The organism is Burkholderia sp. Bp9143 (assembly GCF_003853645.1).
Classification (GTDB): Bacteria; Pseudomonadota; Gammaproteobacteria; order Burkholderiales; family Burkholderiaceae; genus Burkholderia.
The window spans coordinates 1-113,229 of the sequence record NZ_QTPO01000002.1 but is presented as its reverse complement, the minus strand read 5'-3'; the positions used below and the strand labels follow the sequence as shown (position 1 = coordinate 113,229).

The following is a 113,229-nucleotide window of genomic DNA, read 5'->3' as shown; positions in this document are numbered from 1 at the left end:
CCGCGCGCACCCTGGCCGTTCACGTCCGTCGTCAGCGTGCCGGCCGCCGACGCGCCCGTGTAGGCCGCGCCGCTAGCGATGCGGAACAGCGTCGAATCGTCGGTGTCGACGCTGAGGTGCTGCGCGGCGACGTTGATCTTCGAGCCGGCGCCGTAGGCGTAGAAGCCGATCTGGTTGGTACCGGACACGAAATGCGGCACCGCGTTGGCCCAAACGCTGATCGTCGCGCCCGAGCGGGCATGCACGCCGATCGCGCCGGTGCCCGTCAGGTTGAGCTTGCCGTTGAGCGCGGCCGTCGCGCGCGGCCCTTCGGCCCACACGCCGTAGTTGCGCGTGTCCGAGGCCGGATCGAGGCCGCCGGCCACGTTGATCGTGCCGCTCGACAGGGCAGTCGTTGCCTTCGTACCGGTGCCGACGACCATGATGCCGATGCCGTTTACGCCGTTCAACGTGATGGTGCCGGCGTTGCTCACGGTCGCGGCCGTATTGGCCGCGAGCATGCCGACGTTGGCGAGCGGCGTGCCGGGCGCAGCGCCGTTGACGACGATCGTGCCTTCGTTGCTCAGATAGCCGTACGACGAATCGAAGCTCGCCATCGCGGTGCCGTTCTGCGTCTGCGAACCGATCACGATCGTGCCCAGGTTGCGCCCGGCGCCGGAACCGTTGAGCAGGATGCCGTACGCGTGCGCGGCGAGCGCGACGTCGTTTGCCGTGCCGCCCGGTGCATACTGCGCCGAGCGGCCGAGGTAGATCGTGCCGCCGGCTTGGTTCGTGAAGAGGCCGTCGTTGGTGACGAGGCCGCCGATCACCTGGCTGTCGAGCATCGTCGCATTGACGCCGACGTTGATCGTGCCGGTGTTCGACCCCGTCGCGCCGCCTGTCACGCCCACCGCGTAGTTCTGCAGGCCCGGCCGGTTGCCGTCGAGCGTCCACGCGCCGACGTTCATCACGCCGTTGTTGACGAACGAGGTGTCCCTGCCGCTCGCATACACGCCGTTGCCTTCCGTGTACGCGTTGAAGCCGAAGTTGGCGGGCGGCGCGCTGCCGCTCGTGTCGAAGTTGTCGCCGGACGCGTAGCCGGACGAGATCGTGCCGTTGTTGACGCCGCTTGCGCCGCTCAGCAGGCGCACCAACGTGAAGTCGCCCGACAGGCGCCCGTCGTTGACGAAGTGTGCGCCGTTCTCCGCGAAGACGGCCGAGTTCAGGATGATCGTGTTGGTGCCGCGGAAGTCGATCTGGCCGTCCTTGCCGATATGCAGCGTCGCGTTCGTGCCCGTGCCGTGCATCGCCGACAGGAAATCGATCGGCAGTGTGTTCTTGTCGCCCGCGGACACGTTGTTCTGGTACTGGAAGGTTTCCTGCGAGAACGTGACGGCCTGGCTGAACGCGTTGTCGTAGGCGGTCTGCGAGCCGAGCGCGCCGCTTTGCACCGAGCGCACGAGAAAGTCGTTGTACGCGACGAGCGATGTCGCGTCGGTGACCTTCCACGTGCTGCCGTCGAACGCGGTGAAGGTGCCCGCATAGGCCGGCACGTCGAGCTGGAGGTTGCCGACGGCGCCGCCGACCGTGAGATAGTCGCCGGTGGTGAACCAGATCTGGTTGCGCGAATTCCAGTTGACGGTGCTTTTCGCGGAGCCCGTGCCGTCCGCGAGGGTCAGGTCGGTAGCTTTCGCGGCCATCGTGATCGCGTTGCCGGCTGCATCGGGCGCGTTCGCCGCATTGCCGATCGACACGTTGAGCGTGCCGCCGGTGCGGCCGATGGTGCCGATGCGCGGGTTCAAGTACTGGCTGCCGTTCACGTCGTGGTAGACGGGCACGTTGGTCGCGCCGGCCGTCGACGCGGTGAACGCGGACGAGTCGTAGGTCGCGACCGACGTGTGGGTGCCGGTGATCGGGTCGGGCGTGCTGACGCTGTACGTCTTGCCGCCGAGCGACAGCAGCGGCTGGTTCGGATTGCCCGACAGGATGGTCGTGCTGCCAATCGGCGTGAGCGTGTAGCCGGCATCGCCGCGCGTGCCGGCCCATGCGCCGGTCAGGCCGATCGTGTCGCCGCCCGAGACGTCCATGGAACCGACTCCGTTGTCGTTGGCCGTCGGGCTGAAGCTGCCGATCGCGCAGGTGCCGCCGCTGGCGACCGGCGCGCCGTTGCCGCAAGTCGAGGCAACCGCCGGGCCGGCCGACAGCGCGGCCAACGCGACGCCGAGTGCGGCGATCCGCAGCGGCGGCCGGCGCACGGCTTCGTGCGTAGCGCTCCGGCCCGTGCCGGATTCGCTGCCCGAGCGCTTGCCGCGCGCCCGTGTCGTTTCCGCTACCGCGACCCAGCACCCGGTGGCTTCGCTCCAGATCGATCGAAATGAGTGATTCACGACATGCCCCTCTTTCTTGTTTTGAAGTGGTATTCGCCGCATGCGGCGAATGCGCATTCCACGGTGACGCGTGATTCGAATGGACGTGCGGCAGCCGTGGCTGCATTGCGCCAGTCAGGTTTCGTTACACCGTAGATGGAGCGAGTCTACTAATCGACGGGGCGGTCGATTTTCGAAAAATCAGGAAATGTGGGGATGGTAACGGTATTGAGTGGTATTTTTTAATTGTGTGGTTAATCGAACTGAAAGCCTTTGTGGGTGAGGGTTTGGTGGATTATCTGTAAAACGAGCGGAATCGCGGATTCGGTGGGCTGGCGCACGATCCGGGTGGGGATTTTGCTTTAAACTATGACTTCCGGGTTATCCGGTTTGAAGGTTCTTGTTTTATTTTTTCGCCAGTGAATTATTTTCGCTTGAAAATTAATAAAATAAAAGTGAATGCTGCGTGGCGACAATCGCGTGCGTGGAATGGCGACCTGAATGAAGCGTTGTCGGGTGCAGACTTTCAATGCCGGCGATCACCGGCGGATGTGTGGTGCGACGATGGTGCAAAAGCGGAAGGCGTGAAGGGTGCGTCTGCCGGCGCAGCGCGCTCAGAAATCGATCGAGTCGTCGGAATCGCCGTCTGCGCCGGCCGCGAGTGCGGCGTGCTGCATGCCGCACGGCGCGGACGCCGACGCGTCGAGCGCCGGGTTGCGCAGCTTCTCGAGCACGCGTTCGGGCACCGGAATCTGCATCCGCGCGGCGACGTCGCCGCACTGGAACATGATCAGCTCGCCCGGTTCGAACGAGGTCCAGATCTCGTTGTCGGTCAGCGGCTGCGTGGCGATCACCGCGACGCGATCCTCGGGCGTCGTGTATTTCGCGAAGTCGATCGACAGGTCTTCGTCGACCAGATGCGCGGTCGAGAACGGCCAGCGCCGCACGAGGTAGTGCAGTCGCGTCGAGCAGTGCGCGAAGAGGGCCTGGCCGTTCGACATCAGGAAGTTGAACACGCCGTGATCGGTGATGCCGCGCGTCAGCTCGCCGACACGCTCGAACAGTTCCGGCAACGGCGGCTGCGCGCCGGGGAACGCTTCGCGTAGCCCCTGCATCAGCACGCAGAACGCCTTCTCGCTGTCGGTCGTGCCGACCGGATGGTAGACGCTGCCGTCGAGGTCGGGTTCGTAGTCCTGCAGATCGCCGTTATGCGCGAAGATCCAGTGCCGCCCCCACAGCTCGCGCATGAACGGATGGCTGTTCTCGAGCAGGATGTGGCCCTGCGTGGCCTTGCGGATGTGCGCGATCGTGTTCTTGGACTTGATCGGGTAGCGCTTCACCATTTCGGCGATCGGCGAGGTGGCCGACGCCTGCTGGTCGATGAAGAGGCGACAGGCCTTGTCCTCGAAGAACGCGATCCCCCAGCCGTCGGCATGGTGATCGGTGAGGCCGCCCCGGGCCGCGAAACCTGTGAAGGAGAATGTGACGTCCGTCGGCGCGGCGCAGTTCATTCCTAGGAGTTGGCACATTTTACTTGGGGCGGGGGCGGAAGCAGGGGAACCAACCGGGTGAACCCCGGTACAATATGGCTTCTAGCATATCACCGAGCCTTGAGCGGTAAAAAGCGGATTCCGCCGGCCGAAGGCCCCGTGTTGCGGTTTGCCGTCAGTCGGCCCGCGCACGCGCATTCCGGCCCCGCAGATGGCCAGCCCGTTCCTCACGACGCCTCCTATGACTGCCTCGAACGCTTCCTCCCCGGCGACGCTCACGCTCGCCCGTCCCGACGACCTGCACCTGCACCTGCGCGACGGCGACATGCTGGCCGCGGTACTGCCGCACACGGCGCGCCAGTTCGCCCGCGCGATCGTCATGCCGAACCTGAAGCCGCCCGTCACGACCACCGCGCAAGCGCAGGCGTATCGCGAGCGAATCCTGGCCGCGCTGCCGGCGGGCATGGCGTTCGAGCCGCTGATGACGCTGTACCTGACCGACAACACGTCACCTGACGAAGTCCGCCGCGCGCGCGACAGCGGCTTCGTGCATGGTGTGAAGCTGTATCCGGCCGGCGCGACGACGAACTCGGATCACGGCGTCAGCGATCTCGCGAAGTGCGCGAAGACGCTCGAGGTCATGCAGGAAACCGGTATGCCGCTGCTCGTGCACGGCGAGGTGACCGATCCGGCGATCGACATGTTCGATCGCGAGAAGGTGTTCATCGACCGCGTGATGACGCCGCTGCGCCGCGATTTCCCCGGCCTGAAGGTCGTCTTCGAGCACATCACGACGAAGGACGCCGCCGACTACGTGCGCGACGCCGACGCGGCGCCGGGCCTGCTCGGCGCGACGATCACGCCGCAGCACATGCTGTACAGCCGCAACGCGCTGTTCGTCGGCGGGATCCGCCCGCACTACTACTGCCTGCCCGTGCTGAAGCGTGAAACGCACCGCGTCGCGCTCGTCGAAGCCGCGACGTCGGGCAATCCGCGCTTCTTCCTCGGCACCGACAGCGCGCCGCACGCGCGCGACGCGAAGGAAACCGCGTGTGGCTGCGCGGGCTGCTACACGGCGTTGCATGCGCTCGAGCTGTATGCGGAGGCGTTCGATCAGGCCGGCGCGCTCGACAAGCTGGAAAATTTCGCGAGCCGCTTCGGCGCCGATTTCTACGGGCTGCCGCGCAGCACCGAGACGATCACGCTGCGCCGCGAGACTTGGGAACTGCCGCGCGAGGTCTTTGCGGGCGATACGCCGGTCGTGCCGCTGCGCGCCGGTGAAACGATCGGCTGGAAGTTCGCGTGACCGGCACGCCGCCGCGCGGAGCCGGCCTGACGGCCGGCGACGGGGCGGCGGCGTTCGAGCGGATCGACTGGTCCGCGCCGTGGCTCGCGCCTTACGCGGCGCCCGGTCGTTCGCTCCAGGCGGCCGCGCTCGCGGGCGAGGCCGCGCTGCTCGATGCGCTGAACGGCGCGCTGCGCGGCGGTGCGTGGGCGAGCGGCCGTGGCCGGCCGCTGCGCTTCGTGCCGCAGGCCGAGCTGCCGCCCGGCCTCGCATACGAAACCCATATTGCCGACACCGGTGGCGTACCGACCCGCCACAATCTTCACGATTTCTTCAATGCACTCGTGTGGTTCGCGTATCCGCGCACCAAGGCTGCGCTGAACGCACGCCAGGCTGCGGCGATCGACGCCGCGGGCGGCGTCGGGCCGGTGCGCGGCACGCTGCGCGATGCGCTGACGCTGTTCGACGAGAACGCCGCGCTGTTCGTGACGGCCGACCGCTCGCTCGCCGACGCGCTGCGCGGTTTCAACTGGCAGCTGCTGCTGGTGGCGGCGCGCGACGCGTGGGGCACGCGCTGCGAGGCGCGGCTCGTCGGCCATGCGCTGCTGGAGAAGCTCGTCGCGCCCTACAAGTCCTGCACCGCGCACACGTGGATCGTCGAAGTGAGCGACGACTATTTCTCGTGGCCCGACGCCCGGCGTGCCGCGCATGTCGACGCGCGGATCGCCGGCGAACTCGCGACCCGCGAGCTGACGAGCCGCGATTTCGCGCCGCTCCCGGTGCTGGGCGTGCCAGGCTGGTGCAACGCGAATGCCGCGCCCGCGTTCTACGACGATCCGGCAGTTTTCCGCAGCGGCCGACGTTCGCGCGCTGCCGGCGGCGGCGCGCAGTGCTAGAATGCGCGTCGCAAAGCAGGCTAGGCAGTCGCGGCCTCGCCGCCTTCGGGCAGGCGGGGGCGAGGAAAGTCCGGACTCCACAGGGCAGGGTGATGGCTAACGGCCATCCGTGGCGACACGCGGAACAGGGCAACAGAAAGCAAACCGCCGATGGCCCGGCGCAAGCCGGGATCAGGTAAGGGTGAAACGGTGCGGTAAGAGCGCACCGCGGCGACGGCGACGTTCGCCGGCACGGTAACCTCCACCCGGAGCAATTCCAAGTAGGCAGGCGCGCATTTTCGGATGCAGGACGGGGCCCCCGTCTCGTCTGCGGGTAGGAAGCTTGAGCGCGTCAGCAATGGCGCGCCTAGAGGAATGGCTGCCACGCGCCGTGCGCTTCGGCGTGCAGCGTGCACAGAATCCGGCTTATCGGCCTGCTTTGCCGTTCGAATGCGAAAGGGCCGGCGCTCCGTCAGGAGCGCCGGCCTTTTTTTTCATGTGTGGCTGCCGCGAGTTCAGTCAGCGACGATGTCGAACGAATGCGTGAGTTCGGCCGTCTTCGCGATCATGATCGACGCGGAGCAGTACTTGTCGTGCGACAGGTTGATCGCGCGCTCGACCGTGGCCGGGTTGAGGTTGCGGCCCGTGACGGTGAAGTGGAAGTGGACCTTCGTGAACACCTTCGGATCTTCGCTCGCGCGTTCGGCCTTCAGCGTGACCGAGCAGCCGGTGACTTCCTGGCGGCTCTTCTTCAGGATCAGCACGACGTCGTACGCGGTGCAGCCGCCGGTGCCGACCAGCACCATTTCCATCGGGCGCGGCGCGAGGTTATGGCCGCCGCCTTCCGGCGCACCGTCCATCGCGACGAGGTGCCCGCTTCCGGTCTGGGCGGAAAACGCCATGCCGTCCTGACCCATCCAGCTTACTTTGCATTCCATGCTTGCGCTCCAGCGTTGCCTGATTCGGATTCGATCCGGCATTGTAGCCCGCTGCGCAACGGTCGGCTGATGCGCTGCACGACGCGCCGCGCCGCGCCGCCGTGTTCGGCGCCCGGCGGGGCGCCGAACGCCGATTTCCCTGCTTTCTTTAGGGGTTTTACTCTAGATGGACGGTTTGCCGATCGTGTTCTTGCTACCCAGTCGATTGATTTTAGAGAGGAAAATCCGTCTGTCTGGCAAAGCTGGCCATATTCCGTATTATGGTGTTGAATTTCGTAATGCAAATTTTCTTGTGAAGTCTGCGACGCATTCGTATAATGAGCCTCATTGGTTGTCGCGCTGCGGCAACCTCCGCATGTCTCCTCCACCCTCCTCCTAAGGTGGATTAAGCCCGAACCAGCCGTTCGGGCTTTTTTTCGTCCCGTGCAAACATCGGCGCTCAGTTTGCGCGCGCCGACATCCGCTGTTGATACCGATTACGCGGGCTGTCGCGCGGCCGGCTGCGACGCTGCGCCGGGCGGCGTGTCCGTGGATCGGGCGGCAGGGGCCGGAGCATGTGCGGCCGATGCGTGGCCGTGACCGCGCGCGCAAAAGTGGCGCACGCGTTCGCGTACCGCGCGCAGGCGGGCGATGCGATCTTCGGCATGGGCGCCGCGGGCGTCGGCGATGCGGGCGTCGAGGGCGTCGAGCTTGGCCTCGCAGCCGGCCCGGGCGGCGACGGCGGGCGCGGCGGCGGCCAGCAAGGCGGCCGCGAGAAAGGGCGTAAGTCGTTGTTTCATCATGCTTGTTTGTTGTTTTTCCGTTGTCGACCGGTCTGGCGCGGCAAGGTCAGGTGCCGCGCGTCGATGGGTGCCTCGCTGGGCGCTCGGTTCGCCTGGTGTATCGGGGCACGACCGGATTTTGGCGCATTTCGGGCGCCGCCGGCACGGGGCGCGGATTCTCTTTGACCGCCCTGCGGTATTTCCTTTATAATTCAGGGCTTTTCCGCATTCATGCCCACGGAAAAAGAACAGGGAGAGCCTGCACCGCGCCTCGAAGCGCACACAGACAAGCAGGAAGAACACATCGGGCAAAGCATTTTTTTGGATCGATCATGAAGACGTTTTCCGCAAAAGCCCATGAGGTGACGCGCGAATGGTACGTGATTGACGCGACGGATAAGGTTCTCGGCCGTGTTGCCAGCGAAGTGGCACGCCGTCTGCGCGGCAAGCACAAGCCTGAGTTCACCCCGCACGTCGACACTGGTGATTTCATCATCATCATCAACGCGAGCAAGTTGAAGGTCACGGGCAACAAGACTCTGGACAAGAAGTACTACCGTCACTCGGGCTACCCGGGCGGCATCTATGAAACGACGTTCGGCAAGATGCAAGAACGCTTCCCGGGCCGTGCGCTCGAGAAAGCGGTCAAGGGCATGCTGCCGAAGGGCCCGCTCGGCTACGCGATGATCAAGAAGCTGAAGGTCTACGCTGAAGCTACGCATCCGCATTCGGCGCAACAGCCGAAGGCGCTCGAGATCTAAGGGGAGCCCACATGATCGGTAACTGGAACTACGGTACGGGCCGCCGCAAGAGCGCAGTCGCACGTGTCTTCATCAAGGCTGGCAAGGGCGACATCATCGTCAACGGCAAGCCCATCGCTGACTACTTCTCGCGCGAAACGTCGCTGATGATCGTGCGTCAGCCGCTGGAACTCACGAACCACGGCCAGACGTTCGACATCAAGGTCAACGTCAATGGCGGCGGCGAAACGGGTCAGGCAGGTGCAGTGCGCCACGGCATCACCCGCGCGCTGATCGACTACGATGCGACGCTGAAGCCGTCGCTGTCGAACGCAGGCTTCGTCACGCGCGATGCACGTGAAGTCGAGCGTAAGAAGGTTGGTCTGCGCAAGGCACGTCGCGCAAAGCAGTTCTCGAAGCGTTAATTCCGCTTCATGGCCGCGCCGCTTCCGGGCGGCGTCCGCCGGAAAAACCGCCAGCTTTCGCGCTGGCGGTTTTTTTATGCCCGCGCGGCGGCCACCCGCGTGCGGGCCCCCGCATTGAAATCAACAAGAACCTATTGATTTCATGGACATCAGCACGATCTTCTGATCGGCCCTACAATAGCGGCTAAAGCTTTTTGGAGAGTTCGCATGAACGCTGTTACCGAATCCGCAGCAACGACGACCGAAATGCCGGTACCGTTCGTCTTCACCGACGCCGCGGCCGACAAGGTCAAGCAACTGATCGACGAAGAGGGCAATCCCGACCTGAAGCTGCGCGTGTTCGTGCAGGGCGGCGGCTGCTCGGGCTTCCAGTATGGCTTCACGTTCGACGAGGAAGTCAACGAGGACGACACCGTGATGAACAAGAACGGCGTCCAGCTCCTGATCGACTCGATGAGCTACCAGTACCTGGTCGGCGCCGAGATCGACTACAAGGACGACCTCAACGGTGCCCAGTTCGTGATCAAGAACCCGAACGCCACGACCACCTGCGGGTGCGGCTCGTCGTTCTCGGTCTGAGCGCACGACGGATCCTGTCCGGTTTGCCGGTATGAAAAACGGGGCTTCATGCCCCGTTTTTCATACCCGTGCGCGGTGCGAACCGCGCGGCCTGCGTCTCATCGCGTCGTTGGGGCCTTCGATCAGCGCGGATAAAGCGCGCCGAGCACGCGCTCGCTCGCGGCACCGGTCACGCTCGCGAGGTTGCCGGGCTGGCGCGCGGTGAAGCGATACGCGAGCCACGCGAACGCGAGCGCCTCGACCTGCTGCGGCGGCACGCCGAGCGCGGCCGTCGTATCCACCATCGCCGGCACGCCGGCCTCGTGCAGTGCCTTCCTTAGCGCTTCGAGCAGCACCGGGTTGCGGGCGCCACCGCCGCAGACGAACACCGCCTGGCAGCCGGCCGCGTGCTGCGCGATCTCGCGGGCGACCGAGACGGCGGTGAGCGCCGTCAGCGTTGCCTGCACGTCTTCCCGCGCGACCTGTGCGAACGCGGCCAGCTTCGCGTCGAGCCATGCGGGATTGAACAGGTCGCGGCCGGTGCTTTTCGGCGGCGGCGCGGCGAAGTAGGGCTCGTCGAGCAGCGCGTCGAGCAGCGGCGCGTGTACGTTGCCGCGCGCGGCGAACTTGCCGCCATCGTCGTACGGTTTGCCGAGGTGGCGTGTCGCCCACTCGTCGAGCAACGCATTCGCGGGCCCGCAGTCGAAGCCGCGCACGTCGCCGCCTTCGCCCGGCAGGATCGTGATGTTGCTGATGCCGCCGAGGTTGCAGACGACCCGCGTCTCGCCCGGCGCGCCGAATACCGTCGCATGGAACGCAGGCGCAAGCGGCGCGCCGTGGCCGCCGGCCGCGACGTCGCGGCTGCGGAAATCGGCGATCACGTCGATATGCGCAAGCTCGGCGAGCAGCGCCGGATTGTTGAGCTGACGCGTATAGCCGCGCTCGGGACGGTGCCGGACTGTCTGGCCGTGCACGCCGATCGCGTGGATCTCGTCGCGCGACAGGCCGGCCGTGCGCTGCAACTCGTGGCAGCACACCGCGTAGCGCGCGACGAGCGCGTTCGCCGCGACCGATTCGCGGTCGATTTCGTTGTCGCCGGGTTGCTGCAGCGCGAACAGCGCGTCGCGCAGCGATTGCGCGAAGCCGACGAACGCTTCCGCGAGCACGACCGGTGCCTTGCCGGTCTCGAATCGCACGGCGACGCCGTCGACGCCGTCCATGCTGGTTCCCGACATCAGCCCGAAGTAGATGCCGTCGGCCGGATGGGCGGGTTGCGGATGTCGTTGCGGCACGTTGGGTTCTCCTGGATCGAGCGGCGCGGGCCGGTGCCGAGCGCCTTGCGCCCGATTATCCGCGCAACCTGACGCGTCGTTAAGCGATGCACGCGCAAGTTATGGGAAAATCCCTGTCTTTGCGACATTCTTCCTGGCACCGATGAGCACCGAACCCAGTTCCAAGCCTGTTTTCCCGATCACCGACGAAGTCCGCCATGCGCTCACCGTCACGAAACGCGGCGTCGACGAGTTGCTGATCGAGGAAGAGTTCGCGCAGAAGCTCGCGCGCAGCGCGGCCACCGGCACGCCGCTGCGCATCAAGCTCGGCCTCGATCCGACCGCGCCTGACATCCACATCGGCCATACGGTCGTGCTGAACAAGATGCGCCAGCTGCAGGACCTCGGCCACACCGTGATCTTCCTGATCGGCGATTTCACGTCGCTGATCGGCGATCCGTCTGGCCGCAACGCGACGCGTCCGCCGCTCACGCGCGAACAGATCGAATCGAATGCGAAGACCTACTTCGAACAGGCCGCACTCGTGCTCGACCGCGAGAAGACCGAAATTCGCTACAACAGCGAATGGTCGATGCCGCTTGGCGCGGACGGGATGATCAAGCTCGCGTCGCGCTACACGGTCGCGCGGATCCTCGAGCGCGAGGACTTCACGAAGCGCTTCCAGGGCGGCGTGCCGATCTCGATCCACGAATTCCTGTACCCGCTGATGCAGGGCTACGATTCGGTCGCGCTGAACGCCGATCTCGAGCTCGGCGGCACCGACCAGAAGTTCAACCTGCTGGTCGGCCGAGAACTGCAGAAGCAGTACGGCCAGGAACAGCAGTGCATCCTGACGATGCCGCTGCTCGAAGGCCTCGACGGCGTCGAGAAGATGTCGAAGTCGAAGGGCAACTACGTCGGCATCAGCGAGAAGCCGACCGACATGTTTGGCAAGCTGATGAGCATCTCGGACACGCTGATGTGGCGTTACTTCGAACTGCTGTCGTTCCGCAGCCTCGACGAGATCGCCGGCTTCAGGCGCGACGCCGAAGGCGGCCGCAATCCGCGCGACTTCAAGGTACTGCTCGCGCAGGAAATCGTCGCGCGCTTCCACTCGCAGGCCGATGCCGAGCGTGCGCTCGAAGACTTCAACCACCGCGCGAAGGGGGGCGTGCCGGACGACATCCCGTCGGTCACGCTCGCGGGCGCGCCGCTCGCGATCGGACAGCTGCTGAAGCAGGCGGGCCTCGTGCCGTCGACGAGCGAAGCACTGCGCAACATCGAGCAGGGCGGCGTGAAGATCGACGGCGCGACGGTGTCCGACAAGGGCCTGAAGGTCGAGGCCGGCGAGTTCGTCATTCAGGTCGGCAAGCGCCGCTTCGCGCGCGTCACGCTGACCGCATGATCGCGCTGATCCAGCGCGTGAAGCGCGCCGACGTGCGCGTCGGCGACCGCACGACGGGCGAGATCGGCGCAGGGCTGCTCGCGCTCGTCTGCGCGGAGCGCGGCGACACAGAGGCCGCGGCCGACAAGCTGCTCGCGAAGCTGCTCGGCTATCGCGTGTTCAGCGACGCGGCCGGAAAGATGAACCTGCCGGTGTCGAACATCGACGGTGCGGGCGGCGCAGGCGGCCTGCTGCTCGTGTCGCAGTTCACGCTCGCGGCCGATACCAACAGCGGGCTGCGGCCGAGCTTCACGCCGGCCGCGCCGCCCGACGAAGGTGCGCGCCTGTTCGACTATTTCGTCGCTGCCGCGCGCGAGCGTCATCCGGTTGTCGAGACCGGCGAGTTCGGCGCCGACATGCAAGTGTCGCTCGTCAACGACGGCCCCGTGACGTTCTGGCTGCAAGTGCGGCCCTGATTCTTTCCCGGAGACGCGCCGCGATGGCCACCACGCAGATTCTCTTCATTCGCCATGGCGAGACGGCCTGGAACCGCATCAAGCGCATCCAGGGCCATATCGACATTCCGCTGGCCGACACGGGGCTCGCGCAGGCGCAGCGGCTGGCCGTCCGGTTTGCGCGGGAAGCGCGCGAAGGACAGCGGATCGACGCGCTCTATTCGAGCGACCTGATGCGCGCGCAACAAACCGCGCAACCCTTTGCCGATGCGCTCGGGCTGCCGCTGCGGTTGCGCGAAGGGCTGCGCGAACGCGCGTACGGCGTGTTCCAGGGGCATGACAGCACCGAGATCGAGACGCTGTTTCCGGACGCTTACGCCGCGTGGCAGACGCGCGACCCGGGCTTCGCGCCCGACGGTGGCGAGTCGCAACGCGAGTTCTATCATCGCGTGCTGCATGCGCTCGAGCCGATCGTCGCCGCGCATCCGGGCGGCCGGATCGCGTGTGTCGCGCACGGCGGCGTGCTCGACTGCGTGTACCGCTTTGCAAACGGCCTTGATCTGTCGGCGCCGCGCAGCTATCAGCTGCTCAACACGAGCATCAACGTCGTCGATTACGTCGATGGCCGCGCGCAGGTCGTGCAATGGGCCGACGTGTCGCATCTGGATGCCGCGAGCGACGACGATGACGGGTATCGCAAGGTACTCTGAGCCGTTCGTACCGGTTCCGCACGGTGTCACCGGGCGGCGCCTCTTCTGCGTCAGGCTTGCTGCGGCAGTGCGTGGCGTGTCTTGTAGTCGAGCGCGTACGCGATCTTGCCGGGCTTGTCGGCCGTGATCGGCTGGCGCAGCTTGTCGAATTCCCCCCCTTGCTGTACTTCTTCCCGCCGTTGATCAAATCGGCGCGGCCGAGATCGGCGCCCGTCTTGCCGTCGATCACCGGGTTCGTGGACGCGGTTGGCCGAAAATCGAAATAATCTGAGGAACCGTCAAGAGGGCGGGGTGCCGTCGGGCGGTGTCGCGGTTGCACGGCGGCGTGCGCGTTTCGACGCGCCGTTGACGAGCGCCCAGCGCAGCACGGGGGCGACTGCCCGGACACCGGGCCGGACCACCGCGCGTCGCAGCGGCGCGAACGTCGACACGCCGAGCCTGCGCTGCGCCCAGGGCGGCAGCAGGTCGATGCCGGCATGCATGATCAGCGACGCGGCCGGCCGCAGCGCGGGTGTCGCAACCGGCACATTCAGCAGGATCTGCATGACGTCGAAGGTGTGCGGCCCGGCTTCGAGTTCGGGTTGCATGCGCGCGAAATAGGCCGCTACCTCGGCACGTGAACGGGGCACATCCCGGGCGCCGAGCAACTCGGCGATCAATGCCGTTTCAGCGTAGTAGCTGTCCTGCAGCTCGCCCGACAGCGACGGATTCACATAGCGCAAATGCGCGGTGAGAAAGCTCGATACTTCCGCGACATGCACCCAGGTCAGCAACGCCGGATCGTCGGCTCGGTACGGCCGGCCGTCGGGCGCGGTACCCGATATGCGCGCGTGGATCGTTTTCACGCGTTCGATCAGTGCGAGTGCGTCCGCGCGGCTGCCGAACGTCGTGCCCGTGATGAACGTGGCGGTGCGTCGCAAGCGGCCGAGGATGTCGGTGCGAAACGACGAGTGATCCCAGACGCCCGCGAGCGCGAGCGGATGGAGCGCCTGCAGCAGCAGCGCGGCAATGCCGCCCGTCATCATCGACGTGAAATCGGCATGCACGCGCCAGCAGATGGCGTCGGGGCCGAACAGCCCCGGGTCTCCAGGCGGCGACGAGAGATCGATCGACGGACCGCCACCGCCCGTTGTCAGGTGCGTGATGCCGGCCACGAGCCGCTTGCGGATCGGTTCGACCCAGCGCGGGCCCGGTGCGGGGGCGGTGGGGTGGCGGCTGGGCGGCGTGGTCATGGCTGGCTTGGCGCGGGCAGCGGGTTACTTCCCGTCGAGGGTATCCCACGTCCCGCGTTCGGCGTTGCCGGCATCGGGCGCGGAGAGCCCGAAGTGGCGGTACGTGAGCAGCGTCGCTATGCGCCCGCGCGGCGTGCGCTGCAGGAAGCCCTGCTGGATCAGGTACGGTTCGAGCACGTCCTCGATCGTGTCGCGCTCCTCGCCGATCGCCGCCGCGAGGTTGTCGATGCCGACCGGGCCGCCGTCGAACTTGTGCAGGATCGCCTCGAGCAGCTTGCGGTCCATCAGGTCGAAGCCGACCGGATCGACGTCGAGCATCGCGAGCGCGGCGTCGGCGACGGCCGCGGTGATCTGGCCGTCGGCCTTCACTTCCGCATAGTCGCGCACGCGGCGCAGCAGCCGGTTCGCGATCCGCGGCGTGCCGCGCGAGCGCTTCGCGATCTCCAGCGCGCCGTTCGGATCGATCTGCGCGTTCAGCAGCGACGCCGAACGGCGCACGATGCGCGACAGTTGATCGGCATCGTAGAACTCGAGGCGCGAGACGATTCCGAAGCGATCGCGCAGCGGGTTGGTCAGCATCCCCGCGCGCGTGGTCGCGCCGACCAGCGTGAACGGCTGCAGGTCGAGCTTCACGCTGCGCGCGGCCGGCCCTTCGCCGATCATGATGTCGATCTGGTAATCCTCGAGCGCCGGGTACAGGATTTCCTCGACGACCGGCGACAGCCGGTGGATCTCGTCGATGAACAGCACGTCGTTCGCTTCGAGGTTGGTCAGCAGCGCGGCGAGGTCGCCCGCGCGTTCGAGCACGGGGCCCGACGTCTGGCGCAGGTTTACGCCCATCTCGCGCGCGATGATGTGCGCGAGGGTGGTCTTGCCGAGGCCCGGCGGTCCGAACAGCAGCACGTGGTCGAGCGGCTCGGCGCGGCGCTTCGCGGCCTCGATGAAGATCTCGAGCTGGCCGCGCACCTTTTCCTGGCCGACGTAGTCGTCGAGCTGGCGCGGCCGCAGCGCGCGTTCGAACACCTCCTCGTGCGACGAGGCGGGCGTGGCGGCGATGATCCGCTCGGCGGCGAGTTTGTCGGTTTCAATCATGCGGCCATTGTACCGCGCGCCGTCACGTGGCCGAACTGGCCGAACTGGCCGAACGGCCGACTGGTGCGCGCCGCACGGCGGCGCGACACTGGCTCCGACACGCCGTTCGGGCGGGCGTTATACCTTCGACAGTGCCTTGAGCGCGAGCTTGATGCCCTCGGACACACCGGTGCCGGCCGGCACGTTCTTGATCGCGGCGAGGCCTTCCTTTTCCGAGTAGCCGAGCGCGAGCAGCGCGTTGAGGATGTCGGTCGCGTGGTCGGACGGCGACGCGGCGCCGGCGAGCGCACCGAGGTCCGCGCCGAGCTTGCCCTTCAACTCCAGCAGCAGGCGCTCGGCGGTCTTCTTGCCGATGCCGGGCAGGCGGGTGAGACGTGCGGCGTCCTGCATCGTCACCGCCTGCGCGAGCTCCTGAACGCTCATGCCGGACAGCACGGCCAGCGCCATGCGCGCGCCGATGCCGGTGATCTTCAGCAGTTCGCGGAAGGTCGTGCGCTCCTGCGGCGTCAGGAAGCCGTACAGCAGGTGCGCGTCCTCGCGCACGATCTGCTGCGTGAGCAGCACGACGCGCTCGCCCGTTTGCGGCAGGTTGTAGAAGGTGCTCATCGGCACGTCGATTTCGTAGCCGACGCCGTTGCAGTCGACGAGCAGGTGAGGCGGATTCTTTTCGAGCAGGATGCCGGCGATGCGACCGATCATGGATGGCGGGATGCGAGGAGGAAAGCGCGAGTGTAGCGCAGGTGCGGCGCGATGCCGATGGGTTGGCCGTCAGGTCGGGGCGACGCGCGGCGCGTGCGCGACGCGGGGCGATCAGGCGGGCAGGGCAGGCAGGGCGGTGGCAGGCGCAATGCGTGCGATGCGGGTGGTCGTGCGCCGCGCCGAAGGAATGCGTGCCGTCGCGTCAGCCGACGAGCCGTCCTCGCCGCACGCGCAGCCCCTTTTTCGCGAGCGCCGGCGCGAGGCCGCCGATCGTGCCGAGCGTATTGCCGCTGTGCGCATGGCAGATCGCCATCCCGAGCGCGTCGGCCGCGTCGCTGCCGGGCTGGCCGGTCAGGTTGAGCAGCCGCGTGACCATCTCCTGCATCTGCGACTTGGTCGCGCGGCCGTAACCGACGACGGCCTGCTTCAGTTGCAGCGCGGTGTATTCGGCCACTGGCAGGCCACCGGAGACGAGCCCGCAGATCGCGGCGCCGCGCGCCTGGCCGAGCAGCAGCGTCGACTGCGGGTTCACGTTGACGAACACCTGTTCGATCGCGGCCTGGTCGGGCGCGTGTTCGCGCACGAGCGTCGATACACCCTGGAAGATCGTGCCGAGCCGGGTGGCCAGGTCGGCCGTGGGCGTGCGGATCACGCCGCTCGCGACATAGGCGAGCCGGTGGCCGCTGACGTCGATGACGCCGAAGCCGGTGACGCGCAGGCCGGGGTCGATGCCGAGAATTCGCATGAGTGAGGAGAAAAACCTGATGCAGCGATACTACAACGAATGGTGCGTGGCGCCGGCCGCACGGATGCGTGTGCCGGCGCCGCGCAATAAAAAACCCGGCGGGTATGATGCCGCCGGGTTTGCGTGCAGCGGCCGCGCGGGCCGCGTGCGATCAGTGACGGAAGTGACGCACGCCCGTCAGGATCATCGCGATGCCGTGCTCGTCGGCCGCCGCGATCACTTCGTCGTCGCGCATCGAGCCGCCCGGCTGGATCACGCAGGTCGCGCCTGCCGCCACGACGACGTCGAGACCGTCGCGGAACGGGAAGAACGCATCCGACGCGACGGCCGAACCGGCCAGCGTGAGGCCCGCGTTCTGCGCCTTGATGCTCGCGATGCGTGCCGAATCGACGCGGCTCATCTGGCCTGCGCCGACGCCGAGCGTCATGCCGTTGCCGCAGAACACGATCGCGTTCGACTTCACGTACTTCGCGACGCGCCATGCGAACAGCAGGTCGTCCATTTCCTTCGCGGTCGGCTGGCGCTTCGTCACGACGCGCAGCTCGCTCGGCTGCACGTTCTTCGAATCGAGCGACTGCACGAGCAGGCCGCCGCCCACGCGCTTCAGGTCGAAGGCGTTATGGCCGTCGCCCAGCGCGATCTCGAGCAGGCGAACGTTCTGCTTCGCGGCGAACACCTGCTTCGCGGCGTCCGTGAACGATGGCGCGATCAGCACTTCGACGAACTGCTTCGCCACCGCCTGCGCGGCCGTCTCGTCGACTTCGCGGTTGAACGCGATGATGCCGCCGAACGCCGACGTCGGGTCGGTCTGGAATGCCTTCGCGTACGCGTCGGTCGAGTCGTTGCCGACCGCGACGCCGCACGGGTTCGCATGCTTGATGATCACGCAGGCCGGCGCGTCGAACGTCTTCACGCATTCCCACGCCGCGTCCGAATCCGCGATGTTGTTGTACGACAGTTCCTTGCCCTGCAGCTGGCGGTAGTTCGCCAGTGCGCCGGCCGGCGCCGCGAAGTCGCGGTAGAACGCGGCGCTCTGGTGCGGGTTCTCGCCGTAGCGCAGGTCCTGCACCTTGTCGAACGCCATGTTCAGCGTGGCGGGGTACGCGCTGCGCGATGCGTGCTGCAGCTCGTCGGTCAGGCTCGTCAGGTAGTTCGTGATCGCGCCGTCGTATTGCGCGGTGTGCGCGAACACCTTCGTCGCGAGGCGGAAGTTCGTCGCATAGCCGATCGCGTTGCCGTTCGCCTTCATTTCGTCGAGCACGACCGCGTAGTCGGCCGGGTCGACGACGACCGTCACGTCACGGTGGTTCTTCGCGGCCGAGCGCAGCATCGTCGGGCCGCCGATATCGATGTTCTCGATCGCGTCGGCGAGCGTGCAGTCGTCCTTCGCGATCGTCGCGACGAACGGATACAGGTTCACGACCAGCAGGTCGATCGTCGGGATGCCGTGCTGCTCCAGCGCCTGCATGTGCTCGGGCAAGTCGCGGCGGGCGAGGATGCCGCCGTGCACCTTCGGGTGGAGCGTCTTCACGCGCCCATCGAGCATTTCCGGGAAGCCCGTGTAGTCAGCCACTTCTGTCACGGGCAGGCCCGCGTCGGCGAGGAGTTTCGCGGTGCCGCCGGTCGACAGCAGCTTGACGCCGAGGTCGGACAGCGACTTCGCGAAGTCGACGATGCCGGTCTTGTCGGAAACGGAAATGAGCGCTTGCTTGATCATGATGGAACCACCAATAGCCAGGGAAACGGGGACGGGACGGCCGCCTACAGCAGGCCGTGCTGCTGCAGCTTCTTGCGCAGCGTATTGCGATTGATGCCGAGGTACTCCGCGGCGAGCGACTGGTTGCCGCCGGCCTGTACGAGCACGACCTCGAGCATCGGCTTTTCGACGCAGGACATCACCATTTCATAGACGTCGTGCGGATTGGAGCCGTCTAGATCCCGGAAATACACGTCCAGGCTCTCGCGGACACATTGTTCGATGTTGTGCTTGCTCATGCTGCTAACTGGTTATGGTCGTCCGACTCGCCCTGGCCGTTTTCCTCTTCGTCATCGACGTAGACGAGGTGGTCCGACAGCGCCTTTTGCGCCTCGAAGAATGCATTGACGGCGGCGAGCTGCTCGCGGGTGGAATCGAGCGTGTTCATCCTGTGCCGGAACCCGTTGGCACCGGAAAGGCCGCGAGTGTACCAGCCGATGTGCTTGCGCGCAGTACGGACGCCCGTGAATTCACCGTAGAACGCGTAGTGGTCTTCCAGGTGTTCGTTCATCACGTGCTGGATCTCGTCGATCAGCGGCGGGGGCAGCAGCTCGCCGGTTTGCAGGAAATGATCGATTTCACGGAACAGCCACGGCCGGCCTTGCGCGGCGCGACCGATCATCAGTGCGTCGGCGCCGGTTGCGTCGAGCACGGCCTTCGCTTTTGCCGGCGACGTGATGTCGCCGTTCGCGACGACCGGGATGCGCACGGCCGCCTTCACGGCCGCGATCGTGTCATATTCCGCGTCGCCGCGGTAGAGGTCGGCGCGCGTGCGGCCGTGCACGGTCAGCATCGATATGCCGGCCGCTTCGGCGAGGCGCGCGACCGTGATCGCGTTCTTGTGCTCGCGATCCCAGCCGGTGCGGATCTTCAGCGTGACGGGCACCGCATCCGGCCCCGTGCCGACCGCCGCGACGACGGCCTCGACGATCCGCTGCACGAGCGGCTCGTTCTGCAGCAGCGCGGAGCCGGCCGCGACGTTGCAGACCTTCTTCGCCGGGCAGCCCATGTTGATGTCGATGATCTGCGCGCCGTTGTCGACGTTGTAGCGGGCCGCTTCGGCCATCATCGCCGGATCGGCGCCGGCGATCTGCACCGCGATCGGCTCGACTTCGCCTTCGTGGTTCGCCCGCCGCATCGTCTTCGCGCTCTTCCACAGCTGCGCATTGGACGCGACCATCTCGGACACGGCGTACCCGGCGCCCAGCCGCTTGCACAGCTGGCGGAACGGGCGATCCGTCACGCCGGCCATCGGGGCGACGAACAGGTTGTTACGCAATACGTGAGAGCCGATAACGGGCATCGCAATGGCACCGCCCGCGAGCGCCGGGCGTCGCGGGCAAAAAAGGGCGGAGGGAAAACGTGTATTTTACCGTATTCCCATGCCCCGCCGATTTGACCCGGTTTGCGCGGCCTGACGGCGCGCAACGCGCGGTGCGCCCCGCGTCAGTTGCGCTGGCCGAACATCATCTGGCGCGCGATCGCCTTCTTGAGCGGTGGCACGAATTCGAGCGCGGTGAGCGCCGCGCCGCGCAGCAGCGGAAGGGGGCCGGCGTCGACCGTGAACAGGCGCGCGAGCGTGTCGGTTGCGCCGATCGTGAAGCGCCGGTCGAGCGCGCGCCGCGCGTTGAAGGTTGCGAGCGCGGTCGCTTCGAAGCCCTGCGTGGACAGCGCGTCGACGAGCGTGTGCGCATCGCGCAGCCCGAGGTTGAGCCCCTGGCCGGCGACCGGGTGCAGCGTTTGGGCGGCGTTGCCGACGATCGCGATGCGCCCGTTGACGAGGGTTTGCGCCGCGTTCAGCCCGAGCGGGAACGATGCGCGCCCCGCGATCGCGACGAACTGGCCCATCCGCTCGCCGAATGCAGCGCCGAGTTCGCGCAGGAACGCGTCGTCGGGAAGGGCGGCGCGGCGGGCCGCCTCGTCGGGCGTGCAGCACCACACGAGCGAATACTCGGCCTGGCGCGGGCCGCCGAGCGGCAGCAGCGCGAGCGGGCCTTCGTGCGTGAAGCGTTCCCATGCGACGTTCGGGCGCGGCGCCGAGACCGTGACCGTGCCGACGATTGCGGTCTGGCCGTAGTCGCGGCGATGCTTGCCGGTATCGGCCTGCTGTTCGTGGAACAGCCCGCCTTCGGCGTTGATGACGATGCGCGCGCGCAGCGTACGCTCGCCTTGCGGGCCGTCGAGTGTGAGCGCGACGCCGTCGGCGTCCTGTTGCGGCGCGCGTGCGGTGGTCGACGTGAGCCAGTCGACGCGTGTGCCGCGCACCGCCTGCGCGAGTGCCTGGACGATCGAGCCATAGCGCACGACGTAGCCGAGCGCGGCGAGGTCGTGCTCGTCGCGGTCGATCAGCGTGCGCCCGAAGTGGCCGCGCTGCGACACGTGGATGTGTTCGATCGGTGTCGCGTCGGCCGGCCATCCGAGCGTGTCGAGCAGCACGCGGCTGCCGTGCGACACGGCGATCGCGCGCGGGTCGTTCGCGCTCGCGGCCGGCTCGCGCGCGTCGATCAGCGCGATCGACGCGTGCTGCGTCGCGCTGCGTCGTGCGAGCCAGCCGGCGAGCGCGAGCCCGACGGGGCCCGCGCCGACGATGGCGAGGTCGTAGTCCGGTGTGGCCGGGGAGGAAGCGGTCGTCATCAGTGTTCGTGAAACGGGGTAACGGTCAACGGCGGTTCAACGGCGGGGCAGCCGAGGGTGATGGCGGCCTGCGGCACGCTCATGCGCCATGTGCCGCACCCGCGCGCATCAATGCCTCGATCTCTGCGGCCGCGACCGGCACGTCGCGCGTGATCAGCTCGCAACCGTGCTCGCGCACGATCGCGTCGTCCTCGATGCGGATGCCGATGTTCCAGTATTCGGACGGTACGTCGTCGGCGGCGCGCACGTACAGGCCCGGCTCGACGGTGAGCGTCATGCCGGATTTCAGCGTGCGCCACGGCAGCGCGCCGTTGGCGTCGCGCGCGGCGAGCCGCTCGCGGTAGTCGCCGCAATCGTGCACGTCCATGCCGATCCAGTGACCGGTACGGTGCATGTAGAAGCGTGCGTAGGCACGCTCGGCGATCACGTCGTCGACGCTCGAGAAGCGCGTCTTCGGGATGATGCCGGTATCGAGCAGCCCTTGCGCCAGCACACGCACGGCCGCGTCGTGCGGCGCCTCGAACGGCACGCCCGCGCGCGTCGCGTCGATCGCGGCCTGCTGCGCGGCGAGCACGATGTCGTACAGCGTGCGCTGCGCGGGCGAGAAGCGTCCGTTGGCCGGGAACGTGCGCGTGATGTCCGACGCGTAGCCGTCGAGTTCGCACGCGGCATCGATCAGGATCAGGTCGCCGTCCTGCGCGGACGCGTTGCCGGCCGGGTAGTGCAGCACGCACGCGTTCGCGCCGGCCGCCACGATCGAGCCGTACGCGGGCGCCTGTGCGCCATGCTTGCGGAACGTGTACAGCAGCTCGGCCTCGAGTTCGTATTCGCGGATGCCCGGGCGGCACACCTGCATCGCGCGACGGTGCGCGAGCGCGGAGATGTGTGCGGCACGCATCATGATCGCGAGTTCGTGCTCGTCCTTCACGAGCCGCATGTCGTCGAGCAGCGGCGTGAGGTCGAGCAGCGCGTCCGGCGCGGCGACGCCCGTGCGCGCCTGCGCGCGCACCGCATCGATCCAGCCGGCGAGCTGGCGGTCGAACTCGGCCGACGCGCCGAACCGGTAGTGCACGGTGCCCGCATCGGCGAGCAGGCGCGGCATTTCGGTGTCGATCACGTCGACCGCATAGGCCGCGTCGAATCCGAACGCATCGCGCGCGGTCTCGGGCCCGTAATGGAAACCTTCCCAGATCTCGCGGTCGGCATTCTTCGCGCGGCAGAACAGGATCGATTCCGGCGCGCCGTGCGACCCGGCCGCGCTCAGCACGAGCACGGCATCCGGCTCGGTGAAGCCCGTCAGGTAATGGAAGTAGCTGTCATGCCGGTACGGAAAGGCCGTATCGCGGTTGCGCAGCATTTCCGGCGCGGTGGGGACGATGGCGACGCCGCCGCCCGCGGCGCGCAGTGCGGCAAGCACGCGTTCGCGGCGCTGGCGGTAGACGTCGACGGCGATGGCGGTATCGAGGGGCGCATTCATCGTGCGATTGTAGCGCCGCCGGACGCGGCGCGTGAGAGCTGTGGCCGCAAGCCACGCCGGACGGGGCTCGGCGACGGCTGTTGCAAACCATCCACAGGCCGGGCGGGCGATTTTCTACCGCGCCATGCCGGCCGGTTATGATCGGCGACAACGTATACTCTCGGCGGTTCCCTTAAAAAGGCAGATGATGAAATTAATCGGTTCGCTCAGCAGCCCGTACGTCCGAAAGGCGCGGATCGTGCTTGCTGAAAAGAAGATCGACTACAAGCTGGAGCTCGAGAACGTGTGGGCGCCGGAGACGGACATTCATGCATCGAATCCGCTCGGCAAGGTCCCGTGTCTCGTGATGGAGGATGGTGCCGCGGTGTTCGATTCCCGCGTGATCTGCGAATACGTCGATACGCTGTCGCCGGTCGGCAAGCTGATTCCGCCGTCTGGGCGCGAACGTGTCGAAGTGCGTTGCTGGGAAGCGCTGGGCGACGGCGTGCTCGACGCGGCCGTGGCGATTCGTCTCGAACACACGCTGCGTGACGAAGCGCAGCGCAGCGCGAGCTGGATCGCGCGCCAGCAGCGCAAGATCGACGACGCCCTCGTCGCGATGTCGCAGGGCCTCGGCGGCAAGACGTGGTGCGTCGGTAATCATTACACGCTCGCCGACATCGCACTCGGCTGCGCGCTCGGCTACCTCGACTTCCGGATGCCCGAACTCAACTGGCGCGACCGCCATCCGAATCTCGACAAGCATTACGTGAAGCTGTCGCAGCGGCAGACGTTCACCGACACGCTGCCGCAAGGCTGACCCTCCGCCGATTGCGGATCGGGCAGGCAAAGGAAAAGCGCCCCGTCGAGAGGCCGTCGCACCGATCGCCCGTTACTCGATCGACGTGTAAACGGTTTCGCCCAGCACGAACGAATCGCTGCGCGCGATCGGCCACCACTTGTCGTACAGCGAATAGCCGCAGGTCCGGCCATCGAGCAGCGCGCCGGGCTTCAGGTACTTCAGCAACTGCGACATCAGCCGCACTTCGTGCGGCGCGACCCGCTGCACGATGTGATGCGCGCGCAGCTCGGACGGATGGCCGAGGCCGGCCGCCTGCACGAGTTCCTGCAGCGCATGCAGCGTATTGCGATGGAAGTTGTACACGCGCTCAGCCTTGTCGGGCACGACGAGGGCGCGCTGGCGCACCGGGTCCTGGGTGGCGACGCCGGTCGGGCACCGGTCGGTGTGGCAGTGCTGCGCTTGGATGCAGCCGACCGCGAACATGAAGCCGCGCGCCGAGTTCACCCAGTCGGCGCCGATCGCGAGCGTGCGCGCGATGTCGAACGCGGTGATGATCTTGCCGCTCGCACCGATCTTCACGCGGTCGCGCACGCCGATCCCGACGAGCGTGTTGTGCACCAGCAGCAGCCCTTCCTGCAGCGGCACGCCGACATGGTCGGTGAATTCGAGCGGCGCCGCGCCGGTACCGCCTTCCGCGCCGTCGACGACGATGAAGTCGGGCACGATGCCCGTCTCGATCATCGCCTTCGCGATCCCGAAGAATTCCCACGGATGGCCGATGCACAGCTTGAAGCCGGTCGGCTTGCCGCCCGACAGCGTGCGCAGCCGCTCGACGAATTCGAGCAGCCCGCGCGGCGTCGAGAATTCCGAGTGCGTGGCGGGCGAGATGCAGTCCTTGCCCATCGGCACGCCGCGCGTCTCGGCGATCTCGGGCGTGATCTTCGCGGCCGGCAGCACGCCGCCGTGGCCGGGTTTCGCGCCTTGCGACAGCTTGATCTCGATCATCCTGACCTGCGGATCGGCAGCCTGCTTCGCGAACTTGTCGGGGTTGAAGGTGCCGTCTTCGTTGCGGCAGCCGAAGTAGCCGGACGCGATCTCCCAGATGATGTCGCCGCCGTTCTCGCGGTGGTACTTCGACAGCGAGCCTTCGCCGGTGTCGTGCGCGAACCCGCCTTTCTTCGCGCCGAGGTTCAGCGAGCGGATCGCGTTCGCGGACAGCGAGCCGAAGCTCATCGCCGAGATATTGAAGATCGAGATGTCGTATGGCTGCGCGCGGTTCGCGCCGACGCGGATGCGGAAGTCGTGGCTCGGCAGCTTCGTCGGCGCGAGCGAGTGGCTGATCCATTCGTGCGCGACGGCCTTCACGTTCAGTTCGGTGCCGTACGGGCGGTTGTCGGCGACGTTCTTCGCGCGCTGGTAGACGAGGCTGCGCTGCGCGCGCGAGAACGGCTTCTCGTCGGTGTCGTCCTCGACGAAATACTGGCGGATCTCGGGGCGGATGAACTCGAACAGGAAGCGGAAATGGCCCCAGAGCGGGTAGTTGCGCAGGATCGCGTGACGGTCCTGGTTCAGGTCGTACAGGCCGACGGCGACGAAGGCGACGGGGATGATGATCCACATCCAGGAAAGCACGTGGATCGACGCGAGTGCGGCCGCCGCAACGAGCAGCAGCACGGCACACCACATCGCGAGGTAGCGTCGTGAAAGCATGGGGGCTCCGTAAGCATCTTGAAATGCCGCCATGCGTTTGCTGCGAGGGCGGCGCACCGGCCGCGGCGGAATCGTGTTCCGCCGGGCGCGGCGTGCCGCAAGTCTAAACCGAATGGATGTCAGCGTGCTTCGGCGAGCGTGCCCGCGTGGGCTGCCGCCGATGCCGGCGCCGTCTGGCCGGTGGCCGCGGACTCGATGATGCCGCCGCCGAGGCAGATCTCGCCGTCGTACAGCACGGCCGACTGGCCGGGCGTGACCGCCCATTGCGCGTCGTCGAATGCGAGCGAGAAGCGTCCTTCGTCGGCCCGACCGAACGAGCACGCCGCATCGGCCTGCCGGTAGCGCGTCTTCGCGCCGCACGAGAAGCCTTCGGCCGGCGGCTCGCCCGCGACCCAGCTCACGTTGCCGGCGACGAGCTCGCGCGACAGCAGCCACGGATGGTCGTGGCCCTGCACGACGTACAGCGTGTTCGACGCGATGTCCTTCGCCGCGACGAACCACGGCTCGCCGCTGCCGTCCTTGCTGCCGCCGAGGCCGATGCCCTTGCGCTGGCCGAACGTGTAGAACGCGAGGCCGATGTGCTCGCCGATCACCTTGCCGTCCGGCGTCTTCATCGGGCCGGGCTTCGTCGGAAGATAGCGGTTCAGGAAGTCGCGGAACGGCCGTTCGCCGATGAAGCAGATGCCGGTCGAATCCTTCTTCTTCGCGTTCGGCAGGCCGATCTGCGCGGCGATCTCGCGCACCTTCGTCTTCGGGATCTCGCCGAGCGGGAACATCGTCTTCGACAGTTGCGCCTGGTTCAGGCGGTGCAGGAAGTACGACTGGTCTTTCGTGTGATCGAATGCCTTCAGCAGCTCGAAGCGACCGTCGCGCTCGCGCACGCGCGCGTAGTGGCCGGTCGCGATCATTTCCGCGTCGAGTGACATCGCGTGGTCGAGGAACGCCTTGAACTTGATCTCGGCGTTGCACAGCACGTCCGGGTTCGGCGTGCGGCCGGCCGAGTACTCGCGCAGGAATTCGGCGAACACGCGGTCCTTGTATTCGGCCGCGAAGTTCACGGCTTCCACGTCGATGCCGATCAGGTCGGCCACCGACACCACGTCGATCCAGTCCTGGCGCGTCGAGCAGTATTCGCCGTCGTCGTCGTCTTCCCAGTTCTTCATGAACAGGCCGACCACGTCGTACCCCTGTTCCTTCAACAGCCACGCGGTCACCGACGAATCGACGCCGCCCGACATGCCCACCACTACACGGCGCTTGCTCATTTGTTTACCGCCTGACGGTCGAATGCGTCCGGGCGCGGCGCGACCGAATGCGTGTGCACGAAATCGAGCGGAATGCGCCGCCCGGCGAGATAGTCGTCGACGCAGCGCATTACCGCGGGCGAGCGGTGGCGCTCGCTGCACGCACGCAGTTCGTCGGCGCTCATCCACAGCGTGCGGACGATGCCGTCGTCGAGCCTGTGGTTCGGCAGCGGCTCGCCGGCCTTGCCGCAGAACGTGAAGCGCAGGTAGGTCGCGCCGGCGCTGCCGGGGCGGTCGTAGTGCGCGAGATAGACGCCGACGAGGGCATCGGGGACGAACGGATGCGCGGTTTCCTCGAGCGTCTCGCGGATCACGGCGTCGGCGAGCGTCTCGCCGGCTTCGAGATGGCCGGCCGGCTGATTGATACGCAGGCCCGTCGAGGTTTCTTCCTCGATCACGAGAAAGCGACCGGCGCGCTCGACGAGCGCCGCGACGGTCACATGCGGGGTCCAGATTTCGGGTTTCATGGTTCGGCATTTTACCGGTTGCGCCCGCACGCTGCCGGCCGTCAAGTTAGACGAATCCGACCCCGGCCGCTCTTGCGGCGGCGGCGAGGCTTCCCGATCGCCGCGACGCGCGTCGGCGGCGCGGAAGGTCCGGCCGACACCGGCTGAATCCCGCCCCGTTTTTCAAGGCGCGACGATCGTCGCGACGCAGGCGGCGATCGTGTCCCGCACGCGCACGATCGCCGGGTCGCGCTGCGTGCTCGTGCGCCAGCCGATCTCCACCGGGTAGCGTGGCAGCTCGACCGGGCACGCGAGCGCATGCAGGGACGTCGCTTGCGCGATCGCGCGGGCCGCGTGTGCCGGAATCGTCGCCACCGCGTCGGAACCGGCGAGCAGGTACGGCAGCGCCGCGAAATGCGTGGTCGAGGCCGCGACGCGCCGCTTGTGGCCGAGCGCGGCCAGCGCCTCGTCGACGATCCCGATCACGCCGCCCGACGATACGAGCAAGTGATCGCGCTGCAGGAAATCGGCGAGCGCGAGCGTGGCGGGCGAGCGCGCGCGGCCGGCCGGATCGATCAGGCACGCATAACCGCCCGTGGCGAGCGCGCGCCGGCTGAGCCCGTTCGCCGAGAACCCGCCCGACGCGATCGCGAGATCGACGCCGTGCCGCAGCAGCGCGTCGCCCGCGATGCTGCTGTGCGTCTGCCGGAAGATCAGCCGGATGCCCGCGGCTTCGCGTGCGACCGCGTCGATCAGCGCGCGGCCGAGCGCGATCTCGAAGTCGTCCGACAGCCCGATCGAGATCGTGCGGCCGACCCGTTCGCCGCCGTCGGCCGCGATCGCGAGGCTTGCACGGCAGCGGTCGAGCGCGTCGGACAGGATCGGCTTCAGTTCGTCCGCGCGCGGCGTCGGCGCGAGCCCGCGGCCGGTACGCACGAACAGCGGATCGGCGTAGATCACGCGCAGCCGCGCGAGCGCCGCGCTGACGGCCGACTGCGTGAGGCCGAGCCGCAGCGCCGCACGGCTCGCGCCGCCTTCCTCGTGCAGCGCCTCGAACACCTTCAGCAGGTTCAGGTCGAGCCCGGCGATATCATCCGCATTCATGTCAGTTATCGTTGTATCGATTTGATCGATGAAATGATATCGATAAAGATGGCGTCATCCCACACACCGGAGACGCCTTAATGTCCACCTCAGTCATCGCCGCGCTGCAGATCGGCGCATCGCCCGCCGGCACGCGCGCCACGCTCGACACGATCCTCGGCTACGAAACCGCGATCCGCGACAGCGGCGCGTCGCTCGTCGTGCTGCCCGAGGCCGTGCTCGGCGGCTATCCGAAAGGCGAGATATTCGGCACGCGGCTCGGCTACCGGCTGCCCGAGGGCCGCGACGCGTATGCGCGCTACGCCGCGCAGGCGATCGACGTGCCGGGCGCCGAAACCGACGAGCTGGCCGCGCTGTCGCAGCGCACCGGCGCGAGCCTCGTGGTCGGCGTGATCGAGCGCGGCGGCAGCACCCTGTACTGCACGGCGCTGTTCTTCGATCCGCGCGACGGCCTCGTCGCGAAGCACCGCAAGCTGATGCCGACCGGCACCGAACGGCTGATCTGGGGGCAGGGCGACGGCTCGACGCTGCCGGTGGTCGACACGGCCGCGGGCCGCGCGGGCGCCGTGATCTGCTGGGAGAACCACATGCCGCTCCTGCGCTGCGCGATGTATGCGAAAGGCGTGCAGATCTGGTGCGCGCCGACCGTCGACGAGCGCGACCTGTGGCAAAGCTCGATGCGGCACATCGCGCACGAGGGGCGCTGCTTCGTCGTGAGCGCCTGCCAGGTGCAGCCGTCGCCGCGCGCGCTTGGCATCGACGTGCCGGGCTGGGATCCCGAGCGGCCGCTGATCCGCGGTGGCAGCGTGATCGTCGGGCCGCTCGGCGACCTGCTGACGGAGCCGTTGATCGGCGAGGCCGGGCTCGTGACCGCGCGCATCGATACCGACGAACTCGTGCGTGCGCGTTACGACTTCGACGTGGTCGGGCACTATGCGCGCGCCGACGTGTTTTCGCTGCACGTCGACGAGCGGCCGAAGCGCTCGGTGGTGTTCGGGGAATGACAATGGTTGCCGGGGCGAGGATGCCCCGGCGTGCGCATGGCGACGTGGCGGCATGGCGGCGGCGCGGCATGCGGCCGGCTGCCGCCGCGCGTGTCAGCGCATCGGCGCTTCCGCGATCCGCATGTAGTCGGCGATCCGCCGGCCTTCCATGTCCGGAAACTGCTCGTGCACGGTGATGTCGCCCATTCGCGCGATGTCGAAGGTGCGGAAGTCGTCGCGCAGCTCGCACCACGCGCCGATCGTCCAGCGTCCGCCCCAGTAGACGAGCCCGAGCGGCCACACGCGGCGCTTCGTGTGCGCGCCGAGCCGGTCGCGGTAGTCGAAGCTGACGATGTGACGCGTGTCGACCGCCTGGTGGATCGCGTCGACCTTCGCGCAGAACGTCTCGTCGATGTGGAACGACGGCGCGAACACCGGCAGGCGATCGAGCGCGGTGCGCTTGTCGGCGGGCATCGCCGACGCGATCTTCGCGAGCGCCGAACGCGCGCCGCCCGCGAAGCGCGCGCCGCCCCAGGTCTCGAGCATCCGCGCGCCGGCCGCGAGCGCCGCGAGCTCCTCGGCCGTGAACGTGAGCGGCGGCAGGCTGGCGTTGCGGTTCAGCCGGTAGCCGATGCCGGCTTCGCCTTCGATCGGCACCCCTGACAGTTGCAGGTCGCGCACGTCGCGATAAACCGTGCGCGGCGACACCGACAACCAGTCGGCGAGCTGCTGCGCGGTCGTGAGGCGCCGCCCGCGCAACAGCTCGGCGATCTGGAACAGGCGGTCGGCACGGCGCGTCATGGCTGCACCTCGACTCCAACGGCTACGGGGACTTCGCGATGATAGCGCCGCGCCTGTCGGAGCGTGGACGCGCTCAGTGGCATTTCGGTGCGTGCAGGCCGACGCGGTTGCCTTCGGTATCGATCAGGTAGCCGATATAGCCGTAGTTGTTCGGCAGCTCGACCACCGAGCCCTGCACGATGCCGCCCGCGCGCTTCGCGCGTTCGAGCGCCGCCACGACCGACTCGCCGGCGTTCAGGTACACGAGCACGCCGTTCGCGCTCGGCTTCATCTGCTGCGGATCGAACACGATGCTGCCGCCCGTGCTCGACGCTTCGTGATCGAACACGGCCATCGGCACGCCGCCGATGACTTCGCGCTGCAGCGTCGTTTGCAGCACGGTTTCGTAGAAACGGATCGCCCGGTCGAAGTCGAGGGACGGGATGTCGAACCACGCGATCGCGCGTTCCAGGATTGCGGTTTCAGTTGCAGTTGCAGTTGCGGACGTCATGACGAGCTCCTTGTTGTTCGGGTTCTTCTTGAGGGAAACCAGCCTTGCATTGCGCCGGGATTGCAGTGTGATCGGGGGCTGCTGACAGCGTGCTGTCAGTAGTCGTGGCGGTGCTGACAAAAGGGGGCGGTGGCGGCGCAACGGCCGTGCGGAGCCGCATCGGTGCGCGGTTGGCGGGGCGGCACGCGGGGCGCCGCCCGCACGGGTGCGGTGGAAAGCAAAACGCCCGGCTCGGGCCGGGCGTCGTCTGGGTGTCAGCAGGCCGCCGCAGCGGCCGTCTCGCGCGTCAGGCGTCGCCTTCCGGCGCGGCCGGGCGTGCCTTCACGCTGCCGGCGATCAGGTCGAAGCGGAACAGCCGGCATTCGAGCGCACCGTTGAACAGCGGCGTCTTCGCCGATTCGCGCAGCCGCAGCTGGCCCGGCAGCGACCGGTCCGACGTCAGCAGGAACGCCTGCCAGCCCGTGAAGCGCTGCTTGAGCGCGTCGCCGAGCGCGTTGAAGAACTCGCTGTCCGGCGCGTCGGTGTGCGTGCGACGGAATGCGTCGTCGTTGCCGCGGTTGCGGCCCGTCTCGCGCACCTCGCCGCGCGCGCTGCGGCCGCGCACCTCGATCCGCTCGCCGTACGGCGGGTTCGCGAGGATGATGCCCGGGCCGTCGCACGGCGGCGTCATTCCGCGTGCGTCGACCTGCTTGAGCCACACCGACGGCACGCCCGCGCGCTCGAGGTTCGCGCGCGCCTTCTCGAGCATGTCGCCCGAGATGTCGCTGCCGTATACGCCGAGCGAATCGCGCTTGCCGCGCGCCGCGCGCTTCGCGTCGAGCGCCGGGACCTTCAGGCCCTGCCATGCGGTGATGTCGTACTGCTTGAGCTTTTCGAAGCCGAAGCGTCGCTCGACGCCCGGTGCGACGCCGAGCGCGATCTGCGCGGCTTCCGCGAGGAACGTGCCGCTGCCGCACATCGGGTCGTACAGCGGCGTGCCGGGCGTCCAGCCCGTCAGGCGCAGGATGCCGGCCGCGAGGTTCTCGCGCAGCGGCGCCGCGCCCTTGTCGAGGCGCCAGCCGCGCTTGAACAGCGGCTCACCCGACGTATCGAGGTACAGCGTGCACTCGGTGGCCGTCAGGAACGCGAACACGCGCACGTCCGGCGCGCCGGTGTCGATGCTCGGCCGCGAGCCGGTCTTGTCGCGCATCCGGTCGCAGATCGCGTCCTTCACGCGCAGCGTCGCGAACTCGAGGCTCTTCAGCGGCGACTTGATCGCGGTGATGTCGACGCGCAGCGTCTGCGTCGACGCGAACCAGCGTTCCCACGGCTGCTCGAGCGCGAGCGCGTAGACGTCCTGTTCGTTGCGGTACGGGCGGTGCGCGATCTTCAGCAGGATCCGGCTCGCGATCCGCGAATGGAGGTTCGCGGCCATGCCGGCGGCCCAGCCGCCGCGGAAATGGACACCGCCCGGCACCTGCGCGCCCGCGGTGAACGGCGCGCCGTCCAGATGGCGGCCGGCGATTTCGGCCAGCTCGGCGGCAAGCGCCGCTTCGAGGCCGCGCGGGCAGGGAGCGAAGAATTCGTACAGGGTGGGCGAGGACATAAGGCGGGTGAGGACGTGCAAAAGTGCACTATTGTACGCGGCGCCGGCGCCCGGGGCCGGCGTTGCGTCCGATTCGGGACGCCGGCGCGGGTGGACCGGTCGTGACGGCCGGCCCGTCGGGCCACGCGGCGGCGCCTGCCCGGGCGGCGCGCCGCCGTCGAACGGTCAGTGCGAGCCCGGCTGGCCGGCGCGCGCGGCCGGGGTGCCGGCTGGCCAGAACAGCGCGGACGGCTTCGACAGCACCGTGCGGACGATCGCGCCGACCAGCGCGCGCACCTTGGTGCGGCGCAGGCTGCGCGAGCGCACGGCCATCGTGAACGCGAGCGCGAAGCTCACGAGCACGTTGAGGATTGCCATGCTCAGCACGCCGGCGCAGGCCCACCACAGCTCGGGCGTGCCCAGTGCGTTCTTGCCGAGCACGCCGAGCGCGATCCCGATCGAGCCGGCCGACAATGTCACGTGCCGCACCTCGAACGGGAACAGGAACACGGTGACGATCGCCGGGATCAGGCCGAGCATCAGGCCGAGACCGACGTTGGCGACCACGCCCGCGACGTTCGAGCGGCAGAAGTGCGCGAGTTTCGCGGCGCCCGACGCGCCGAGCGTGAGCCGCAGCCGGCGGTTGTACGTGAGCGCGTCGCCGACCCGGTGCAGCACGAACCAGTTGTCGGCCCAGCCCGCGAGCAGGCTCGACGCCCACAGCAATACGCCCGTGAGCGCCGCATAGAACGGCGTGGGACCCAGCAGCGAGAACGAATGCAGGGTCGCGTGCGCCTTTTCCGGCGAGATCAGGTTCGCGTGCATCAGGTTGCCCGCGAACAGCTGCACGAGCAGGCACACGGGCAGCACGACGAGCACGTTGCCGGAGATCGCCGCGGCCTGCGTGCGGATCAGCGCGATCACCGACGCGACGAACGTCTTCACGCCTTCCTCGTGACCGGTTTCGTCGAGTTCGCGCGCGAGCGTCGGCGCGGTCATCGCGGGCTGCTTGGTCGCGAGCGTGAAGTGCAGGAAGTGCATCAGCATGAAGCTCGCCGCGTAGTTCACGCCCGCGAGCAGCCCTTCGAGCATCGACTGCAGGTGCGCGCCCGTGATCGCGAACTTCACGCACACGGTCGCGACGGTGACGAGGCCGCCGCCCGCGGCCATCCGCAGCATCTTCAGGTACTCGGCACGGCCGCGCGAGATGTAGTGCTCGCCCGTGTCCGCGTTAGTCTCGACGAGCTTGCGCGCGAACAGCGAGAAGTTGCTGCGCACGAGGTGCGACACGCTCTGGCTGTTCTGGTTCGCGTCGACGAGCTCGGCCGTGAGGCGCGCCATCCCGCGCAGGTCGTCGCGTGCCATCCACGCGTTGAGCAGCATTTCCGCGCGCAGGATGCGCATGCGCATCCGTTCGACCTGGAACACGATGTCGACCGACACGCCGTTGCGGTACAGGTGCGCGAACACGTCGTCGACCGCGATCCGGCATTCGTCGAGCAGCACGCGCAGATAGTTCACCTCGTGCAGCAGCTTGCTGGGGTCGCCGCCGTCCTCGACGGCCGCGTGCGCGGTCTCGACCGCGAGCATCGCGCGCGTGAGACGGTAGAACGGCTGGGTTTCGAGCGGCCTGCGCGCGTCGTCGTCGGACAGGCGGCTGCGCACCGTCTGCGACAGGCCGGTCGAGCTGATCTGGCAGGTCAGGTTGTGCAGCGCGGCCAGCAGGTCGCGCGAGAACGAGCCGGGCTCGTGGCGTTCTTCGTCGGTGACGTCGAACGAGATCAGGTCGGCGAGGCGGGCGAGCAGGTCGTCGGGCAGCGCATCGATCCATTGCGCGTCTTCCGGCGTCGGGAACATCAGCGTGAACAGCGCCGTCAGCTCGCGGCGATTCGGCGCGGGCGGGATCAGCGACGAGTCGATGCGCTCGAACAGCGCGCCGAAGAAACCGGAATGCACGGGCATCCCCGCGTCGCACAGCAGCGAGATGCCGTCGCATTCGCGCAGGATCCCGCGCAGGATGCGCGCCGCGTGCGATTTCCACGCGGGATTGCGGTCGAGCACGTGGAACAGGTAGCGCAACCGCGCGTGCGCCGGATACGCGCGCGCGTCGGCGTCACGTTCGGCCGGCGTGTCGTGCGCGGCCTGCATCGCGCCGCTGCGGCGCAGCCAGTGCGCGAGCTCGATCAACCATTCGCTGCGCTCGGCGTACGGCGCGTCCGCGTCGGCATGCGCGAGCAGCGCATCGAGCTGGTGGCCCGCATTGCGCGACGCGCGCCACTTCTTGATCAGGGTCGTCAGGGAACGAAACATAAACGGAATAGCGAAAGCCCTGGACGGGCGGGTTCGGGATGCCGGCCGGGAACACGGCGCGGCGCCGGGGAGAACGGTGAGGCTGGTCGGGTGGCCGGACGATGCGCGGCGACCCGCGATGCGGCTGTCCCGATGCGGTGCACGCGGACACGCGTGCGAGCCCCGGGAGACGCGGCGATCGGACCGGACACAACGGGCGGATCGCCGCCGGCTGGCGCGCACGACAGGCGGCGCAAGCCGGAAAGTGCGTAGGATCGTCAATCGGGCGCGAAAACGCAAGCGGACCGCGTTGCGTGGTGCCGGTTCCGGCGGATTTTGACAAACAGTGCAAAGCCGCCGTTCGGCCGATGAATGACGTGCAGCATCGGCCGTAGCGGCGAGGGCGGCGGATTTGCGGACGCGTCGGCGCGCGCACGCGGATCGCTGCCGATGATCGCTACCGGGCGGCGCGTGCCGAATGCGGTCGCATGCGCGAATGCACCGGACGCCGGCCCGCGCGCCGCATGCTTATGCGCCGGACTTGCCGGTCGCGCCGGCGTCGCCGCCTGGCGTCGGATCGGCCGGGCAGGGCACGACGGGCGCGGCGGCCGTTGCCTTGCCGGACGCGCTCGAGGCCGCCGTCGCACCGCGCCGCGCGGCCATCGCGCGCACGCCGGACGCAGCCTGCGATGCGATCACGTCGAGCGCGCGCCGATGCCCGGCGACGAGTGCGTCATAGCCGTCGGCGACCGGTTCGGCGACGCTCGTGCGGCACGTCATCACCGCCTGCGTGCCGAGCACGCGCACGCTCCACACCGCATCGATCGCCGCACGCTTGCCGGGCCACGACTCGAAGCGCTGCACGTTCACGCTGATCCGATAGACGGGCACGCCGGCCGGGTACGCGGAATTCGCGACGTCGATCGTGCCGAGCTGCGCGGCGAGATCGTCGGACAGCGCGCGGCGAATCTCGTCGGCGGGCGGCGCGGCCCAGCGTTCCTGCTCGAGCACGTCGACCTGCGCGGCGTTCTTCTGCACGACGAGCTGGTTCTTCGCGACCTGTTCGGGCACGCCGACCGACGGCACCTCGATCAGGAACGCCGGGTTGGCGGGCGCGGTGCGCACGGGTGCCGCGGCGTCGGCCGGGCTCAGCGTATAGAACCGCGCGGGCGGCGAGCTGCACGCGGCGAGCGCGAGTGCGGCGAAGGCCGCCGCCGCGCCGCTCGCGAAACCGTTCACGCGTGTCGTCATTGTTTGTCTCCTGGCTTGCCCTTGAGCAGCGATTCGGGGTGGCGCTCCAGATAGTCGGCGAGCGCGTTCAGCGATTGCAGCGTGCGCGTGAGCTCCTTCAGCGCGCCGCGCACGTCGGACTGCAGCGGCGAATCCTGCTGCAGCGTCGCCTCGGCGGTCGAGAAGGTCTGCTTCGCGGCCGACAGCGTGTCGCGCGCTTCCGGCGCGACCTGCGTGTCGAGCTGCTTGAACAGCTTGTCGGCGTTCGACAGCGCGCTGTTCAGGTTCGCGCCGATCTGGTCGAACGGCACCTTGTCGAGCTTCTTCGCGATGTCGGCGACCTGCAGCTGCAGCTCGTCGAGCGTGTTCGGCACGGTCGGCAGCTCGAGCGGCTGGCGTGCCGCGTCGATCGTCACGGCCGGCGCCTTCGGGAAGAAGTCGAGCGCGACGTACAGCTGGCTCGTCAGCAGGTTGCCGGTGCGCAGCTGGCCGCGCAGCCCGTGCCTGACGAGGCGCTCGACGATCTCGCGGCGGGCCGGTTCGCCCTTGCTCTCGATCGTTTCGCGGAAGCGCGGGCCGAGCCGCTCCGGATACACGTTCATCGTCACCGGCATCAGGAAGTTCTTGGTCTTCGGATCGAAGTCGATGCCGATGTTCGTCACTTCGCCGAGCACGATGCCGCGGAAGTCGACCGGCGCGCCCACCGCGAGCCCGCGCAGCGACTGGTTGAAGTTCATCACGACCTGCAGCGGCTGGCCGTCCGGATCGCGCATCGCGTCGGCCTCGTCGGAGCCGAGGCGGAAGGTCGTGTTGTTCGGTGCCGTCGCGCCGCTGTTCTGGTTCGGCGGCGTCTGGAATGCAATGCCGCCGAGGATCACCGTCGCGAGCGACTGCGTGTTCAGCTTCAGGCCGCTCGAATCGAGCCGCAGGTCGACGCCGCTTGCCTGCCACCAGCGCGAGTTCACGCCGACGTACTGGTCGTACGGCGCATTGACGAACACGTTGAACGTGACGCCCGTGCCATCCTTGTCGAGCGAGAAGCCGACCACCTGGCCGACCTGCACGCGGCGGTAGTAGATTGGCGAGCCGATGTCGACCGAGCCGAGCGAATCGCCGCGCAGCACGTACTGCGTGCCCTTCTGGTCGCCGGTCACCGCCGGCGGGGTTTCGAGGCCCGTGAAGTCGCTCTGCGAGTCCTGCCCGTGGCCGGCGTCGACGCCGATGTACGCGCCCGACAGCAGCGTGCTGAGCCCCGACACGCCGGTCGTGCCGACGCGCGGACGCACGATCCAGAAGCGCGAGCCCTTGACCGCGAAGTCCTCGGCTTCCTTCTTCAGTTGCACCTGGACGAGCACGCGCGACAGGTCCTTCGACAGCTTGATCGTCTTGACCATGCCGATCTCGACGTCCTTGTACTTGACCTGCGTCTTGCCCGGCTCGAGGCCTTCCGCGCTGTGGAAGCTGATCGAGATTTCCGGGCCGCGCTCGCGCACGGACTTGATCACGAGGCCGATGCCGATCAGCGCGGCGATCAGCGGCACGAGCCAGACGAGCGACGGCAGCCAGCCGCTTTTCGTCGAGATCGCCGGCTCGGGCGGCCGGGACGCGTCGTGCTGCGGGCCTTGCGGACTATTCATGGTGTTTCCCTGAGGTTTCGACTGGATCCCAGATCAGGCGGGGATCGAACTGCATCGACGCGAGCATCGTCAGGATCACGACCGAGCCGAACGCGAGCGCGCCGGGGCCGGCCGTGATGACGGCGAGCGAACGGAAATGGACGAGCGCGACGGTGAGCGTCACGACGAAGATGTCGAGCATCGACCAGCGGCCGATCCGCTCGACGATCCGGAACAGGCGCGTGCGCTGCAGCGGCCGCCACGCGGCGCGCCGCTGCGCGCTGGTGACGAGGATCGTCAGCACGCCGAGCTTGAGCATCGGCACGAGGATGCTGGCGACGAACACGACGACCGCGAGCGGCCAGTCGCCGGATGTCCAGAAATAGATGACGCCGCTCATGATCGTGTCTTCCTGCGAGCCGACGATCGACGACGTGTGCAAGATCGGCAGCAGGTTCGCGGGAATATAGAGGATCGCGGCCGCGATCAGCAGCGCCCACGTCCGCATGATGCTGTTCGGTTTGCGGAAGTGAAGCGTGCTGCCGCAGCGCGCGCAATGCGCGTGCGGATGGTCGATCGTCTGCACGAGCCCGCATGCGTGACAGCTGGCGTAGCCCTCGCGGGCGGCGGTCGGCATCGTCATCGGCGGGGGGCTTCCGGCAGCGGCACGGTGTTGTCGGGCCGCGCGGGCGGGCGCCCGGCGCGCAGGTCGTCGGCCATGTCCCACAGCGTGCGCGGATCGAACATCAGCACGACGGCGGTCATCAGCGTGAGTGCGCCGAACGCGAACAACGCCGCGTCGGGAACGACTTTTGCGAGACTCACCATCTTCACGATCGTTACAAGGATGCCAAGCATGAACACCTCGATCATGCCCCACGGTCGCACGAGCTGGATCGTGCGCAGCACGAAGTTGAGGCCCGGCGGCACGACGCCACGCCGTATCGGCAGCAGCACGTACAGCAGCGCGGCCATCTCGACGAGCGGGAAGAGCACGGTCGAACAGAACACGATCACGCCGACGATCTCCATGTCCTGATGCCACAGCGCGTCGATCGCGCCGATCAGCGTCGTCTGCACGCGGGTGCCGTTCAGGTCCATTTCGAGAATCGGGAACGTCTGCGCGATGACGAACGTGACCAGCGCCGCGACCGCAAGCGCGGTGATTCGCTCGATCTGCGTGGTGCTGTCGCGATAGAGCAGCGCGTCGCACCGCGGGCAGCGCGCGATTTCGCGGTGCGCGAGGTGCGGTTTATGCAACAGTGCGTCGCATTCGTGGCAGGCAATCAGGTCGTGTCGTTGCATGGGAAAAGCGGTTGTGCGACGGGCGAGGGACGCGTCGGCGGGGCCGGAACCCGCGCCAATCTTACCAAAACGGCTTTTTCGACGTGTCAACGGTCGGTTACCGGGTGACCGGTCGGTAACATGGCGTAAACATGGCAGCCGGCTGGCGCGCCTGTCCTCGGAGTCCGCGCGTGACAAAAGGTTGCGGTAGCATGGCGCCCTTGACAAGCGTCGGTTGAAGTTGCCGGCGCAGCTGTTCGCTCAACTGAGGAATCCAAGATGGTATCGAAATCGCTGCCGGCCACGCCGACACATTACACGCAGACCGCGATCGCGCTGCACTGGCTGATCGCGCTGCTGATCATCTGCGGCTTCGCGCTCGGCTGGGTGATGACCGACATCCCCGGTTTCACGCCGACCAAGCTGAAGTACTTCTCGTGGCACAAGTGGATCGGCGTGACGGTGTTCGCACTGGCCGTCGTGCGCGTGCTGTGGCGCGCGACTCACGCGGCGCCGGCGCTGCCCGGCGATACGCCGGCGTGGCAGCGTGCGGTGTCGCACGGCGTGCACATGCTGCTGTACGTGCTGATGATCGTGATCCCGGTAACGGGCTACCTGTACAGCTCGGCATCGAACATTCCAGTCGTCTACCTCGGCATCGTGCCGCTGCCGCGCCTGATCGATCCCGATCCGGTGCTGAAGGAAACCTTCAAGACGCTGCACGTGGCTTTGAATTACATTCTGCTTGCGCTCGTCGCCATGCACGTGCTCGCGGCGCTCAAGCACCAGTTGTTGGACCGCGACGGCCTGCTGTCGCGGATGCTTCCCTCCGCCAAATGAAGGATCCCATGAAAGTGTCTTTCTCCCGCTCCATGCTGACCGCGTTCGCCGCGGTGTCACTTTTCGCGTCGGCCGCGGCGCATGCCGACGTCGATCTCGCGAAGAGCAAGGTGTCCGCCGTGTCGAAGCAGATGAACGTGCCGACCGAGGGCGCATTCAAGAAGTTTTCCGCGCAGGTGAAGTTCGACCCGGCGAAGGCCGCGCAGGGCAGCGCGCAAATGTCGATCGACATCGCCAGCTTCGACCTCGGCGACAAGATGTACAACGAGCAGGTCACCGGCAAGGACTGGTTCGACGCGAAGGCGTATCCGCAGGCGACCTTCGCGTCGTCGGCGATCGCGCCGGCCGGCGGCAACAAGTACAACGTGACCGGCAAGCTGACGATCAAGGGCAAGTCCGAGACCGTCACGGTGCCCGTCACGGTCACGCAGAACGGCGCGACGCAGACCTTCGACGGCGTGCTGCCGATCAAGCGCTCGGCGTTCAACGTCGGCACCGGCGAGTGGAAGGACACGTCGATCGTCGCCGACGAAGTGCAGATCAAGTTCCATCTCGTCGCCGCGAAGTAAGCGGCGGGCTGTCGAATCACCCGAATGCCGCGCGAGGGCGCGGCGCTGTTCCAAGGAGAAAGCGTTTGAAAAAGCATCTGATCATCGCCGCGGGCGCGCTGGCCGCTTCGCTGTCGTTCTCGGCATTCGCCGACAGCGCGACGTACCAGTTCGACCCGAGCCACACGTACCCGAGCTTCGAGGCCGACCACTTCGGCGGCCTGTCCGTCTGGCGCGGCAAGTTCGACAAGTCGAGCGGCTCCGTGACGCTCGACCGCGCGGCGAAGACCGGTACGGTCGACGTGACGACCGACATCGCGTCGATCCACACGGGCAGCGCGAAGCTCGACGAGCACCTGCAGACGGCCGAGTTCTTCGACGCGGCCAAGTTCCCGCAGGCGAACTACAAGGGCACCATCAAGTTCGACGGCGACAAGCCGGTGTCGGTGGTCGGCAACCTGACGATGCATGGCGTCACGAAGCCGCTGACGCTGAAGATCGACTCGCTCAAGTGCATGCCGCATCCGATGCTCAAGCGTGAAGTGTGCGGCGTCGACGCGGTCGGCGAATTCAGCCGCGACGATTTCGGCCTCGACTACGGCAAGCAGTACGGCTTCAAGATGAAGACGAAGCTGCTGATCACGGCCGAAGCCGTCAAGCAGCAGTAACGCGCCCGGCCGGGCCGGCCGCCGCGTCACGCCGCCGGCCCGTCGCGTGCCAGCCGCCGCGCTCCCTTTCTCCGGGGGCGCGGCGGTTTTTTTTGCGCGCCTATAATCGTCGGCACAGCTCGCGGCGCGAGAACGGACGCGTCAAACAGAACGTACAACGACAAGGAGATCGCCGATGCACGCCGTCACGCAGTCCAGCTCCATTGCCACGTCGCCGCGCGTGTGGCGCGCGGTGGTCGCCGCGTCGATCGGCAACGCGCTCGAGTGGTTCGACCTCGTGGTCTATGGCTTCTTCGCGGTGACGATCTCGAAGCTGTTCTTTCCGGCCGGCAACGACACCGTGTCGCTGCTGCTCACGCTCGGCACGTTCGGCGTGTCGTTCTTCATGCGCCCGCTCGGCGCGATCGTGCTCGGCGCATACGCCGACCGCGCCGGCCGCAAGGCCGCCCTCACGCTGTCGATCCTGCTGATGATGGCCGGCACCCTGGTCATCGCGGTGCTGCCGACCTACCGGACGATCGGCGTCGCCGCGCCGCTGATCCTCGTCGCCGCGCGGCTGATGCAGGGTTTTTCGGCCGGCGGCGAATTCGGCAGCGCGACCGCGTTCCTGGCCGAGCACGTGCCGGGCCGGCGCGGTTTCTTCGCGAGCTGGCAGGTCGCGAGCCAGGGGCTCACGACGCTGCTCGCGGCCGGCTTCGGCACCGTGCTGAACGCACAGCTCACGGCCGAGCAGATGGCCGCGTGGGGCTGGCGCATTCCGTTCTTCTTCGGGCTGCTGCTCGGGCCCGTCGCTTACTACATCCGTTCGAAGGTCGACGAGACGCCCGAGTTTCTCGCGGCCGAAAGCAGCGCGAGCCCGTTGCGCGACACGTTCGCATCGCACAAGGCGCGGCTCGTCGCGGCGATGGGCGTGGTGGTGCTCGGCACCGTCGCGACCTATCTCGTGCTGTTCATGCCGACCTACGGCGTGAAGCAGCTCGGCCTCGCGCCGTCCGCCGCGTTCGCGGCGATCCTCGTCGTCGGCGTGATCCAGATGGCGTTCGCGCCGCTCGTCGGCCACTGGTCGGATTGCTACGGCCGCGTGCGCGTGATGCTCGCGCCGGCCATCGGCATTCTCGTGCTGATCTATCCGGCGTTCGCGTACCTGGTCGAGCATCCGGGCTTCGGCACGCTGATCGCGCTGCAGGTGCTGCTCGCGTTCCTGATGACCGGCTATTTCGCGGCGCTGCCGGGGCTGCTGTCCGAAGTGTTTCCGGTGCAGACGCGCACGACCGGGATGTCGCTCGCCTATAACGTCGCGGTGACGATCTTCGGCGGCTTCGGGCCGTTCATCATCGCGTGGCTGATCCGCGCGACCGGGATGAAGACCGCGCCGAGCTTCTACCTGATGTTCGCGGCCGTGCTGAGCCTCGCGGCGCTGGTCGTGCTGAGGCGGCGGTTCGGGTTTCGTTGACGGGGGCGCGCGGAAGCGTGTCAGTCGCTGCCGCGCTCGCATACCGGCTGTGCCGGCATCAGTTGCGCCGGCGCAGCGATGGTCCGCACGGGCCGGCCGGCGAGCGCGTTGAGCGCCTGCCGGAGCTGCCAGTCGGCGGCCGAGCCGAATTCGCGCTGCGGTAGCGCCGCGCTCTTCGACGTATCGACCTTCGCGCGCACGCGCTGTTCGCGCAATGTCTGCCGCGCCTTGCGTACCTGCGCGAACGGATCGGGCGCCAGCCGGTCCGCATAGGGCGCGCGAGCGAGATCGACTTCGCGGTACCACAGCAGCACGCCGTCGACGTCCGAATCACGGCGCGGCGGCACGAGCCAGTCCGGCACGACGCCGTAGCCGTCCATCGGGCAGCCGTTCGGCCGCAGGTTGCGCGCGAACGTGAAATTGAGCCGCGTGCCGTCGATCAGGTCGACGCCGGTTTGCGCGAGCCCCTTCCCGTAGGTCGGCATCCCGAGCAGCCGCGCGCGGCCGAGATCCTTCAATGCCGCCGCGGTCGCTTCGGCGGCGGACGCGCTCTGTCCGTCGACGAGCACGACGAGCGGCACGGCGCGCCACCAGTCGTCGGCCTGCAGCGGCGCGAGCGGATCCTGGCCGTGCATGACCGGCAGTTCGTAGTCGGGCCAGTTGGTCGAGAAGCGGCGGCGCTTCGTGCCGTCGCGCTCGAGCGTCACCATCGCGGTGTGGTCGCGCCTGGCGAACAGCGCGGTGATGCCGATCGCCGCATTCAGCGCGCCGCCGCCATTGATGCGCAGGTCGAGGATCACGCCTTGCACCGGCGGCCCCGCGCGGCGCGCGGCCTGCACCGCGTCGATATAGTTGCCGACCGCGGGCTCCGGGAAGCCCGACAGCCGCGTGTACAGGATGTCGCCGGCGAGCCGCTTCGCGGTCGCCGGGTGCGGCCTGACGATCGCGCGGACCGGCGCGAAGGTCAGCGTCGCGTGGTTCGGACCGCGCCGGACCGTGAGTTTCAGCGGCACGCCCGCGTCGCCCTTCGCGAGTTTCACGACGTCGCTGCTGTCGATGCCGACGACACTCTGGTCGTTCATCGCGACGACGAGATCGTCGGGTCGCACGCCGGCCTGTTCGGCGGGCGCGTCGGGAATCACGTCGATGATGTGCAGCCCGTCGGGCCGCGTCTCGAACACGATGCCGATGCCCGGCGTGCCGTCGCGTGCGCGGCGCTCGTCATCGAGCTGTTGCTGGTGCTCCTTCGCGTTGAAGAAGCGCGCGTGCGGCAGCGTCTTGATCCCGTCGTGCACGGTGGCGTCGAGCAGTGCGCCGATGTCGACGTCGGTCAGGTGCTGCTTCTTCAGCACGTCGACCGCGGCCTTCAGTTCGCAGAGCTGCGGTTCCCAGCCGGGCGGGCAGGGTGACGGTTGCGAGGCGGCAGCAGGCGGCGTGGCGGGCGGGACGACAGACGCGGCGGCGGGTGGCACGGACTGCGCGCGGGCGGCCGATGCGCATGCAACGAACGCAGCCGCGGCGGCTACGCCGGTACTCCAGGCGACGATGCGGTAAACGACACGCGTGGCTGGCATCATGACGACCGTGGCTTCGGCGGGTGGCGGGGCGGGACGGTGAGGCGATTGTAGCCGATGGTCCGTGCGGTCGCGCCGGATGAAGAGGGCAGCGGTTCGTGCATGAAAAAAGGCCGGTCCAACAGGACCGGCCTTCTCGTATCAGCCGAAACGACGCGGCGCTTAAACCTGTGCGCCCGCGTTCGGATCGTCCGGATCGTGCGCGGTCTTCTTTTCCTTGATCAGGTCTTCGCGCTTGATGCCGAGCCACATCGCGAGCGAGCCCGCGACGAACACCGACGAGTAGATGCCGAACATGATGCCGACCGTCAGCGCGAGCGCGAAGTAGTGCAGCGTCGGGCCGCCGAAGAAGAACATCGACAGCACCATCATTTCCGTCGACGTGTGCGTGATGATCGTCCGCGACATCGTGGTCGTGATCGCGTGGTTGATCACTTCCTGCACGCTCATCTTGCGTTCGCGGCGGAACGTTTCGCGGATCCGGTCGAAGATGACGACCGACTCGTTGACCGAGTAGCCGAGCACCGCGAGGATCGCCGCGAGCACCGCCAGCGAGAATTCCCACTGGAAGAACGCGAAGAAGCCGAGAATGATCACGACGTCGTGCAGGTTGGCGATGATGCCGGCGATCGCGTACTTCCATTCGAAGCGGATCGACAGGTAGATCACGATGCCGATCACGACGCACGCGAGCGCGAGGAGACCGTCGGTCGCGAGCTCGCGGCCGACCTGCGGGCCGACGAACTCGACGCGCTGCAGCGTCACGTCGGGGCTTTGCGCCTTCAGCGCGGTCATCACCTGGTCGCTCTGCTGCGCGGACGTGAGGCCTTCCTTCAGCTGCAGGCGGATCAGCACGTTGCGCGACGTGCCGAAGTTCTGCACCTGCGCATCGGCGTAGCCGAGCTTGCCGAGCGTGTTGCGCACGGGCTCGAGCTGCGCGGCCTGCTGGTACTGGACCTCGATCACCGTACCGCCGGTGAATTCGACGGACAGGTGCAGCCCGCGGTGGAACAGGAAGAACACGGCGGCGAGGAACGTGACCAGCGAGATCACGTTGAACACCAGCGCGTGCCGCATGAACGGAATGTCTTTACGGATGCGGAAAAATTCCATGGCTTCGTCTCCGGGGCCTTATTGGGTCGAGCCCGGTTTCTTCGGCGACACGCCTTGCTGCGCGCGGTTGCGCAGCTGCGGCTTGCCGGCGCGCGGTGCGTCGCCCTTCGCGGGCGCGGCGAGCTTCGCGGCGCGCGCGGTGTCGGTCGATTCGTCGGCCGCGGCGAACGATGCGCCGGCCGTGGCGCCTTCCGGCTTCCACACCTGGCCGATCGCGAGCGACTTCAGCTTCTTGCGGCCGCCGTACCAGAGGTTGACGATCCCGCGCGAGAAGAACACCGCGGAGAACATCGACGTCAGGATGCCGAGGCAGTGCACGATCGCGAACGCGCGAACCGGGCCCGAGCCGAACGCGAGCAGCGCGAGGCCGGCGATCAGCGTGGTGACGTTCGAGTCGAGAATCGTCGCCCACGCGTGCGCATAGCCGGCCTGGATCGCGATCTGCGGCGGCTGGCCGGCGCGCAGTTCTTCACGCACGCGCTCGTTGATCAGCACGTTCGAGTCGATCGCCATACCGAGCGCGAGCGCGATTGCCGCGATACCCGGCAGCGTCAGCGTCGCCTGCATCAGCGACAGCACCGCGACGAGCAGCAGCAGGTTCACCGACAGGCCGATCACCGAGATCACGCCGAACAGCATGTAGTACGCGATCATGAACACGGCGATCGCGCAGAAGCCCCAGATCACCGAGTGGACGCCCATCTTGATGTTGTCCGCGCCGAGGCTCGGGCCGATCGTGCGTTCCTCGATGATGTCCATCGGTGCGGCGAGCGAACCGGCGCGCAGCAGCAGCGCGAGGTCGGCCGCGGCCTGCGGCGTCGGCTGGCCCGTGATCTGGAAGCGGTCGCCGAGTTCGGACTGGATCGTCGCGACCGTCAGCACCTCGCCCTTGCCCTTCTCGAACAGCACCATCGCCATCGGCTTGCCGATGTTGTCGCGCGACACCGCGCGCACCGAGCGGCCGCCCGCCGAGTCGAGGCGGATGTTGACCGACGGACGCTGGTGTTCGTCGAAGCCGGCCGACGCATCGATGATGCGGTCGCCGGTGAAGATCACGTCCTTCTTCAGCAGCACGGGCGCCTGGTTGCCCTGCGTGAACAGCTCCTCGCCCGGCGGCACGGGGTCGTTCGGGTTCGGGTGCGTGTTGATCGGATCGGCGAGGCGCGCCTCGAGCGTCGCGGTGCGGCCGATGATGTCCTTCGCCTTCGCGGTGTCCTGCACGCCCGGCAGTTCGACGACGATGCGGTCGCTGCCTTGCTGTTGCAGGATCGGCTCCGACACGCCGAGTTCGTTCACGCGGTTGTGGAGCGTGGTCAGGTTCTGCTTGAGCGCGGCGTCCTCGACGGCCTTCTGCACGGCCGGCGTGAACGTGCCGACGACTTGCGTGCCGCCGCCGCCGGGCTGGGTCGCCCATTGCAGTTCGGTGACCGACGCGGCGAGTACCTTGCGGGCGTCTTCCGCCGTCTGCGCATCGCTGAAGTTGACGACGACGGACTGGTCGACGCGGCTCACGCCGCCGTCGCGGATGTTCTTGTCGCGCAGCAGCGTGCGCGCGTCGGTCGCATCGGAGTCGAGCTTCTTCGTGAGCGCGCCCGTCATGTCGACCTGGAGCAGGAAGTGGACACCGCCGCGCAGGTCGAGGCCGAGATACATCGGCAGTGCGTGCAGCGCGGTCAGCCAGCGCGGCGACGCGCTTTGCAGGTTCAGTGCGACGACGTACTGCGGATCGTTCGGATCGGCGTTCAGCGACTTCTGCAGCAGGTCCTTGACGCGCAGCTGCGTATCGGTGTCCTTCAGGCGCACGCGGATGTTCGCGTTGGACGCCGTGTTCTCGAAGGTGACGTCGTCCGGCGTGATCTGTGCCGCGGCGAGCGCGGATTCGACCTGGGTCAGCGTGGTCGAGTCGAGCTTGACCGTGGCCTTGCCGCTCGACACCTGCACCGCCGGCGCTTCGCCGAAGAAGTTGGGCAATGTGTACAGAAGGCCGATGGCGAGCGCCACGACCATCACGACATATTTCCAGAGTGGATAACGATTCATGAGGGGGCCGAACGGGTGGTTGGCGTGAAAGCGTCGCGTCCGGCGCCGCGGCGGCGCGCTCTCTCAGGCGGGCACGACGCGGGGAGCCGGACGCTCGGTGAAAGCCTTACAGCGACTTGATCGTGCCCTTCGGCAGAATGGTCGTGACGGCAGCCTTCTGCACGGTGATTTCGGTGCCTTCGGCGATTTCGACGCCGATGTAGCCTTCGGAGACCTTCGTCACCTTGCCGACGAGGCCGCCGCTCGTGACGACTTCGTCGCCCTTCGCCATGGCCGCGAGCATGTTGCGGTGTTCCTTCTGGCGCTTCATCTGCGGACGGATCATGATGAAGTACAGCACCGCGAACATCAGGATGAGCGGCAGGAAGCTCATCAGGCTCGATTCGGCGCCACCGGCACCTTGCGCGAAGGCATTGGAAATGAACGGCACGTTGGTCTCTCCGTAGGGGAAGATCGAAAAATAAGCCGGTTATTCTACCACCGGCCCCATGCGCAAACGGCTCGGCAAATGCGCTTTCGGATCAAGCTGTTAAAGCATGAAACGGCACCGTTGCGACTCATTTGGAAAGGCAATTGTAATATTCGGTGGTCGCGACTGGCACCCGGAATGCATTATTTAGTACACGTCCTATGTGACGGACCGTCGCGCGGGCCGCCGGGAGCCGGCCCGTCAGTCGACCCCTCTCGCGCGATCCTCCGCGAAGCGCTGGCGGAATGCGTCGAACGTGTGGGTCTCGATCGCGTCGCGGATCTCGCTCATCAGCTGCAGGTAGTAGTGCAGGTTGTGGATCGTGTTGAGCTGCGCGCCGAGGATTTCGCCGACGCGGTGCAGGTGATGCAGGTAGCCGCGCGAGAAGTTCCGGCACGTGTAGCAGGAGCAGCTCGCGTCGAGCGGCTTCAGCGAGTTCTTGTGCGTCGCGTTGCGGATCTTCACGTCGCCGAAGCGCGTGAACAGCCAGCCGTTGCGCGCGTTGCGGGTCGGCATCACGCAGTCGAACATGTCGATGCCGTTCGCGACGCCCTCGACCAGGTCCTCCGGCGTGCCGACGCCCATCAGGTAGTGCGGCTTGTTGGCCGGCAGCTTCGGACCGACGTGCCGCAGCACCCGCATCATGTCTTCCTTCGGCTCGCCGACCGACAGCCCGCCGATCGCGAGGCCGTGGAAGCCGAGTTCCGACAGGCCCGCGAGCGATTCGTCGCGCAGGTCCTCGAACATCCCGCCCTGGACGATCCCGAACAGCGCATTCGGGTTGCCGAGCCGGTCGAACTCGTCGAGCGAGCGCTTCGCCCAGCGCAGCGACATGCGCATCGACTCGGCCGCTTCCTTGTGCGTGGTCGGCACGCCGTCGGTCGCGTACGGCGTGCATTCGTCGAACTGCATCACGATGTCGGAGTTCAGCACCTTCTGGATCTGCATCGACACTTCCGGCGACAGGAACAGCTTGTCGCCGTTGATCGGCGATGCGAACGTCACGCCGTCCTCGGTGATCTTGCGCAGGTCGCCGAGCGAGAACACCTGGAAGCCGCCCGAGTCGGTCAGGATCGGCTTGTTCCAGCCCATGAAGCCGTGCAGGCCGCCGTGCGCGTCGATCGTGTCGAGGCCCGGGCGCAGCCACAGGTGGAACGTGTTGCCGAGGATGATCTGGGCCTTGATCTCGTGCAGCTCGCGCGGCTGGATCGCCTTCACGGTGCCGTAGGTGCCGACCGGCATGAAGATCGGCGTCTCGACCACGCCGTGGTTGAGTTTCACGCGGCCGCGGCGCGCATGGCCGTCGGTCGTCAGCAGTTCGAATTCGAGCCCGTTGGCCGGGCGGTCCTGCACGGGGGCGTGCGTATCGTGGGATGAACCTTCGGTCATCGCGTCATTCTCCTTGCCACCGGAAAACAGTCCGGCGCATGTTGGAAACGCCGCCGGCAAGCCGGCGGCGGGGAAAAGCGGATGCGCGCCATCGTAGCGCGCACTGCGGGAACAAGGGGCGCGGCGGCCGCGCTTACGCGCGCGGCGCCTCCGGCGTGTCGCGCCGCGTGAGCAGCATCGCGTCGCCGTAGCTGAAGAAGCGGTAGCGTTTGTCAATCGCGTGCCGGTACGCGGCGCGGATCGTCTCGACGCCCGCGAACGCGGACACCAGCATCAGCAGCGTCGACTTCGGCAGGTGGAAGTTCGTGACGAGCCGGTCGACGACCCGGAAGCGGTAGCCGGGCGTGATGAAGATGTCGGTCTCGGCCTGCGTCGCCGCGAGCGGGCGGCCTGCCTCGTCGGCGCTGCGCGCCGCGGCTTCGAGCGCGCGCATCGACGTCGTGCCGACCGCGATCACGTTGCCGCCGCGCGCGCGGGTCGCGGCGATCTTGTCGACGAGCGACTGCGGCAGGTCGTACCACTCGCTGTGCATCCGGTGCTCGGCGATGTTCTCGACGCGCACCGGCTGGAACGTGCCGGCGCCCACGTGCAGCGTCAGCGTCGCACGCTCGACGCCCATCGCGTCGAGTTTCCCGAGCATCGGCTGGTCGAAATGGAGCCCGGCCGTCGGCGCGGCGACCGCCCCCGGGTTGCTCGCGTAGACGGTCTGGTAGCGCGTCTCGTCGTTCGCGTCGGCGTCGTGCTCGATGTACGGCGGCAGCGGCAGGCGGCCGTGCTGCTCGATCAGCGTGAGGCACGGCTCCGGGAAGTGCAGCGTGAAGAACGGCTCGACGCGCTCGCCGACCGTCACGTCGAACGCGTCGGCAAGGCGCAGCGTCGTGCCGGCGCCCGGCGACTTGCTCGCGCGGATCTGCGCGAGTGCGGTGTGCGTGCCGGTCACGCGCTCGATCAGTACCTCGATCTTGCCGCCGCTGGCCTTCTGGCCGAAGAAACGCGCCTTCAGCACCTTGGTATCGTTGAACACGAGCAGGTCGCCGGGCGCGATGCACGACGGCAGCTCGGCGAAGCGGCGGTCGACGAGGCGCGCGGGCTCGGCGGTGCCATCGACCTCGAGCAGGCGGCTCGCGGTGCGGTCGGGCAGCGCGGTTTGCGCAATCAGCTCGGGTGGCAGATTGAAATCGAAATCGGAAAGCGTGAACATGCGGGCTGGTTCGAAACGGCCGGCGGGCGCCGCCGACAGGGCGGAAACGCATAAACGGGGCGCGCGAGCCGCTATGATGGCGGGATGCGCGGCCTGGCCGGCGTCGTTCGTTCGGACGACGTGAAAGCCGCTATTGTACTTGCCTTGCGAAGCACCCAGACGATCCGATGCCTGTGTCACCACGCCGTTCCACCGCCGCCGTTGCCGATTCCGCCGATCCGTTCGACGCGGACGATGCCGCATTACCCGCGCAAAGCGCGGGGGAGGGCGGTTCCGTGGAGCGCGCGGAGCCGCGCGGTGCCGTGCCGCGCCGCGCGGGCCCGAAGCGCGGCGCCGACGGGCGGCTCGCGCAGCCGGCCGCCGCCGCACCCGAGGTCGAACCGGGCGCGGGCGGCGACGAAGGCGGGGCATTGGGCGCAAAGCGCAAGAAGAAGCCGGCCGCCGACAAACCGGTGAAGACGGCCGACAAGCTCGCGAAGCTCGGCCTCACGCGCTCGATCGATCTCGTGCTGCATCTGCCGATGCGCTACGAGGACGAAACCACGCTCACGCCGATCGGCGAGCTGCTGCCGGGCGGCATCGCGCAGACCGAGGGCGTCGTGTTCGACAACGAGGTCGCGTACCGGCCGCGTCGGCAGCTCGTCGTGAAGATCCAGGACGACGACGGCGAGCAGCTCGTGCTGCGCTTCCTCAATTTCTACGGCTCGCAGGTCAAGCAGATGGCCGTCGGCCAGCGGCTGCGCGTGCGCGGCGACGTGCGCGGTGGCTTCTTCGGGATGGAAATGGTGCATCCGGCGGTGCGGGTCGTCGAGGCGGATGCACCGCTGCCGCAGGTGCTCACGCCCGTCTATCCGAGCACGGCCGGCGTGTCGCAGGCGTATCTGCGCAAGGCGATCGAGAACGCGGTCGAGCGTACGCCGCTGCCCGAACTGCTGCCGCCCGAGATCGAGCGCGACTACCTGAAGCCGCTCGGCGTGCCGACGCTCGCGCAGGCCGTGCGCATCCTGCACCACCCGGGCGTCGATTCCGACGAAGCCGCGCTGATGGACGGCTCGCATCCGGCATGGACGCGCATCAAGTTCGAGGAGCTGCTCGCGCAGCAGATGTCGCTCAAGCGCGCGCACGAGGAGCGCCGCACGCGCGCGGCGCCCGCGATGCCGCGCCGCACCGCGGCCGATGCAGACGCGCTGACGACGCGCCTCTACGCGGCGCTGCCGTTCACGCTGACGGGCGCGCAGTCGCGCGTCGTCGACGAGATCGCGCACGATCTCACGCTCGCGCACCCGATGCAGCGGCTGCTGCAGGGTGACGTCGGCAGCGGCAAGACGGTCGTCGCGGCACTGGCCGCGACGCAGGCGATCGACGCCGGCTACCAGGCCGCGCTGATGGCGCCGACGGAAATCCTCGCGGAACAGCACGCGCGCAAGCTGCGCGCGTGGCTCGAGCCGCTCGGCGTATCGGTCGCATGGCTCGCGGGCAGCCTGAAGGCGAAGGAGAAGCGCGCGGCGATCGAGGCCGCGGCGCTCGGCACCGCGCAGCTCGTGATCGGCACGCACGCGATCATCCAGGACACGGTCGAATTCGCGCGGCTCGGCCTCGTGATCGTTGACGAGCAGCACCGCTTCGGCGTCGAGCAGCGTCTCGCGCTGCGCGCGAAGGCGGCGAACGCGGCCAACGGCGCGCGCGATTTCCAGCCGCACCAGCTGATGATGTCGGCCACGCCGATTCCGCGCACGCTCGCGATGACGTATTACGCGGATCTCGAGGTGTCGACGATCGACGAACTGCCGCCGGGCCGCACGCCGGTGCTGACGCGCCTCGTCGGCGATGCGCGGCGCGAGGAGGTGATCGCGCGCGTGCGCGAGGCCGCGTTGACCGGCCGCCAGGTGTACTGGGTGTGTCCGCTGATCGAGGAGAGCGAGACGCTGCAGCTGCAGACCGCCGTCGAAACCTACGAGACGCTGGCCGCGGCGCTGCCCGAGCTGAAGGTCGGGCTCGTGCACGGGCGGCTGTCGCCGGCCGACAAGGCAGCCGTGATGGAGGCCTTCACGCGCAACGACGTGCAGCTGCTCGTCGCGACGACCGTGATCGAGGTCGGCGTCGACGTGCCGAATGCATCGCTGATGGTGATCGAGCACGCGGAGCGCTTCGGCCTCGCACAGCTGCACCAGCTGCGCGGCCGCGTCGGGCGCGGCACCGCGGCGTCGGTATGCGTGTTGTTGTACACGGGCCCGCTGTCGCTCACCGGCCGCGAGCGGCTGAAGACGATGCGCGAGACGACCGACGGCTTCGAGATCGCGCGGCGCGACCTCGAGATCCGCGGCCCCGGCGAATTCCTCGGCGCGCGCCAGTCCGGCGCGGCGATGCTGCGCTTCGCGAACCTCGAGACCGACGGCTGGCTGATCGACCCGGCCCGCGACGCGGCGGCGCGACTGATCGCCGCGTATCCCGACGTGGTCACGCAGCATCTCGCGCGCTGGCTCGGCGCGCGGGAGCAATATCTGAAGGCCTGATTCGCGCATTCAGGGTCGGATTTAAAACCGCCATTCAGCGTTTATTCGGTGCGTCGCGATGCAGAGAAACTTGGCGAACCGGTGCCAACGGGTGTATAAATTAAACCTATCGCCTGTATATCCCTGATTGACCCACAATGACCCTGACTGAATTGAAATACATCGTCGCGGTCGCGCGCGAACGGCATTTCGGTCGCGCGGCCGAAGCATGCTTCGTGAGCCAGCCGACGCTATCGGTGGCGATCAAGAAGCTGGAAGACGAGCTCAACGTACAGATTTTCGAGCGCGGCGCGAGCGAAGTGAGCGTGACCCCGATCGGAGACCAGATCGTCACGCAGGCGCAGCGCGTACTCGAGCAGACCTTCGCGATCAAGGAGATCGCCAAGCAGGGCAAGGACCCGCTCGTCGGCCCGTTCCGTCTCGGCGTGATCTACACGATCGGGCCGTACCTGCTGCCGACGCTCGTCAAGCAGATGATCCAGCGCGTGCCGCAGATGCCGCTGATGCTGCAGGAGAACTACACGCTGAAGCTGCTCGAACTGTTGAAGCAGGGCGAGATCGACGCCGCGATCATGGCGCTACCGTTCCCCGAAACCGGCCTGATGGTGCGGCCGCTGTACGACGAGCCGTTCGTCGTCGCGCTGCCGGCAGGGCACCCGTGGGAGAAGCGTGCCGAGATCGATGCCGAGGACCTGAAGCAGGAAACCATGCTGCTGCTCGGCAACGGCCATTGCTTCCGCGATCACGTGCTCGGCGTGTGCCCGGAGCTGATGCGTTTCTCGCAGACGGCCGACGGCATCCAGAAGACCTTCGAGGGCTCGTCGCTCGAAACGATTCGCCACATGGTCGCAAGCGGGGTCGGCATCACGGTGCTGCCGCGGATGTCGGTCGCCGAGGTCGGCCCGCGCGCGAACGGCCCCGATGCCGAGCTGCTGTCGTACGTACCGTTCAACGAACCGGTGCCGGATCGCCGTGTCGTGCTGGTGTGGCGCAAGAGCTTCACGCGGATGCCCGCGATCGACGCGATCAGCGAGGCGATCGCCGCGTGCGATCTGCCGGGCGTCGCGAAGCTCGACATGCCGGCGACGATGAACTGAGCAGGGTGCGGCGCGCTTGAAGATGGCCGATGGACGGGGTCTTGCGACCCCGTTTATTTTTTCCTATCGAATAGATAACATTAATCGAATTCAAATATTCGATAGATAAAAATAGAATTCTCTACATGGATCGGCGTCGGATCGACAGTCCGGTCCGCACGCTGAATGCAAGCGTCAAAGGAGGATGTCATGATGCGGTCGGTATTGGAGCACGCGCAGCGGAACATCCCGTCGCGCGATGAGGTCGTAACTCGCGCCAGGGCCGTGGCCCGCAGCCTGCGCCCGATTGCGTTCGCGTACCTGGCGGATCGTGTGTATGGCGGATGAGCATCGCCGCACGCCGGTCCTGTGTTCCCCCGATTCACCCGCCGTCCAGCCATGAGGGAGCATTGCATGTCCGAAGTCCGGAAGCCCGAATGTACCGCCGGCGCAGCGCCGGCCGGTCGCCGATTCCTGGAGCGCCCCGCCTGCGGCGCTTCGCAACGGGAACGCGCATCGAAGGACCCGCACGACATCCCGTAGTACGACAGGAGGACCAACCTGTTCCGTTTCTTACCCCCGCAATGACACCCCACGAACCGCGCGGCACGATGCCGGGCCCGGTTGGTGGGGGCACATGAGCAAGCCTAGGAGAAAACGCATGTCGAACGAAAAGAAGTGCCCGTTCAATCACACCGCAGGCAGCGGCACGTCGAACAAGGACTGGTGGCCGAACCAGCTGAACCTGAACATCCTGCACCGGCACTCGGCGCTGTCCGATCCGATGGACAAGGATTTCGACTACGCGGAAGCGTTCGAGAAGCTCGACCTCGCGGCGGTGAAGCGCGACCTGCAGGCGCTGATGACGACGTCGCAAGACTGGTGGCCGGCCGACTTCGGCCACTACGGCGGCCTGTTCATCCGGATGGCCTGGCACAGCGCCGGCACGTACCGGACCGCCGACGGCCGCGGCGGCGCGGGCGGCGGGCAACAGCGCTTCGCGCCGCTGAACAGCTGGCCGGACAACGGGAACCTCGACAAGGCACGCCGGCTGCTGTGGCCGATCAAGCAGAAGTACGGCCGCAACATCTCGTGGGCCGACCTGCTGATCCTGACCGGCAACGTCGCGCTCGAATCGATGGGCTTCAAGACCTTCGGTTACGCGGGCGGCCGGGTCGACACGTGGGAACCGGACGACGTCTACTGGGGTTCGGAAAAGATCTGGCTGGAACTGAGCGGCGGCCCGAACAGCCGTTACTCGGGCGACCGTGACCTCGACAACCCGCTCGCGGCCGTGCAGATGGGCCTCATCTACGTGAACCCGGAAGGCCCGGACGGCAACCCCGACCCGGTCGCGGCGGCACGCGACATCCGCGAGACGTTCGCGCGGATGGCGATGAACGACGAAGAGACGGTCGCGCTGATCGCCGGCGGCCACACGTTCGGCAAGACGCACGGCGCGGGCCCCGCATCGGACGTCGGTCCGGAGCCGGAAGCGGCGGGCATCGAGCAGCAGGGTCTCGGCTGGAAGAGCGCGTACGCATCGGGCAAGGGCCAGGACGCGATCACGAGCGGCCTCGAAGTCACGTGGACGTCGACGCCGACGAAGTGGAGCAACGACTTCTTCAAGCACCTGTTCAGCTACGAATGGGAACTGACGAAGAGCCCGGCCGGCGCGCACCAGTGGGTCGCGAAGGGTGCCGACGAAGTGATTCCGGATGCGTTCGATGCGTCGAAGAAACATCGCCCGACGATGCTGACGACCGACCTGTCGCTGCGTTTCGACCCGGCTTACGAGAAGATCTCGCGCCGCTTCTACGAGAACCCGGCCGAGTTCGCCGACGCGTTCGCGCGCGCCTGGTTCAAGCTCACGCACCGCGACATGGGGCCGCGTGCGCGCTATCTCGGCCCGGAAGTGCCGGCGGAGCAACTGTTGTGGCAGGACCCGATTCCCGCCGTCGACCACACGCTGATCGATGACGCCGACGTCGCGGCGCTGAAGACGAAGGTGCTCGCATCGGGCCTGTCGGTCGCGCAACTCGTGTCGACCGCATGGGCGTCGGCCTCGACGTTCCGCGGTTCGGACAAGCGCGGCGGCGCGAACGGTGCGCGCATCCGCCTGGCCCCGCAGAAGGACTGGGACGTGAACCAGCCGGCGGCGCTCGCGAAGGTGCTCGAGACGCTCGAAGGCGTGCAGAAGGCGTTCAACGATGCGCAGACGGGCGGCAAGAAGGTGTCGCTCGCCGACCTGATCGTGCTCGCGGGTGCGGCCGGCGTCGAACAGGCCGCGAAGAATGCGGGTGTCGCGGTGACGGTGCCGTTCGCACCGGGCCGGATGGATGCGTCGCAGGCGCAGACCGACGTCGAGGCGATGGCCGTGCTCGAGCCGGTTGCGGACGGGTTCCGCAACTACCTGAAGAGCGCGTACAAGACGCCGGCCGAGGCGCTGCTGGTCGACAAGGCCCAACTGCTGACGCTGAGCGGGCCGGAGCTGACGGTGCTCGTCGGCGGCCTGCGTGTGCTCGGCGCGAACGTCGGTGACGCAAAGCACGGCGTGTTCACCGATCGTCCGGGCTCGCTGACCAACGACTTCTTCGTGAACCTGCTCGACATGGGTACGGAGTGGAAGCCGGTGTCGGCCGCGAACGACGTGTTCGAAGGGCGCGATCGTGCGACGGGCCAGGTCAAGTGGACCGGCACGCGCGTCGACCTGATCTTCGGTTCGCACTCGCAGTTGCGTGCGCTGGCCGAGGTGTACGGCAGCTCGGACGCGAACGAGAAGTTCGTACGCGATTTCGTCGCGGCCTGGAACAAGGTGATGAACCTCGACCGCTTCGACCTCGCGTGAATGTCGTGATGCGTTAGCGCAGTCACGTTGCAACGTGGAGCGGCCGGTCGCACGACCGGCCGTTTTTTCTTCCGATTCAAGCTCTTGTCGAAGGAGTGACGACCATGACGCAAATGATGCTGAACATGCGCGCCGCGTTCACGCCGGCCGAGTGGGTGCGCCGTATCGTCGGTTTCGCGATCGTCATCGGCGGTGCGGCCGAGCTGGTCGCGCAGGCGCTGCATGCGCTCGCGCCGATCGTCTCGAGTGCCGGCGGCTGAGCGTGGCGATTCGTTCGCCGCGCCAGGCCGGCAAGTAGCGAACGGATGCCGCGCGACGCGGCATGCGGATTGCTCGACGCATTTTCGCCGGTTCACATTTCGAATGAGGAGTCCCGAAGATGGCCAGGAAAGGCAACGCCACGCAGATCAACATCGGCATCAGCGACAAGGACCGCAGGAAAATCGCGGACGGCCTGTCGCGCCTGCTTGCCGATACGTTTTCGCTGTATCTGAAGACCCACAACTTCCATTGGAACGTCACGGGTCCGATGTTCAACACGCTGCACCTGATGTTCGAGGAGCAGTACAACGAACTGTGGCTCGCGGTCGACTCGGTCGCCGAACGCATTCGCACGCTCGGCGTCGTCGCGCCGGGTACGTTCGCGGATTTCGCGAAACTGTCGTCGGTGCAGGAAGCGAACGGCGTGCCGGCCGCCGAAGAGATGATCCGCCAGCTTGTCGAAGGGCACGAGACGGTCGTGCGCACTGCGCGCGAAATCTTTCCGATCGCCGATGCGGCGAGCGACGAGCCGACCGCCGACCTGCTGACGCAGCGCCTGCAGACGCATGAAAAGACCGCGTGGATGCTGCGGTCGCTGCTCGGGTAAGGTCGGTGCGGCCGGTCGCGCGCTGCGGCCTGCATCAGCGGGTGATCAGCGGGTACTCCGGCATCAAACCGGGGCCGGGCTGCCCGCATCGGATCGCATTCCGATCAGGTCGGACTGGCGCCCCAATGCATCTGTCCCTCGATCGGCGCGTGGGGCCGTCCGACCGCCTGCAGCGGGCTCGGGCGGCCGACGCGCGTGCCGCGGCACCCGGCCGCGGGCCGTCCCGACATGACGCGAACCGCCGCTCGGCTCTAAAATGCCGGGATTCTCTTCCCGGTGCTTCGCCATGCTTGCCCGCTTCCCCCTTTATCTGCGGCTCGTCCGGATGGACAAGCCGATCGGCAGCCTGCTGCTGCTCTGGCCGACGCTCAACGCACTGTGGATCGCGTCGAACGGTCATCCGCGCTGGCCGCTGCTCGTGATCTTTGCGCTCGGCACGCTGCTGATGCGCTCGGCCGGCTGCGCGATGAACGACTATGCCGACCGCGATTTCGACCGTCACGTGAAGCGCACGGCCGACCGGCCGCTGACGTCGGGCAAGATCCGTGCATGGGAAGCCGTCGCGATCGCGGTGGTGCTGGCCTGCATCTCGTTCCTGCTGATCCTGCCGCTCAATACGCTTACGAAAGAGCTGTCGGTCGTCGCGCTGTTCGTCGCCGGCTCGTATCCGTTCATGAAGCGTTTCTTCGCGATTCCGCAGGCGTATCTCGGCATCGCGTTCGGCTTTGGCATCCCGATGGCGTTCGCGGCCGTGCAGGACACGGTGCCGACACTTGCGTGGGTGATGCTGGTCGCGAACATCTTCTGGTCGGTCGCGTACGACACCGAATACGCGATGGTCGACCGCGACGACGACATCAAGATCGGCATTCGCACGTCCGCGCTGACGTTCGGCCGCTTCGACGTCGCGGCCGTGATGGCGTGCTATGCGATGACGCTCGGCATCTACGTGTGGATCGGCGTGACGCTCGGCTTCGGTCTCGCGTACTGGGCCGGCTGGGCCGCGGCGGTCGGCTGCGCGCTGTATCACTACACGCTGATCAAGGACCGAGAGCGGATGCCGTGCTTCGCGGCGTTCCGGCACAACAACTGGCTCGGCGGCGTGCTGTTCGCGGGGATCGCTGTGCATTACCTGATGGCGGGACCGGTGGGCAACTGAAGCGGCCGCGCGCCGACGCGCGCTGCCAACAAAAAAGCGGCCGAGGCCGCTTTTTTGTTGCAGGTGCCGGACGAGCGGCGGAGGTCGCGGCGCTTACGCGCGGCCGAGCTCGTCGCCCATTTCCTTCGCGCGTGCCTCGGCTGCCAGCGCGCCGCGCACGATCGCTTCCTTGACACCCTGCGCGTCGAACGACGCGAGCGCGGCGGCCGTCGTGCCGCCCTTCGACGTCACGCGCTCGCGCAGCACGCTCGCCGGTTCGCCCGATTGCGCGGCAAGCTGCGCGGCACCCGCGAACGTCGCGACCGCGAGCGCGCGGCCCTGTTCGTCGTTCATCCCGAGGCGGCGCGCGGCTTCCTGCAGCGCTTCGATGAAATAGAACACGTAGGCCGGACCGCTGCCCGAAATCGCCGTGACGGCATCGAGCTGCGCTTCGTCGTCGAACCATACGATCTCGCCGACCGCGCCGAGCACGTTCGACGCGAGCTCGCGACCGGCCGCGTCGACGCCCGGCAGCGCGGCGAGACCAGTCACGCCCATGCCGACCAGCGCGGGCGTGTTCGGCATCGTGCGCACGACGCGCGCGTAGTTGCCGAGCCAGCGCGCGAGATCGGTGCCGCGGATGCCGGCCGCGATGCTGATCACGAGCTGCGACTTCAGCTGCGGCGCGAGCGCCTGCGCGACGTCCTTCAGCACCTGCGGTTTCACCGCGAGCACGATCGCGTCGTAGTCCGCGAGCGTTGCGTCGATGGCCGCGCCGGTGCGGATGCCGAATTGCTGCGCGGCGCGCGCGCGGACGTCCTCGTTGACGTCGATGGCATACAGGCCGTCAGCGGCGACGCCGCGCTTGATCAGGCCGCCGATCAGGGCCGCGGCCATGTTGCCGCCGCCGATGAATGCGATTTTCATATGTCGGATTGAGCGAGTGAGTGAACGAAAAGGCGAAAAAGGGTGGCGCTCAGTGCGAATAGTCGCGTGCGCCGAAGATCGCGGTGCCGACGCGCACGATCGTCGCGCCTTCGAGTACCGCGGCCTCGAGATCGGCGGACATGCCCATCGACAACGTATCGAGCGGCAGGCCTTCGGCACGCAATGCATCGAACAGCGCACGCAGCGCGCGATGCGGCGCGCGTTGCGCGTCGGTATCGCCGGCCGGCTCTGGAATTGCCATCAGGCCGCGCAGGCGCAGTGCCGGTAGCGCGGCGACCGCGCGCGCGACGTCGGCCACGTCGGCCGGCGCGACGCCGCTCTTCGACGCCTCGCCGCTGATGTTCACCTGCACGCATACGTTGAGCGGCGGCAGGTGCGCGGGGCGCTGTTCGGCGAGGCGCTGCGCGATCTTCAGCCGGTCGATCGAATGGACCCAGTCGAACCGTTCGGCGACCGGGCGCGTCTTGTTCGATTGCAGCGGCCCGATGAAGTGCCATTCGAGCGCGGCGCGGAGATCCGCGAGCGCGTCGATCTTGTCGATCGATTCCTGCACGTAGTTCTCGCCGAACGCGCGTTGTCCGGCCGCATGCGCGGCGCGCACGTCGTCGGCGGGAAACGTCTTCGACACGGCGAGCAGCGAGACGGTGGCGGGATCGCGGCCGGCCGCGCGGGCGGCGTCGGCGATGCGGCGGTGAACGGAGTCGAGACGGGCGGCGAAATCGGACATGACGGGCACGGAAGCAGGCACGGGAAGCGAGTACGGCGGCGGATGCGGCACGGCACGCGCCGCATCGATTCGCCCATTATACGGACGGGATGCCGTGCGCGACCGGCCGGGCCGGCGCCGTGCTAGCCGTACAGCAGATGCTCGACGAGCTGGATCCAGTGCGCGACCGGAATCTGCGTGCCGCTTTGCAGGTGCGCGATGCAGCCGACGTTGCCGGACACGATCATCTGCGGCTCGAGTGCCTGCAGCTTCAGCAGCTTCTGCTTGCGTAGCCGGTACGACAGCGACGGCTGCGTCAGCGAATAGGTGCCGGCCGACCCGCAGCACAGGTGACTGTCGGCCGGTAGCCGCACGTCGATGCCGAGCGTCTCGAGCAGGCGCTCGACCTTGCCGCGCGACTGCTGGCCGTGCTGCAGCGTGCACGGCGGGTGGTACGCGACGGTATGGATGGCGCGGCGCCGCGCGAGCGTCGCGAGCTCGGCCTCGAACGCGAGCAGCACGTCGGAGATGTCGCGCGTCAGCGCGACGATCCGCTGCGCCTTCTCCGCGTAGGCCGGGTCGTCGCGCAGCAGGTGCGCGTATTCGAGCACCGTCACGCCGCAGCCCGATGCGTTCATCACGATCGCCTCGGCGCCTTGCTCCACGTACGGCCACCATGCGTCGATGTTGCGCCGCGCGTCGTCGAGCGCTTCGTCGTGGTAGTTCAGGTGCAGGCGGATCGCGCCGCAGCAGCCCGCGTCGGGCGCGACGATCGTCTCGACGCCGAGCGCGTCGAGCACGCGCGCGGTCGCGATGTTGATGTTCGGCAGCATCGACGGCTGCACGCAGCCGGCGAGCATCAGCATCTTGCGCGGATGCGTGCGCTGTGGCCATTCGAGCAGCCGGGTGCGCGGCGGCACCTTGTCGCGCAGCCGTTTCGGCAAGAGCGGTCGTACGTGCTGGCCGAGCCGCATGATCGGGGAGAACAGCGCCGCGTTCGGCACGAGGCTGGCGAGCACGCGGCGCACGAGCCGTTGCTGCACGGGGCGCTGCACTTGCGCCTCGACGTGCTTGCGGCCGATTTCGACGAGCCGGCCGTACTGGACACCCGACGGGCAGGTCGTCTCGCAACTGCGGCAGGTGAGGCAGCGGTCGAGGTGCTGCTGCGTGCTGCGCGTGACGGGCGCGCCTTCGACCATCTGCTTGATCAGGTAGATGCGGCCGCGCGGGCCGTCGAGTTCGTCGCCGAGCAACTGGTAGGTCGGGCACGTCGCGGTGCAGAAGCCGCAATGCACGCACTTGCGCAGGATCGCGTCGGCCTCGTCGCCGTCGGGCGTATTGCGGATGAAATCGGCGAGGTTCGTTTGCATCGTTCAGAGCTCAGAGATCCGGGTAGAGCCGGCCGCGGTTGAAGATGCGTGCGGGATCGAATGCAGTCTTCAGCCCGCGGTGAATTTTCATCAGCGGCGCGGGCAGCGGCGTGAACACGCCCGCGCTGCGGTCGTAGGACTCACCCGCGCGGAACAGCGTCGCATGGCCGCCGGCCTGCTTCGCGCTCATGCGCACCGTCTGCGCGTCGGCATCGGTGATCCACCAGCGCTGAGCGCCGCCCCATTCCATCAGCTGGGTGCCGGGCAGGTGCATCGGCTCGGTGATCGACGGCAGCGCGAGCCGCCACAGCGCGTAGCCGGGCGGGACGCCGTTGAAGAACGGGTCGGTGTGCTCGCGCAGGCCGGCCCAGAAGCGCTCGGCCTCGACCGCGTCGACGACTTCGCCGCCGAGCAGCGTCTTCGCCGATTTCACGGCGGCCTCGGCGCCGGACAGCCGCAGCACGAGCGTGCCGTTGCGCCAGCCGCTCGCGCTGACGGGCAGCGGATGGCCGCCCCATTCGTTGAGCTTGCGCACCGCGTCGGTCGCGCTCATCTCGAACTTCAGCGTGACTTCGGCGACCGGTACCGGCAGCACCTTGATCGACAGGTCTAGCATCAGCCCGAGCGTGCCGAGCGCGCCGGCCATCAGCCGCGACACGTCGTAGCCGGCGACGTTCTTCACAACCTGCCCGCCGAAGCGCAGCACTTCGCCGCGCCCGTTCATCAGCGTGACGCCGAGCACGAAATCGCGCGGCGCGCCGCAGGTCGCGCGGCGCGGGCCCGCGAGGCCGGCCGCGACGCAGCCGCCGACGGTGGCCGCGCGGCCGAAGTGGGGCGGCTCGAACGGCAGCATCTGGCCGCACTCGGCGAGGACGGTTTCAAGCTGCGCGAGCGGCGTGCCCGCGCGGACCGTGACGACGAGTTCGGCCGGGTCGTACGACACGACGCCCTGAAACGCGCGCGTGTCGAGTATTTCGCCGTCCAGCGCCTGGCCGTACCAGTCCTTGGTGCCGCCGCCGCGAATCCGCAGCGGCCGGCCGTCGGCACTGGCGGCACGGATGCGCTCGGCCCATCCGGCGACGATGTCGTCCTCTTCCATGTTCTGTTGCTGCCTCGTTGTTGTCCGGTCGATTGTACCGGGGTGGCGCGAATCCACATCGCGACTATCCCTAAGCCCTGTATCACGAAGGCATGCAGGCGCCGCCGCGCGCACGGCCGGCGCGGGCCGCGCAACTGCGCGGCGCTCAGAAGCGCGGCAGGTCGGGGTGCGGCAGCAGCCCCCCGCGCACGTGCTGGCGGCCGTACTCCGCGCAGCGCGCGCGGGTCGGGATGCCCTTGTCGGGGTTGAGCAGCCCGGGCGGATCGAACGCGCGCTTGACCGCGAAGAACGCATCGCGCTCCTGCGGCGAGAACTGTACGCACATCGAATTGAGCTTTTCGATGCCGACGCCGTGCTCGCCCGTCACGCTGCCGCCGAATTCCACGCAGCATTCGAGGATTTCCGCGCCGAACTGTTCGGCGCGGTGCAACTCGTCCGGATCGTTCGCGTTGTAGAGGATCAGCGGATGCATGTTGCCGTCGCCGGCATGGAACACGTTGATGCAGCGCAACCCGTAGCGCGTCTCGAGCTGCTCGATGCGGGCGAGCAGCGGGCCGATCGCGCGACGCGGCACGGTGCCGTCCATGCAGTAATAGTCGGCGGAAATACGCCCGGCGGCCGGGAACGCGTTCTTGCGGCCCGACCAGAAGCGCAGCCGCTCGCTTTCGTTGCGCGAGACCTGGATGCGCGTCGCGCCATGCTCGCGCAGCACGGCCGTCATGCGGACGATTTCCTCCGCGACTTCTTCGGGCGTGCCGTCCGATTCGCACAGCAGGATCGCCTTTGCGTCGAGGTCGTAGCCCGCGTGGGTGAACGCCTCGACGGCCTGGGTGGCCGGCTTGTCCATCATCTCCAGCCCGGCCGGGATGATGCCCGATGCGATGATCGCGGCGACCGCCTCGCCGCCCTTCACGACATCGTCGAAGCTCGCCATCACGAGCTGCGCGGTCTGCGGTTTCGGGATCAGCTTCACCGTGACTTCGGTGACGATCGCGAACATCCCTTCGCTGCCGATCATCACCGCGAGCAGGTCGAGGCCCGGCGTGTCGAGGCCGAGCGAGCCGAATTCGACGATCTCGCCGTCGATCGTGACCGCGCGCACGCGCATCACGTTGTGCACGGTCAGCCCGTATTTCAGGCAGTGGACGCCGCCGGAGTTTTCCGCGACGTTGCCGCCGATCGTGCACGCGATCTGCGACGAAGGATCGGGAGCGTAATACAGCCCGTAAGGCGCGGCGGCTTCCGAAATCGCGAGGTTGCGCACGCCGGGCTGCACGGTGGCGGTGCGCGCGTACGGATCGACCTCGACGATGCGCGTGAAACGCGCGAGCGACAGCACGACGCCGTTCGTGATCGGCAGCGCGCCGCCGGACAGGCTCGTGCCCGCGCCGCGCGGCACGATCGGCACTTCCATGCGACGGCAGATCTGCACGATCCGCTGCACCTGCGATTCGGTTTCGGGCAGCGCAACCGCGAGCGGCAGCCGGCGGTACGCGGACAGGCCGTCGCATTCGTACGGCGCGGTGTCTTCGTCGCGGAACAGCAGGCAATGCGTCGGCAGCACCGCCATCAGCGCCTGCACGACTTCGCGCTGGCGCTGCGCGCGGGTCGCGCTCGATAGTTCGACGGAAGCGTTCATTCAGTCTCCTGCGGGAGGTGCGTCATCGCTGCGCCGTGTCAGCACGTGAAGATCTTGCCGGGATTCATCAGGTTGCGCGGATCGAGCGCGAGCTTGATCGCGCGCATCGCGTCGATCGCGTTGTCGCCGTGCTCCTTCGGCAGGAAGCGCATCTTGTGCAGCCCGACACCGTGTTCGCCGGTGCAGGTGCCGCCGAGGCGCAGCGCGCGCTCGACGATCCGGTCGTTGATGCGCTCGGCTTCGTCGATCTCCTCGGGCTTGTCGGGATCGATCAGGATCGCGACGTGGAAATTGCCGTCGCCGACGTGGCCGACGATCGGGCAGGGCAGCGTCGACGCGCGCAGGTCGGCTTCGGTCTCCTCGACGCACGCGGCGAGTTGCGAGATCGGCACGCACACGTCGGTCGTCACCGCGCGGCAGCCGGGCTTCAGCTGCAGCATCGCGAAGTACGCGTTGTGGCGCGCGGCCCAGAGCCGCGTGCGGTCCTCGGGGCGGGTCGCCCATTCGAAGCCCTGACCGTTGTTCTGGCCCGCGAGCGCCTGCACCAGCTCGGCCTGTTCCTTCACGCCGGCCTCGGTGCCGTGGAATTCGAAGAACAGCGTCGGCGCTTCGGCGAGCGTCAGGTTCGAGTGGCGGTTGATCGAGCGCACCGCGAGCGAGTCGACGAACTCGACGCGTGCGATCGGCACGCCGATCTGGATCGTCTCGATCACGGTGCGCACCGCGTCGCCCATCGACGGGAACGTGCAGATCGCGGCCGACACGGCTTCGGGCAGCGGATGCAGGCGCAGCGTGATCTCGGTGATCACGCCGAGCGTGCCTTCGGAGCCGACGAACAGGCGCGTGAGGTCGTAGCCGGCCGACGACTTGCGCGCGCGCGAGCCCGTCTTCACGACGCGGCCGTCGGCGAGCACGGCGGTCAGGCCGAGCACGTTCTCGCGCATCGTCCCGTAGCGCACGGCGTTGGTGCCCGATGCGCGGGTCGCGGTCATGCCGCCGATGCTGGCGTCGGCGCCCGGATCGATCGGGAAGAACAGGCCGGTGTCGCGCAGTGCTTCGTTGAGCGCCTTGCGCGTGATGCCCGGTTCGACCGTGACCGTCAGGTCTTCCGCGTTGATCGACAGCACGCGGTTCATTTCGGACAGGTCGAGCGAGACGCCGCCGCGTACGGCGAGCAGGTGGCCCTCGAGCGACGAGCCGGCGCCGTACGGGATCAGCGGCACGCTGTAGAGCGCGCACAGCGACACGACTTCTCGGACTTCATCGGCGTTGCGGGCGAACACGACGGCGTCGGGCAGTTGCGGATCGAACGGCGATTCGTCGCGGCCGTGATGGGCGCGGACGGCGTCGGCGGTCGACACGCGCTCGCCGAAGGCGGCGCGCAGCGCATCGAGCATGGCGGGAGGCAGCGGGCAGCGCGTGGTGGCCGGCGGGGCAGGGTGATTCACGAACGTCTCCTGACGACTGCTTGTCAAACTTTCGGCCCATTCTACGCTGGAACGCCCGCTGCGCCCGCCGCCGCGGGCTGCGATAATCGCGTTCCAACCCAACCGGGCCGCATCGCGGCCGCGCACGAGAGGACATTCGCATGGGCAACCGTTTGAGCAAGATCGCGACGCGCACGGGCGACGACGGCACCACTGGCCTCGGCGACGGACGGCGCGTCGGTAAGGACGACGCGCGGATCGCCGCGATCGGCGACGTCGACGAACTGAACTCGAATCTCGGCGTGCTGCTCGCCGAACCGCTGCCGGACGACGTGCGCACGGCGCTCGTCACGATCCAGCACGACCTGTTCGATCTCGGCGGCGAGCTGTGCATCCCCGGCCATGCGGTGCTCGACGACACGCACCTCGCGCGCCTCGACCGGTGGCTGGCCGACTACAACGCGACGCTGCCGCCGTTGAAGGAATTCATCCTGCCCGCCGGCTCGCGTGCGGCGTCGCTCGCGCACGTATGCCGGACGGTGTGCCGCCGCGCGGAGCGCTCGATCGTCGCGCTCGGGCGCACCGACACGCTCAATGATGCGCCGCGGCGTTACGTGAACCGGCTGTCGGACCTGCTGTTCGTGCTGGCGCGCGTGCTGAACCGCGCGGATGGCGGCGCGGACGTGCTGTGGGAGCGCGGGCGCGTCCGCTGACCCCCGGTGTCGTTTTTCCGCGCTGCGACAATTTGCCCAAGGGGCATCGATTTTTAAAGATGTATTGTATGTGCATGTTTAACGGAGAACGAACATGACCCACATCACCGCTGATCAGATGGCTCGCGTGAAGGCCACTGCCCCTGTCCTCGCCGTGCACGGCGCGACGATCACGAAGCACTTCTACCAGCGCATGTTCGCGCGGCATCCGGAACTGAAGAACCTGTTCAACCAGACGCACCAGAAGACCGGCAGCCAGCCGGAAACGCTCGCGAAGGCGGTCTATGCATATGCGGCGAACATCGACAACCTCGGCGCGCTCGGCGGGGCGGTGTCGCACATCGCGCACAAGCACGCGAGCCTGAACATCCGCCCCGAGCATTACCCGATCGTCGGCGAGAACCTGCTCGCGTCGATCGTCGAAGTGCTCGGCGACGCGGTCGATGCGGAGACGCTCGAGGCATGGCGCGTCGCGTACGGCCAGCTCGCGCAGATCCTGATCGGCGCCGAGGCCGACCTGTACGCGGGCGCCGCGTGGAGCGGCTTCCGTCCGTTCAAGGTCGCCCGCAAGGTGCGTGAAAGCGACGAGATCACGTCGTTCTATCTGACGCCCGCCGACGGCGGCGAGGCGCCGACCTTCGAGCCGGGCCAGTACATCACGGTGAAGCGCTTCGTCGGCGATCTCGGCGTCGACCAGCCGCGTCAGTACAGCCTGTCCGACGCGCCGCACGGCAAGTGGCTGCGCATCTCGGTCAAGCGCGAGGCCGGCCAGCCGGAAGCGATCCCGGCCGGCAAGGTGTCGACGCTGATGCATGACGGCGTGGAGGAGGGGGCGATCGTCGAGGTGACCGCGCCGATGGGCGAATTCTCGCTGAAGCGCGGAGTCGATACGCCGGTCGTGCTGATCTCCGGCGGCGTCGGCCTGACGCCGATGGTGTCGATGGCATCGACGCTGGTCGGCGAAGGCAGCAAGCGTGAAGTGCGGTTCGTCCACGCATGCCGGTCGGGCGCGGTGCATGCGTTCCGCGACTGGCTGAACGACACGGTGCGCGAACACGCCAACTTCAAGCGCACGGTGCTGTACGAACTGGTGGGCCCGAACGACCGGGGCGGCGTCGATCACGACCTCGAAGGGCGCCTGACGCCGGAACGCGTGAAGCACGATGCGCTGGTGCCGGATGCCGACTACTACATCTGCGGCCCGATCGCGTTCATGAAGGCGCAACGTGACGCGCTGGTTGCGCTCGGCGTCGCGCCGGAGCGCATCAATACCGAGATCTTCGGCTCGGGCGCGCTCGAGTGAGATCCTGACGGCCGGTTTCGGCCATGGCAATGAGAAAGCCCGGCGTGAGCCGGGCTTTTTTTCGTGCGGCGCAGGCGGCAGGCCGCGGGCGGCACGCGCCGCCCCCGGGCCTGCCGGCGATCAGTTGCCGCTGCCGCGCGCGACGCGGCGTGCCTTCACCGATTCCGCGAGGCCTTCGAGCACCTTCACGCTGTCGTCCCACGCGATGCACGCGTCGGTGATGCTCTGGCCGTAGGTCAGCGGGCAGCCTTCCTTCAGGTCCTGGCGCCCCTCGACGAGGTGCGACTCGATCATCACGCCGACGATCCGCTCGTCGCCGGCCGCGACCTGGCGGCCGATGTCCGCGCACACGGGAATCTGGTTCTCGTGCTTCTTCGAGCTGTTCGCGTGGCTCGCGTCGATCATCAGGCGCGCGGCGAGGCCGGCCTTGCCGATGTCCGCGCACGCGGCGTTCACGCTGTCCGCGTCATAGTTCGGCGTCTTGCCGCCGCGCAGGATCACGTGGCAGTCTTCATTGCCGGCCGTCGACACGATCGCCGAGTGGCCGCCCTTGGTCACCGACAGGAAATGGTGCGGCTGCGACGCGGCCTTGATCGCGTCGACCGCGATCTTCACGTTGCCGTCGGTGCCGTTCTTGAAGCCGACCGGGCACGACAGCCCCGACGCCAGTTCGCGGTGCACCTGCGACTCGGTCGTGCGCGCGCCGATCGCGCCCCACGAGATCAGGTCGGCGATGTACTGCGGGCTGATCATGTCGAGGTATTCGGTCGCGGCCGGCAGCCCCATCTCGTTGATCTGCAGCAGCAGTTCGCGCGCGGTGCGCAGCCCTTCGTTGATCTTGAAGCTGTTGTCCAGGTGCGGATCGTTGATGAGCCCCTTCCAGCCGACCGTCGTGCGCGGCTTCTCGAAGTACACGCGCATCACGATCTCCAGTTCCCCCTTGAAGCGCTCGCGTTCCTTCACGAGCCGCCCCGCGTACTCGATCGCCGCCTTCGTATCGTGGATCGAGCACGGCCCGATCACGACGATCAGCCGGTCGTCCATCCCGTGCAGGATGCGGTGCATCGACTGGCGCGAGTTGTAGATCAGCTCGGACGCGGCCTCGGAGCACGCGAATTCGCGGATCAGGTGGGCGGGCGGCGTCAGTTCCTTGAGTTCGCGAATGCGGACGTCGTCGGTATTGTGCGGGGGCATGCTGTTTCTCCTTTTTCCGTGCGCCGTTCGGTTAGTGCGCGTGCGGCAGATTCATCAATTCAAGCGATTCAGTGATTTCGGTCGGGGCCGCGGGACCCGCTGCGGCGGCGACCGGGTGGCGAAGGGCGAAAAAAAACCGCCGGGTTCGCCGGCGGTTTTTTCGGGAATTTCGGTTGCGCTTTACGCGCCATCAACCCTCTCGATCCGCCAGCGGTCTGAGATGCCAAAAAAAGTAAAAATAAAACTTGGCGGACATGACGGAGATTCGGTTCGTCAAAAAAGTTGATTCGGAATTTATACCCCGTCGCCGTGCCGCTGGCAACCGGGGACGCTCAAAAATGCGGACAATCCGCGCGTTTTTGTCAAAATGCGCGGATTGTCTGCGCCGCGATGCGGTTATGCCGTACCGCCAACCGTCATCTTGTCGATGCGCAGGGTCGGCTGGCCGACGCCGACCGGCACGCTCTGGCCTTCCTTGCCGCATACGCCGACGCCCGAGTCGAGCGACATGTCGTTGCCGATCATGCTCACGTACTTCAGCGATTCCGGGCCGCTGCCGATGAGCGTCGCGCCCTTCACCGGGTAGGTGACCTTGCCGTTCTCGATCATGTACGCCTCGGACGCCGAGAACACGAACTTGCCGTTCGTGATGTCGACCTGGCCGCCGCCGAAGTTCACCGCGTACAGGCCGTTCTTCACCGACGCGATGATTTCCTGCGGATCCTTGTCGCCGTTCAGCATGTACGTGTTGGTCATGCGCGGCATCGGCAGCGCCGCGTACGACTCGCGCCGCGCGTTGCCGGTGACGGGCATCTTCATCAGGCGCGCGTTCAGCGTGTCCTGGATGTAGCCCTTCAGGATGCCGTCCTCGATCAGCGTCGTGCACTGCGTCGGGTTGCCTTCGTCGTCGATGTTCAGCGAGCCGCGGCGATTCGGCAGCGTGCCGTCGTCGACGACGGTCACGCCCTTCGCGGCGACCCGCTCGCCGATCCGGCCGGCGAACGCCGACGAACCCTTGCGGTTGAAGTCGCCCTCGAGGCCATGGCCGATCGCCTCGTGCAGCAGCACACCCGGCCAGCCCGGCCCGAGCACGACCGTCATCGCGCCGGCCGGAGCGGGGCGCGCGTCGAGGTTCACGAGCGCCGCGTGCACGGCGTCGTCGACGTAGCGCGACAGCACTTCATCGGTGAAGTAGCCGTAGTCGAAGCGGCCGCCGCCGCCGCCGGAGCCGATCTCGCGGCGGCCGTTCTGCTCGGCGATCACCGTGACCGACACGCGCACGAGCGGGCGAATGTCGGCCGCCAGCGCGCCGTCGCTGCGCGCGACCAGCACGACGTCGTATTCGCCGGCGAGGCCCGCCATCACCTGCGTGACGCGCGGATCGCGGCCGCGCGCCATCTGCTCGATGCGCTCGAGCAGCTTGACCTTGGCGGTCGCGTCGAGCGACGCGAGCGGATCGGACGGCAGGTACAGGTCGCGGCCCGAGATGCCCTTCAGCGACGTCGCCGCCTTGATCTTCTGGCGGCCGCCGCCGGCCGCCGCGATCGCCTTGGTGGCCGCGGCCGCCTGGGCGATGGCTTCCGGCGACAGGTCGTCCGAGTACGCGAACGCGGTGCGGTCGCCCGCGACCGCGCGCACGCCGACGCCCTGGTCGATGCTGAAGCTGCCCGACTTCACGATGCCTTCCTCGAGGCTCCACGCTTCGCTGCGGGTCGCCTGGAAGTACAGGTCCGCGTAGTCGACGCGATGCGTGAAGATGTCGGCGATCGTGCGCGTGAGCAGGCTCTCGTCGAGGCCGTACGGCGTGAGGAGGATGTCCTTCGCCAGCGCAAGATTGCGGATGCCGGGTTCGATGATGTTCATGCGGGTATCGAGGGTTCTCAAAAAGTTGTCGGGTGCGTTCTGGGCAGATGGGTTGGCCGGGCGGCGTTTCAAGCGCCGCGGCGGGTCAGCGGTTCAGGCCAGCACGCGATGCCGCCACGCGGGCAGGCTCTGGCGCACGTCGGCGATGCGCTGCGGATCGAGCGCGCCGGTCACGACGCTCGCGCCCTCGTCGCGGACCGCGACGATCTCGCCCCACGGGTCGATCAGCATGCTGTGGCCCCAGGTGCGCCGGCCGTTCTCGTGCTTGCCGCCTTGCGCGGCCGCGAGCACGTAGCACTGGTTTTCGACGGCCCGCGCGCGCAGCAGCATTTCCCAGTGCGCGCGGCCCGTCGTATACGTAAACGCCGACGGTACGACGATCAGCGCGCAGTCGCCCATCCTGCGATACAGCTCCGGAAAGCGCAGATCGTAACAGACCGACAGGCCGACCCGCCCGAACGGCGCGTCGAAGGTGACGACCGTGTCGCCCGCGCGGATCGTGCGGGCCTCGTCGAACGATTCGTCGCCTTTCTCGAAGTTGAACAGGTGGATCTTGTCGTAGCGGGCCGCCTCGCGGCCGTCCGGGTCGAACACGAGCGTCGTGTTCAGCACGCGATCGGGTTCCGGCGCCTTCAGCGGCAGCGTGCCGCCGATCACCCAGATGCCGTGACGATGCGCGGCCTCCGCGAGGAAGCGCTGGATCGGGCCGTCGCGATAGGGTTCGGCGAGCGCGAGCTTGTCGGTGTCGCGGTGGCCCATGAAGCAGAAGTACTCGGGCAGCAGCACGAGCTGTGCGCCGTCGCCGGCCGCTTCCGCGATCAGGCGGCCGGCTTCGGCGAGATTGCGTGCGACGTCCGGCGTGCTCACCATCTGCAGCGCGGCGACCCGAAAGGGTGTGGCGGAACGGGTGTGATCGGTCATCGCTGGATCGGTTGCGTCATAAATGGGGTGCGGCCCGGCACCATCGAGCGATCAATGGGTCGCCGCATCGGCCGGACCGTGATTCATCTTACCCTGATCGCCCCGCACCCGCTCGATGTGCGGATGCGCCCACGAGCCCGTGATCGCGTAGTCGAGCGCGAATGCGTGCGACAGCGTCTCCGACAGCGCGTAGTTCGCGGCCAGCACGCCGACGCCGAGCAGCGGATTGATGATCGCGGCCGCGATCGCCGCGGTGCCGGCGCCGATCTTCGGCGCGACGTGCGCATGCAGGTCCTGCGTCTCGGTGCCGAGGTCGACCGCGCCGCGCACCGTCACGTTCGCGGGCGCCGTCGTCATCGAGAAGTCGTCGGTGCGCGCGATCCCGTTCGAGATCCGCCCGGTGCCCGTGATCTTGTCGAACGGCAGCCCCTTGCCGACCACGTCGCGGAAATTCAGCGTGAGGAAGCGCGCGAGACTCTGCAGGCTCAACACGCCGAGCAGTTTCGCGGCGCCCGGATCGACCTTCAGGATCTGGCCGTGTTCCAGGTCGAGCGCGACCTGGCCGCCCAACGACGGGAGATCGACCGCGGTCGGGCCGCCGCGCCAGCCGACCTTGCCGGTCACCGTGCCGTGGCCGTCCGCAAGCGTGCGCGGCAGGCCGACGAGGTCGAGCAGCGCGCCCGCGTTGCCGACGTCGAGCTTGAAGTCGAACACGCTGCGGCGCGGCGCATCGTTCTCATCGACGCCGCGGGCCAGCGCGCGGCGCGACGTGCGCCAGTTGCCGGTCGCCGTCAGCTTCGCGGCCGGGTTCGCCAGCTCGAGCTTGTCGAGCTGCCACACCGGCGCGCCGTCTTCCTCGATGTTGCGCGCGTTGACGACGAGCCGGCCGATGTCGTGATCGTGCGCGACGACCTGGTCGACGATCAGGTCGACCGACGGCATCGGCCGGTCGGTCGGCGTCGGCAGGTTCATCGCGCGGCCGACGAGGTCGTGCTGCGCGCTCTGCGGAATCACGAGCCTCGCGAGCCGCGCGTTCAGCACGCCGGCGCCGTTGTGGCCGCCGCCCGGCGCCCACGACAGGTAGCCCGAGACCTGGTTCGACGCGATGTTCGCCTGCCACAGCTCGTCGACGTGCGACGCGCCGATGATCACGTTTTCCCAGTTGCGCTTGAGCAGCTTCAACGTGCCGAAGTGGAGTGCGAAGCGCTTCGGCGTGAAGCTCGCGGCGTCGATGCGCGGTGCGGTCTGCTCCGGTGCGCGCGGCGTGTCGTGCTGCAGCGTGCGGGCCAGCGCGAGCCATGCGTCGGCGTCCAGCTCATCGACGTCGACGGCGGCGCTCACGCCGTCCTGCGGCAGGTCGGGCATCCGGTGGATGCCCATCGCGCCGCGCATCGCGCGCAGCGGCTGGCCGGGCGTCGCGTCGAGCAGGTAGGTCGCGGACACGGGGCCGAGCGTCAGGTCGGCATGCTCGAGGCGCATGCCGCCCGCCTGCGCGGCCGGCTGCAGCGTGAAGCGGAACGGCATCGGCGTGCCGGCCGGTTTCGCGAACGGCGCCGGGAAATTCAGTGCGACGCCCGTCAGGTCGGAATGCGCGGTGACCGCCGGCAGGCGGCCCGGCGCGCCGCGCACGGCGAGCTGGTACGGCGCGTCGCCGACCACATGCTCGAGCAGTGCCGCGGCCGTGCCGCGCAGGTTCAGGCCGCGCGCGGCGTCGAGCGCGAGCTTGCCGTCGACGTCCACCGCGTACGGGCCGTGCGACTGGAAGTTGCCGTTCGCGCGCACCGGGCCGCCGAGAAAGCGCCCCGACAGGTCGTGCAGCGACGCGCCGGCCTCGGTGAAGCGCACGCTGCCGCGCAGCGCGGACAGTGGCGGCACGCCGTCCGTCGACAGCGTGTTGCCGCCGAACGCGAGTGCGCCTTCGACGTGCGTATGCGGATGCGGAACGTGCTGCGGAATCGTGATCTTGAGCGTGAGCGCCGCAGGCCCCTGCGCATCGATCCGCTGGCCGATATGCCCGCTCATCGTGCCGAGCGAGCTGTTGTCCGCATAGTCGATGAGATCCGCGAGCGGGCCTTGCGCATGGCCGTCGATGATCAGCGGCGACTTCGACGGGTTGCCGAGATCGTCGATCCGGCCGGCGACCTTCGTCAGCGCGACGCGCTTGTAGTGCGCGCGCGCGATGTCGAAGCGCAGCTTGTTCTGCGCGAGTTCGAACACGCCGTCGATCCCGTCGAGTGCCGGCCAGACGCTCGGCGTGCCGTTCGCGAGCTTGCGCGGCGGGAACGGCGTCGGCTCGAAGCGCCCGCCGGTGAACGGCGCGACGATGTGGAACACGCCGGCATCCGGGTCGTGTTCGAACGGGAATTTCTCGAGCGGGCCGCGGGCGACGATCGACGCGCCCTTGGTCACCTGGCCGTCCTGCAGCGCATGGCCGAGATAGTCGCGCAGGTGCTCGGACATCCCGGTCGGCAGGTAGCGCGGAATGCGTGCCACCGACGCACGCGCGAAATCCGCGCGCAGGTCGAGCGAGCCGCGGCCGTGGCCGGGGTTCGTGTACGAGCCCGACACCGCGATTTCCGCATCAGGGTTGGCGACGAACAGGTCGGGCAACGTCACGTCGACGCGCGCGTGCTTCTCGCCCGGCGCCGGCGTGATCACCCATTTCGCGTTGCCGCGCAGCCGGTCGAAGGTCAGGCGCGGCTCGTCGAACTCGCCGGGCACCGTGACCGCCGCATTGACCGTGTCGAAGTGCGCACTGCCGCCGGTTTCGTTCGCGTCGATGCGGCCCCACAAGTTCTCGACGCCCGGCCAGCCGGCGCGTGGGTGGCCGCGCGGGGACAGCCCCGGCGGCGGCTCCTGCGCGGCGACGCTGATGCCCTGCAGATCGCCGAGGAAGCGGTAGCGGACGATCGGCGCGGCGCCGGTGCGCCGTTCTTCGTCGGCGAGGTCGGCCCGCGGCGGCTTCGCGCGTTCGACCTCGATGTGATAGTTCGACACCATCCCGCGCGGGTCGAGCTTGATCAGCTCGTTGCGCAGGCGCGCCGGCAGCGGCAGCCCGCGGATGAACTCGCTGAGGATGCCGAGATCGACGCGGTCGCCGACGACGCTCAGCAACTGCCCCTGGTCGGCGGCCGGCACGCGGTAGCGGGCGGTCAGCGTCGACAACGCGAGCGAGCGGGCGAGCGGCGTGCCGTCCGGCAGCGGCGGCTGGCCGAGCTCCGCATTGAAGCGTGTCAGGTGCAGCGTGTAGTCGCGGCCGGCGTTCAGCGCCATGTCCCAGCCGAACCCGACTGTCGGTACGTCGAGGCGCGGCTGGGTCGGCCGCACGCGCAGCACGACGTCGGCGCCCTGCAGGTCGCCGCCTGCAGAGCGCAGGTGACCGTCCTGGAAGGTCGCCCAGATCGCGTTGTCGATCCGGCCCGCGTGGATCGTGAGCGGTATGTCGAGATAGCGGCCGAGCGTCTGCAGGTCGACCGGGCCGGTCGACAGATACGCGTCGCCGGTCCAGTTCGTGGGCTTGCCGATCGGCGCGAGCGACTTGTGCCGGAAACGCGCGCGGAAATCGAGCGGGCCGAGCAGCAGCGTGCCGTTCGCGGGCGCCTGCAATGCGGCCTTGTGCTCACGGCCGTGGTTGAGCACCGCGAGGCGGATGCCCGACAGCGCGAGCTCCGGCGCGTCGTGCTGCGCGTCGCGCCAGCGCAGCGTGCCGTTGCGCAGCACGATCGCTTCCTGCTTCAGCAGCCACGTGCTGAACGTGTCGTTGCCGCCGTGGGTGGTCGCGACGCCGACGCCCGCGACGCTCAGCGAGCCGTCGGCCGCGCGCGCGACGACGAGGTCGGGGTGGTCGACGATCAGGCTCGACAGCGCGGGCGACAGCCGCAGCAGCGACATCCAAGACAGCGCGGCCGTCGCGTGCGGGACCGACAGCGCGATCTGGCCGTCACGGCCGCGAATGGTGAGGTTGGCGACTTCGACGCCCGGCTGCATGCCGGACCAGTGGGGAGACAGTTTGCCGATCGAAAGCTGCGCGTGGAGCTTGTCGGACACCGCGCGCTCGATGCGCGGGCGGAATTCGTCGATGCGCGGCAGCAGCACGTAGCGCAGCCCGAGGAACGCGCCTGAAGCAACGAAGTAGGTGCCGATCCCGACTGCCAGCGTCACCCTGAACACGCGGCGCAGGACCGGATGATCGTGCTTCGGAGGTCCCGCTTCGGGCGCAGCTAAGGCGGATTCCTGACGGTCGGACATGCGGCGGAAGGGCGGCGATATGGTAGTTTTGCAGACTGACGTTGAAATGTATCACACGGGTTCGTGCCGGCGGCCGTTGCGGCAGCATGGCACGGGCTTTCCGGCGCGCGGTTTTCGCGGCGGCGCACCCGCGTCGCGACACCGTGCCGAGTCCAAGGGGCCTGTCGGCAGCGGGGCGCGCACGCGTTGTCCCGCGGCGGCGGCCCTTACCGCCAGGCCCGCTTTTCGATGACCGACGCTTCCGCCCTGATCAGCCCGTCCTACTCCCGCTACATCGCCCGCGCGGCCACCGCGCGTCCTGTGCTGTCCGACCAGATCGCCGCATGGGCCGCCGCGCCGCTTTCCCGCGCGCAGCTCGACGCGCGCCTGACCGAACTGCTCGCGCCGCTGGCCGGCACGGCCGCGCCGAGCGACGAGCAACTGAAGCGCGCGCTGCGGCAGTTGCGTGTCGAGGTGTTCGGCGCGGTCGCGGAGCGCGACCTGCGCGGCTTCGCGGACGTCGCCGAGGTGACGGGCGCGATGACGGATCTCGCCGAAGTGGCCGTGCAACGCTCGCTCGCGCTGCTGTCGGCCGAGCTCGAGGCGATGTACGGCGAGCCGCGCGGCGCCGACGGCCAGCGCGTCGTGCTGGGCGTCGTCGGGATGGGCAAGCTCGGCGGCCGCGAACTCAACGTGTCGTCGGACATCGACCTGATCTTCGTCTACGAGGACGATGGCGAGACGGCCGGCGGCACGCGCTCGCCGCTGTCCACCCAGGAATACTTCACACGCCTCGGCCGGCGCCTGATCGGCGTGCTGTCCGAGGTCACGGCCGACGGCTACGTGTTTCGCGTCGACATGCGGCTGCGTCCGAACGGTGATTCGGGGCCGCTCGTCTGCAGCCTCGGGATGCTCGAGGAATATTTCTACGTGCAGGGGCGCGAATGGGAGCGCTACGCGTGGATCAAGGGACGGCTCGTGTCGGAAGGCGACAGCGACGCGGCGCGGCGCCTGGAGGCGCAGCTCGAATCGATCGTCAAGCCGTTCGTGTACCGCCGCTATCTCGACTTCGGCGTGATCGGCGCGATTCGTTCGCTGCACCAGCAGATTCGCCACGAAGCCGCGCGCCGCGCGTCGATGCGGCCCGACAAGGCCGACGACATCAAGCTCGGGCGTGGCGGAATCCGCGAGATCGAATTCAGCGCCCAGGTGTTCCAGCTGATCCGCGGCGGCCAGGATGCGGAATTCCGCGTGCGGCCGACGCTCGCGGTGCTGCGCCATGCGCAGGCGCGCGGGCTGATCGGCGAGGACGTGCGCGAGCGGCTCACCGACGCCTACAACTTCCTGCGCACGCTCGAGCACCGGCTGCAGTACCGCGACGACGCGCAGACGCACGCGATGCCGGTCGATCCGGACGAGCGCGCGGCGCTGGCCGCGTCGCTCGGCTTTGCGGACTACGCGGCGCTGATGACGGTGCTTGATGGCTACCGGACCTTCGTCGAGGCGCAGTTCGACCAGATCTTTGCCGACAAGGTGAGCGGCGGCCCCTGCGCGGCGGGCGAGGACACGGCCGCCTCGTGGATCTGGAGCGGGGCGCTCGCCGACGACGGCGAAGACGACGCGTTGCTCGCGCGCCTCGACGGCCTGGGCTTCACCGATCCGGCGGCGGTGCTCGCGCGGCTGCGCGCGATCTGGCAGTCGTCGCGCTACGCGGGCCTGCCGGAAAAGAGCCGGCAACGCTTCGACAGCGTCGCGCAGCGCGCGCTCGAGGCCGCGCCACAGATCGACGCCGCGCGCCGCGACGACACCATCGTGCGGCTGTTCGACCTGCTCGAGACGGTCAGCCGGCGCGGCGTCTATCTCGCGCTCCTGACCGAGTATCCGGCCGCGCTCGACCGCGTGCTGTCGGTGCTCGGCGCGACGCGCTGGGGCGGCGGCTACCTGATCCGCCATCCGCAGCTGCTCGACGAACTGCTCGACGACGAAGCGATCGCGAGCCCGTTCGACTGGCCCGCGTTCAAGGATGCATTGCGTGCGCGCCTCGCGGCCGCCGACGGCCCCGAGCAGCAGATGGACCTGCTGCGGCACGCGCAGCACGCGGAGGTGTTCCGCATCCTGCTGATCGATCTGGCGGGCCAGCTGTCGGTCGAGCACGTGAGCGACCGCCTGTCCGAACTCGCCGACGCGGTGCTCGACGTGACGATCGAAGTGGTCTGGTCGCAGCTCGCGAAGCGCCATCGCGACGTGCCGAAGTTCGCGGTGATCGCGTACGGCAAGCTCGGCGGCAAGGAGCTCGGCTACGCATCGGATCTCGACCTGATCTTCCTGTACGACGACCCCGACGAGCGCTCGGCGGACGTCTACACGACGTTCACGCGACGGCTGATCACGTGGCTCACGACCGCGACCGGCGCGGGCGCGCTTTTCGACATCGACCTGCGGCTGCGGCCGAACGGCGAGGCGGGGCTGCTCGTGACCGATCTCGACGCGTTCCGCCGCTACCAGTTGCGCGAGGGCGACGCGGCGAACACCGCATGGGTGTGGGAACACCAGGCGCTGACGCGCGCCCGCTACAGCGCGGGCGACCAGCAGATCGGCACGGACTTCGAGGCGATCCGCCAGCAGGTGCTGACGACGCCGCGCGACGGGGCGGTGCTCGCGAAGGAAATCGTCGACATGCGCGGCAAGGTGTTCGCCGGCCACCCGAACCAGACCGAGCTGTTCGACCTGAAGCACGATCGTGGCGGGATGGTCGACATCGAATTCATCGTCCAGTACTGGGTGCTGCTGCATGCGTCGAGCGATGCCGAGCTGATCCGCAACACCGGCAACATCGCGCTGCTGCGCGAGGTTGCGCGGTTCGGGCTGATGGGCGAGGACGAAGCCGAGCGCGTCGGCGCCGCGTACCGCAAGTACCGGAAACTGCAGCACAAGCTGCGGCTCGACGGGATGGAGAAGGCGCGGGTCGATCCGGCGCTGGTGGCCGACGAGCGGGCGGCCGTCACGGCGCTGTGGGAGCGCGTGTTCGGCACGGTCGAAACGGACGTTTGAGTCGGGCGTTCGAATCATCGGGGCAAGGTGGGTGCGATCGGACGGCCGCGGCCGCTCGTCAAAAAAAGACCGGCGCATGCGCCGGTCTTCGTGCATTCGGCCAACGGTTGCCTGCGTCAGGCCGCCAGCATTTCCTTCGCGTGCTTGCGCGTCGTTGCCGTGATCTCGAGCCCGCCGAGCATCCGCGCGACTTCCTCGACCCGGCTCGCCTTGTCGAGCGGGACGACCGACGAGACAGTGCCGCCGCGGTCGTCGGCGCCCTTCGCGACCTGGAAGTGATGGTCGCCGCGCGCGGCGACCTGCGGCAGGTGCGTCACGCACAGCACCTGGCGGTCGCGCCCGAGCTGGTGCAGCAGACGGCCGACCACTTCGGCGACGCCGCCGCCGATCCCCGTGTCGACTTCGTCGAAGATCAGTGTCGGCGTCGGGCTTGCCGCGCTCGCGATCACCGCGAGCGCAAGGCTGATCCGCGCGAGTTCGCCGCCCGACGCGACTTTCGCGAGCGGCCGCAGCGGCACGCCGGGGTGCCCGGCGACCCGGAATTCGACCTGCTCGAGACCGTGCGGGCCACCGTCGGCGAGCGGTACGAGCGCGACTTCGAAGCTGCCGCCCGCCATCGACAGTTCCTGCATGCCGGCCGTGACCGCCGTGCCGAGCGCCTTCGCGGCCTGCGTGCGTGCCTTCGACAGGTGCTTCGCGTCGGCGAGATAGGTTTCCCATGCCTTCGCCTGCGCGGCTTCGAGCGCACCGAGATCGGCGGCCGCGTCGAGCGCGGCGAGCTGAGCGCGGCGAGCCGCATGTTCCTCGTGCAGCGTGTCGGGCGGCAACCGGAACTTGCGGGCGGTCGAGTGCAGCGCGTCGAGGCGCGTTTCGACCTGCGCGAGCCGGGCCGGGTCGAGATCGAGGCGCTGCGCGTAGTGCGACAGCGAATAGACAGCTTCCTGCAGCTGGATCTCGGCCGGTTCGAGCGACGCGAGCGCATCGCCGAGCCCCGTGTCGTAGTCGGCCAGGCTGCGCAGCTTCGACACGATCGCGCCGAGCTGCGGGAGCATCGCGTCATCGGCCTCGGACAGTGCGTTGAGCGCGCCCTGCACGCCGGCGATCAGGTTCGCCGAATGCGACAGGCGCTTGTGCTCGCTGCCGACTTCGTCCCATTCACCCGGTTGCGGCGCGAGCTTGTCGAGCTCGGCGAGCTGCCAGGCGAGCTTCTCGCGTTCGAGCTGCAGTTCGCGCTCATGCGCCTTCGCGGCGTCGATCGCCTGCGTTGCGTCGCGCCAGACGCGCCACGCGCGTGCGACGTTCGCGGCATCGGCGACGAGCCCCGCGTGCGTGTCGAACAGCTCGCGCTGCGCGTCGGGCCGCATCAGCAACTGGTGCGCGTGCTGGCCGTGGATGTCGACCAGCATCTCGCCGAGCTCGCGCAACTGCGCGAGCGTCGCGCTGGTGCCGTTGATGAACGCGCGCGAGCGGCCGTTCGCGTCGATCACGCGGCGCAGCATCACGGTGTCCTCGGCGTCGAACGCGTGTTCGTCGAGCCAGCGCGCGACGCGGTCGTGCGGCGTGAATTCGGCGGTGATGTCGGCGCGGCCGCAGCCGGCGCGCACGATGCTCGCGTCGGCGCGTTCGCCGAGCGCGAGGGCCAGGGCGTCGATCAGGATCGATTTGCCGGCGCCGGTTTCGCCGGAAAAGACGGTAAAGCCGCTGTCGAATTCGAGATCGAGCGCGGCGACGATGACGAAGTCGCGAATCGAGAGGTGGCGGAGCATGGTGTCGGGCGTTGGTGCGTCAGGACGCCTTGTCGTCTTCGTTCGATGCGTGTTCGTTCCAGTGCAGCTTCTTGCGCAGCGTCGCGTAGTAGCTGTAGCCGACCGGGTGCAGGAACGGCACCGTGTGCTTCGAGCGGCGCACCTCGATCGTGTCGTTCAGTTCGAGCGCGGTGAACGACTGCATGTCGAAGTTCACGTTGACGTCGCGGCCGCCGACGATCTGGATCGCGATCTTCGAATCGTCGGGCAGCACGATCGGCCGGTTCGACAACGCATGCGGCGCGATCGGCACGAGCACGATGCCCTGGAGCTGCGGATGCAGGATCGGGCCGGCCGACGACAGCGCGTACGCGGTCGAGCCGGTCGGCGTGGCGACGATCAGGCCGTCCGAACGCTGGTTATACATGTACCGGCCGTCGACCGACGCGCGCAGCTCGACCATCCCGGAAAAGCCGCTGCGGTTCACGACGACGTCGTTGAACGCGATCGCGTGGTAGATCGGTTCGCCGTCGCGCATGATCCGGGCCTCGAGCAGCGAGCGCTCCTCGCGCTCGAACTTGCCCGACAGGATCACCGGGACGCGCGCCTGCATGTCGGCCGCCGCGATGTCCGTGATGAAGCCGAGCCGCCCGTGGTTGATCCCGATCAGCGGCGTCTTGTACGGCGCGAGCTGGCGGCCGATGCCGAGCATCGTGCCGTCGCCGCCGAGCACGACCGCCACGTCCGCGCGCGCCCCGATTTCCGCCGGGGTGAGCGCCGGATAGCCGGAGATGCCGATCTCGCGCGCGGTGTCGGCTTCGAACACGACCTCGAAGCCGAGCTTCGCGATGCAGCCAGCCAGCGTGGCGAGCGGCTCGGCGATGCCGGGCGTGTTGCTCCGGCCGACGAGCGCGACAGTGTTGAACTGATTACCGGTTTTCATGCCGGCATTACACCATAGCTCGTTGACGAAAAGAACCGGCTGTGCGTGGACGGGGCCGGATCGATCAGCCCGCGCGACAGTGGCCGCGGCCACTCGCCGCGGTCGCGCGGTTGCGCTAAAATTTTCCACCATGCTAGATCCTCGCGCACGAACCCTCCTGAAAACCCTGATCGAACGGTATATCGCCGACGGTCAGCCGGTCGGCTCGCGCACGTTGTCCCGTTATTCCGGGCTCGAGCTGAGCCCGGCAACGATCCGCAACGTGATGTCCGACCTGGAGGAGCTCGGCCTCGTGTCGAGCCCGCACACGTCGGCCGGCCGCGTGCCGACGCCGCGTGGCTATCGCCTGTTCGTCGACACGATGCTGACGGTCGAGGCGCCGATCGACGCCGAGGCCGTCGCGCGCCAGGTGCAGAACACGCTGCAGGCCGGCGAGCCGCAGCAGCGGGTGGTGGCTGCCGCGGCGAGCGTGCTGTCGAACCTGTCGCAGTTCGCGGGCGTCGTGCTGACGCCGCGCCGCAGCCACGTGTTCAAGCAGATCGAGTTCATGCGGCTGTCGGACAAGCGGATCCTGCTGATCATCGTCACGCCCGAGGGCGACGTGCAGAACCGGATGCTCGCGACGCCGCGCGACTATTCGCCGTCGCAGCTCACCGAGGCGTCCAACTACATCAACGCGCATTTCGCCGGGCTGTCGTTCGACGAGGTGCGCCGCCGCCTGCGCGACGAGATCGACCAGCTGCGCGGCGACATGACCACGCTGATGCATGCGGCCGTGACGGCCAGCACCGAGGTGCCCGACACCGAGGACACCGTGCTGATTTCCGGCGAGCGCAACCTGCTCGAAGTGGCGGACCTGTCGTCCGACATGGCGCGGCTGCGCAAGCTGTTCGACGTGTTCGACCAAAAGACGGGCCTCCTGCAATTGCTCGACGTGTCGAGCCACGCCCAGGGCGTGCAGATCTTCATCGGCGGCGAATCGACGCTCGTGCCGATCGAGGAAATGAGCGTCGTGACCGCGCCTTACGAGGTGAACGGCCAGATCGTCGGCACGCTCGGCGTGATCGGCCCGACCCGCATGGCGTACAACCGCGTGATCCCGATCGTCGACATCACCGCGCGGCTGCTGTCGCTCACGCTGAGCCAGCAGTAACCTGACCCGACACCGTCCCGCCATCGTGCCGCGGCGCCGAGTGTGCCGCCAGTCGGCCGAACGGCCAGCCGACCCGACCGAGGCGGCCCGCTATAATTGAGGGCCGTCCGACTGCGTGCCGCGAGCACGTTCCTGCCCATGCGTTTCGATCTTGAGCCGCCTTCGAGCGTCGCGGCTGCCCATCGCATCGGCGTGCTGCTGATCAATCTCGGCACGCCCGACGCCCCGACGCCGCGCGCGGTGCGGCGCTATCTGGCCGAGTTCCTGTCGGACCCCCGTGTCGTCGAAATCCCGCAGGCCGTCTGGCAAGTGCTGCTGCGCACGCTGATCCTGCCGCTGCGCGGCCGCGCGTCCGCGAAGAAATACGCGGCCGTCTGGATGCCCGAAGGCTCGCCGCTGCGGGTGTACACCGAGCGCCAGACCGAAGGTGTGCGCCACCTGCTCGCATCGAACGGCTACCAGGTGACGGTCGACTACGCGATGCGCTACGGCAGCCCGAGCATTGCGCAGGCGCTCGCGCAGTTCAAGCGCGCGGGCGTCGAGCGCGTGCTGCTGATGCCGATGTATCCGCAATACTCGGCGTCCACCACCGCGACGGCATTCGATGCCGCGTTCGCCGCGCTCGCGCGGATGCGCAACCAGCCCGAAGTGCGCACGGTGCGGCAGTATGCCGACCATCCGGCCTACATCCACGCGCTCGCCGAGCAGGTCCGCCAGTACTGGGCGCAGCACGGCCGGCCCGACTTCGCGGCGGGCGACAAGCTCGTGCTGAGTTTTCACGGCGTGCCGAAACGCACGCTCGACCTGGGCGACCCCTATCACGACCAGTGCCAGCAGACGGGCGCGCTGCTGATGGCCGTGCTCGGGCTGTCGACGCTCGAATGCCGCGTGACGTTCCAGTCACGCTTCGGCAAGGCCGAGTGGCTGCAACCGTATACGGCGCCGACGCTGCGCGAGCTCGGCGAGGCCGGCGTGCGGCGGGCCGATGTGTTCTGTCCCGGTTTTACGGCCGATTGTCTGGAGACGATCGAGGAGATCGGGATGGAGGTGCGCGACGAGTTCATCGCGGGCGGCGGCCAGGCGTTCCACCGGATTCCGTGCCTGAACGGCGCGCCCGCGTGGATCGGTGCGGTGGGCGAGATCGTCGCCGAGAATCTGCAAGGCTGGCCGGTGAAGGCCGCGCAGCCCGAAACGGTGAGTTGAACGCGATGAACTACAGGATTTCGACGGAACCCGGCGCGAAGCTGCGCATCGACAAATGGCTGTGGGCCGCCCGCTTCTTCAAGACGCGCTCGCTCGCGTCCGACGCGGTCGACAAGGGCCACGTGAAGATCAACGGCGCGGCGGTCAAGCCGGCGAAGGACGTGCGGGTCGGCGACGAGGTCGAGATTGCGATCGACGGTGTCGTCTGGCACATTGCCGTGCTGGGTATTTGCGACGTGCGCGGGCCCGCGAGCATCGCGCAGACGCTTTACGAGGAAACGGAAGCGGGGCGCGTCGCGCGGCTCGCCGAACTGGAACGGCGCCGCACCTATCGCGAGCCGGCGGCGGAACTGCACGGCCGGCCGACCAAGCGTGACCGGCGCATCATCGACAGATTTTCTGGTGGGAGCTGAACATCTGGTCGAACGTCGCCCGCGCGCTTCCGTATTCGGTCGTGCGGTCGGTGACGGCTCCGGACAGGCAGATGGTGGTGGTGCCGGCAATCAGTACCAGCGCGACCACCGATATGGCAAAGGTCAGTTTCACGGTACTCGCCTCGATGGGACGGTGAATGCAGCGCCAGGTGGATGTCAGGCGGCGGTAAGCTAGGGTAAACACGCTTTTTCGACGCTTGAGTGGAGTGTAGTGCAGCCCCCTGTGCCGAGCTAGTACTTGCCTGGTAAGCGTTGTTACCGGCCGTTTCGTCCGATCTGGCGACAAATGCGCGCAATCGGGCGGCGTTCGGCGCGGTTGTTTCGCGGCATTGGCGAATGCCGGCGAGTAACCCTCTTGAAATCGCAGTTTTCGCCCTTATTTGCACCAACAATGTGCGGTGCCGCCGGCATACGGTCCGGCGGTTGCCGATTTGGCTTCAACCTCTAATCGACTTTCAGCGACATGGAAAACACGCAAGAGAACCCGGCTACCCAATCGGCCGAAGACATCGGCAGCGAGAAGCAGGCGGCGCAAGGCGCTGCGCCCGCCGCCGAAGCAGCCGACGCGGCGCTCGCGGAGGCTCAAGCCAAGGTCGCCGAGCTGCAGGAGAGCTTCCTCCGGGCGAAGGCCGAGACCGAGAACGTCCGCCGCCGCGCGCAGGAAGACGTCTCGAAGGCGCACAAGTTTGCGATCGAGGGCTTCGCGGAGCACCTGCTGCCCGTGCTGGACAGCCTCGAGGCCGCCGTCAGCGACACGTCCGGCGACATCACGAAGGTGCGCGAAGGCGTCGAACTGACGCTGCGCCAGCTGACGAGCGCGCTCGAGAAGGGCCGCGTCGTCGCGATCAATCCGGTCGGCGAGAAGTTCGATCCGCACCAGCACCAGGCCATTTCGATGGTACCGGCCGAGCAGGAGCCGAACACCGTCGTGACCGTCCTGCAAAAGGGCTACACGATCGCCGACCGCGTGCTGCGCCCGGCGCTCGTCACGGTCGCCCAGCCGAAGTAAGGCTGCCGCGATGGTTCCCGCCGGCGTCGACCCGGCCGCGTTCGAAGCGTTCGGCATGCAGGCGCTGGCACCCGACACGTTCGACGCCGGCATCGCCGGCGCCGGCGATGCGCTTGCCGTGGTGTTCTTCTGGGGCGTCGACTGCTTCAACTGCGAGATCGCGAAGAAGGCGATGCTCGCCCAGCCGGACGCGATCCGCGCGCTGGACCTGAAGTGGTTCCATTGCAACGTGTACGAACACCATGAGCTGGGGCGCCGCTTCGGCCTGCACGGCGTGCCGACGTGGTTCTTCTTCCACCGTGGCAAGCGGCTCGGCCGCGCGACCGGCTGGCATGGCCTCGCGCAGTTCCAGGCGGCGGTGTCGGCGGCGCGCGCGAAGATCGCCGCGGCGGCCGGCGCGCCGTCGGACCGCGATGGCGGTCCGCACGATCCGGCTATCGGCGGCGATTGAAAAAATTTAATATCCGCATCGCTTGGCGGGTCTTGAAAACGGATCGGCCGGACGCATTTCGGGAACAGAGTTGAATTCTGGCGCGCGAAACCACCCAAAAACGCGGGGTTTCGCGCAGCAAACAAGCATTTCTGGAGATTAGGAAAATGGGAAAGATCATCGGTATTGACCTCGGCACCACGAACTCGTGCGTCGCCATCATGGAAGGCAACCAGGTCAAGGTCATCGAGAACTCGGAAGGCACGCGCACGACGCCGTCGATCATCGCCTACATGGACGATAACGAAGTGCTCGTCGGCGCGCCGGCCAAGCGTCAGTCCGTGACCAACCCGAAGAACACGCTGTTCGCCGTGAAGCGCCTGATCGGCCGCCGCTTCGAAGAGAAGGAAGTCCAGAAGGACATCGGCCTGATGCCGTACACGATCATCAAGGCCGACAACGGCGACGCCTGGGTCGAAGCGCACGGCGAGAAGCTCGCGCCGCCGCAGGTTTCGGCGGAAGTGCTGCGCAAGATGAAGAAGACGGCCGAAGACTACCTCGGCGAGCCGGTCACGGAAGCCGTGATCACGGTGCCGGCGTACTTCAACGACAGCCAGCGCCAGGCGACCAAGGACGCCGGCCGCATCGCGGGCCTCGAAGTCAAGCGGATCATCAACGAGCCGACCGCGGCTGCGCTCGCATTCGGCCTCGACAAGGCCGAGAAGGGCGACCGCAAGATCGCCGTGTATGACCTCGGCGGCGGCACGTTCGACGTGTCGATCATCGAGATCGCGGACGTTGACGGCGAAATGCAGTTCGAAGTGCTGTCGACCAACGGCGACACGTTCCTCGGCGGCGAGGACTTCGACCAGCGCATCATCGATTACATCATCGGCGAGTTCAAGAAGGAGCAGGGCGTCGACCTGTCGAAGGACGTGCTCGCGCTGCAGCGCCTGAAGGAAGCCGCTGAAAAGGCGAAGATCGAACTGTCGTCGAGCCAGCAGACCGAAATCAACCTGCCGTACATTACGGCCGACGCATCGGGTCCGAAGCACTTGAACCTGAAGATCACCCGCGCGAAGCTGGAAGCGCTGGTCGAGGACCTCGTCGAGCGCACGATCGAACCGTGCCGCATCGCGATCAAGGACGCCGGCGTCAAGGTGTCGGACATCGACGACGTGATCCTGGTCGGCGGCCAGACCCGCATGCCGAAGGTGCAGGAGAAGGTGAAGGAGTTCTTCGGCAAGGATCCGCGCCGTGACGTGAACCCGGACGAAGCCGTCGCAGTCGGCGCGGCGATCCAGGGCCAGGTCCTGTCGGGCGACCGCAAGGACGTGCTGCTGCTCGACGTGACCCCGCTGTCGCTCGGTATCGAGACGCTCGGCGGTGTGATGACGAAGATGATCAACAAGAACACGACGATCCCGACGAAGCACGCACAGGTGTATTCGACGGCGGACGACAACCAGTCGGCCGTGACGATCAAGGTGTTCCAGGGCGAACGCGAGATGGCGGCAGGCAACAAGCTGCTCGGCGAGTTCAACCTCGAAGGCATCCCGCCGTCGCCGCGCGGCGTGCCGCAGATCGAAGTGACCTTCGACATCGACGCGAACGGCATCCTGCACGTCGGCGCGAAGGACAAGGCGACCGGCAAGGAAAACAAGATCACGATCAAGGCGAACTCGGGCCTGTCCGAAGCTGAAATCGATCAGATGATCAAGGACGCGGAAGCGAACGCAGCGGAAGACCACAAGCTGCGCGAGCTGGCCGATTCGCGCAACCAGGGCGACGCGCTGGTCCACAGCACGAAGAAGGCGCTCGCCGAGTACGGCGACAAGCTGGACGCGGGCGAGAAGGAAAAGATCGAAGCGGTGCTGAAGTCGCTCGAGGACGTGCTGAAGGATACGTCGGCCGACAAGGCGGCGATCGACGCGAAGGTCGAGGAACTCGGTCAGGTGTCGCAGAAGCTCGGCGAAAAGATGTACGCCGACATGCAGGCGCAGCAGGCAGGCGGCGCGGCGGGTGCAGCGGAAGGCGCGGCCCACGCGGGCGGTGCGCAGCAGGCTGCCGACGACGTCGTCGACGCCGAGTTCAAGGAAGTGAAGAAGGACTAAGCCGGGTTGCCATGGCACCGCATGCCGCGCGCGAGTCGCGCGCGGCGCGGCTGAACAGCGGTCTGTCTTTCCTTCCGGATGGCCGGATCGACTCCACGCCTGGCGGGCTTCGCGGCCCTCCGGGCACATTTGTTTTTTGGCGGGTGCTGCGTGAGCCGTCCGCGGACGGCGCAGCGCCAGACGAGTCGAGAGACTTTACTGCGGGCGAAAGGAGCCGCCGCGTGTGTGACGCGCGACGGCACAGTGAATCGATATGGCGAAACGGGATTACTACGAGGTTCTGGGCGTCGCAAAGAATGCGAGCGACGACGAAATCAAGAAGGCGTATCGCAAGCTTGCGATGAAGTATCACCCTGACCGCAATCCGGACAGCAAGGATGCGGAAGAGCATTTCAAGGAAGTGAAGGAAGCCTATGAAATGCTGTCGGACGACCAGAAGCGCGCAGCGTACGACCAGTACGGCCACGCGGGCGTCGATCCGAACATGGGTGGTGCGGGCGGACAGGGTTTCGGCGGCTTCGCGGATGCGTTCGGCGACATCTTCGGCGACATCTTCGGGCAGGCTGCGGGCGGTGCCGCGCGCGGCGGCCGCGGCGGTCCGCAGGTGTATCGCGGCGCCGACCTGCGCTACAGCATGGAAATCACGCTTGAGCAGGCCGCGCACGGCTACGACACGCAGATCCGCGTGCCGAGCTGGGTGTCGTGCGAAGTCTGTCACGGGTCGGGCGCGAAGCCCGGCACGAAGCCGGAAACCTGCCCGACCTGTCACGGCCAGGGCACGGTGCGCATGTCGCAGGGCTTCTTCAGCATCCAGCAGACCTGCCCGAAGTGCCACGGCACCGGCACCTACATCCCGGAACCGTGCGCGCACTGCCACGGGTCGGGCAAGGTGAAGGAAACCAAGACGCTCGAAGTGAAGATCCCGGCCGGCATCGACGACGGGATGCGGATCCGCTCGGCCGGCAACGGCGAGCCGGGCATCAACGGCGGGCCGCCGGGCGACCTGTACGTCGAGATCCACATCAAGCCGCACTCGGTGTTCGAGCGCGACGGCGACGATCTCCACTGCCAGATGCCGATCCCGTTCACGACCGCCGCACTCGGCGGCGAGATCGAGGTGCCGACGCTGGCCGGCCGTGCGTCGTTCCCGGTGCCGGAAGGCACGCAGTCGGGCAAGACGTTCCGCCTGCGCGGCAAGGGGATCAAGGGTCTGCGTTCGAGCATCGCGGGCGACCTGTACGTGCACGTGCAGGTCGAGACGCCCGTGAAGCTGACCGACCAGCAGCGCGACCTGCTCAAGCAGTTCGAGAAGTCGCTGGCCGAGGGCGGTGCGCGTCACAGCCCGCAGAGCAAGAGCTGGTTCGACCGGGTGAAGAGCTTCTTCGAGTAACGGCATGACTGAAGGCAACGAGAGCGCTTCGTTCGCGCTCTTGGACGATTGCGACTCGACCGCGTCCGCGCGGTCGAGTCGTTTGTATTCCGGTTTCGTGCGCGAACGCGTGTGCACGGATCCGGCACGGCTCGACGAACTTGATGCGGCGGTGGCGCAGGATCTGCGCGACGGGCTGCATGCGGTCGTCGTCGGCGATTACGAATTCGGACGCAATCTGGAAAGAGCGCAGCCGGGCCATGCCCCGCTGCGCTTTTTGCTGTATGCGCGCTGCGAGCGGCTGTCGCGCGACGAAGTCGACGCATGGCTCACGCAGCAGGACGGCGGCGGCCCGCCATCGATCGCGGGCGTCGCACATGTCGCGAAGAGCGTGTCGCGCGATGCGTTCGACGTGGCGATCGCCGCGGTGCACGACGCATTGCGCGTGGGCGATTCGTACCAGATCAACTACACGTACCGGCTGAATTTCGACATGTTCGGCACGCCGCTTGCGCTGTACCGGCGGCTGCGTGCACGTCAACCCGTGCGTTACGGTGCGCTGATCGCGCTGCCAGACGGCGCGTGGGTCGTGTCGTGCTCGCCGGAGCTGTTCGTCGAGAAGCACGGCGACGTGCTGCGCGCACGGCCGATGAAAGGCACCGCGCCGCGCTCGGCCGATCCGCGCGACGACGCGGCGGCCGCCGCGTTCCTCGCGAACGATCCGAAGAACCGCGCGGAAAACGTGATGATCGTCGACCTGCTGCGCAACGACGTGTCGCGGATCGCGCGCACGGGCACGGTCAGGGTGCCGGCGCTGTTCTCGGTCGAGCCGTATGCGTCGGTGTGGCAGATGACGTCGACGGTCGAGGCCGGCTGGCGCGACGGCACCACGTTCGCCCAGATGCTGCGCGCGCTGTTTCCGTGCGGATCGATCACCGGTGCGCCGAAGCACAAGACGATGGAACTGATCGACGCGATCGAGTCGACGCCGCGCGGGCTTTATACGGGCGCGATCGGCTGGCTCGATGCGCGGAAGGAAGGCCCTTCGGCGGGCGATGCGGCACCCGACGATGCGGCCGGCTGCGGCGATTTCTGCCTGTCGGTCGCGATCCGGACGCTGACGCTCGATGCGGTCGGTGTCGATGCTGCCGCAACGATCGACACGCGTGACGCGGCAGCGGCCGCTGGCGGCCGGCGGCGCGGCACGATGGGGGTCGGCGCGGGCATCGTGCTCGACAGCGTCGCCGCCGACGAATATGCGGAGTGCGAATTGAAAGCGCGATTCCTGACCGATGCCGATCCCGGCTTCCAGTTGTTCGAAACCACCGCCGCGACGCGTGCGGACGGCATCCGGCACCTCGAGCGACATCTCGCGCGGCTGCAGCGCAGCGCGGATGCGTTCGGCTTCCGCCTTGATGCCGATGCATTGCGCCGCGAGATCGACGCGCGCTGCGCGGCGCTCGACGGCGACGGCCCGTACCGGATGAAACTCGCGCTCGCGAAGGACGGCACGGTCGAGATCACGGCCGCGGCGCTGAAGCCGCTGCCCGCGGGGCCGGTCGGCGTGATGCTCGCGTCCGCGCACGGCTTTGCGCCGACCCGCACGGACGATGCGCTGCTGCTGCACAAGACGACGCGCCGCGCGGAATACGACCGTGCGTGGCAGGCGGCGGAAGCGCTCGGCGGCTTCGACATGCTGTTCGTCAACGAGCGCGGCGAGGTGACGGAAGGCGGGCGCTCGAACCTCTTCGTGAAGCTTGATGGTGTGTGGGTGACGCCGCCGTTGTCGTGCGGCGTGCTGCCGGGCGTGATGCGCGGTGTGCTGCTCGACGATCGGGCGTTTGGCGCGGTGGAGCGTGTCGTCACGTGCGATGACCTTGCGCGTGCGGAAGCGCTGCTGCTGACCAATGCATTGCGCGGCGCGCTCGACGCGGTATTGAAGTGACGCAATGAGGGTTCGGGCCGCGTGCCCGAAGCACCGGTGCCGCTCACGTTCGACAACACGGCATCCGAGGAAAAAGCGCGGCGCCCTGCAAAGAGCGCCGCGCTTTTTCGTATCGGGAAGGCACCGGCGAACGAGCCGCCGGCCGAGCGTCAGAACGAGTGTTCCGGGCCGGGGAAGGAGCCGTCCTTCACCGCGCGCACATAGGCCTCGACGGCCGCCTGGATGTTCGGCTGGCCCTGCATGAAATCTTTCACGAAGCGCGGACGCTTGCCGGGGAAGATGCCGAGCATGTCGTGCAGCACGAGCACCTGGCCCGAGCAGTCGGCACCCGCGCCGATGCCGATCGTCGGGACCCGCAGCATCTGCGTGACCTCGGATCCGATCAGGGTCGGTACGGCCTCGAGCAGGACGACCTGTGCGCCGGCTGCCTCGACCGCGCGCGCGTCGCGCAGCAGTTGTGCGGCGCCGGCCTCGGTCTTGCCCTGTACCTTGAAGCCGCCGAACGCGTGCACCGACTGCGGCGTGAGGCCGACGTGCGCGCACACGGGCACCGCGCGTTCGACGAGGAAGCGGATCGTTTCGGTGAGCCATTCGCCGCCTTCGAGCTTGATCATCTGCGCACCGGCGCGCATCAGCTTGACGGCGCTCGCAAATGCCTCGGCCGGCGTGCCGTACGTGCCGAACGGCAGATCGGCCATGATCAGCGCGCGCGGCTGCACGCGCGCGACGCATGCGGTGTGGTACGCGATGTCGTCGAGCGAGACGGACAGCGTGGTCGTGTGGCCCTGCAGCACGTTGCCGAGCGAGTCGCCGATCAGCAGCACGTCGACGCCCGAGCGATCGAGCAGCGACGCGAAGCTCGCGTCGTAGCAGGTGAGCATCGCGATCTTCTCGTTGGCCTCGCGCATTGCCTGCAGCTTGGGCACCGTGACGGCAGGCCGGCTCGATTCCTGGATATAGGTCATGGGAAATCCGGTTCGATGGGGGGAACGACAGGCGAGGACGCGTCAGCGCGCCGTCTCGCCCTTGACGAAGAATTCCTTGCGGCCGCGCATCGTGTCGATGCGCTCGATCAGCAGCGCGAGGTCTTCGGGGGAATCCAGCGGGTTCAGGTGTTCGGCCGCGACCGTGAGTACCGGCGTGCGGTCGTAGTGATAGAAGAATTCGTTGTACGCATCGACGAGCGAGCGCAGGTACGTGTCGCTGATCTGCAGCTCCATCGGCAGCCCGCGCTTCTGGATGCGCGAGAACAGCACCTCGGGGCTCGCCTGCAGATAGACGACGAGATCGGGCGCGGGCGCCTGCGGGACGTCGAGGTGCATCGCGATCGCCCGGTACAGCTGCCATTCGTCTTCCGGCAGGTTCAGCCGCGCGAAGATGTCGTTCTTCTGCGGCATGAAATCGGCGACGACGGGGCGACCCGTATCGAGCGCGCCGATCAGTTCGCGCGCCTGCTGCGCGCGCTGCAGCGCGAACGACAGCTGCGCGGGCAGCGCGTAGCGCGCGGTGTCGCGATAGAAGCGTTCGAGGAACGGGTTGTCCTGCGGGCGTTCGAGCAGCGCCTGCATCGACCAGCGCTCGCCGAGCAGGCGCGCGAGCGTCGTCTTGCCGACGCCGATCGGGCCTTCGATCACGAGATAGCGATGCGGGGCGCGCAGGTCGGGCGCGGTGACGGTCAGCGGCGTAGTGTTCATCGGCAGCGGTTCTTGTCGGCGTCTGCGCCGGCGGCAAGGGCCTTCTGCATCAGGCATTGACAGGTCTGGACCTTCTCGACGCGCTGATCCGCGACGGAGGCGAGGAACGCATCGGCGCGGCCGCGCGCGGGGATGTCGAGCGCTGGCTCGATTTCGACGAGCGGCACGAGCGCGAATGCGCGATCGGTGAGGCGCGGATGCGGGACGATCAGATCGGGTTCGTCGATCGAATCGGAGCCGAACAGCAGGATGTCGAGGTCGAGCGTGCGCGGCGCGTTGCGATACGGGCGCTCGCGCCCGAAGTGATGTTCGATCTTCTGGCAGAGCGCGAGCAGCTCCCGGGCCGACAACGTCGTGTCGAGCTTGACGGCGCAGTTGTAGTAATCGTCGCCGCCCGCTTCGAAGGGCGCCGTGCGATACAGGCTCGATTTGCCGAGGATCGAGATGGTGCGCTGCTGCGCGAGGCACACCACCGCGTCCTTCAGGGTCTGGCGCGCATCGCCGAGATTCGCCCCCAGTCCGATATATGCAACCGTCATGGCATCACTTCCTACGTCGTTCGCCGGCGAGCGCGTCAGTCGTCGGAACCGCCCGCGGTGTCCGGCGCCTGCTCGGCGGCGCCTTCGTCCGGCTTGCGGTTTCGCGCACCGCCGCGGCGGCGCCGCTTGCGGGGCGATTTTTCCTTCGAGCCGCCCTGCGTGAGGAGTGCCTCACGGGCGGCCGCGTCGCCTTCGATGAAATCCGTCCACCACTGGCCGACAGCTGCTTCGAGCTCGCCGGATTCGCAGCGTAACAGGAGGAAATCATACCCCGCTCTAAACCTTTGGTGTTCCAGCAGCCGCATCGCGCTGCGGCCCGAGCGTTTTTCGAGGCGCAGTTGCAGGCCCCAGATCTCGCGCATGTCGGCCGAGTAGCGCTTGTGGATCGCGAGCTTTTCGGTCTGCATGTCGAGCACGTCGTCCATCGCGCGATGGAGCGCCGGCACCGGGATTTCGCCTTCGGCCGTGTATTGCTCGAAGCGCTGGCGCATGTCGTGCCACAGGAGCGTCGCGAACAGGAAGCCCGGCGACACCGGCTTGCCGGCGCGCACGCGCGCGTCGGTGTTGTTCAGCGCGAGCGTGATGAACTTCTCGCCCTGCGGCTGCTCGAGCACGACGTCCAGGAGCGGCAGCAGCCCGTGGTGCAGGCCTTCCTTGCGTAGCTGCTTCAGGCACGCGAGCGCGTGGCCCGACAACAGCAGCTTCAGCATCTCGTCGAACAGGCGCGCGGCCGGCACGTTGTTGATCAGGTCGGCGAGCGCGTTGATCGGCTCGCGCGTGTGCGGCTCGATCTCGAAGCCGAGCTTCGCCGCGAAACGCACGACGCGCAGCATCCGCACCGGATCCTCGCGATAGCGCGTGGCGGGATCGCCGATCATCCGCAGCAGACGGGCGCGCATGTCGGCCATCCCGTCGTGGTAATCGAGCACCGTCTGCGTCGACGGGTCGTAGTACATCGCGTTGATCGTGAAGTCGCGGCGCGCGGCGTCTTCGTGTTGTTCGCCCCACACGTTGTCGCGCAGCACGCGGCCGCTCGCGTCCACCGCATGCGTGCGGCGATCGAGTTCGTCGCGCTTCAGGCGCTTCGGCGGCTCGGCCGCGGCGGCTTCGGGCGGCGCGTCGACCAGTGCGCGGAACGTCGACACCTCGATCAGTTCCTGGCCGAACTGCACGTGGACGATCTGGAAGCGGCGGCCGATCAGGCGCGCACGGCGGAACAGGCGCTGCACCTCGGTCGGCGTCGCGTCGGTCGCGACGTCGAAGTCCTTCGGCGCGATGCCGAGCAGCAGGTCGCGTACGGCGCCGCCGACGATGAATGCGCGGAAGCCCGCCTGCTGCAGCGTGTCGGTCACGCGCACGGCGTTCCTCGAGATCAGCGACGGATCGATCTGGTGCACGCTGGCCGGCACGACGGTCGGCTCGTGATTGCTGCGCGGCTTTTTGGCGGTGCCGCCGCGGCTACCCTTCGCGGGGCGCTGGGCAGGGGCCGAGTCGGCGGTGGGCGCCTCGGCGGGCGACGTTTGTTCGGCGCCGTCCTGGCCGAGCAGCTTGCGAATGAATTTTTTGATCACGACGTTCAGAAGAGATCGAGGATGCGCCAGCCGCGGTCGCTTGCATGCGCACGCAGCGTGACGTCGGGGTTGGTCGCGATCGGGTCGGTGACTTTCTCGAGCAACGGGATGTCGTTGTGCGAGTCGCTGTAGAAGTAGCTGTGTTCGAAGTCGTTCCAGTGCTTGCCGAGCGACGCGAGCCACGCTTCGGTGCGTACGATCTTGCCTTCGCGATAGCTCGGCGTGCCGGTCGGCCGGCCCGTGTACGGCGAGTCGGGGTGGCCGTCGGTCGTTTCGACCTCGCACGCGATCAGCGTGTCGACGCCGAACGCGGTCGCGATCGGACGCGTGATGAACTCGTTGGTCGCGGTCACGACGCAGCACAGGTCGCCGGCATCGATGTGCTTGCGCACGAGTTCGAGCGCGGCCGGCGTCATCGCGGGGCGGATCACCTCGTGCATGTACTGCTCGTGCCATTCGGCGAGCTGCGCGCGCGAATACTTCGCGAGCGGCGTGAGCATCGCGCACAGGTACGCATGGATGTCGAGCTTGCCGGCCTTGTAGTCGGCGAAGAACTGATCGTTCTGACGCGAGAAGCTTTCCGCGTCGACGATGCCGAGCTTCACCATGAAGCGGCCCCATTCGTGGTCGCTATCGGTCGGGATCAGCGTGTGATCGAGGTCAAAGAGTGCCAGATTAGTCATGGAAAGGCATTTTACTCGAAGCGGTTCGGGCCTGTGCCCGGCGGTGCGATGTCGTCGCCGGGGCGGGCCAGCATCCGGCGCAGCAGCGGCAGCGTGACGGCGCGTTTCTGCTCGAGCGAGAAGCGGTCGAGCGCGTCGAGCAACGCCATCAGGCTCGGCATGTCGCGGCGGAAATGGGTCAGGAGGTAAGCGGCGATGTCGTCGGTGAGCGCGATCCCGCGCTCCTTCGCCGCGAGTTTCAGCACGGCGATCTTGCCGGCGTCGGACGGCGGCGACAGGTGGAACACGAGCCCCCAGCCGAGGCGCGTGCGCAGATCCTCGCGCACGTCGAGCGCGAGCGGCGCCGCGGGGCCCGCCGCGACGAACGCGCTCGACGGGTGCGCGCGGACCTCGTTGAACAGGTTGAACAGCGCGACCTGCTGCGTGTCGCTCATCCGGTCGCAGTCGTCGATCGCGTAGATGCCGATGCGCGGGTCGAACGTGAACGCGCCGAGCGGGCTCTGCGGCGTCAGGTAGCGCGCGTAGCCGTACGACGCATCGCTCACGAGCGCCTGCAGCAGGTGGGTGCGGCCGCTGCCGGGCTCGCCCCAAATGTAGAACGACCGGTCCGGCACGGGCCCCGCCGCAAGCGCGAGGTCGAGCTTCTGGAGCCGCGAGATGAGCTCGTCGTTCTCCTCATTCATGATGAAGTTGTCGAACGTGGCGGGCGGCGGCGTGCCGAGATCGAGCGTCAGTTGACGGGACACAACAGTCACAATGCGGGTCGGTTGATAAGACGCGTGCCGAACGCCGGGCACGCGCGGGGGACTGCTCCGGCGCCTGCACACGCGGCCGTACGCACGGCGGCGCGCGGTTTCCGGCGCGGCTCGCGTAGCGATGAAAACGGGGACGTGTCGACCAAGATGCAATCCCTGACGATTCGGTGCTGGGAATTCCGGCCAACGGGCCGGCTTCGGGTAAAATCGCATTTTACCGACCTTCTCGCATTCCCCCATGAATCCTCCGAAATCCGCTCCTGACGCTCAGGGTCTGTCCTACCGCGACGCAGGCGTCGACATCGACGCGGGCGACGCGCTCATCGACAAGATCAAGCCTTTTGCGAAGAAAACCCTGCGCGATGGCGTGCTCGGCGGCATCGGCGGGTTCGGCGCGCTGTTCGAAGTGCCGAAGAAGTACAAGGAACCCGTGCTCGTGTCGGGCACCGACGGCGTGGGCACCAAGCTCAAGCTGGCCTTTCATCTGAACAAACACGATACCGTGGGCCAGGATCTGGTGGCGATGAGCGTGAACGACATCCTCGTGCAGGGTGCCGAGCCGCTGTTCTTCCTCGACTACTTCGCGTGCGGCAAGCTCGACGTCGACACGGCCGCCACGGTCGTCAAGGGCATCGCGCACGGCTGCGAACTGTCGGGCTGCGCGCTGATCGGCGGTGAGACGGCCGAAATGCCGGGTATGTACCCGGACGGCGAATACGACCTGGCCGGTTTCGCGGTCGGCGCGGTCGAAAAGAGCAAGATCATCGACGGCAGCACGATCGCCGAAGGCGACGTGGTGCTCGGCCTCGCGTCGAGCGGCATCCACTCGAACGGCTTCTCGCTCGTGCGCAAGATCATCGAGCGCGCGAATCCCGACCTGTCGGCCGATTTCCACGGCCGCTCGCTGGCCGACACGCTGATGGCGCCCACGCGCATCTACGTGAAGCCGCTGCTCGCGCTGATGCAGAAGCTGTCGGTGAAGGGTATGGCCCACATCACTGGTGGCGGCCTCGTCGAAAACATTCCGCGCGTGCTGCGCGAAGGCCTCACGGCCGAGCTCGACCAGAACGCATGGCCGCTGCCGCCGCTGTTCAAGTGGCTGCAGGAGCACGGCGGCGTCGCCGACGCGGAAATGCACCGCGTGTTCAACTGCGGGATCGGCATGGCGGTGATCGTCTCGGCAGCCGATGCCGACGCGGCGATCGCCGACCTGACGGCCGCCGGCGAACAGGTGTGGAAGATCGGCACCGTGCGTGCGAGCCGCGAAGGCGAGGCGCAGACGGTCGTGGTCTGACGCACCGCACGCAGGATGCAGCAAGGAAAGCCGCCCGGAGTCGATCCGGGCGGCTTTTTTTCTGGCGTGGCCTGGTGTATCGCCGCGCCGAAGGAGGAACGACGATGACCGAAGACGAACACGCGATTCGCGATCTGGTGGAAACCTGGTTCGTGTCGAGCCGGCGCGGCGATCTGGCGACCGTGCTCGACCTGATCGCCGACGACGCGATTTTCATGGTGGCCGGCAAGCCGCCGTTCGACAAGGCAGCGTTCGCGGCCGCGTTGCGCGACGCGAACGCTGCGGCGGGCAACGGGCCGACAGTCGACGGCCGTTACCGGATCGACGAACTGCGCGTGATGGGCAACTGGGCATACATGCGCAATTTCCTCGAGATCGACGTGACGCCGCCGGGCGGCGACACCGTGCGCCGCTCCGGCCACACACTGACGATCTTCCGCAAGTCGGATGGCCGCTGGCAGCTCGCGCGGGACGCGAATCTCGTGGCGCTTGCGCATTGAGCGGGGCATGGCCATCACACGCAAGCAGGATCGATGCGAGTCAATCAGGCCCCGTTATTGATCCTCGATACGGCTGTCCAGCACGCGCTCGAGCGCATCAACCGCACGGTCGGTCGAATCCGGCGCGACGCAGTCGACGACGATCCGCTCGGGCATCGCGCGTAACCACGTGATCTGCCGTTTGCACAGCTGGCGGGTCGCGAAGATGCCTTTGTCGCGCATGGTCCGGTAGTCGGTGTCGCCGTCGAGGAATTCCCATGCCTGCCGATAGCCGACGCAGCGCATCGACGGCAGGCCGAGATGCAGCTCCTCGCGGCGGCGCAGCCGTTCGACCTCGTCGATGAAGCCCGCATCGAGCATCGCGTCGAAGCGTTGCGCGATGCGCGCGTGCAGCACCGCGCGGTCCGACGGTTCGAGCGCGACCGGCACGAAGCGGTAGGCGGCGGCCGCGTCGTCCGCGCGCCGCGGTGCGGCGAGCAGCACCGACATCGGTTGCCCGCTCAGCAGGAACACTTCGAGCGCGCGCTGGATCCGCTGCGAATCGTTCGGTGCGAGCCGCGCGGCCGTCGCGGGATCGACCTGCGCGAGCCGCGCGTGGAGCGCGGGCCAGCCGTCGCGCGCGGCGTCGGCGTCGAGCGCCGCGCGCACGGCCGGATCGGCGGTCGGCAGGTCGTTGAGGCCCTGCGTGAGCGCCTTGTAGTACAGCATCGTGCCGCCCGCGAGCAGCGGCGTGCGGCCGCGCGCGGTGATCTCGCCGATCAGGCGCAGCGCGTCCGCGCGGAACTCGGCCGCCGAATACGCATCGGCCGGGTCGATGATGTCGATCAGATGGTGCGGCACGCTCGCGCGCTCGTCGCGCGTCGGTTTCGCGGTGCCGATATCCATGTCGCGGTAGACGAGCGCCGAATCGACGCTGACGATCTCGATCGGACGGCGCGCGGCGAGCGCCAGCGCGGCGGCCGTCTTGCCCGACGCAGTGGGGCCGAGCAAGCAGGCGATCGTCGTTGGACGGGACTGCGGTGAAGCGCTCATTGCCCGCGCATGAAGAGGCGGTCGAGATCGTTCAGCGTGAGCTGATACCACGTCGGCCGGCCGTGATTGCACTGGTCCGCGCGTTCGGTCGCTTCCATCTGGCGCAGCAGCGCGTTCATCTCGTCGAGCGTCAGGCGCCGGTTTGCGCGCACCGCGTGGTGACACGCAAGCGTGCCGAGCAGTTCGTGCTGACGCTCGGTGAGCACGCGCGAACCGCCGAACGCGTGCAGGTCGGCGAGCACCGCGCGCGCGAGCGCCTGCAGGTCCGCATCCTTCAGCAGCGCGGGCACCGCGCGGATCGCGAGCGTCGTCGGCGACAGCACCGCGAGGTCGAAGCCGAGCGATTCGAGCGTATCGCGTTCTTCCTCGACCGTGCCGATCTCGACCGGCGTTGCCGTCATCGATATCGGCAGCAGCAGCGACTGCACGGCGACCGTGCGGTCGGCGAGCGCGTTCTTGAACTGTTCGTACAGGATCCGTTCGTGTGCCGCGTGCATGTCGACGATCACGAGGCCGTGTGCGTTCTGCGCGAGTACGTAGATCCCGTGGATCTGGCCAAGCGCGAAGCCGAGCGGCTGCTCGTCGTGCGCGCCGGCAGCGAGCGGGGGCGCGGTGAAACCCGACAGTGGCGCGACTGGTGCATCCGCCGCATCGCGCGCGCCGATCGTCGTGCCGTCCGGCGTGCCCGCACCCGTGTCTTTGCGGCCGAACAGTGCGTCGTAGAGCGCGAGCGGTTGCGCGACCGGCAGCGTGCCCTGCGTCATGCGTGCCTGACGCATCCACGTGTTGCCCGATGAAGACGATGGCGACGACGGCGACGAGAAACCGCTGCTGCCCGTGCCGGAGGCCGCGCCCTGGCCGAGCGGCGTATTCAGGAACGACGCGGGGCCGCTCGGCGCCGGCGAGAGTTGCGCGGCATGGCCACCCGCGGTGGTTTCCGGCGACGCGCCGGCATGGCGCGCGAGTGCGCGCTGCACCGCGTGGAAGACGTACTGGTGGATCGAGCGCGAATCGCGGAATCGCACCTCGATCTTCGACGGGTGCACGTTCACGTCGACGGCTTCGGGCGGCAGGTCGAGGAACAGCACGTACGACGGGTAACGGTCGCCGTGGAGGACGTCCTCGTACGCCGCGCGCACCGCGTGCGTGAGCAGCTTGTCGCGCACGAAGCGGCCGTTGACGAAGAAGTATTGCTGGTCGGCGCGGCCGCGGCTCGCGGTCGGCAGGCCCGCGCAGCCGTAGACGGCGAGCGGCCCGGCCTGCTCGTCGAGCGGCAGGTGCGCGGTCGCGAAGCCGTCGCCGAGGATCTTCGCGACGCGCTGTGCGGGCTCGGTCGCGTTCCAGTGCTCGACGGCCTTGCCGTTGTGCAGTACCGAGATCGCGACGTCCGGCCGCGCGAGCGCCGCGCGGCGGATCATTTCGAGGCAGTGGCCGAACTCGGTCTGTTCGCTTTTCAGGAATTTGCGGCGCGCGGGCGTGTTGAAGTACAGCTCGCGCACCTCGATCGTCGTGCCGACCGCGCCGGCGGCCGGCGACAGCGCGCCCGTGGTCGCGTCGATCTTCGTCGCATGCGCGACCTCGGCCGTGCGGCTCGTGATCGACATCTCGGCGACCGACGCGATCGACGCGAGCGCTTCGCCGCGGAACCCGAGCGTCGCGACCGCCTCGAGCTCCTCGAGCGAGCGGATCTTGCTCGTCGCGTGGCGCATCAGCGCGAGCGGCAGTTCGTCGGGCGGAATCCCGCAGCCGTCGTCGGTGATCGAGATGCGCTTGACGCCGCCTTCCTCGAGCACGATGCGCAGCGTCGCCGCGCCGGCGTCCATCGCGTTCTCGAGCAGCTCCTTGACGACCGACGCGGGGCGTTCGACGACCTCGCCGGCGGCGATCTGGCTGATCAGCTGGTCGGGCAGGGGCTGGATCGCGCGCAGCGGGCGCGGAGCGGGGACGGGGGCGGCGCCCGCGGCCGTTTCGGTGATTTCGGACATGGCCGAATTATAGCGAGGCCGCGGCGGCGTGCCGGAGCCGCGATCGGTTACGTTTTTTCACGGAGCCTTAAGGTAGTTTCGGTATGATGACCCCATTCCGCGCGCCGCCTTGTCCGGCGGGCACTTCCGCTTTTTCGGCCGTTCCGGCCCTTTCGCCTTCGAGGAATCGCATTTGGATACGCTGCTTCATTTCGTCAACCTGGTCCTGCATATCGACGCATTCCTAGGCGACTTCATCCGGCAGTACGGCGCGTGGGTGTATCTGGTGCTGTTCCTGATCGTGTTCTGCGAGACGGGGCTTGTCGTGTTGCCGTTCCTGCCGGGCGATTCGCTGCTGTTCATCGGCGGCGCGTTCGCGGCGACGGGCGACATGAACGTCGCCGCGCTGATCGTGCTGCTGCTGGTCGCGGCGATTACCGGCAATACCGTGAACTACGTGATCGGCCGCTGGGTCGGGCCGAAGGTGTTCAATACGCATATCCCGGTGCTCGAGCGCTTCCTCGATCGCGCGGCGCTGGAAAAGACCCACTCGTTCTACGACAAGCACGGCGGCAAGACGATCGTGCTGGCGCGCTTCATTCCGGTCGTGCGCACCTTCGCGCCGTTCGTTGCCGGGGCATCCTTGATGAGCTTCGCGCGCTTCCAGTTGTTCAACGTGATCGGCGCGCTGGTCTGGGTGCTGTTGCTGGTGCTGCTCGGCTACTTCTTCGGGAATATCCCGTTCATCCGCCAGTACCTGAACGTGATCGTGCTGGTGGGGATCGGCGCGGCGATCGTGCCGGTCGCGCTCGGCGCGCTGTGGAAGCTGGTGCGCGGGCGGCATTCGGGCGGCCCGCAGAACACGGGCGGGCACTGAGCCCGCGCGTTTTCGCTTCTTCGCAATAAAAAAGCGTGGCAGCCGTGAGCTGCCACGCTTTTTTTTCGTCCGTGCGGTCCGGCCGGCTGGTTGCAGATGTTCGGTATAGGACGATTCGCCTGCGTGAGGCTGACCGAATGAGTCAGAATCCGGCGAACCGATGGGGGCACCGTCCCGTCAGGTAGTGCGATGCGAGATCGGCGTTTCGGGAGTCGGGTATTGCGCGTCGCGGAACGTCTCGAGGATCACGCGGTTGGTATCGCAGTACACCTGCCAGTAGTTCTCCGGCTGCGTGGACGGGCGCACGAACAGCAGCGGGCCTTCCGGCGTGAACTGCAGCACGCCGACGTCCGGCGCCGGCACTTTCATCACGTTCGGGATTAACTGGATTTGCGTCTTCAGGCGGTCGATCGCATCGACCGCGTCGACGCCGTTCGCGATCTTCGCGGTCAGGTCGACGCGGCGATGCGGCGTCGCGCTGTAGTTCGCGATGTTGTCCGAGAAGATCTTGTTGTTGCCGACGATCGTCACGATGTTGTCGGCGGTGACGATCGTCGTGCCGAACAGGCCGAGTTCCTTCACCGTGCCCGTGACGCCGCCCGCGCTGATCACGTCGCCGATCTTGAACGGGCGCAGCACCTGCATGAATACGCCGGCGGCGAAGTGGGCGAGCAGGCCACCCCAGGCAGTGCCGATCGCGAGGCCGAGGCCGGCGAGCAGCGCGGCGAACGATGTGGTCTGCACGCCGAAGATCTGCAGGATCGCGAGGATCAGCAGGATCGTCAGCAGCACGCTGACCACCGAGGTCAGGTAGTCGGTGAGCGTCGGGTCGACCTTGCCGCTGCGGCGCACGACCTTGCCGAGCAGGCGGGTGCTGATGCGGATCGCCCAGCGGCCGACGAACCACAATGCGATCGCGGCGAGGAGGTTGAGGCCGAAGTCGAGGCCGCGGGTCATCAGGAATTGCTGGGCGGTGGCGAGATCGAGCATGGGTTGTCTCGGTTGGGCGAGCGCAGTGGCGCGGAGATGGAAGCCTTCGGTTCCACACGGTCGGACGTTTATAACCCGAGTGCGGAGGTGAGGCAATCGGGCCTGACGGATAGCCCTGCGATTTGCCTGATGCCGTGGCGGCCGATGCGGGCGCGTTCCATCGCGGGCGCTTGCGAGGTTCCGGCAACGCATGCGCGTTCGATGCGCACGCAACGAGACCTACTTGTGCCGCGGATTGAACGGCCGCTGCTGCACATCGGCGCCATGCGCGACGATCGCCGTGCTTTCGGGTACTTCCTCCCATGCGCCGCGCAAGTCGACGAGCGGCTCCGACACGACCATGAACGCGTCGTCGCCCGCTTCCGCGATCCGCGGATTGTGCGGATAGAGTTCGTGCAGGTGCTTGAACGACGTGCTGTGGAACAGTGAGCGCGATTGCCGTTCGCTCGAGTAGCGCACCGCGATGATCCGGTCACCGTCCGTCGCGCAGATCGTCATGTTGAGCGGCTCGGCGACGCGATATCGCGCCGCGGTTTCCTCGACCATGCCGACCATCCGCTCGAGCGCCGGCAGCGGCATCTGCTCGAGGCCGTAGGTCAGCGCGAGACGGAACATCAGCTCGGAGTCGGTCGTCCCTTCTAGCGTCGGGAACAGGGCCGGGTCGACCTTCATCGTCAGGTCGCGGCGCATCTTGTGGAAATCGCGGATCAGTCCGTTGTGCGCGAACAGCCAGCGGCCGTGGCGGAACGGGTGGCAGTTGGTTTCCTGGACGGGCGTATCGGTCGCCGCGCGGATGTGCGCGATGAACATACGCGAGCGAATCGCGCGCGCGGCTTCGCGCAGGTTGCGGTCGTTCCACGCGGGATGCACGGAGCGATAGCGGAACGGCAGTTCTTCGGGGTGGCCGTACCAGCCGATGCCGAATCCGTCGCCGTTGGTGGTCGTGGCGCCCAGCTCCGAATGCAGGCTCTGGTCGATCAGTGAATGCTTCGCGCGAAACAACACGGTCTCGAGATGGATCGGATTACCCGTATAGGCGAGCCAGCGGCACATGGAGCGCTCCTTCGCGATGAACCTTCTCGCGCATGGTAGCCGACTTCGCGGCGCCGGCGTGCGCGACCGCGGCGCGTGCGCCGGCTGGCCGTCGGTGCCGGCGATCGTCAGTGAAGGATGCGGCGGGCGCCGCACCCTTCATGCGCGCGTCACTCGCCGAGCGCGTCCATCACGCGGGCCGAATAGACGAGCGCCGCGCCCGCATTCAGTGCGATCGCGACGCCGAGTGCTTCGGCCACTTCCTCCTTGGTCGCACCATGCTTCGCGGCTTCGGCCGTATGCACTGCGATACAGCCGTCGCAGCGCGTCGTGACGGCCACCGCGAGCGCGATCAGTTCGCGCGTCTTCGCGTCGAGATGACCCGTCTTGGCACCGGCGCCGGCCAGCGCCTGGTAACCGGCCAGCGTGTCGGGCGACAGCTTGGCGATTTCGCCGATGCGCTTCGGGAGTTCCTTTCGGTATTCGTTCCAGTTCAGCATGATGCGTCCTTTCGAGAAGAGGTGGGTCGGGCGGCGGATGCCGCGATCTCGGTCGATGCAGGACTTATTCTGAGCGTTCGCGCTGAGGGTTTCGATACGCTAGAGTGTCAATTTTTAGCGCAAACGTCTTATGGACGCGTTGAGTCAATTGTTGTCGCTGGGCCGCAGCCATGTCGAGCTCGACGTGCGCTGCCTGCTCGACGGCCCGTTCGCGATGCCGCATGATCGGTTGCCGCCCGGCGAGGCGGCGTTTCACCTGCTGCTGTCCGGAACGTGCCGGCTGCGCACGGCCGACGGGCGCACGCTGCGGCTGGCCGACGGCGACTTCGTGCTGCTGCCGGCGGGCGACGCGCACGATTTGTCCGATGTCGAAGGGGGCGGCGCGCGGTCGGTCGTGTCGCTGCGCGAACCGGGCGCGGCCGGCGGCGCGGTGCTGCCGGTCAAGTCGAATCGCGATCCCGTGGCCCCGGCCGATGCAAGCGTCGACCTGCTCTGCGGGCGCTTCATTTATGCACGCGGTGCCGGTGAATTGCTGATCCGTACGTTACCGCGCGTGCTGCACGTCGGGCTGCGCGAGGCGTCAGGGCCCGCGTCGCTGCAACTGCTGACGAGCGTGCTGCGTGCCGAGGCATCGAATGCGCAGCCGGGTGCGCGCGCGATCGTGAACGCGCTCGGACAGGCGCTGCTCGCCTACGCGTTGCGCGCGTATGGCCGCGATGCGCGCGTGCCGGCCGGCTGGCTCGCGCTGGCTGCCGACGCGCGGCTCGGCCCGTCGGTTCAGGCTGTGCTGCAGGCGCCGGCGCAACCGTGGACGGTCGAAGCGCTCGGCGCGGCGTCCGCGATGTCGCGTGCGACCTATGCGCGGCATTTCCGCGAGAAGGCCGGGATGAGCGTCGGCGCGTTCGTCGCGCAGATCCGGATGATGCATGCATGCGCGCTGCTGCAGGACACGCAGCGCGGCCAGGCGGAGATCGGGCAGGCGGTCGGTTACCAGTCAGAGGCGGCGTTCGGCAAGGCGTTTCGCGCGGTGCTCGGCACGACGCCGGGACGCTGGCGGCGCGCGCGGCGGGGCACGTAAGACTGGAAGCGCGCTCGTCATCGAGATGACGAGCGCAACACTGCGGGAGGCAGACGCAAAAAAGCCTCCACTTGGGAGGCTTTAATTGCACTATCAAAGATAGTTGGTAGGGTGGGAGGGACTCGAACCCTCGACTCTCTGATTAAAAGTCAGATACTCTAACCAACTGAGTTACCACCCCACGTTCTTGAAACCTGTTAGCCCGTTGCGCTCACAACTCTCGCAGAGACCTAAAGAGCAAAAAATTATATCGGCGAATCGCGGGCCTGTCAACAATTCGACGCGGTAATTTACTTGATGCTCTCGATCTTGCCCTGCGCCGTCTGCGCAGCGTTCGATCCGGCGTACTGCGACACGACCTGCTCGAACGTCTTCTTCGCGGCCGCCTTCTGGCCTTGCTCGAGTTGGTTCGTCCCGATCGCGACGAGCGCGTCGGCCGCGCGCGGATGCTGCGGATACTTGCTCACGATCGCTTGCCACGTCGCGGTCGAGCCGCGGTAGTCGCGCAGCGCGTATTGCGCATTGCCGAGCCAATACTGCGCGGTCGGCTGGTACGGGCTCTGCGGATACTTCGCGATGAAGCTGCGGAACGAGGCCGCGGCAGCCTTGAAGTTGCCGTTGCGGAATTGCTGCTGCGCCGCGCTGAGCGCATCCGTTTCACCCGGCTGCACGGTGCCTTCGACACCATCGATCGTCGCCTGTTGCGGCTCGAACTTCTTGAGCCGCGTGTCGAGATCCTGGTAGTACTCCTTCTGCTGCCGTTCGAGCGTTGTCAGCCGGTTCGTCAGGTCCTCGTTCTCGCCGCGCAGCGTCGCGACCTGCTGGTTCAGCTGGTCGATACGGCCGGATTGATCGAGGATCGTACGCTGGGCGGCCGACAACTGGCTGGACAGGTTGTCGCTCTTGCTGCGCAGATCGAGCACGGCGCGGCGCGCCTCGTTGTCGTCGAACATGCCGGCGTGCGCCGGCGCGGCCGACCAGGCCGCGCCGACGACGCAAAATGCTGCGGCCATGCGCAGCCAGGATTCACGGTGCGTCATACGGCAACTCTTCCGTTACTTACTGTTGGTAGACGAGGTCGGCGCGACGGTTCTGCGCCCACGATGCTTCGTCGTGACCCGATGCTTGCGGCTTTTCCTTGCCGAGGCTCACGGCTTCCATCTGCGAGTCGTTCACGCCGAGCAGTGCCATTGCGCGGCGGACAGCTTCCGCACGCTTCTGGCCCAGCGCGAGATTGTACTCACTCGTGCCGCGCTCGTCGGTGTTGCCCTGGATCAGCACGTGACGCTGCGGGTGGCTCTTCAGGTACTGAGCGTGTTGCTGCATCAGCGGCTGGTACTCGTCCTTCACCGAATAGCTGTCGAAGTCGAAGTAGATGCTGCGCTTTGCGAGCGGGCTGTTCGGGTCGTTCAGCGGATCGACGTTCACTTGCGCGACGTTGTCGGCGCTCGGCTGCGTGCTCATCGCACCTGCGTTGGCCTTGTCGTCGAGCTTCACGCCCGACTTACACGCTGCGAGCGCGCTGATCATCATCACGGCCAAGGCCAGACGAGCTTTATTCGACATCATGGTTACTCTCCTTGTGGTCATTGCATGAAGGGCCCCCACGACGGCTCACGAACGGAGCCGCCCTGGACGGTCAGGATCTGCGGCGGCGCGCTGCCGTCGGAGGGCACTGCTGCCAGCACGTTGCGACCACCCGACTGGGTAGCGTAGAGAAGGTACTGGCCGTTTGCCGCGAAGCTCGGCGATTCGTCGCGATTGGTATTCGTGATGGCGTTCGCCGCGCCGGTTTGCAGATCCTGAACGTACAGCTTGAACCCCCCACCCGTGCGGGAGATGTAGGCGAGCAGCTTGCCGTCCGGGCTGACGCGCGGGCTGGTGTTGTAGCTGCCGGTGAAGGTCACGCGTTGTGCCGAGCCGGCGCTTTCGCCTTGCGCGGGCATCCGGTAGATCTGCGGCGCACCGCCGCGATCGCTCGTGAAATAGATCCAGCGGCCGTCCGGCGAGTAGAACGGCTCGGTATCGATCGAGCTGCTCTGCGTGAGCCGGCGCAGACCGCCGCCGTTTGCGTTGACCGTATAGATTTGCGTATTGCCCGTCAGCGACAGAGCAACGGCCAGCGTGTTGCTGTCCGGCGACCACGCCGGCGCGCTGTTGTTGCCCTTCTGGTCCGAGACCATGTAGCGGCGGCCGGTCGGCAGGTCATGGATGTAGACGATCGGCTTCTTGCGCTCGAACGACACGTACGCGACCTTCGTCCCGCTCGGCGACCACGCCGGCGAGATGATCGGCTCGGTGCTCGACAGCGCGATGCGCGCGTTCTGGCCGTCCGAATCCGAGATCTGCAGCTGGTAGCGGTTGCCCGTCTTGATCACGTACGACAGGCGCGTGGCGAACACGCCGCGCACGCCGAGCAGCTTCTGGTAGATGTAGTCGGCAATCTTGTGGCCGGCCGTGCGCAGCGTGTTGTCGGTTGCCGTCAGCGACAGGCCGCCGAGGCTTTGCTGCTTCACGGTGTCGTACAGGATGAAGTTCACCTTGTACTGGCCGTTGGCTTCGCGGTTCACGCTGCCGGCGACGAACGCGTTCGCGCCCTTGGCCTTCCATGCACCGAGATCGACCGACGCGGTTTCGGGCACGGGCGTGCTGCCCGCATCGATATTGGTGAATTTGCCGCTACGGGCGAGGTCGGCGCGGACGATCGACGTGACCTGTTGCGGCAGGCCTGGCTCGTTCGCGAAGTTCGCGGTGGCGATGGGGAACTGGGTCGAACCGACGCCGGTGATTACCACGTTGACCTGCGCGTTAGCGGCGCCGCCGGCCGCAATCAGACAAGAGGCCACGAGTGCCCTGAAACCTAGTTTCGTCATCAAACTCATGCTTCTGCTTCCCATGTGACTTGGATCGCTGCGCAACCGCAGAGACAGTAAAAATACCCGATTCGTTCCCGTCCGGCAGCGACGCACGGAGTGTAAGCGCATTTGCGATCACTCCGCCGCCTTGAAGGTAATCGTAATGTCGGACGGGGTACGGCCGTTAGAATCGGGCGGCAATGGGACCGACGCCTGGATCGCATTGACCACGGCTTGATCCCACCCCGAATTTCCGCTCGAACGGCGGATCGAAACGCTCATCACGTCGCCCGACGGCGTGCAGCGGATCGCGACGACGGTCGTCAGACCCGCGCGCTCGCCGCCCCAGACGATGTTCGGCTTCACGCGGCGACGCACCTTGTCCGGATAGCCGGGCGATGCGGCGTTGCCGCCGGAGCCCGTGCCGGTGCCGCTTTTCGCTAGGCCCTCGCCGCCGCCTTCACCGGCGCCGGACATGCCCTGCATCTGCGCGAGGCGCGCGCTGCGCTCATGGTCGAGCTTCGCCTTCGCCGCCGCGTCGGCCTTCGCGCGCGCCGTCGCTTCCGCCTTCGCCTTGGCCTGGGCTTCCGCCTTGGCCTTTGCGGCCGCGTCGGCCTTGGCCTTCGCCGCCTGCTGCGCTTCCAGCTGCGCCTGCTTCTGTTGCTGCAGTCTCTGCTGCTGGAGTTTCTGCTGTTCGAGCTTCTGCTGCTCCACGAGCTGTTGTTGCTTGAGCTTGTCCGCCTGCTTCTGCTTTTCGCGCTCGGCGGCCTTCTGCGCGGCGAGCGCGGCAGCCTGCTGGGCCGCGAGCTGCTCGCGTCGGGTTTCGTCTTGCTGGGCCTTCAGTTGCTGCGCGCGGCGCTGCTGCTCGAGCAGCGCTTCGCGCGCGGCCGCTTCCTGCTGCCGTTTCTTCTGCTGCAGCGCGATGTCCGCCTGCTCGTCCCGGACCGGGGGAGGGGGCGGTGCGAGCTTCGCGGGCGGCGTGGGCGTGACGACGGGCCGCGGCGCGGGGACGTCGGGCACTTCGGTCCACAGCTCGGCTTCGGCGCCGGCCGGCGTGCTGTTCTGCCACTGCACGCCGTGATAGAGGAACAGCGCGAGCAGCACGTGCATCAGCGCGGCAAGCGCGAACGCGCGCCAGGTGCCGCGCTCGCGAGGGGGCTGAGACGGGTAGGCGTTGCCGCGCGTGGATTGCTGCCGGTTCATTGCGATTTGACGAGGAGGCCGACGCGCTTGACGCCGCGCGCCTTCAGGTCCGACATCACGGTCATGACTGCATCGTACTGCACGGTCTTGTCGGCCGCGATCACGACCGGCTGGTCGGGGTGATCGGCCTGCCGGGCCGAGATGAAGCTGTCGAGTTCGGCCTTGGTCATCGTGTCTTCCTGCGTCGCGCCGGAGTCGCCCTTGTACTTGACGCTCATCGTGCGGTCGGCCTTGATGTTGACGACGACGGGCGGCGTCTGTTCCTGGGGCGCTGCATTGCCGACGGTCGGCAGATTGATGATCGACGGGGCGACGAGCGGTGCCGTGACCATGAAGATCACGAGCAGCACCAGCATCACGTCGATGTACGGCACGACGTTGATGTCGGCCATCGCGCGGCGCGAGCGGCCGCCGCGCATGCTGGATCGAATGGGACTTCCTGCCATGGCGCGCTCCTTACTGGGCCTGACGCTGCAGGATGTTCGAGAACTCTTCGATGAAGGTCTCGAAGCGGATCGCGAGGCGGTCGATGTCGTGCGCGTAGCGGTTGTACGCGACCACCGCCGGAATCGCGGCGAACAGGCCGATCGCGGTGGCGACGAGTGCCTCGGCGATGCCAGGTGCGACGTTCGCGAGCGTCGCCTGCTGCACGTTCGCCAGGCCGCGGAACGAGTTCATGATCCCCCAGACGGTGCCGAACAGACCGATGTACGGGCTGACCGAACCGACCGACGCGAGGAACGCGAGGTTCGCCTCGAGCACGTCCATTTCGCGCTGGAACGAAGCGCGCATCGCGCGGCGCGCCCCGTCGAGCACGAGGCCCGGGTCGCTGATGCGCTTTTCCTTCGCCTTCAGGAATTCACGCATCCCCGATTCGAAGATCCGCTCGAGCGCGCCGATCGTGTGACGGTTGTTGGCCGCGCTCTGATACAGCGCCTGCAGGTCGCCGCCCGACCAGAAATCCCGTTCGAAGCGTTCGGTCTGCGCGCGTGCGCGGCGGATCGCGAACCACTTGCGGAAGATGAAGGTCCACGACATCAGCGACAGCAGCAGCAACAGCCCCATCACGGCCTGGGCCAGCACGCTCGCGTTGAGGACGAGGGAAATGATCGACAGGTCTTGAGAAGTATTCATAGAGGTTTGAGTAACGTCCCTTCGGGGGCGCCCGGCGAGGGGTGCCCGGCGAGAGCGCACGGTATGCGTGCGGCGCGGCGCGCCGGCCAGGCCTGGCGCCGAACCTTGCTTAGTATCGATTCAGGAAGGCAAGTTCATAGGCTTTGTCTAAACGGTGCTCATCCGAGCTTCGTTGACAATACAGTCTGCCCGGCGTCGATGACGGGCCCGCGTTGCAGCGCGTCGAGCACGACCGGCGGGATCGCCGCGGGCCGGATGCCGATCTGGTCGACGCAGCCGAGGCGGATGTGGCCGGCGACGAGCAGCGTGTCGCCACGCCAGGCTTCCTGCGTGAATTCCACCGATGCGCGGCCGATGCGTCCGGGCCGGCTCGTGATCGTCAGCGCGTCGTCGAGTCGCGCCGGCGCGCGGTAGTCGAGTGACGTGCCGCGGACGATGAAGATCGCGCCCGTGTCGTCGGCGAGCCGACGCTGGTCGATGCCGCACGCGCGCAGCCATTCGGTGCGGGCGCGCTCGAAGAATTTCAGGTAGTTGGCATAGAAGACGATGCCGCCTGCGTCGGTGTCCTCGTAGTACACGCGTACCGGCCAGGTAAAGCCGGAAGGCGCGTCCGGGGAGCGGGTAGGCTGAGTCATGGCGCGCATTCTACCGGAAGGCCGAGGCCGGATTCGTAACCGATTCGTAACGGAATGTAGTACGCCGTAGCACACCGCAAGCCGGCCGGAGGCGGGCCCGCGGCTGCGCCGGCCGTGTCAGCCGCGATGGATCGTGAGGCCGGCCGGGGCCTGGGCGACCGGCATCATCTCGATCGTGTTGATGTTGACGTGCGCGGGGCGCGTCGCGATCCAGTAGATCGTGTCGGCGATGTCCTCGGCCGTGAGCGGCTGGACGTTCTGGTAGACGTTCGCTGCCTTCGCATCGTCGCCGCGGAAGCGAACGTTCGAGAATTCCGTGCCGCCGCACAGGCCCGGCTCGATGTCGGTTACGCGCAACGGCGTGCCGATCAGGTCGGCGCGCAGGTTCAGACTAAATTGTCTGACGAAAGCCTTGGTTGCGCCGTATACGTTCCCGCCCGGATACGGATAGGTGCCGGCCACCGAACCGAGGTTGAAGATGTGGCCGCGGCCGCGCGCGATCATTCCGGGCAGCAACGCGTGCGTGACGGTTACGAGACCCGAGCAGTTCGTGTCGATCATGGTCTGCCACTCGTCGAGGCTGGCTTTGTGAGCAGGCTCGACACCGAGCGCGAGGCCGGCGTTGTTGACGAGCACGTCGAGCGCCGCGAATTCGGCGGGAAGGGCGGCCGGCACGGCTTCGACGGCGGCGCGGTCGCGCACGTCTAGCTCGAGCGGCAGCAGCGCGTCGCCGAGTTCGGCCGCGAGCGCATCGAGACGATCCTTGCGGCGCGCGGTTGCGACGACGCGATGGCCGCCCTTGACGAAGGCTCGGGCGATGGCGGCGCCGAAGCCGGCGGACGCGCCTGTGACGAACACGATCATTGCTGCTCCTGGTCGGTAACAAAGTAGCGGATGGTATCCCGCAAGCCTACTGAGATTGCCGCACCGCGGCAAGGCACCAAAGCGCGTCGGTACGGGTGCGTAGAGTCTGGCCCTTATTGTTTCGGGGCGGCTGCCGCGCGGTTGCCTATTCATGACGCATCCAATACACTAACGCGCTCATCACCCCTGCGTGACTGGCGATAGAACCCTTCGGGTTCAAGGTGGAGCATCCCACCGTGAAGCGCGGGGCGCCGTTTTTGCCGTTCGCCTGGGCAGCCGTTGTGCGCCGTTGCGTGCATCGCCGGTGGCTGTCCTGTCTCGCGTCATACGGATTCTTCCGCCACGTCGAGCTGGTTCCGCCAGCAGCGCAATGTACTCGGCCGCCTCGGTCAACCTGTACACACTTAACGGAAACCGTATGTTTGACAGAGCCCAAAGCACCATCGCGAACGTCGATCCCGAAATCTTTGCGGCGATCGAGCAGGAAAACCGCCGCCAGGAAGATCACATCGAGCTGATCGCGTCGGAAAACTACACGAGCCCGGCCGTGATGGCCGCGCAGGGTTCGCAGCTCACGAACAAATACGCGGAAGGTTATCCGGGCAAGCGCTACTACGGCGGCTGTGAGTACGTCGACGTGGTCGAGCAGCTGGCGATCGACCGCGTGAAGCAGCTGTTCGGCGCGGAAAGCGCGAACGTGCAGCCGAACTCGGGTTCGCAGGCGAACCAGGGCGTGTTCTTCGCGATGCTCAAGCCGGGCGATACGATCATGGGCATGAGCCTCGCGCATGGTGGCCACCTGACGCACGGCTCGCCGGTGAACATGTCGGGCAAGTGGTTCAACGTCGTCAGCTACGGCCTGAACGAAAACGAAGACATCGACTACGACGCAGCCGAGAAGCTCGCGCAGGAACACAAGCCGAAGCTGATCGTTGCGGGTGCATCGGCATTCGCGCTGAAGATCGACTTCGAGCGTCTGGCGAAGATCGCGAAGTCGGTCGGCGCGTACCT

Annotated in this window: 100 protein-coding genes, 1 tRNA gene, 1 other RNA gene, 2 pseudogenes and 1 riboswitch (1 of these 105 only partly in view); of the genes and pseudogenes, 38 read left to right on the top strand and 66 right to left on the bottom strand. The window is 67.6% G+C overall.

Translation table 11 applies throughout. The features are described from left to right. On the bottom strand, positions 1-2,366 hold the start of the coding sequence (locus DIE23_RS01970; protein WP_124610563.1) for an autotransporter outer membrane beta-barrel domain-containing protein. Its footprint begins 2,881 nt before the window's first position; 2,366 of the gene's 5,247 nt are visible here — the first part of the coding sequence; the start codon lies at positions 2,364-2,366; its stop codon lies beyond the left edge, outside the window. Between the two features lie 593 nt (positions 2,367-2,959). Further along, the gene (locus DIE23_RS01965) at positions 2,960-3,874 is read right to left on the bottom strand and encodes a class II glutamine amidotransferase (RefSeq protein WP_124610562.1); all 915 of its coding nucleotides are present in this window, start codon (positions 3,872-3,874) and stop codon (positions 2,960-2,962) included. A gap of 202 nt (positions 3,875-4,076) precedes the next feature. Between DIE23_RS01965 and pyrC the strand changes: the two genes are divergently transcribed. From pyrC to rnpB, 3 genes are all read left to right on the top strand, one after another. Continuing rightward, positions 4,077-5,141 (top strand): dihydroorotase, encoded by a 1,065-nt coding sequence (pyrC, locus tag DIE23_RS01960; RefSeq protein ID WP_124610561.1) that lies wholly within the window; start codon positions 4,077-4,079, stop codon positions 5,139-5,141. Continuing rightward, the gene (locus DIE23_RS01955) at positions 5,138-6,016 is read left to right on the top strand and encodes a DUF3025 domain-containing protein (protein ID WP_124610560.1); all 879 of its coding nucleotides are present in this window, start codon (positions 5,138-5,140) and stop codon (positions 6,014-6,016) included. The genes pyrC and DIE23_RS01955 overlap by 4 nt, the downstream gene beginning before the upstream one ends. 12 nt (positions 6,017-6,028) lie before the next feature. After that, positions 6,029-6,440, top strand: an RNA gene (gene rnpB / locus DIE23_RS01950) — RNase P RNA component class A. A 70-nt stretch (positions 6,441-6,510) separates the two neighbouring features. Here the strand turns inward: rnpB and DIE23_RS01945 are convergent. Both DIE23_RS01945 and DIE23_RS01935 read right to left on the bottom strand, forming a co-directional pair. Next, positions 6,511-6,975 (bottom strand): OsmC family protein, encoded by a 465-nt coding sequence (locus tag DIE23_RS01945; protein WP_072465471.1) that lies wholly within the window; start codon positions 6,973-6,975, stop codon positions 6,511-6,513. A 434-nt stretch (positions 6,976-7,409) separates the two neighbouring features. Continuing rightward, positions 7,410-7,715, bottom strand: coding sequence for a DUF1090 family protein (locus DIE23_RS01935; protein ID WP_124610559.1), 306 nt, complete (start codon positions 7,713-7,715; stop codon positions 7,410-7,412). A gap of 311 nt (positions 7,716-8,026) precedes the next feature. Here DIE23_RS01935 and rplM point away from each other — a divergent pair, with 311 nt between their 5' ends. The 3 genes from rplM (at position 8,027) to erpA (ending at position 9,438) form a co-directional block, all read left to right on the top strand. Then, complete coding sequence (gene rplM / locus DIE23_RS01930; RefSeq protein WP_009687896.1) at positions 8,027-8,455, top strand: 50S ribosomal protein L13; 429 nt, start codon at positions 8,027-8,029, stop codon at positions 8,453-8,455. A gap of 11 nt (positions 8,456-8,466) precedes the next feature. Beyond that, the gene (gene rpsI / locus DIE23_RS01925; protein WP_011883283.1) at positions 8,467-8,859 is read left to right on the top strand and encodes a 30S ribosomal protein S9; all 393 of its coding nucleotides are present in this window, start codon (positions 8,467-8,469) and stop codon (positions 8,857-8,859) included. A 207-nt stretch (positions 8,860-9,066) separates the two neighbouring features. Then, on the top strand, positions 9,067-9,438 hold the full coding sequence (gene erpA, locus DIE23_RS01920; protein ID WP_059451991.1) for an iron-sulfur cluster insertion protein ErpA: 372 nt from the start codon (positions 9,067-9,069) through the stop codon (positions 9,436-9,438). Between the two features lie 122 nt (positions 9,439-9,560). Here the strand turns inward: erpA and DIE23_RS01915 are convergent, their stop codons facing one another. Beyond that, the gene (locus DIE23_RS01915; protein ID WP_124610558.1) at positions 9,561-10,709 is read right to left on the bottom strand and encodes an anhydro-N-acetylmuramic acid kinase; all 1,149 of its coding nucleotides are present in this window, start codon (positions 10,707-10,709) and stop codon (positions 9,561-9,563) included. A 142-nt stretch (positions 10,710-10,851) separates the two neighbouring features. Between DIE23_RS01915 and tyrS the strand changes: the two genes are divergently transcribed. The 3 genes from tyrS to DIE23_RS01900 are packed head-to-tail and all read left to right on the top strand — an operon-like array spanning position 10,852 to position 13,237. Then, entirely contained in the window at positions 10,852-12,093 is a 1,242-nt protein-coding gene (gene tyrS / locus DIE23_RS01910; RefSeq protein WP_124610557.1) for a tyrosine--tRNA ligase, read from the top strand. Beyond that, a complete protein-coding gene (gene dtd, locus DIE23_RS01905; protein ID WP_006751891.1) occupies positions 12,090-12,548 on the top strand; it encodes a D-aminoacyl-tRNA deacylase in 459 nt (152 codons plus the stop codon). Before tyrS ends, dtd begins: the two co-directional genes overlap by 4 nt. A gap of 23 nt (positions 12,549-12,571) precedes the next feature. Next, positions 12,572-13,237 carry a histidine phosphatase family protein gene (locus DIE23_RS01900; protein ID WP_124610556.1) on the top strand — a complete coding sequence of 222 codons (666 nt, stop codon included), beginning with the start codon at positions 12,572-12,574 and terminating at the stop codon, positions 13,235-13,237. Positions 13,238-13,287: 50 nt separating this feature from the next. On the opposite strand, the pseudogene DIE23_RS01895 reads toward DIE23_RS01900, so the two are convergent. The 10 genes and pseudogenes from DIE23_RS01895 to DIE23_RS01850 all read right to left on the bottom strand — a co-directional run. Next, positions 13,288-13,490: pseudogene (locus tag DIE23_RS01895) on the bottom strand (chromosome partitioning protein ParB); the annotation flags it as partial. A gap of 25 nt (positions 13,491-13,515) precedes the next feature. After that, a complete protein-coding gene (locus DIE23_RS01890) occupies positions 13,516-14,469 on the bottom strand; it encodes an oxygenase MpaB family protein (RefSeq protein ID WP_124610555.1) in 954 nt (317 codons plus the stop codon). Between the two features lie 24 nt (positions 14,470-14,493). Beyond that, positions 14,494-15,561, bottom strand: a complete 1,068-nt coding sequence (gene ruvB / locus DIE23_RS01885) for a Holliday junction branch migration DNA helicase RuvB (protein ID WP_124610554.1) — start codon at positions 15,559-15,561, stop codon at positions 14,494-14,496. Between the two features lie 117 nt (positions 15,562-15,678). After that, entirely contained in the window at positions 15,679-16,260 is a 582-nt protein-coding gene (gene ruvA, locus DIE23_RS01880) for a Holliday junction branch migration protein RuvA (RefSeq protein ID WP_014898064.1), read from the bottom strand. Positions 16,261-16,462: 202 nt separating this feature from the next. Continuing rightward, positions 16,463-17,005, bottom strand: coding sequence for a crossover junction endodeoxyribonuclease RuvC (ruvC, locus tag DIE23_RS01875; protein WP_124610553.1), 543 nt, complete (start codon positions 17,003-17,005; stop codon positions 16,463-16,465). Between the two features lie 151 nt (positions 17,006-17,156). Further along, the gene (gene purH / locus DIE23_RS01870; protein WP_124610552.1) at positions 17,157-18,722 is read right to left on the bottom strand and encodes a bifunctional phosphoribosylaminoimidazolecarboxamide formyltransferase/IMP cyclohydrolase; all 1,566 of its coding nucleotides are present in this window, start codon (positions 18,720-18,722) and stop codon (positions 17,157-17,159) included. A gap of 44 nt (positions 18,723-18,766) precedes the next feature. Then, positions 18,767-19,000: a Fis family transcriptional regulator gene (locus DIE23_RS01865; RefSeq protein WP_006476892.1), complete on the bottom strand. Its 234-nt coding sequence runs from the start codon at positions 18,998-19,000 to the stop codon at positions 18,767-18,769. Continuing rightward, positions 18,997-20,064, bottom strand: a complete 1,068-nt coding sequence (gene dusB, locus DIE23_RS01860) for a tRNA dihydrouridine synthase DusB (protein ID WP_124610551.1) — start codon at positions 20,062-20,064, stop codon at positions 18,997-18,999. The genes DIE23_RS01865 and dusB overlap by 4 nt, the downstream gene beginning before the upstream one ends. Before the next feature lie 143 nt (positions 20,065-20,207). Beyond that, on the bottom strand, positions 20,208-21,395 hold the full coding sequence (locus DIE23_RS01855; protein WP_124610550.1) for a UbiH/UbiF/VisC/COQ6 family ubiquinone biosynthesis hydroxylase: 1,188 nt from the start codon (positions 21,393-21,395) through the stop codon (positions 20,208-20,210). Positions 21,396-21,474: 79 nt separating this feature from the next. Beyond that, positions 21,475-22,872, bottom strand: coding sequence for an aminopeptidase P N-terminal domain-containing protein (locus DIE23_RS01850; protein WP_124610549.1), 1,398 nt, complete (start codon positions 22,870-22,872; stop codon positions 21,475-21,477). A 187-nt stretch (positions 22,873-23,059) separates the two neighbouring features. On the opposite strand from DIE23_RS01850, the gene DIE23_RS01845 reads away from it, so the two are divergent. Then, positions 23,060-23,671, top strand: coding sequence for a glutathione S-transferase family protein (locus DIE23_RS01845; RefSeq protein ID WP_124610666.1), 612 nt, complete (start codon positions 23,060-23,062; stop codon positions 23,669-23,671). A gap of 72 nt (positions 23,672-23,743) precedes the next feature. Here the strand turns inward: DIE23_RS01845 and DIE23_RS01840 are convergent, their stop codons facing one another. From DIE23_RS01840 to DIE23_RS01825, 4 genes are all read right to left on the bottom strand, one after another. Next, a complete protein-coding gene (locus DIE23_RS01840; RefSeq protein ID WP_124610548.1) occupies positions 23,744-25,363 on the bottom strand; it encodes an FMN-binding glutamate synthase family protein in 1,620 nt (539 codons plus the stop codon). A 119-nt stretch (positions 25,364-25,482) separates the two neighbouring features. Then, positions 25,483-26,628: a tRNA 2-thiouridine(34) synthase MnmA gene (mnmA, locus tag DIE23_RS01835; RefSeq protein WP_124610547.1), complete on the bottom strand. Its 1,146-nt coding sequence runs from the start codon at positions 26,626-26,628 to the stop codon at positions 25,483-25,485. Beyond that, positions 26,625-27,134 (bottom strand): NUDIX hydrolase, encoded by a 510-nt coding sequence (locus tag DIE23_RS01830; protein WP_124610546.1) that lies wholly within the window; start codon positions 27,132-27,134, stop codon positions 26,625-26,627. The genes mnmA and DIE23_RS01830 overlap by 4 nt, the downstream gene beginning before the upstream one ends. 162 nt (positions 27,135-27,296) lie before the next feature. Then, the gene (locus DIE23_RS01825) at positions 27,297-28,217 is read right to left on the bottom strand and encodes a LysR family transcriptional regulator (RefSeq protein WP_124610545.1); all 921 of its coding nucleotides are present in this window, start codon (positions 28,215-28,217) and stop codon (positions 27,297-27,299) included. Positions 28,218-28,297: 80 nt separating this feature from the next. On the opposite strand from DIE23_RS01825, the gene DIE23_RS01820 reads away from it, so the two are divergent. Continuing rightward, on the top strand, positions 28,298-29,221 hold the full coding sequence (locus tag DIE23_RS01820; protein WP_124610544.1) for a carbon-nitrogen hydrolase family protein: 924 nt from the start codon (positions 28,298-28,300) through the stop codon (positions 29,219-29,221). A gap of 93 nt (positions 29,222-29,314) precedes the next feature. Here DIE23_RS01820 and DIE23_RS01815 read toward each other — a convergent pair whose 3' ends face one another. From DIE23_RS01815 to DIE23_RS01775, 8 genes are all read right to left on the bottom strand, one after another. Beyond that, positions 29,315-30,001, bottom strand: a complete 687-nt coding sequence (locus DIE23_RS01815) for a YafY family protein (RefSeq protein WP_124610543.1) — start codon at positions 29,999-30,001, stop codon at positions 29,315-29,317. A gap of 73 nt (positions 30,002-30,074) precedes the next feature. Further along, positions 30,075-30,491 (bottom strand): VOC family protein, encoded by a 417-nt coding sequence (locus DIE23_RS01810; RefSeq protein WP_124610542.1) that lies wholly within the window; start codon positions 30,489-30,491, stop codon positions 30,075-30,077. 286 nt (positions 30,492-30,777) lie between these two features. Then, complete coding sequence (locus tag DIE23_RS01805; protein ID WP_124610541.1) at positions 30,778-32,076, bottom strand: class I SAM-dependent RNA methyltransferase; 1,299 nt, start codon at positions 32,074-32,076, stop codon at positions 30,778-30,780. Between the two features lie 165 nt (positions 32,077-32,241). Continuing rightward, the gene (locus DIE23_RS01800; RefSeq protein ID WP_124610540.1) at positions 32,242-34,365 is read right to left on the bottom strand and encodes a site-specific recombinase; all 2,124 of its coding nucleotides are present in this window, start codon (positions 34,363-34,365) and stop codon (positions 32,242-32,244) included. Between the two features lie 507 nt (positions 34,366-34,872). After that, positions 34,873-35,595, bottom strand: coding sequence for a membrane integrity-associated transporter subunit PqiC (locus tag DIE23_RS01790; RefSeq protein ID WP_124610538.1), 723 nt, complete (start codon positions 35,593-35,595; stop codon positions 34,873-34,875). Continuing rightward, on the bottom strand, positions 35,592-37,211 hold the full coding sequence (locus DIE23_RS01785; RefSeq protein ID WP_124610537.1) for an intermembrane transport protein PqiB: 1,620 nt from the start codon (positions 37,209-37,211) through the stop codon (positions 35,592-35,594). The genes DIE23_RS01790 and DIE23_RS01785 overlap by 4 nt, the downstream gene beginning before the upstream one ends. Further along, positions 37,204-37,833: a paraquat-inducible protein A gene (locus DIE23_RS01780; RefSeq protein ID WP_124610536.1), complete on the bottom strand. Its 630-nt coding sequence runs from the start codon at positions 37,831-37,833 to the stop codon at positions 37,204-37,206. Before DIE23_RS01780 ends, DIE23_RS01785 begins: the two co-directional genes overlap by 8 nt. Further along, positions 37,830-38,495 (bottom strand): paraquat-inducible protein A, encoded by a 666-nt coding sequence (locus tag DIE23_RS01775; protein ID WP_124610535.1) that lies wholly within the window; start codon positions 38,493-38,495, stop codon positions 37,830-37,832. Before DIE23_RS01775 ends, DIE23_RS01780 begins: the two co-directional genes overlap by 4 nt. Positions 38,496-38,753: 258 nt before the next feature. On the opposite strand from DIE23_RS01775, the gene DIE23_RS01770 reads away from it, so the two are divergent. The 4 genes from DIE23_RS01770 (at position 38,754) to DIE23_RS01755 (ending at position 41,983) form a co-directional block, all read left to right on the top strand. Beyond that, positions 38,754-39,314, top strand: coding sequence for a cytochrome b (locus DIE23_RS01770; RefSeq protein ID WP_124610534.1), 561 nt, complete (start codon positions 38,754-38,756; stop codon positions 39,312-39,314). 8 nt (positions 39,315-39,322) lie between these two features. Beyond that, a complete protein-coding gene (locus DIE23_RS01765; protein ID WP_124610533.1) occupies positions 39,323-39,883 on the top strand; it encodes a YceI family protein in 561 nt (186 codons plus the stop codon). Between the two features lie 65 nt (positions 39,884-39,948). After that, on the top strand, positions 39,949-40,530 hold the full coding sequence (locus tag DIE23_RS01760; RefSeq protein ID WP_124610532.1) for a YceI family protein: 582 nt from the start codon (positions 39,949-39,951) through the stop codon (positions 40,528-40,530). A gap of 175 nt (positions 40,531-40,705) precedes the next feature. Further along, positions 40,706-41,983: an MFS transporter gene (locus tag DIE23_RS01755; RefSeq protein WP_124610531.1), complete on the top strand. Its 1,278-nt coding sequence runs from the start codon at positions 40,706-40,708 to the stop codon at positions 41,981-41,983. 20 nt (positions 41,984-42,003) lie between these two features. Here DIE23_RS01755 and DIE23_RS01750 read toward each other — a convergent pair whose 3' ends face one another. The 6 genes from DIE23_RS01750 to queA all read right to left on the bottom strand — a co-directional run bounded on the left by DIE23_RS01750 (position 42,004) and on the right by queA (position 49,769). Further along, entirely contained in the window at positions 42,004-43,560 is a 1,557-nt protein-coding gene (locus DIE23_RS01750) for a S41 family peptidase (RefSeq protein WP_124610530.1), read from the bottom strand. A gap of 159 nt (positions 43,561-43,719) precedes the next feature. Continuing rightward, positions 43,720-44,670 (bottom strand): protein translocase subunit SecF, encoded by a 951-nt coding sequence (gene secF, locus DIE23_RS01745; RefSeq protein ID WP_124610529.1) that lies wholly within the window; start codon positions 44,668-44,670, stop codon positions 43,720-43,722. An 18-nt stretch (positions 44,671-44,688) separates the two neighbouring features. Next, entirely contained in the window at positions 44,689-46,710 is a 2,022-nt protein-coding gene (gene secD / locus DIE23_RS01740) for a protein translocase subunit SecD (RefSeq protein ID WP_124610528.1), read from the bottom strand. Between the two features lie 106 nt (positions 46,711-46,816). Continuing rightward, on the bottom strand, positions 46,817-47,140 hold the full coding sequence (yajC, locus tag DIE23_RS01735; RefSeq protein WP_006401647.1) for a preprotein translocase subunit YajC: 324 nt from the start codon (positions 47,138-47,140) through the stop codon (positions 46,817-46,819). Between the two features lie 240 nt (positions 47,141-47,380). Continuing rightward, on the bottom strand, positions 47,381-48,568 hold the full coding sequence (gene tgt / locus DIE23_RS01730; protein WP_124610527.1) for a tRNA guanosine(34) transglycosylase Tgt: 1,188 nt from the start codon (positions 48,566-48,568) through the stop codon (positions 47,381-47,383). A 133-nt stretch (positions 48,569-48,701) separates the two neighbouring features. Then, positions 48,702-49,769: a tRNA preQ1(34) S-adenosylmethionine ribosyltransferase-isomerase QueA gene (queA, locus tag DIE23_RS01725; RefSeq protein ID WP_124610526.1), complete on the bottom strand. Its 1,068-nt coding sequence runs from the start codon at positions 49,767-49,769 to the stop codon at positions 48,702-48,704. Between the two features lie 167 nt (positions 49,770-49,936). Here queA and recG point away from each other — a divergent pair, with 167 nt between their 5' ends. The 6 genes from recG to ubiA all read left to right on the top strand — a co-directional run bounded on the left by recG (position 49,937) and on the right by ubiA (position 58,233). Continuing rightward, a complete protein-coding gene (recG, locus tag DIE23_RS01720; protein WP_124610525.1) occupies positions 49,937-52,282 on the top strand; it encodes an ATP-dependent DNA helicase RecG in 2,346 nt (781 codons plus the stop codon). A 137-nt stretch (positions 52,283-52,419) separates the two neighbouring features. After that, positions 52,420-53,379: a hydrogen peroxide-inducible genes activator gene (locus tag DIE23_RS01715; RefSeq protein ID WP_057926731.1), complete on the top strand. Its 960-nt coding sequence runs from the start codon at positions 52,420-52,422 to the stop codon at positions 53,377-53,379. Between the two features lie 640 nt (positions 53,380-54,019). Further along, the gene (gene katG, locus DIE23_RS01710; protein WP_124610524.1) at positions 54,020-56,206 is read left to right on the top strand and encodes a catalase/peroxidase HPI; all 2,187 of its coding nucleotides are present in this window, start codon (positions 54,020-54,022) and stop codon (positions 56,204-56,206) included. Between the two features lie 104 nt (positions 56,207-56,310). Beyond that, entirely contained in the window at positions 56,311-56,466 is a 156-nt protein-coding gene (locus DIE23_RS39385) for a hypothetical protein (protein WP_185646371.1), read from the top strand. Between the two features lie 119 nt (positions 56,467-56,585). After that, complete coding sequence (dpsA, locus tag DIE23_RS01705; protein WP_124610523.1) at positions 56,586-57,074, top strand: non-specific DNA-binding protein DpsA; 489 nt, start codon at positions 56,586-56,588, stop codon at positions 57,072-57,074. A gap of 286 nt (positions 57,075-57,360) precedes the next feature. Continuing rightward, positions 57,361-58,233 carry a 4-hydroxybenzoate octaprenyltransferase gene (gene ubiA / locus DIE23_RS01700; protein ID WP_124610522.1) on the top strand — a complete coding sequence of 291 codons (873 nt, stop codon included), beginning with the start codon at positions 57,361-57,363 and terminating at the stop codon, positions 58,231-58,233. 93 nt (positions 58,234-58,326) lie between these two features. Here ubiA and proC read toward each other — a convergent pair whose 3' ends face one another. From proC to DIE23_RS01670, 6 genes are all read right to left on the bottom strand, one after another. Then, positions 58,327-59,139: a pyrroline-5-carboxylate reductase gene (gene proC, locus DIE23_RS01695; RefSeq protein WP_124610521.1), complete on the bottom strand. Its 813-nt coding sequence runs from the start codon at positions 59,137-59,139 to the stop codon at positions 58,327-58,329. A gap of 49 nt (positions 59,140-59,188) precedes the next feature. Next, complete coding sequence (locus tag DIE23_RS01690) at positions 59,189-59,887, bottom strand: YggS family pyridoxal phosphate-dependent enzyme (protein WP_124610520.1); 699 nt, start codon at positions 59,885-59,887, stop codon at positions 59,189-59,191. A 122-nt stretch (positions 59,888-60,009) separates the two neighbouring features. Continuing rightward, entirely contained in the window at positions 60,010-61,236 is a 1,227-nt protein-coding gene (gene glcF / locus DIE23_RS01685; RefSeq protein WP_124610519.1) for a glycolate oxidase subunit GlcF, read from the bottom strand. Positions 61,237-61,246: 10 nt separating this feature from the next. Beyond that, a complete protein-coding gene (gene glcE / locus DIE23_RS01680; protein WP_124610518.1) occupies positions 61,247-62,335 on the bottom strand; it encodes a glycolate oxidase subunit GlcE in 1,089 nt (362 codons plus the stop codon). Positions 62,336-62,480: 145 nt separating this feature from the next. Continuing rightward, entirely contained in the window at positions 62,481-63,974 is a 1,494-nt protein-coding gene (locus DIE23_RS01675) for an FAD-linked oxidase C-terminal domain-containing protein (protein ID WP_124610517.1), read from the bottom strand. 38 nt (positions 63,975-64,012) lie between these two features. Next, positions 64,013-65,422: an FAD-binding oxidoreductase gene (locus DIE23_RS01670; protein WP_124610516.1), complete on the bottom strand. Its 1,410-nt coding sequence runs from the start codon at positions 65,420-65,422 to the stop codon at positions 64,013-64,015. A gap of 140 nt (positions 65,423-65,562) precedes the next feature. Between DIE23_RS01670 and DIE23_RS01665 the strand changes: the two genes are divergently transcribed. After that, positions 65,563-66,114 carry a cob(I)yrinic acid a,c-diamide adenosyltransferase gene (locus tag DIE23_RS01665; RefSeq protein WP_124610515.1) on the top strand — a complete coding sequence of 184 codons (552 nt, stop codon included), beginning with the start codon at positions 65,563-65,565 and terminating at the stop codon, positions 66,112-66,114. Positions 66,115-66,208: 94 nt separating this feature from the next. Next, positions 66,209-67,417, top strand: coding sequence for an NO-inducible flavohemoprotein (gene hmpA / locus DIE23_RS01660; RefSeq protein WP_124610514.1), 1,209 nt, complete (start codon positions 66,209-66,211; stop codon positions 67,415-67,417). 120 nt (positions 67,418-67,537) lie between these two features. Here the strand turns inward: hmpA and aroG are convergent, their stop codons facing one another. Further along, entirely contained in the window at positions 67,538-68,611 is a 1,074-nt protein-coding gene (gene aroG / locus DIE23_RS01655; protein WP_059465445.1) for a 3-deoxy-7-phosphoheptulonate synthase AroG, read from the bottom strand. Here aroG and DIE23_RS01650 point away from each other — a divergent pair. Next, positions 68,610-68,897, top strand: coding sequence for a hypothetical protein (locus DIE23_RS01650; RefSeq protein WP_185646370.1), 288 nt, complete (start codon positions 68,610-68,612; stop codon positions 68,895-68,897). The two genes, aroG and DIE23_RS01650, sit on opposite strands and share 2 nt — an antisense overlap. 110 nt (positions 68,898-69,007) lie before the next feature. Here DIE23_RS01650 and tldD read toward each other — a convergent pair whose 3' ends face one another. The 3 genes from tldD to DIE23_RS01635 form a co-directional block, all read right to left on the bottom strand. Then, entirely contained in the window at positions 69,008-70,474 is a 1,467-nt protein-coding gene (gene tldD, locus DIE23_RS01645; protein ID WP_124610513.1) for a metalloprotease TldD, read from the bottom strand. A 93-nt stretch (positions 70,475-70,567) separates the two neighbouring features. Beyond that, the gene (locus tag DIE23_RS01640) at positions 70,568-71,395 is read right to left on the bottom strand and encodes a carbon-nitrogen hydrolase family protein (protein ID WP_124610512.1); all 828 of its coding nucleotides are present in this window, start codon (positions 71,393-71,395) and stop codon (positions 70,568-70,570) included. A 51-nt stretch (positions 71,396-71,446) separates the two neighbouring features. After that, positions 71,447-75,643: a YhdP family protein gene (locus tag DIE23_RS01635; RefSeq protein ID WP_124610511.1), complete on the bottom strand. Its 4,197-nt coding sequence runs from the start codon at positions 75,641-75,643 to the stop codon at positions 71,447-71,449. A 228-nt stretch (positions 75,644-75,871) separates the two neighbouring features. Between DIE23_RS01635 and glnE the strand changes: the two genes are divergently transcribed. After that, positions 75,872-78,673: a bifunctional [glutamate--ammonia ligase]-adenylyl-L-tyrosine phosphorylase/[glutamate--ammonia-ligase] adenylyltransferase gene (gene glnE / locus DIE23_RS01630; protein ID WP_124610510.1), complete on the top strand. Its 2,802-nt coding sequence runs from the start codon at positions 75,872-75,874 to the stop codon at positions 78,671-78,673. Positions 78,674-78,789: 116 nt separating this feature from the next. Here the strand turns inward: glnE and recN are convergent, their stop codons facing one another. Beyond that, on the bottom strand, positions 78,790-80,439 hold the full coding sequence (recN, locus tag DIE23_RS01625; protein WP_124610509.1) for a DNA repair protein RecN: 1,650 nt from the start codon (positions 80,437-80,439) through the stop codon (positions 78,790-78,792). Positions 80,440-80,458: 19 nt separating this feature from the next. Further along, positions 80,459-81,361 (bottom strand): NAD kinase, encoded by a 903-nt coding sequence (locus DIE23_RS01620; protein ID WP_124610508.1) that lies wholly within the window; start codon positions 81,359-81,361, stop codon positions 80,459-80,461. A 130-nt stretch (positions 81,362-81,491) separates the two neighbouring features. On the opposite strand from DIE23_RS01620, the gene hrcA reads away from it, so the two are divergent. From hrcA to DIE23_RS01605, 3 genes are all read left to right on the top strand, one after another. Further along, entirely contained in the window at positions 81,492-82,514 is a 1,023-nt protein-coding gene (gene hrcA, locus DIE23_RS01615) for a heat-inducible transcriptional repressor HrcA (protein ID WP_011544637.1), read from the top strand. Positions 82,515-82,652: 138 nt separating this feature from the next. Further along, a complete protein-coding gene (hemH, locus tag DIE23_RS01610) occupies positions 82,653-83,717 on the top strand; it encodes a ferrochelatase (RefSeq protein ID WP_124610507.1) in 1,065 nt (354 codons plus the stop codon). A 5-nt stretch (positions 83,718-83,722) separates the two neighbouring features. Next, a complete protein-coding gene (locus DIE23_RS01605; protein WP_124610506.1) occupies positions 83,723-84,130 on the top strand; it encodes an RNA-binding S4 domain-containing protein in 408 nt (135 codons plus the stop codon). Here DIE23_RS01605 and DIE23_RS39380 read toward each other — a convergent pair. Then, entirely contained in the window at positions 84,102-84,263 is a 162-nt protein-coding gene (locus tag DIE23_RS39380) for a hypothetical protein (protein ID WP_006476841.1), read from the bottom strand. The genes DIE23_RS01605 and DIE23_RS39380 overlap by 29 nt on opposite strands. Positions 84,264-84,614: 351 nt before the next feature. On the opposite strand from DIE23_RS39380, the gene grpE reads away from it, so the two are divergent. The 5 genes from grpE to DIE23_RS01575 all read left to right on the top strand — a co-directional run bounded on the left by grpE (position 84,615) and on the right by DIE23_RS01575 (position 91,018). Further along, positions 84,615-85,160, top strand: coding sequence for a nucleotide exchange factor GrpE (grpE, locus tag DIE23_RS01595; protein WP_124610505.1), 546 nt, complete (start codon positions 84,615-84,617; stop codon positions 85,158-85,160). A 10-nt stretch (positions 85,161-85,170) separates the two neighbouring features. Continuing rightward, on the top strand, positions 85,171-85,611 hold the full coding sequence (locus DIE23_RS01590) for a thioredoxin family protein (RefSeq protein ID WP_124610504.1): 441 nt from the start codon (positions 85,171-85,173) through the stop codon (positions 85,609-85,611). Positions 85,612-85,757: 146 nt separating this feature from the next. Beyond that, positions 85,758-87,704, top strand: coding sequence for a molecular chaperone DnaK (gene dnaK / locus DIE23_RS01585; RefSeq protein WP_124610503.1), 1,947 nt, complete (start codon positions 85,758-85,760; stop codon positions 87,702-87,704). A 253-nt stretch (positions 87,705-87,957) separates the two neighbouring features. Continuing rightward, complete coding sequence (gene dnaJ, locus DIE23_RS01580; RefSeq protein WP_098549687.1) at positions 87,958-89,094, top strand: molecular chaperone DnaJ; 1,137 nt, start codon at positions 87,958-87,960, stop codon at positions 89,092-89,094. A gap of 4 nt (positions 89,095-89,098) precedes the next feature. Beyond that, positions 89,099-91,018, top strand: a complete 1,920-nt coding sequence (locus tag DIE23_RS01575; protein ID WP_124610502.1) for a chorismate-binding protein — start codon at positions 89,099-89,101, stop codon at positions 91,016-91,018. 149 nt (positions 91,019-91,167) lie between these two features. Here DIE23_RS01575 and panB read toward each other — a convergent pair whose 3' ends face one another. The 6 genes from panB to hda are packed head-to-tail and all read right to left on the bottom strand — an operon-like array spanning position 91,168 to position 96,251. Then, positions 91,168-91,983 carry a 3-methyl-2-oxobutanoate hydroxymethyltransferase gene (panB, locus tag DIE23_RS01570; RefSeq protein ID WP_124610501.1) on the bottom strand — a complete coding sequence of 272 codons (816 nt, stop codon included), beginning with the start codon at positions 91,981-91,983 and terminating at the stop codon, positions 91,168-91,170. Positions 91,984-92,025: 42 nt separating this feature from the next. After that, positions 92,026-92,712 (bottom strand): deoxynucleoside kinase, encoded by a 687-nt coding sequence (locus DIE23_RS01565; RefSeq protein WP_124610500.1) that lies wholly within the window; start codon positions 92,710-92,712, stop codon positions 92,026-92,028. Then, positions 92,709-93,251 (bottom strand): 2-amino-4-hydroxy-6-hydroxymethyldihydropteridine diphosphokinase, encoded by a 543-nt coding sequence (gene folK / locus DIE23_RS01560; protein WP_124610499.1) that lies wholly within the window; start codon positions 93,249-93,251, stop codon positions 92,709-92,711. Before folK ends, DIE23_RS01565 begins: the two co-directional genes overlap by 4 nt. Positions 93,252-93,286: 35 nt before the next feature. Further along, positions 93,287-94,822: a polynucleotide adenylyltransferase PcnB gene (pcnB, locus tag DIE23_RS01555; protein ID WP_124610498.1), complete on the bottom strand. Its 1,536-nt coding sequence runs from the start codon at positions 94,820-94,822 to the stop codon at positions 93,287-93,289. 5 nt (positions 94,823-94,827) lie between these two features. Beyond that, positions 94,828-95,505 (bottom strand): HAD family phosphatase, encoded by a 678-nt coding sequence (locus tag DIE23_RS01550; RefSeq protein WP_124610497.1) that lies wholly within the window; start codon positions 95,503-95,505, stop codon positions 94,828-94,830. Positions 95,506-95,516: 11 nt separating this feature from the next. Beyond that, the gene (gene hda / locus DIE23_RS01545) at positions 95,517-96,251 is read right to left on the bottom strand and encodes a DnaA regulatory inactivator Hda (RefSeq protein WP_006760485.1); all 735 of its coding nucleotides are present in this window, start codon (positions 96,249-96,251) and stop codon (positions 95,517-95,519) included. 247 nt (positions 96,252-96,498) lie between these two features. Here hda and purM point away from each other — a divergent pair, with 247 nt between their 5' ends. Further along, positions 96,499-97,554, top strand: a complete 1,056-nt coding sequence (purM, locus tag DIE23_RS01540; RefSeq protein ID WP_057926698.1) for a phosphoribosylformylglycinamidine cyclo-ligase — start codon at positions 96,499-96,501, stop codon at positions 97,552-97,554. A gap of 104 nt (positions 97,555-97,658) precedes the next feature. After that, the gene (locus tag DIE23_RS01535; protein WP_124610495.1) at positions 97,659-98,054 is read left to right on the top strand and encodes an SgcJ/EcaC family oxidoreductase; all 396 of its coding nucleotides are present in this window, start codon (positions 97,659-97,661) and stop codon (positions 98,052-98,054) included. A 54-nt stretch (positions 98,055-98,108) separates the two neighbouring features. Here the strand turns inward: DIE23_RS01535 and miaA are convergent, their stop codons facing one another. Together miaA and mutL are read right to left on the bottom strand one after the other, a co-directional pair. Then, positions 98,109-99,086, bottom strand: coding sequence for a tRNA (adenosine(37)-N6)-dimethylallyltransferase MiaA (gene miaA / locus DIE23_RS01530; RefSeq protein WP_124610494.1), 978 nt, complete (start codon positions 99,084-99,086; stop codon positions 98,109-98,111). Next, a complete protein-coding gene (mutL, locus tag DIE23_RS01525) occupies positions 99,083-101,071 on the bottom strand; it encodes a DNA mismatch repair endonuclease MutL (RefSeq protein WP_124610493.1) in 1,989 nt (662 codons plus the stop codon). Before mutL ends, miaA begins: the two co-directional genes overlap by 4 nt. 172 nt (positions 101,072-101,243) lie before the next feature. Here mutL and DIE23_RS01520 point away from each other — a divergent pair, with 172 nt between their 5' ends. Next, entirely contained in the window at positions 101,244-101,927 is a 684-nt protein-coding gene (locus tag DIE23_RS01520) for a DedA family protein (protein WP_124610492.1), read from the top strand. Positions 101,928-102,104: 177 nt separating this feature from the next. Here DIE23_RS01520 and DIE23_RS01515 read toward each other — a convergent pair whose 3' ends face one another. The 3 genes from DIE23_RS01515 to DIE23_RS01505 form a co-directional block, all read right to left on the bottom strand. Beyond that, positions 102,105-102,917, bottom strand: a complete 813-nt coding sequence (locus tag DIE23_RS01515) for a mechanosensitive ion channel family protein (protein WP_124610491.1) — start codon at positions 102,915-102,917, stop codon at positions 102,105-102,107. A gap of 219 nt (positions 102,918-103,136) precedes the next feature. Continuing rightward, positions 103,137-103,970 carry a class II glutamine amidotransferase gene (locus tag DIE23_RS01510; RefSeq protein WP_124610490.1) on the bottom strand — a complete coding sequence of 278 codons (834 nt, stop codon included), beginning with the start codon at positions 103,968-103,970 and terminating at the stop codon, positions 103,137-103,139. A 149-nt stretch (positions 103,971-104,119) separates the two neighbouring features. Further along, entirely contained in the window at positions 104,120-104,449 is a 330-nt protein-coding gene (locus DIE23_RS01505; RefSeq protein ID WP_124610489.1) for a carboxymuconolactone decarboxylase family protein, read from the bottom strand. A gap of 130 nt (positions 104,450-104,579) precedes the next feature. On the opposite strand from DIE23_RS01505, the gene DIE23_RS01500 reads away from it, so the two are divergent. Next, positions 104,580-105,527: an AraC family transcriptional regulator gene (locus DIE23_RS01500; RefSeq protein WP_124610488.1), complete on the top strand. Its 948-nt coding sequence runs from the start codon at positions 104,580-104,582 to the stop codon at positions 105,525-105,527. Positions 105,528-105,631: 104 nt separating this feature from the next. Here DIE23_RS01500 and DIE23_RS01495 read toward each other — a convergent pair. From DIE23_RS01495 to DIE23_RS01455, 9 genes are all read right to left on the bottom strand, one after another. Further along, positions 105,632-105,708: transfer RNA gene (locus DIE23_RS01495), tRNA-Lys, on the bottom strand. A 109-nt stretch (positions 105,709-105,817) separates the two neighbouring features. Next, the gene (ybgF, locus tag DIE23_RS01490; protein ID WP_124610487.1) at positions 105,818-106,567 is read right to left on the bottom strand and encodes a tol-pal system protein YbgF; all 750 of its coding nucleotides are present in this window, start codon (positions 106,565-106,567) and stop codon (positions 105,818-105,820) included. A 19-nt stretch (positions 106,568-106,586) separates the two neighbouring features. Beyond that, positions 106,587-107,096 (bottom strand): peptidoglycan-associated lipoprotein Pal, encoded by a 510-nt coding sequence (gene pal / locus DIE23_RS01485; protein WP_124610486.1) that lies wholly within the window; start codon positions 107,094-107,096, stop codon positions 106,587-106,589. Positions 107,097-107,113: 17 nt separating this feature from the next. Then, entirely contained in the window at positions 107,114-108,409 is a 1,296-nt protein-coding gene (gene tolB / locus DIE23_RS01480; RefSeq protein WP_124610485.1) for a Tol-Pal system beta propeller repeat protein TolB, read from the bottom strand. 108 nt (positions 108,410-108,517) lie between these two features. Beyond that, positions 108,518-109,585 carry a cell envelope integrity protein TolA gene (gene tolA / locus DIE23_RS01475; protein ID WP_124610484.1) on the bottom strand — a complete coding sequence of 356 codons (1,068 nt, stop codon included), beginning with the start codon at positions 109,583-109,585 and terminating at the stop codon, positions 108,518-108,520. After that, positions 109,582-110,031, bottom strand: coding sequence for a protein TolR (gene tolR / locus DIE23_RS01470; RefSeq protein WP_006484943.1), 450 nt, complete (start codon positions 110,029-110,031; stop codon positions 109,582-109,584). Before tolR ends, tolA begins: the two co-directional genes overlap by 4 nt. A gap of 10 nt (positions 110,032-110,041) precedes the next feature. Beyond that, positions 110,042-110,719, bottom strand: a complete 678-nt coding sequence (gene tolQ, locus DIE23_RS01465; RefSeq protein ID WP_010091489.1) for a protein TolQ — start codon at positions 110,717-110,719, stop codon at positions 110,042-110,044. Positions 110,720-110,877: 158 nt separating this feature from the next. Continuing rightward, positions 110,878-111,363, bottom strand: coding sequence for a tol-pal system-associated acyl-CoA thioesterase (gene ybgC, locus DIE23_RS01460; protein WP_124610483.1), 486 nt, complete (start codon positions 111,361-111,363; stop codon positions 110,878-110,880). Between the two features lie 108 nt (positions 111,364-111,471). After that, a complete protein-coding gene (locus tag DIE23_RS01455; RefSeq protein ID WP_124610482.1) occupies positions 111,472-112,218 on the bottom strand; it encodes an SDR family NAD(P)-dependent oxidoreductase in 747 nt (248 codons plus the stop codon). A 180-nt stretch (positions 112,219-112,398) separates the two neighbouring features. Next, a riboswitch (ZMP/ZTP riboswitch) is annotated at positions 112,399-112,499 on the top strand. A gap of 137 nt (positions 112,500-112,636) precedes the next feature. Here DIE23_RS01455 and glyA point away from each other — a divergent pair. After that, positions 112,637-113,229 (top strand): annotated as a pseudogene (gene glyA, locus DIE23_RS01445) (serine hydroxymethyltransferase); the annotation flags it as partial.

Excerpts from the sequence above, each read along its gene's own strand:
- DIE23_RS01900 (WP_124610556.1), top strand. The coding sequence starts at position 12,572 with ATGGCCACCACGCAGATTCTCTTCATTCGCCATGGCGAGACGGCCTGG.
- rplM (WP_009687896.1), top strand. The coding sequence starts at position 8,027 with ATGAAGACGTTTTCCGCAAAAGCCCATGAGGTGACGCGCGAATGGTAC.
- DIE23_RS01565 (WP_124610500.1), bottom strand. The coding sequence starts at position 92,712 with ATGAACACTACGCCGCTGACCGTCACCGCGCCCGACCTGCGCGCCCCG.
- mnmA (WP_124610547.1), bottom strand. The coding sequence starts at position 26,628 with ATGAGCAAGCGCCGTGTAGTGGTGGGCATGTCGGGCGGCGTCGATTCG.
- DIE23_RS01715 (WP_057926731.1), top strand. The coding sequence starts at position 52,420 with ATGACCCTGACTGAATTGAAATACATCGTCGCGGTCGCGCGCGAACGG.
- dpsA (WP_124610523.1), top strand. The coding sequence starts at position 56,586 with ATGGCCAGGAAAGGCAACGCCACGCAGATCAACATCGGCATCAGCGAC.
- ruvC (WP_124610553.1), bottom strand. The coding sequence starts at position 17,005 with ATGCGAATTCTCGGCATCGACCCCGGCCTGCGCGTCACCGGCTTCGGC.
- folK (WP_124610499.1), bottom strand. The coding sequence starts at position 93,251 with ATGACGGTTGCATATATCGGACTGGGGGCGAATCTCGGCGATGCGCGC.
- DIE23_RS01650 (WP_185646370.1), top strand. The coding sequence starts at position 68,610 with ATGCTGTTTCTCCTTTTTCCGTGCGCCGTTCGGTTAGTGCGCGTGCGG.
- tolR (WP_006484943.1), bottom strand. The coding sequence starts at position 110,031 with ATGGCAGGAAGTCCCATTCGATCCAGCATGCGCGGCGGCCGCTCGCGC.
- dnaJ (WP_098549687.1), top strand. The coding sequence starts at position 87,958 with ATGGCGAAACGGGATTACTACGAGGTTCTGGGCGTCGCAAAGAATGCG.
- grpE (WP_124610505.1), top strand. The coding sequence starts at position 84,615 with ATGGAAAACACGCAAGAGAACCCGGCTACCCAATCGGCCGAAGACATC.
- glcF (WP_124610519.1), bottom strand. The coding sequence starts at position 61,236 with ATGCAAACGAACCTCGCCGATTTCATCCGCAATACGCCCGACGGCGAC.
- tolB (WP_124610485.1), bottom strand. The coding sequence starts at position 108,409 with ATGAGTTTGATGACGAAACTAGGTTTCAGGGCACTCGTGGCCTCTTGT.
- ybgF (WP_124610487.1), bottom strand. The coding sequence starts at position 106,567 with ATGACGCACCGTGAATCCTGGCTGCGCATGGCCGCAGCATTTTGCGTC.
- tgt (WP_124610527.1), bottom strand. The coding sequence starts at position 48,568 with ATGACCGAAGGTTCATCCCACGATACGCACGCCCCCGTGCAGGACCGC.
- glnE (WP_124610510.1), top strand. The coding sequence starts at position 75,872 with ATGACCGACGCTTCCGCCCTGATCAGCCCGTCCTACTCCCGCTACATC.
- DIE23_RS01515 (WP_124610491.1), bottom strand. The coding sequence starts at position 102,917 with ATGCTCGATCTCGCCACCGCCCAGCAATTCCTGATGACCCGCGGCCTC.
- pal (WP_124610486.1), bottom strand. The coding sequence starts at position 107,096 with ATGATGTCGAATAAAGCTCGTCTGGCCTTGGCCGTGATGATGATCAGC.
- DIE23_RS01455 (WP_124610482.1), bottom strand. The coding sequence starts at position 112,218 with ATGATCGTGTTCGTCACAGGCGCGTCCGCCGGCTTCGGCGCCGCCATC.
- rpsI (WP_011883283.1), top strand. The coding sequence starts at position 8,467 with ATGATCGGTAACTGGAACTACGGTACGGGCCGCCGCAAGAGCGCAGTC.
- recG (WP_124610525.1), top strand. The coding sequence starts at position 49,937 with ATGCCTGTGTCACCACGCCGTTCCACCGCCGCCGTTGCCGATTCCGCC.
- DIE23_RS01810 (WP_124610542.1), bottom strand. The coding sequence starts at position 30,491 with ATGACGTCCGCAACTGCAACTGCAACTGAAACCGCAATCCTGGAACGC.
- DIE23_RS01635 (WP_124610511.1), bottom strand. The coding sequence starts at position 75,643 with ATGTCCGACCGTCAGGAATCCGCCTTAGCTGCGCCCGAAGCGGGACCT.
- DIE23_RS01675 (WP_124610517.1), bottom strand. The coding sequence starts at position 63,974 with ATGAACGCTTCCGTCGAACTATCGAGCGCGACCCGCGCGCAGCGCCAG.
- ruvB (WP_124610554.1), bottom strand. The coding sequence starts at position 15,561 with ATGATTGAAACCGACAAACTCGCCGCCGAGCGGATCATCGCCGCCACG.
- DIE23_RS01765 (WP_124610533.1), top strand. The coding sequence starts at position 39,323 with ATGAAAGTGTCTTTCTCCCGCTCCATGCTGACCGCGTTCGCCGCGGTG.
- DIE23_RS01935 (WP_124610559.1), bottom strand. The coding sequence starts at position 7,715 with ATGATGAAACAACGACTTACGCCCTTTCTCGCGGCCGCCTTGCTGGCC.
- DIE23_RS01550 (WP_124610497.1), bottom strand. The coding sequence starts at position 95,505 with ATGACTAATCTGGCACTCTTTGACCTCGATCACACGCTGATCCCGACC.
- DIE23_RS01510 (WP_124610490.1), bottom strand. The coding sequence starts at position 103,970 with ATGTGCCGCTGGCTCGCCTATACGGGTAATCCGATCCATCTCGAGACC.
- DIE23_RS01820 (WP_124610544.1), top strand. The coding sequence starts at position 28,298 with ATGTCCACCTCAGTCATCGCCGCGCTGCAGATCGGCGCATCGCCCGCC.
- hrcA (WP_011544637.1), top strand. The coding sequence starts at position 81,492 with ATGCTAGATCCTCGCGCACGAACCCTCCTGAAAACCCTGATCGAACGG.
- DIE23_RS01590 (WP_124610504.1), top strand. The coding sequence starts at position 85,171 with ATGGTTCCCGCCGGCGTCGACCCGGCCGCGTTCGAAGCGTTCGGCATG.
- DIE23_RS01855 (WP_124610550.1), bottom strand. The coding sequence starts at position 21,395 with ATGACGACCGCTTCCTCCCCGGCCACACCGGACTACGACCTCGCCATC.
- DIE23_RS01640 (WP_124610512.1), bottom strand. The coding sequence starts at position 71,395 with ATGACCGATCACACCCGTTCCGCCACACCCTTTCGGGTCGCCGCGCTG.
- DIE23_RS01620 (WP_124610508.1), bottom strand. The coding sequence starts at position 81,361 with ATGAAAACCGGTAATCAGTTCAACACTGTCGCGCTCGTCGGCCGGAGC.
- secF (WP_124610529.1), bottom strand. The coding sequence starts at position 44,670 with ATGGAATTTTTCCGCATCCGTAAAGACATTCCGTTCATGCGGCACGCG.
- DIE23_RS01790 (WP_124610538.1), bottom strand. The coding sequence starts at position 35,595 with ATGACGACACGCGTGAACGGTTTCGCGAGCGGCGCGGCGGCGGCCTTC.
- glcE (WP_124610518.1), bottom strand. The coding sequence starts at position 62,335 with ATGGAAGAGGACGACATCGTCGCCGGATGGGCCGAGCGCATCCGTGCC.
- dnaK (WP_124610503.1), top strand. The coding sequence starts at position 85,758 with ATGGGAAAGATCATCGGTATTGACCTCGGCACCACGAACTCGTGCGTC.
- purM (WP_057926698.1), top strand. The coding sequence starts at position 96,499 with ATGAATCCTCCGAAATCCGCTCCTGACGCTCAGGGTCTGTCCTACCGC.
- hemH (WP_124610507.1), top strand. The coding sequence starts at position 82,653 with ATGCGTTTCGATCTTGAGCCGCCTTCGAGCGTCGCGGCTGCCCATCGC.
- aroG (WP_059465445.1), bottom strand. The coding sequence starts at position 68,611 with ATGCCCCCGCACAATACCGACGACGTCCGCATTCGCGAACTCAAGGAA.
- ubiA (WP_124610522.1), top strand. The coding sequence starts at position 57,361 with ATGCTTGCCCGCTTCCCCCTTTATCTGCGGCTCGTCCGGATGGACAAG.
- DIE23_RS01845 (WP_124610666.1), top strand. The coding sequence starts at position 23,060 with ATGAAATTAATCGGTTCGCTCAGCAGCCCGTACGTCCGAAAGGCGCGG.
- erpA (WP_059451991.1), top strand. The coding sequence starts at position 9,067 with ATGAACGCTGTTACCGAATCCGCAGCAACGACGACCGAAATGCCGGTA.
- DIE23_RS01850 (WP_124610549.1), bottom strand. The coding sequence starts at position 22,872 with ATGAATGCGCCCCTCGATACCGCCATCGCCGTCGACGTCTACCGCCAG.
- miaA (WP_124610494.1), bottom strand. The coding sequence starts at position 99,086 with ATGAGCGCTTCACCGCAGTCCCGTCCAACGACGATCGCCTGCTTGCTC.
- DIE23_RS01785 (WP_124610537.1), bottom strand. The coding sequence starts at position 37,211 with ATGAATAGTCCGCAAGGCCCGCAGCACGACGCGTCCCGGCCGCCCGAG.
- DIE23_RS01690 (WP_124610520.1), bottom strand. The coding sequence starts at position 59,887 with ATGTCCGATTTCGCCGCCCGTCTCGACTCCGTTCACCGCCGCATCGCC.
- DIE23_RS01505 (WP_124610489.1), bottom strand. The coding sequence starts at position 104,449 with ATGCTGAACTGGAACGAATACCGAAAGGAACTCCCGAAGCGCATCGGC.
- DIE23_RS01775 (WP_124610535.1), bottom strand. The coding sequence starts at position 38,495 with ATGCAACGACACGACCTGATTGCCTGCCACGAATGCGACGCACTGTTG.
- proC (WP_124610521.1), bottom strand. The coding sequence starts at position 59,139 with ATGAAAATCGCATTCATCGGCGGCGGCAACATGGCCGCGGCCCTGATC.
- DIE23_RS01605 (WP_124610506.1), top strand. The coding sequence starts at position 83,723 with ATGAACTACAGGATTTCGACGGAACCCGGCGCGAAGCTGCGCATCGAC.
- DIE23_RS01780 (WP_124610536.1), bottom strand. The coding sequence starts at position 37,833 with ATGACGATGCCGACCGCCGCCCGCGAGGGCTACGCCAGCTGTCACGCA.
- DIE23_RS01750 (WP_124610530.1), bottom strand. The coding sequence starts at position 43,560 with ATGATGCCAGCCACGCGTGTCGTTTACCGCATCGTCGCCTGGAGTACC.
- secD (WP_124610528.1), bottom strand. The coding sequence starts at position 46,710 with ATGAATCGTTATCCACTCTGGAAATATGTCGTGATGGTCGTGGCGCTC.
- dusB (WP_124610551.1), bottom strand. The coding sequence starts at position 20,064 with ATGCCCGTTATCGGCTCTCACGTATTGCGTAACAACCTGTTCGTCGCC.
- DIE23_RS01805 (WP_124610541.1), bottom strand. The coding sequence starts at position 32,076 with ATGTCCTCGCCCACCCTGTACGAATTCTTCGCTCCCTGCCCGCGCGGC.
- DIE23_RS01500 (WP_124610488.1), top strand. The coding sequence starts at position 104,580 with ATGGACGCGTTGAGTCAATTGTTGTCGCTGGGCCGCAGCCATGTCGAG.
- recN (WP_124610509.1), bottom strand. The coding sequence starts at position 80,439 with ATGCTCCGCCACCTCTCGATTCGCGACTTCGTCATCGTCGCCGCGCTC.
- mutL (WP_124610493.1), bottom strand. The coding sequence starts at position 101,071 with ATGTCCGAAATCACCGAAACGGCCGCGGGCGCCGCCCCCGTCCCCGCT.
- DIE23_RS01865 (WP_006476892.1), bottom strand. The coding sequence starts at position 19,000 with ATGAGCAAGCACAACATCGAACAATGTGTCCGCGAGAGCCTGGACGTG.
- DIE23_RS01945 (WP_072465471.1), bottom strand. The coding sequence starts at position 6,975 with ATGCCGGATCGAATCCGAATCAGGCAACGCTGGAGCGCAAGCATGGAA.
- ruvA (WP_014898064.1), bottom strand. The coding sequence starts at position 16,260 with ATGATCGGTCGCATCGCCGGCATCCTGCTCGAAAAGAATCCGCCTCAC.
- dtd (WP_006751891.1), top strand. The coding sequence starts at position 12,090 with ATGATCGCGCTGATCCAGCGCGTGAAGCGCGCCGACGTGCGCGTCGGC.
- queA (WP_124610526.1), bottom strand. The coding sequence starts at position 49,769 with ATGTTCACGCTTTCCGATTTCGATTTCAATCTGCCACCCGAGCTGATT.
- ybgC (WP_124610483.1), bottom strand. The coding sequence starts at position 111,363 with ATGCGCGCCATGACTCAGCCTACCCGCTCCCCGGACGCGCCTTCCGGC.
- DIE23_RS01575 (WP_124610502.1), top strand. The coding sequence starts at position 89,099 with ATGACTGAAGGCAACGAGAGCGCTTCGTTCGCGCTCTTGGACGATTGC.
- DIE23_RS01770 (WP_124610534.1), top strand. The coding sequence starts at position 38,754 with ATGGTATCGAAATCGCTGCCGGCCACGCCGACACATTACACGCAGACC.
- DIE23_RS01890 (WP_124610555.1), bottom strand. The coding sequence starts at position 14,469 with ATGACCACGCCGCCCAGCCGCCACCCCACCGCCCCCGCACCGGGCCCG.
- DIE23_RS01755 (WP_124610531.1), top strand. The coding sequence starts at position 40,706 with ATGCACGCCGTCACGCAGTCCAGCTCCATTGCCACGTCGCCGCGCGTG.
- pyrC (WP_124610561.1), top strand. The coding sequence starts at position 4,077 with ATGACTGCCTCGAACGCTTCCTCCCCGGCGACGCTCACGCTCGCCCGT.
- DIE23_RS39385 (WP_185646371.1), top strand. The coding sequence starts at position 56,311 with ATGACGCAAATGATGCTGAACATGCGCGCCGCGTTCACGCCGGCCGAG.
- tolA (WP_124610484.1), bottom strand. The coding sequence starts at position 109,585 with ATGAACCGGCAGCAATCCACGCGCGGCAACGCCTACCCGTCTCAGCCC.
- DIE23_RS01665 (WP_124610515.1), top strand. The coding sequence starts at position 65,563 with ATGGGCAACCGTTTGAGCAAGATCGCGACGCGCACGGGCGACGACGGC.
- tldD (WP_124610513.1), bottom strand. The coding sequence starts at position 70,474 with ATGAACATCATCGAACCCGGCATCCGCAATCTTGCGCTGGCGAAGGAC.
- katG (WP_124610524.1), top strand. The coding sequence starts at position 54,020 with ATGTCGAACGAAAAGAAGTGCCCGTTCAATCACACCGCAGGCAGCGGC.
- panB (WP_124610501.1), bottom strand. The coding sequence starts at position 91,983 with ATGACCTATATCCAGGAATCGAGCCGGCCTGCCGTCACGGTGCCCAAG.
- DIE23_RS01815 (WP_124610543.1), bottom strand. The coding sequence starts at position 30,001 with ATGACGCGCCGTGCCGACCGCCTGTTCCAGATCGCCGAGCTGTTGCGC.
- DIE23_RS01965 (WP_124610562.1), bottom strand. The coding sequence starts at position 3,874 with ATGTGCCAACTCCTAGGAATGAACTGCGCCGCGCCGACGGACGTCACA.
- purH (WP_124610552.1), bottom strand. The coding sequence starts at position 18,722 with ATGATCAAGCAAGCGCTCATTTCCGTTTCCGACAAGACCGGCATCGTC.
- DIE23_RS01830 (WP_124610546.1), bottom strand. The coding sequence starts at position 27,134 with ATGAAACCCGAAATCTGGACCCCGCATGTGACCGTCGCGGCGCTCGTC.
- DIE23_RS01840 (WP_124610548.1), bottom strand. The coding sequence starts at position 25,363 with ATGCTTTCACGACGCTACCTCGCGATGTGGTGTGCCGTGCTGCTGCTC.
- tolQ (WP_010091489.1), bottom strand. The coding sequence starts at position 110,719 with ATGAATACTTCTCAAGACCTGTCGATCATTTCCCTCGTCCTCAACGCG.
- DIE23_RS01535 (WP_124610495.1), top strand. The coding sequence starts at position 97,659 with ATGACCGAAGACGAACACGCGATTCGCGATCTGGTGGAAACCTGGTTC.
- hmpA (WP_124610514.1), top strand. The coding sequence starts at position 66,209 with ATGACCCACATCACCGCTGATCAGATGGCTCGCGTGAAGGCCACTGCC.
- DIE23_RS01825 (WP_124610545.1), bottom strand. The coding sequence starts at position 28,217 with ATGAATGCGGATGATATCGCCGGGCTCGACCTGAACCTGCTGAAGGTG.
- tyrS (WP_124610557.1), top strand. The coding sequence starts at position 10,852 with ATGAGCACCGAACCCAGTTCCAAGCCTGTTTTCCCGATCACCGACGAA.
- DIE23_RS01800 (WP_124610540.1), bottom strand. The coding sequence starts at position 34,365 with ATGTTTCGTTCCCTGACGACCCTGATCAAGAAGTGGCGCGCGTCGCGC.